Consider the following 85,619-nt stretch of genomic DNA (forward strand, 5'->3'; position numbering starts at 1 on the left):
GTGCTACTGCCGCGCGACGGGTTGTGCGTCTCGACCCAGGTGGGTTGCGCGGTGGGCTGTGTATTCTGCATGACCGGCAAGAGCGGCCTGCTGCGCCAGGTGAGCAGCGCCGAGATCGTCGCTCAGGTCGCCCTCGCCCGGCGCTTCCGCCCGGTGAAGAAGGTGGTGTTCATGGGCATGGGTGAGCCGGCGCACAACCTGGATAACGTGCTGGAAGCCATCGACCTGCTCGGTACCGAGGGCGGCATCGGTCACAAGAACCTGGTGTTCTCCACCGTCGGCGACATGCGCGTGTTCGAGCGCCTGCCGCAGCAGCGGGTCAAACCCGGCCTCGCCCTATCCCTGCACACCACCGACGCCGCGCTGCGCGAGAAGCTGCTGCCGCGCGCACCGAAAATCGCTCCCCAGGAGCTGGTCGAACTGGGCGAGGCCTATGCCCGTCAGGTCGGCTACCCGATCCAGTACCAGTGGACGCTGCTCAAAGGCATCAACGACAGCCAGGAAGAAATGGACGGCATCCTGCGCCTGCTCAAGGGCAGGTATGCGGTGATGAACCTGATTCCCTACAACAGCCTGGAAATGGACGACTACCAGCGCCCGGACGGCGAGCGCATCGTGCAGATGGTGCGCTACCTGCACAGTCGTGGCGTGTTGACCAAGGTGCGCAACTCGGCGGGCCAGGATATCGACGGCGGCTGCGGCCAACTGCGCGCCCGTGCGGTGGATGTGGTCAATACGCGGCGGTTGCGGAAGCCTGCCTGACGTCCGCCGGGCGAATGAATTCGCCCCTACAGGATGGGCGTGGCGTTCGCATGAGCCCGCCGATGCAACAAACGGTATGGGACGGGAACACCTCCCCTTGGGCAGCTTCTAACAAGGTGTGTCTCTGATTTTCGAGATCGCCCCATGAACATGAGCAGAACCTATCCCGCGACCGAACCGACGCGCGCCGCAGTGGAAGCCCTGGAAGAGCCGACCGTCCTCGAGTTCGGTGCTTCCTGGTGTGGACACTGCCAGGCAGCGCAACCCCTCCTCGCCAAGGCTTTCGCCCGGCACCCGGAAATCCGTCATATCAAGATCGAAGACGGCAAGGGGCGTCCGCTGGGGCGGTCGTTCCGAGTGACGCTGTGGCCGACGCTGATTTTCCTCGACCAGGGCAAGGAGGTGGCGCGGCTGGTCCGGCCAACCGATTCGAGTGCCATCGAACGCGCCTTGGCCCGGATCAGCCTGGCGGCGTAATCCAACGCATTCTGTGGGAGCGAATTCATTCGCGATGGACCCAGCCCCCCTATCGCGGATGAATCCGCCCCCGCAGGCTGCAGCCGCACGGCCCCGCTTTTTGTAGGAACCCGCTCTGCTGACAAGGCCTTGGGGTGGTTCCATTCGCGAGCAGAGCTCGCTCCTACAAACACGCCCGGAGACCACCCGTAGGGGCGAATAAATTCGCCCCTACAAGAGCTGGTTCATACCCGGATCATCCGCCCACGGGCGTCGGTCGCAGGATGAGCACCCCCAGCGGCGGCAGGTTCAGCGACAGGGAAACCGACTCGCCGTGGCTTTCGATGATATCGGTCAGCACGCCGCCGGCATTGCCGACGTTGGAGCCGGCGTAGCATTCGGCGTCGCTGTTGAGCACTTCCATCCAGTGCCCCGCCAGCGGCACGCCGACCCGGTAGCCATGCCGCACCACCGGGGTGAAGTTGGCCACCACCAGCAATGGATGCCCCGTGGAACTCCAGCGCAGCCAGGCATAGACGCTGTTGGCGCGGTCGTCGCCGATCAGCCACTGGAAGCCGCCGGGTTCGCAATCGCGCTCGTACAGCGCCGGTTCCTGGTTGTAGAGCCGGTTGAGGTCGCGCAGCAGGCGCTGCACACCCTGGTGCTCGCCGTAGTTGAGCAGGTACCAGTCCAGTTCGGTGTCGTGGTTCCACTCGCGCCACTGGCCGAACTCGCAGCCCATGAACAGCAGCTTCTTGCCCGGCTGGGTCCACATGAAGCTCAGGTAGGCGCGCAGGTTGGCGAACTTCTGCCAGCGGTCGCCGGGCATCTTGTCCAGTAGCGAGCGTTTGCCGTGCACCACTTCGTCATGGGAGATCGGCAGGATGAAGCGCTCGGAGAAGGCATAGATCAACCCGAAGGTCATCTTGTCGTGATGATAGGAGCGGTGCACCGGGTCTTCGGCCATGTACTTCAGGGTGTCGTGCATCCAACCCATGTTCCACTTGTAGGAGAAGCCCAGCCCGCCCTCCTCGGTCGCCTGGGTCACGCCCGGCCAGGCGGTGGACTCCTCGGCGATCACCAGGGCGCCGGGGGTTTCCAGGGCCACCACGTCGTTCAGGTGACGGAGGAACTCGATGGCCTCCAGGTTCTCGCGCCCACCGTAGCGATTCGGTATCCACTCGCCTTCCTTGCGCGAATAGTCGCGATAGAGCATCGAGGCCACCGCATCCACCCGTAATCCATCGATGTGAAACTGCCGCAGCCAGTGCAAGGCCGAGGCGATCATGAAGCCATGCACCTCGGTACGGCCGAGGTTATAGATGTAGGTGTCCCAGTCCTGGTGGAAGCCCTCGAACGGGTGCTCGTATTCGTACAACGCAGTGCCGTCGAAACGCGCCAGGCCGTGTTCGTCGGTGGGAAAGTGCGCGGGCACCCAGTCGAGGATCACGCCGATGCCGGCCACGTGGCAGGCGTCGATGAAGGCGGCGAAGTCCTGCGGCGTTCCGTAGCGGCCGCTGGGAGCGAACATCGAGAGCGGCTGGTAGCCCCAGGAGCCGCCGAACGGGTGCTCCATGATCGGCAGCAGCTCGATGTGGCTGAAGCCCATGTCGATGACGTAGGGGATCAGCCGTTCCGCCAGCTCGCGCCAGTTGTAGACCTCCCCGCTCTCGCGGCGCCAGGAGCCGGCGTGCAGCTCGTAGATGGACATCGGCGAATTGGCCGCCTGGCGCGAGGCGCGTTGCTGCATCCAGGCTTGGTCGTTCCAGGCGAAATCCAGCGGCTGCGCCACCACCGACGAGGTGCCGGGCGGCGCTTCGGTGGCCAGGGCGACCGGGTCGGCCTTCAGCGGCAACAGGCCGTTGGGGCCAAGGATTTCGTACTGATAGGGTTCGCCCGGCCCCAGGCGCGGGATGAACAGTTCCCACACGCCCGCCGGATAGCGCAGGCGCATGGGATGCCGGCGACCATCCCAACTGTTGAAGTGGCCAACCACCGACACACGCCGGGCATTCGGTGCCCAGACGGCGAAACGCACGCCCTCCACGCCCTCGATGGTCATCGGCTGGGCCCCCAGGCAATGGCCCAGGTCACGGTGATTGCCCTCGGCGAACAGATAGAGGTCCATCTCGCCGAGCAGCGGGCCGAAGCTGTAGGGGTCCTCGGTCTCGTGGTCGCCACCGGCCCAGCGGACGCGCAGGCGATACGGCCGGGTCTCCGGCAGACGACCGACGAACAGGCCCGGCGCCTGCACAGGCTCCAGCTCGGCCAGGGTTTCCCCGTTGTCGCGGGCGATGGCGGTGACACCCAGCGCACCCGGCTGGTAAGTGCGCACCACCAACCCATCGCGTACCGAATGAGGGCCGAGCACGGAGAAAGGATCGGCCAGGGTGGCGCTGACCAGCGCATCCACCACGGCCGTGGAAATCAGCAGCGCCTCGTCCTGCCGGGCGGACTGCGCGAGGCGGTCGATCATGGGTTACCTCCAGCGATGAGCTTATCGGCCAGGGCCGCGAGGCCCTGCAGGGATATGGACAACCAGGCCGGCCGGTTGGCGGCCTCGTAAGCGATTTCGTAGGCGGCCTTCTCCAGGGTGAAGAGATCCAGGGCCGCCTGTTCGCCGCGCTCGTCGCGCCAGCGGTGCGGGATGTCTCCGGCGGCCTGGCGATAGGCCTCGAGGAAGGCCTCGCGGGTGGTGCCGCGGTAGGTCGCGGCGGTCTGGCTGCGAGCGAGGTTGGCCTCTTCCGAACTGTCGGCGCTCTGCGCGCGGCGGATGGCCATGGCGGCGGCGTACTCGATGGAGCGCAGGATGCCGGCGACGTCCTTGTAGGGGCTGTGCTTCGCCCGGCGCTCGTCCAGGGAACGCGCGGGCTCGCCCTCGAAGTCGATGAGATAGGCATCGCCCTGCACCACCAGGATCTGGCCCAGGTGCAGGTCGCCGTGCACACGCATGCGCAAACCGCCAATCGCCCGCTGCGCCAGGCCATCGATGGCCCGCAGCAAGGCATCGCCCTCGCCGATCAGTTGCTCGACGATGACCCCATCCTCGGCACGCAGGCTGTCACGCCGCGCGGCGAGAATCTCCAGGGCCGCGCTCAGTTGCCGGCCGACCGCTTCGCTCCAGGCCTTGGCATCCGTCTCGTCGCTGACCTCCACGGCAAAGGCCGGATCGTCGTTGGCCTGCGCCAGCAGGCTGTGCATCTCGCCCAGGCGCTGGCCGAGCATGCGGGCGAAATTCTCCAGCTCCACCATGGCGCTGAACTGGTTCTCCACTTCGGAAATACCGCCGGCGATGGTGTCGCGGATCGCCCGCTCCAGGGTGTCCTGGGTCCATTCCCAGGCATCGCCCTGGTTGTTCAGGTAGCGCTGCACGATGATCAGCGCATGGGGCGTGCCGTCGGCGGAAACCCTGCGGACCTCGCCGAGCAGCGGCGCGATGTGGGCGAAACCGTGCTCGGTGAGGTAGCGGCCCATTTCCGCCTCGGGATGGACGCCGCCGATGACCCGGCGGATCAGCTTCATCACCAGGGCATCGCCCACCACCACCGAACTGTTCGACTGCTCGGCGGTGAGGTAGCGCGATTCGGCATCCGCCTGCAGCTCCAGGTCGGCGAGCAGCGAAGTGGGCAGGAACTGCACCTCGCCGTCCGGGCAGGCGATGCGCCGCTCCTCGCGCAGCGCCTTGAGCACCTCGCCGATGAAACCGTTGAGGGTGAAGGCATCGGTGATCAGGCCCACCTGGCGCACCCGGCGCAGGCGGGCCATGGCCAGTTGCTGGGGCAAGGCGCCGACCTGATCGTCCTCGCCGAACGTGCCGAACGGCAGCAGGTAGCGCTCCGCCCCCTTGGCGTTCTCGACCTCCACCTCGGCCAGCAGGCACGGCTGCGAACCGGCGCAGAACGGCACACCATAGGCGATCCGGGCGCGCTCGATCTTCTCGTCCTTGGCGGCGTACCAGCGGCGCTTCGGCAGGTAAGCGGGCAAGGCATCCTGCTCCAGAGTGCGCCGCGCCGGACCTTCCAGCAGCTCGCTCATGTCGCGCTTGATCACCACCGTGTTGAAATCCGGCATCGGCTCCGGCGCTTCGGCGTGCCAGGCTGGCATCTGCGCCTGCGGTGCGAGCAGGAACCAGTAGAAGCCATAGGGCGGCAGGGTCAACAGGTAGGTGAGCTGGCCAATCGGCGGGAAAGCGCTGCCACCGACCATCTCCACCGGCACCATGCCGGCGAACAGCGAGAGGTCCAGCTCCACTGCCTGCGCCGAGCGCGAGACGTTGGCCACGCAAAGGATGGTCTCGTTACTGCCGTCGGGCCCGGTGAATTCACGCAAGTAAGCGAGGATGCGCCGGTTGGCCGGGTACAGCAGCTTCAGCGTGCCGCGGCCGAAGGCCTTCTGCTGCTTACGGATCGACAGCATCCGCCGCGTCCAATTCAGCAGCGAATGCGGGTCGCGCAGTTGGGCCTCCACGTTGATGGTCTGGAAGCCGTACAGCGGGTCCATGATCGGCGGCAGCACCAGGCTCGCCGGGTCGGCACGGGAGAAACCGCCGTTGCGGTCGATGCTCCACTGCATCGGCGTACGCACGCCGTCGCGGTCGCCGAGGAAGATGTTGTCGCCCATGCCGATTTCGTCGCCGTAGTAGATCACCGGCGTGCCCGGCATCGACAGCAGCAGGCTGTTGAGCAGCTCGATGCGGCGGCGGTCGCGCTCCATCAGCGGCGCCAGGCGCCGGCGGATGCCCAAGTTGATCCGTGCGCGGCGGTCGGCGGCGTAGTAATTCCAGAGGTAGTCGCGCTCCTTGTCGGTGACCATCTCCAGGGTCAGCTCATCGTGGTTGCGCAGGAAGATCGCCCACTGGCAGTTGGCCGGGATGTCCGGGGTCTGGCGCAGGATGTCGGTGACCGGGAAGCGGTCCTCCTGGGCGATGGCCATGTACATCCGCGGCATCAGCGGGAAGTGGAAGGCCATATGGCATTCGTCGCCGCCACCGCCCTCCTTGCCGCCGAAGTACAACTGGGTGTCTTCCGGCCACTGGTTGGCTTCGGCCAGCAGCATGCGGTCCGGGTAGTTGGCATCGATCTCGGCGCGAATCTTCTTCAGGACCTCATGGGTCTCCGGCAGGTTCTCGTTGTTGGTGCCTTCGCGCTCCACCAGATAGGGAATCGCATCCAGGCGCAGGCCGTCGACACCCAGGTCGAGCCAGTAGCGCATGATGCTGAGCACGGCGCGCAACACCTGCGGGTTATCGAAGTTCAGGTCCGGCTGGTGCGAGTAGAAGCGGTGCCAGAAGTACTGGCCGGCCACCGGGTCCCAGGTCCAGTTGGACTTCTCGGTATCGAGGAAGATGATCCGCGTTTCCGGGTATTTCTGGTCGCTGTCCGACCACACGTAGAAGTTGCGCGCCGACGACCCCGGCCTGGCCTTGCGCGCCCGCTGGAACCAGGGATGCTGGTCCGAGGTGTGGTTGATGACCAGTTCGGTGATCACGCGCAGTCCGCGCTTGTGCGCCTCGGCGATGAAGCGCTTGGCATCGGCCATGCCGCCGTAGTCCGGGTGGATGCCGCGGTACTCGGCGATATCGTAGCCATCGTCGCGACGTGGCGACGGGTAGAACGGCAGGAGCCAGATGGTGTTGACGCCGAGTTGGGCGATGTAGTCGAGCTTGTCGATCAGGCCGGGGAAATCGCCGATCCCGTCATTGTTGGAATCGAAGTACGACTTCACGTGCACCTGGTAGATGATCGCGTCCTTGTACCACAGCGGATCGTCGATAAAGGCAGCCGGTTTGCGGGCGCGGGCTTTCTTCGCTTGAGCCATCTTGCCGTCCTTCTATGGGGCCTCAGCGGGCCGGATGGATACGCCAGATGCCGAACGGCATCGTCGGTTCGAGACGCATCCACTGGGTCTTGCCATACCAGGTCCAGCGGTGCCCGGTCATCAGGTCCTCGCCGTGCATCGCCGCGTCGTCCGGCAGGCCGAACTCCCACAGCGGAATCTCGAAATGCGCCTCCTGGGCGTGGTGCGGGTCGAGGTTCACCACCACCAGCACGAAGTTGCTCAGATCGGCCGTGTGCTTGCCGAAATAGAGAATGTGGTCGTTCCAGGCGTTGTAGAGCTTCAGCCCCAGGTGCGTCTGCAGGGCCGCGTTCTCCCGGCGGATGCGGTTGAGCTGGGCGATCTCGGCGACGATGTTGCCCGGCGCCTGGTAGTCGCGCGGACGGATTTCGTATTTCTCCGAGTCCAGGTATTCCTCCTTGCCCGGCACTGGCGCCGACTCGCACAGCTCGAAGCCCGAATACATGCCCCACAGGCCGGAGCCCATGGTCGCCAGCGCGGCACGGATGAGGAATCCCGGGCGCCCGCTGGTCTGCAGGAAATACGGATTGATATCCGGCGTATTGACGAAGAAGTTCGGCCGGTAGCACTCGCTCAGCGGCGGCCGGTTCAGCTCGGTGAGGTACTCGCTCAGCTCGGTCTTGCTGTTGCGCCAGGTGAAATAGGTGTAGCTCTGGGCGAAGCCGAGCTTGCCCAGGCGCGCCATCATCGCTGGGCGGGTGAACGCCTCGGCGAGAAAAATCACCTCAGGATACTTGGCTCGCACATCGGCGATCAGCCACTCCCAGAACGGCAGCGGCTTGGTATGCGGGTTGTCCACGCGGAACAGCTTGACCCCCTCTTCCACCCAGTGCACCACCACGTCGCGCAACGCCAGCCAGAGATCGGGCATCGCGTCCTTGGCATAGAAATCCACGTTGACGATGTCCTGGTATTTCTTCGGCGGGTTTTCCGCATAGCGGATGCTGCCGTCCGGCCGCCAGGCGAACCAGCCGGGGTGCTGCTTCAGCCAGGGGTGATCGGGCGAGCACTGGATGGCGAAATCCAGGGCGATTTCCAGGCCGTGGTCCGCCGCGGCGGCCACCAGGCGGCGAAAGTCCTCGCGGCTGCCCAATTGCGGGTGGATGGCATCGTGGCCGCCCTCTTCGCTGCCGATGGCATAGGGGCTGCCGGGGTCGTCCGGGCCGGCGTGGAGCGAATTGTTGCGGCCCTTGCGGTGCTTGCGGCCGATGGGGTGGATCGGCGGGAAATACAGCACGTCGAAACACATGTCGCGAATCTTCGGCAGCCGCGCGATCACATCGTCGAAGGTGCCGTGACGGGCCGGGTCGTCGGTCTCCGAACGCGGAAAGAGTTCGTACCAACTGGCGAACTGGGCCAGGGGCCGGTCGACATCCAGCGGGTATTCCGGGCTGCGCACCCGGTGGCGATGGGGATCGGCGGCAGCCATGGCGGCCATCGTTTCACCGGAGAGCAGCAGCGCCACCTTTTCCAGCTCGTGGGGCGCCGCGTTATAGCGTTCGAGCAACTCCACCAGCACCGCCCGGGTCTCGCCCTGGCTGCGCTCGATGGCCTGGACGAACTGCAGCCGCCCCTCTTCCAGCTCCAGGGCAATAGGCACACCGGCGGCGTGCTTCTTGGTCAGCTCGTAACGGTAGGTTTCGAAAATGTCCCACCAGGCCTCGATGGCGAACTGGTGCGGGCCGATCTTGGTCGGGACGAACTGTGCCTGCCACAGATCGTTGCCCAGATGCTTCAGGCGGGTGCGATGCCAGCCCTGCTCGCCTTCGGCGCGCCAGAACAGCGCGGCGGCCAGTTGGTCGTGGCCGTCGGCGAAAATCTTGCTGGAGACGACGACCGGCTGCCCGACGATGGCCTTGGCCGCGAAACGCCCCTGTTCGATGACCGGCGAGGTGGACTCGATGGCAATGCGCGGGGCCGCCATGGCCCTTTCCAGCGCGCTCCGGGAATCGGTTCCGAACGGGGATCTGGCTTCGGCCATCGAGCATTCTCCTTCGCCCTCGGGCGCAACGGCACCTCCCCCTTAGGTTTAGCCGGCACCTGGCTTGTCATGTAGTGGGGGGAGGCGGTGATAGACGGGGACAGCACGAACAAGCCAGCCTGTCTTTTCCGAGCCGTCGAGCGGGCAAAAAGTTCACTGTCCCGCGGCTTCCCACCGATCGCCCGCCCCGCTGCGAACCGGAACTTCTGCTCGTCCGGGCCCCTCCATTGCAGTGGAGACCGCCATTTTCATACGTAGGGAGGAGACAGCCATGTCGCAACACCGTCCTGACGTTCCGCAGCCCGACCCGGTCGTACACGACAACCCGGGCGACGTTCCCCAGGTCCCGGAATACGAACCGCTCGACGACCAGCCAGGCGTGCCGCTGGTCGGCGAAAAGATTCCGGACAGCGAGCCTTCCACCTACTGAACACGCCACCACGCACCGCCACGGACAACGAGGCAGGGATGCCGCCTCAATCGACCCGTACGGGGAAAACGCTATGAAAGGCATATGGCACAGGAATGGCCTGTCGTTGAGTCTCTTCGGCCTGTTCCTGATATTTCAGATCGGTCTAAGCCTGGTCGGTTTCGAGCAGCACAACCAAGACCAGATCAGCCACCAGCAACCCACGCTCGGCTACCTCGCCTACCTGACCAGCGATCACTTCATGGAGGCGACCATGGAGAATTGGGAGAGCGAGTTCCTGCAGATGTTCGCCTATGTCCTGCTCACCGCTTACCTGTTCCAGAAAGGCTCGGCCGAATCGCGGCCGTTCGGCGACACGCCGCCCTCCAATGTCCCCCCGTACGAGGTCAACCCGGACGCACCATGGCCGGTCCGGCGTGGCGGATGGGTGCTCAGGCTCTACGAGTACTCGCTCAGCATCGCGCTGTTCGTGCTCTTCCTGCTCTCTTTCTTCCTCCATGCCGTCAGCGGGGCCCGCGAGTTCAGCCAGGAGGAGCTGCTCCACGGCGGTACGGCGGTCACCACCCTGGAGTATCTGGGCACCGCCCAGTTCTGGTTCGAATCGCTACAGAACTGGCAGAGCGAGTTCTTTTCCATCGGCTTCATGGTGGTACTCAGCATCTTCCTGCGACAGAAAGGCTCGCCGGAGTCGAAAGCCGTCGACGCGCCCCACAGTAAAACCGGGAATGAATGAGGGAAAAATGCGTAAAACAACAATTACGCAATCGCATATGTTCAGCGAATAAATAGCGAAAAATATTATGAACCTTTTTCTGCCGCTTGCTTCTCACTTTATGAGGCGTCGAAGACGTCCTTAATAGCCCAGCTTCCGTTGGGCAAATTCCTTTTTGAATGCACAGAGGAGTACTCGCAATGGCAGAACATCGCGGTGGTCGTGGCAACTTTGCTGAAGATCCGCAACGCGCATCGGAAGCGGGTCAGAAAGGTGGCCAAGTTAGCGGCGGCAACTTCAAGAATGACCCGGAGCGCGCCTCCGAGGCAGGCCGCAAAGGTGGCAAGAACAGCCATGGCGGACGCAACAACAGCTAAGGCTGGCGTCCGGCCTAGGGGCAGGGATGCCCCACTTTTTTATATCTGTTCCCGCTCTCTTTTTAATTAGCAATTCAATTCGAAGCAAAAATATCAAAGCGATATCAGGGTGATTTCAAAACGAGCGAAACGGATAAAATTGACACCCTGACAACAACAACGAAGCGGCAAAAAGTTGATAGCGCAACGCAATCAATTTCTCCTCCCCCCGAATTCCAAACACAAACAATCGCCGGGCAAATCAAGTTTGCCCGGCGATTGTTTGCTGTTCTGAAAAATCGATGTCAGCCGGCCTTCTTCTTCTCGCCCTTCGCAGGGGCTGCCTTGCGCGTGCGCTTGGCGGCCGGCTTGCTCTTGCTCTCTTCCTTGGGTGCCGTCTTGGCGCGGCTGGAGCCGCCTGCCTTGTCGCCGGCCTTGCCTGCGCCCTTGCCACTACCGCCCAGGCTGCGCTTGAGCAGCTCGGTCAAGTCGATGACATCGGCGCTACGGCGCTCGTCAGGCTCCTCAGCAGCGCGTACCGACTCGATCTTGCCCTCGGTGGCCTTGCGCTCGACCAGGGCCATGATCTGTTCCTCGAAGCTGTCGCGGTACTGCTCGGGGTTCCACTCCTCGCTCATGTCCTCGACCAGCCGCCGGGCCATGTCCAACTCCCGCTCCGCCAGCTTGGCGTTCACCGCCTCGTCCTTCAGATCGATCGCCTCCACCCCGCGTACTTCATCGGCCCAGCGCAAGGTATTGAGCACCAGCGCCGGACCGAGCGGCATCACCACCGCCAGGTGCTGCTTGGAGCGCAGCACCACATTGGCCAGGCCGACCTTGCCAGTGGATTCCAGGGTCTCGCGCAGCAGCGCATAGACCTTCTCGCCGCGCCGGTCCGGCGTCAGGTAGTACGGCGTGTCGATATACAGGAAGGGAATCGTCTCGGCATCGACGAAGGCAATGATGTCCACCGTCTGCGTGGCCTTGGGGTGCGCCGCGCGGATCTCCTCCTCACTGATCACCACGTAGCGCCCCTTCTCGTACTCGATGCCCTTGACGATGTTCTCCTTCTCGATTTCCTTCCCGGTGATCTTGTTGACCCGCTTGTAGCCCACCGGGTCCATGCTGCGCTTGTCCAGCCAGTCGAAATCGATGCCCTTGCGGGTCGTCGCCGGCACCAGCGACACCGGAATGTGCACCAGGCCGAAGCTGACCGCGCCTTTCCAGATCACACGAGGCATGCCGTGCCCTCCCGCTCGCGACGGATCAACCGTTGACCACCGAACCGCCGTTGATATGCATCACCTGGCCGCTGACGTAGGACGAATCGTTGCAGGCCAGGTAGACATAGGCCGGCGCCAGTTCTTCCGGCTGGCCGGGGCGGCCCATCGGGGTGTTGGCGCCGAATTCGGAGACCGTCTTCTCGTTGAAGGTGGACGGAATCAGCGGGGTCCAGATCGGCCCCGGCGCCACCGCGTTCACGCGGATACCGCGCGAGACGAGGTTCAGCGACAGCGAACGGGTGAAGGCGGTGATCGCGCCCTTGGTGGTCGAGTAATCGATCAGCGTCGGGTTACCCTTGTAGGCGGTGATCGAGGTGGTATTGATGATCGCCGCACCGGACTGCAAATGCGGCAACGCCGCCTTGGTCAGCAGGAACATGCCGAAGATGTTGGTGCGGAAGGTGCGCTCCCACTGCTCGTCGCTGATGTCTTCCAGGCGCTGTTGCGGGTGCTGCTCGGCGGCATTGTTCACCAGGATGTCGAGGTGGCCGAAGGTGCTCATCGCCTGCTCAACCGCCTTGCGGCAGAAGGCGGGGTCGCCGATGTCGCCGGCGATGGTCAGGCAGCGGCGCCCGAGCTTCTCGATCTCGCGGCGGGTTTCTTCGGCGTCTTCGCGCTGGTCGAGATAGAGCACCACGACGTCCGCGCCCTCCTTCGCATAGGTCACCGCCACGGCACGGCCGATGCCGCTGTCCGCCCCACTGATCATCGCCACCTTGCCTTCCAGCTTGCCCGCCGCCTTGTACTCTTCGGCCTTATAGTCGGGGCGCGGATGCATCAGACTTTCCTTGCCGGGCGTACGTTCCTGGTGTTGTGGCGGCATGGTTTGCTTGGCTTGAGACATGCTGTTTTCCTCCCGTCGTCGAAAATCCAACCTGTCTTTGGAGGACTGACGGCGGGCCGGAAAAGTTTCCCCTTTCCTGACCGGGGGGCGCCTCTCGCCCGCGTGGGAGAGGCTGGCGATCATCGCAAGCGGATCACGCCGCTCGTCCCTCCAGACAGGCCACCAACATGGCCCTGGCCATCTCTATCAGATAGCCGCAGGCATCGCCATGCTCGCTGCCCTCCAGGCTCGCCAAGGCTTGGGCGGCGTCCAGCAGGTGGCAGGCGCTTTCCAGGGCATCGGTCAGAGGGGATGCCGGGTTGGACCAAGAAGAGGTGGCGAGTGCCGTCGCTGCAGGGGTGGATGGGTTGGGAGATGGTTCCGAAGGGATGTTGCATGATGAGGCTTCTAGCAGGGTATGGAACCGTCACACTTGCGGGCCAAGCAAGAATAGGTGACGGATTGCGCAGGGTTGGCCGACCGAGTGCTAGGTACCTCGGCACACCCGAAGGTGTCCCCACGCAACCCGCCATAAAACGCACGTTGCAGACGCGAAAGTGCGTCAGCAGGCAGGGAGAGTTGCTGAACCTAACAAAGTCGGGCAGCCAAGCCCGTCCACGGATTTTGCCGCGGCGGCGGCCGCTATAGGACGTAGGCAAAGAAACGGGCAAGCGCACATTGCTGTGGGAGAATTAATTCGCAATCTTGCTTGCACGATGTTGCTGATGAGTCCGCGGCTATTCGCAACTCCGCCCCCTCACCCTCCGCCGGGCGCCCCCAGCCCTCTCCCCAAAGGGGCGAGGGGGTAGTTCGTGCGGGCGTTCAACTTCGCGGTATACCTGTTAGGGACGAATTTATTCGCCCAGCGATGCTTCGGTCGCGGCTCGCTGAGCGCGACACCCGTCCGCGTTTCGTAGGAGCCAGCTCTGCTGGCGAAGCTCTTGCACTTCACATTCGCAAACAGACTCCGCCCAACACTCACTCCACTTGCAACACCACCCGGCCGCGGCTCGGGCAGGTTTCCATATAGCGGTGGGCGTCCTGCACCTTGTCGAAGGCGAACACCCGGTCGATCTGCGGGGTGAGCAGCCGGTCGGCGGTCATCTGGTTGATCCGCGCCAGGGCACGTTCCAACGCCTCTCGTTCCTGAACGATGCCCAGTTCGGGGTCGCCAGTGAAGTCGAAGACGCAGTGGACGAAGAACTTAAAGTTCTTTTTGAACGCCGCACAGGCTGGGAACGGTGTCTGGTTACCGCCGTTGAGGCCGTAAAGGATCAGCTTGCCGCATGGCGCCATCACATCGCCGAGCATGCACATCTGCGGGCCGCCCAGGGCGTCGAAGACCACCTCGACGCCACGGCTGTCGGTGAGTTTGGCGATGCGCCCGACGAGGTCTTCCTCTTCGGTATTGATCACCTTGTCCGCGCCGAGCTGGGTCAGGTATTCGCGATCGTCTTCCGTCGACGTGGTGGTGATCACCTGGGCGCCCATGGCCTTGGCCAACTGGATCGCGGCCGGGCCGGAACAGCGGCTGCCGTCGGTCACCAGCACGCGCTGGCCGGGTTGCAGGCGGGCCAGTTCGGCGAAGGCGAAATAGGCGATCAGCAGCGGCGTGTAGTGGACGCTGGCCTCGACGGGGGTCAGCAGGTCCGGATAGCGGGTCAGCGCGGTACGCGGCATCAGCATGCAATCGCCGTAGGCCGGGTACTGGTTGACGCTGTGCGCCGGGAAGCTGGCGACACGCGTGCCCACCGACAGGTCGTCGACGCCCTCGCCCACGGCGAGCACCTCGCCCGCCAATTCATGGCCGAGCCCGGCAGGAAGCCGTGCATGTTGCGGAGCCAGGTCCTGGCGCCAGAGCACGTCGCTCCAGCTCACACCGATGGCCGCCACGCGGATCAGCACCTCGCCCGGCCCCGGCTGCGGCGTGGGTTGCTCTTCGAATTTGAGCACGTCGGCCTGGCCGAACTGATGAAAACGGATCACCCGGGACATTGCTACCTCACGGATTGACACTTCATTGCTTGGGGACTCTAGCCCCTGTCGTTCGACAAAACTACCCGCCCGGATCGATAGTTGTCATGCCTGAGAGTGATTCAAGGCGGCAGCGGGAGCGCATTATGGGCTCCCGTGCGATGGTTTCGCCAATGCACGTGATACTGGTCACACCGAAAAACACGTGTATATTTATACACCCCTGTTGTGGTTACCCTGGCAATATCGCTTTGAAAGCGCGGTTCGGCTTGGCGGGCACAGGCGTAGCATTGGACACTGATCGAGCCCCCGGCATTTCGAGTGAAAGGGAATGAATCGCAACGACCTGCGCCGCGTCGACCTCAACCTGCTGATCGTGTTCGAAACGCTCATGCACGAGCGCAGCGTGACACGCGCGGCGGAAAAACTCTTCCTCGGCCAACCGGCGATCAGCGCCGCCTCGCCCGCCTGCGCTCGCTGTTCGACGACCCGCTGTTCGTCCGCACCGGGCGCAGCATGGAGCCCACCGCCCGGGCCCAGGAAATCTTCAACCACCTGTCGCCGGCGCTGGATTCGATCTCCACCGCCATCAGCCGTTCGCAGAGCTTCGACCCGGCCACCGCCGAGGCGGTGTTCCGCATCGGCCTGTCCGACGAAGTGGAGTTCGCCCTGCTGCCACCGATGCTGCGGCGCATCCGTACCGAGGCGCCGGGGGTGGTGCTGGTGGTGCGCCGTGCCAACTATCTATTGATGCCCAGCCTGCTGGCCTCCGGCGAGATTTCCGTGGGCGTGAGCTATACCGACGAGCTGCCGGCCAACTCCAAGCGCAAGACGTTGCGACGCAGCCGCCCCAAACTGTTACGTGCCGACTCGGCGCCGGGGCCGATGAGCCTGGACGACTTCTGCACCCGGCCGCATGCCATGGTGTCGTTCGCCGGAGACCTCGACGGCTTCATCGACGAGGAACTGGCCGTGCTCAATCGCACCCGCAAGGTGGTGCTGGCGGTGCCGCAGTTCAACGGCCTGGGCAGCCTGCTGGCCGGCACCGACCTGGTCGCCACGGTGCCGGACTATGCCGCCGACGTGCTGGCGGCCGGCGGCGGTCTGCGCGTGGAAGAGCTGCCCTTCGAAACCGAGCGTTCCTTCGAGTTGTCCATGGCCTGGCGCGGTGCGCTGGACAACGACCCCGCCGAGCGCTGGCTGCGTTCGCGCATCCAGATGTTCGTCGGCGATCCGGACAGCCTGCAATGATTCCGGGCGGCACCGTCATGGTTCACGGCACCTGTCCATTCGCGCCGACCGCCGTCTTTCCGTCCATCGATGGCGCCACCTTGGTGCAGTGCAAACATCATTGTTCGTGATAATCAAAATCTTAGCGTTCGATTAGCGCTCGGCAGGGGCCGCCAGCAGACTTCACGGGTCTATTAATCCGACTAGCGGAGTCAGCAATGGAACAGTCACTCAAGGCCTTGCGTTTGCCCCTGGCCGCTCTTGCCGTCGTCGTACTCAGTGCCTGCGGCCGCGCGCCGGAAGCCACTACCGCGGCTCCGGTGCCCAGCGTCAGCGTAGCCAAGGTGATCCAGCAGCCCATTAACGAATGGGACGAGCTCACCGGCCGCCTGGAAGCACCGGAATCGGTGGAAATCCGCCCGCGCGTTTCCGGCTACATCGACCGCGTCGCCTTCACCGAAGGCTCGCTGGTGAAGAAAGGCGACCTGCTGTTCCAGATCGACCCGCGTCCGTTCGAGGCCGAGGTGAAGCGTCTGGAAGCGCAACTGCAACAGGCCCGCGCCAACCAGACCCGTACCGCCAGCGAGGCCCAGCGTGGCGAGCGCCTGCGTTCGAGCAACGCGATCTCCGCCGAACTGGCCGATGCCCGCGCCAGCGCCGCCCAGGAAGCCAAGGCCGCGGTCGCCGCGATCCAGGCGCAACTGGAGGCCGCCCGCCTCAACCTCAGCTTCACCCAGGTCACTGCCCCCATCGACGGTCGCGTCGGCCGCGCCGAGGTGACCGCCGGCAACCTCGTCAATACCGGCGAATCGCTGCTCACCACCCTGGTTTCCACCGACAAGGTCTACGCCTACTTCGAGGCCGACGAGCGCGTCTTCCTCAAGTACAACGAGCTGGCCCGCCAGGGCGCGCGCGGCGAGGAAAGCCCGGTCTACCTCGGCCTGAGCAACGAGGACGGCCATCCGCACCTGGGCCACATGGACTTCATGGACAACCAGGTCGACCCGCGTACCGGCACCATCCGCGGTCGTGCCGTGTTCGACAACCGCGACGGCCGCTTCACCCCCGGCCTTTATGCCCGTCTCAAGCTGGTCGGCAGCGGCACCTACGACGCCGTGCTGATCAAGGACGTCGCGGTGGGCACCGACCTGGGCAAGAAGTTCGTCCTGGTGCTCGACGCGGAAGGCAAGGTGAATTACCGCGCCATCGACCTGGGACCGAAGCTGCAGGGCCTGCGCATCGTTCGCAACGGTCTTGGCGAAGGCGACCGCATCGTGGTCAACGGCCTGCAGCGGGTACGCCCGGGCATGGCGGTGCAGGCCCAGGACGTGCCGATGGCCGACGAGCAGACCCTCGCCGCCCTGCGCGAACAGCGCCGTGCCGTGGAAGCGGCCCAGGCGCCACGGGTCGCCGACCGGCGCGCACCGGCCAAACCGAGAAGCTGATAACCGAGCGGCCGGGCCAACCCGCCGCCATGACAGAACACCGAAGCGGACTGCTGCCTGCGCGCGGCATTTTCCAGGAGCGCTTCCATGAAATTCTCGCAATTTTTCATCCAGCGGCCGATCTTCGCCGCCGTGCTCTCACTGATCATCCTGATCGGCGGAGCCATCTCGCTGTTCCAGTTGCCGATCAGCGAATACCCGGACGTGGTGCCGCCCACCGTGGTGGTGCGCGCCAACTTCCCCGGCGCCAACCCCAAGGTGATCGGCGAAACCGTCGCCTCGCCGCTGGAGCAGGCGATCACCGGCGTCGAGGGCATGCTGTACATGTCGTCCCAGGCCACCGCCGACGGCAAGATGACCCTGACCATCACCTTCGCCCTCGGTACCGACCTGGATAACGCCCAGGTCCAGGTGCAGAACCGGGTGACCCGGACCATGCCGACCCTGCCCACCGAAGTGCAGCGTCTCGGCGTGACCGTGGACAAGGCCTCCCCCGACCTGACCATGGTGGTGCACCTGACCTCGCCGGACGACCGCTACGACATGCTCTACCTGTCCAACTACGCCGCGCTCAACGTCAAGGACGAGCTGGCGCGGCTGGACGGCGTGGGCGACGTGCAGCTCTTCGGCCTCGGCAACTACTCGCTGCGCGTCTGGCTGGACCCGAACAAGGTGGCCTCGCGCAACCTCACCGCCACCGACGTGGTCAACGCCATCCGCGAGCAGAACCGCCAGGTGGCGGCCGGCTCCCTGGGCGCTCCGCCGGCGCCGGGCGAAACCAGCTTCCAGTTGTCCATCAACACCCAGGGCCGCCTGGTCACCGAGGAAGAATTCGAGAACATCATCATCCGCGCCGGCGACGACGGCGAGATCACCCGGCTGAAGGACATCGCCCGCATCGAGCTGGGCTCCAGCCAGTACGCCCTGCGCTCGCTGCTGGACAACAAGCCGGCGGTGGCCATCCCGATCTTCCAGCGGCCCGGCTCCAACGCCATCGCCATCTCCGACCTGGTGCGCGAGCGCATGGCCGAGTTGAAGAAGAACTTCCCGGAAGGCGTGGACTATTCCATCGTCTATGACCCGACCATCTTCGTCCGTGGCTCCATCGAGGCCGTGGTGCATACCCTGCTGGAGGCCATCGTTCTGGTGGTCCTGGTGGTGGTGCTGTTCCTGCAGACCTGGCGCGCCTCGATCATCCCGCTGGCGGCCGTCCCGGTATCGCTGATCGGTACCTTCGCGGTGATGCACCTGTTCGGCTTCTCGCTCAACGCGCTGTCGCTGTTCGGCCTGGTGCTGGCCATCGGTATCGTGGTGGACGACGCCATCGTGGTGGTGGAGAACGTCGAGCGCAACATCGGCCTCGGCAAGACCCCGGTGGAGGCCACCAAGCAGGCCATGAAAGAAGTGACCGGGCCGATCATCGCCACCGCCCTGGTGCTCTGCGCCGTGTTCGTGCCAACCGCGTTCATTTCCGGCCTCACCGGCCAGTTCTACCAGCAGTTCGCACTGACCATCGCGATCTCCACGGTGATCTCGGCGTTCAACTCGCTGACCCTGTCGCCAGCCCTGGCCGCCACCCTGCTCAAGGGGCATCACGAGCCGAAGGACGCTTTCTCGCGCTTCCTCGACAAGCTGCTCGGCGGCTGGCTGTTCAAACCGTTCAACCGCCTGTTCGACCGCGCCAGCCATGGTTATGTCGGCACCGTACGGCGCGTGCTGCGCGGCAGCTCCATCGCACTGATCGTCTACGGCGGGTTGATGGGCCTCACCTACCTGGGCTTCTCCAGCACCCCGACCGGCTTCGTGCCGGGGCAGGACAAGCAGTACCTGGTGGCCTTCGCCCAATTGCCCGACGCCTCCACCCTCGATCGCAGCGAAGACGTGATTCGCCAGATGTCGGCCATCGCCAGCAAGCATCCGGGCGTGGAAAGCACCGTGGCCTTCCCCGGCCTGTCGATCAACGGCTTCACCAACAGCCCGAACAGCGGCATCGTCTTCGTCACGCTGAAGCCGTTCGACCAGCGCAAGGACCCGTCGCTCTCGGCCAATGCCATCGCCGGCGCGCTGCAAGGGCAGTTCGGCGCGATCCAGGAAGCCTTCATCGCCATCTTCCCGCCGCCGCCGGTCATGGGGCTCGGCACCATCGGCGGTTTCCGCGTGCAGATCCAGGATCGCGGCAGCCTCGGCTATGAAGAGCTCTACGCGCAGATGCAGAACGTCATCGCCAAGAGCCAGAGCGTGCCGGAGCTGGCCGGGCTGTTCTCCAGCTACCAGGTGAACGTGCCGCAGATCGACGCCGCCATCGACCGCGAGAAGGCCAAGACCCATGGCGTGGCGATCAGCGACATCTTCGACACTCTGCAGATCTACCTGGGCTCGCTGTACGCCAACGACTTCAACCGCTTTGGCCGTACCTACCAGGTGAACGTCCAGGCCGAGCAGCAGTTCCGCCTGGAGCCCGAGCAGATTGGCCAGCTCAAGGTGCGCAACAACCGGGGCGAGATGGTTCCGCTGTCCACCTTCGTCAAGGTCAGCGACGCCTCCGGGCCGGATCGGGTGATGCACTACAACGGCTTCCTCACCGCCGAAATCAACGGCGCAGCCGCACCGGGCTACAGCTCCGGCCAGGCCGAGGCCGCCATGGAGAAACTGCTGCGCGAGGAATTGCCCAACGGCATGACCTACGAATGGACCGACCTGACCTACCAGCAGATTCTCGCCGGCAACACCGCGATCTTCGTCTTCCCGCTCTGCGTGCTGCTGGCCTTCCTGGTACTGGCCGCCCAGTACGAAAGCTGGAGCCTGCCGCTGGCGGTGATCCTGATCGTGCCGATGACATTGCTGTCCGCCATCACCGGAGTGATCCTCTCCGGCGGCGACAACAACATCTTTACCCAGATCGGCCTGATCGTACTGGTGGGCCTGGCATGCAAGAACGCGATCCTCATCGTCGAGTTCGCCAAGGACAAGCAAGAGGAAGGCATGGATCGTCTCAGTGCGGTGCTGGAAGCCTGCCGCCTGCGTCTGCGGCCGATCCTGATGACCAGCTTCGCCTTCATCATGGGGGTGGTGCCGCTGGTGCTCTCCTCCGGCGCCGGTGCCGAAATGCGCCACGCCATGGGTGTGGCGGTGTTCTCCGGCATGCTCGGGGTGACCTTCTTTGGCCTGTTGCTGACCCCGGTGTTCTACCTGTTGATCCGTGCGTTCGTGGAGAAACGCGAAGCGAAGAAAGCCCAACTGAAGGAGGCCCACGCATGACGCGGCCGTTCGCAACCCCGACGACCTCGCGGCCCACGGCGCTACGCGCGCCGCTGGCCCTGGCGCTGAGCCTGGTCCTTTCCGCCTGTGCCGTGGGCCCCGATTACCAGGCGCCGCAAACCGAGCCGGCGCGCCTCGCCCAGGCACAGGACGCGGGCTATGACCGTGCGCGCTTCGAATCGGCCTGGTGGCACCAGTTCGACGATCCGACCCTGGATCGCCTGGTCGACAAGGCCCTGGCGGAAAACCGCCAACTGCGTGTCGCCTATGCCCGTCTGCAGGCGGCCCGGGCGATCCGCGACGACGTCGGCAACGACCAGTTGCCCACCGTCACCAGCCGCGCCAGCGCCGAGATCGGAAAGGGCCAGCAGCCGGGGCAGACCGAGAATCGGGTGAATGCCGAGCGTTACGACCTCGGCCTGGACATGGCTTGGGAGCTGGACCTGTTCGGCCGCATCCAGCGCCAGATCGAGGCCAGCGATGCCGAGATCGGCGTCGCCGAGGCCGAGCTGCAGCAGTTGCAGGTCAGCCTGATCGCCGAGCTGGTGGATGCCTATGGCAACCTGCGCGGCGCCCAGCTGCGCGAACGTATCGCCCGGGAGAACCTGAAGAACCAGCAGGAGTCCCGCGCCCTGACCGAGCAACTGCGCGAAGCCGGTATCGGCAGCGAGCTGGACGTACTGCGCGCCGATGCCCGCTTGGCGTCCACCGAAGCCACGCTGCCGCGTCTGCAAGCCGAACAGGTGCGGGCGCGCAACCGCATCGCCACCCTGCTCGGCCAACGCCCGGATCAGTTGGCCGAAGACCTCGCGCCCCGCGAGCTGCCGGCCATTGCCAAGGCCCTGCCGGTGGGCGACCCGGCTGAACTGCTGCGCCGCCGGCCGGACATCCGCGCGGCCGAACGCCAGTTGGCCGCCGCCACGGCGAATGTCGGCGTCGCCACGGCCGACCTGTTCCCACGGGTCAGCCTGTCCGGCTTCCTCGGTTTCACCGCCGGGCGCGGCTCGCAGATCGGCTCGTCGGCGGCACGGGCCTGGGGTGTGGCGCCAACCATCAGTTGGGCCGCCTTCGACCTCGGCAGCGTCCGCGCCCGCCTGCGCGGTGCGAAAGCCGACGCCGACGGTGCCCTCGCCCAGTACGAGCAGCAGGTGCTGCTGGCATTGGAAGAGTCGGAAAACGCCTTCAGCGACTACGGCAAGACCCAGCAGCGGCTGCTGTCGCTGCTGCGCCAGTCCGAAGCCAGTCGCGCGGCGGCCGAGCAGGCGGCGATCCGCTACCGCGAAGGCACGGTGGATTTCCTCGTGCTGCTCGATGCCGAACGCGAGCGCCTGGCGGCGGAAGACGCCCAGGCCCAGGCGGAAGTCGAGCTGTACCAGGGCATCGTGGCCATCTACAAGGCGCTCGGGGGTGGCTGGCAACCCCAGGCTTGATCGCTTTTCCTCCCTGATCGGCGCTCCTGACCGATCGCCTCGCCCGCGACACCCACGCTCCTGGTCGCGGGCTTTTTTATTGGGCTCTGTCGCTCTGCACCCGTAGGGGCGATCCCATTGCCCGGCGATACTGAACTGGGCGAATAAATTCGCCCCTACGAGGAAGCCTGGCGTTGCCGCTGTAGGAACAAGCTCCTGCTCGCAAAATCGGCAGCGCAGAGCTTCTGCCAGCAGAGCTGGCTCCTATAGAAGCGGGTCAGACATGCACTCACTTGTAGGGACGAATTCATTCGCCCGACGAGGGTGGGTTTAGGCGAATACATTCGCCCCAACGAGGAAGCTGGCGTTGCCGTTGTAGGAGCGAGCTCTGCTCGCGAAATCGGCAGTGCAGAAGCTTCGCCAGCAGAGCTGGCCCAACACCGAATCGGCAAAAATCCGCTCACCACGACCACATAAATGGCGAACTTCCGCCACATCCTGCGCTCGACACGTCAATTCGTTGGCTAAAATCAGGCATGGCCAAATGCCAACTATTTGGCACAAGCATTGCGATGCAGTCGCGCCAAAGTTTGGGATGGACCTTCGATGGGGAACGACGCTTCGCGTCGATCAGGTCATCCGAACCACAGCCGACACACACCGGGCAGCCCCTCGCCGCCCGACATCGATCAATAAAAAAGAAAAAGGACAACCATGCTCAAGTCACTCTTCGCCTCGGCCGCCTGCGCCCTGCTACTGGTTTCGACCAGTGCGCACGGCGCCCAACCCGGCTCGCCGATTGTCATCAAGTTTTCCCATGTAGTCGCCGACGACACACCCAAGGGCCACGGCGCCCTGCTCTTCAAGCAACTGGTGGAAGAGCGCCTGGAGGGCCAGGTCCAGGTGGAGGTCTACCCCAACTCCACTCTGTACGGCGACGCCAACGAGCTGGAGGCCCTGGCCAACAACCAGGTCCAACTGCTGGCGCCGTCGCTGGCCAAGTTCGAGCAGTACACCAAGCAGTTGCAGGTCTTCGATCTGCCGTTCCTGTTCGACGACCTGGAAGCGGTCAACCGTTTCCAGAAGCGCTCCAAGGGCCGCCAGTTATTGCGCTCGATGGAGAAGCACGACATCGTCGGCCTCGCCTATTGGCACAACGGGATGAAGCAGTTGTCCGCCACCCGCCCGCTGCGTGTTCCAGCGGATGCCGCCGGGTTGAACTTCCGCATCCAGCCCTCCGGCGTCCTCGAGGCGCAGTTCGCACAGATCGGCGCGAAGACCCAGAAGCTGCCCTTCGCGGAAGTCTTCAATGCGCTGAAGAGCGGTACGGTGCAAGGTGCGGAGAACCCCTGGTCGAACATCTACAGCAAGCAGTTGCACCAGGTGCAGCCCTACATCACCGAAACCAACCACGGTGTGCTCGACTACATGTTGGTGAGCAATGCCAAGTTCTGGTACGGCATCCCGCATCGCACCCGCGTCGAATTGGAAGCGATCATCGATGAAGTGACCTATGCGGTGAACCGCGAGGCCGAGGCGCTCAACAATGCCGACCGCGCCCGCATCCAGGCGTCCGGCAGCACCCAGTTGATCACCCTCAACCCGGCAGAACGCGAAGCCTGGCGCGCCGCCATGCGCCCGGTATGGCAGCAGTTCGAGGATCAGATCGGCAAGGACGTGATCAAGGCCGCCGAAGCGGTCAACCGCAAGCAGCGCCAGTAATGCCCCTGCGGGCCGCCCGAACGGCGGCCCGCACTCAGCCCATCCCCATCGCCCAGCGCACCCCGTAGGCCAGCAGCGACACCGCCGCCACGCCGCCGCACCAGAGCCCGACGAACCAGGCCAGTTGCCGCCAGCGCGTGCCCATCAGTGATAGCCCTCGCCGACGTGGATCTTGCCGCGGAACACCCAGTAGCTGTAGACCGTGTAGCTCAGGATGATCGGCAGCAGGATAACCACGCCCACCAGGGTGAAGAGCTGGCTTTTCTCCGGCGCCGAAGCCTCCCAGATAGAAACCGACGGCGGCACGATGTTCGGCCACAGGCTGATGGCCAGCCCCAGATAAGACAGCACGATCAGCACCAGGGTCAGCACGAACGGCTGGACCTCCCGGTGCCGCACCACCGCCCGCACCAGCGCCAGCATGGTCACCCCGACCAGGATCGGCACCGGCATGAAATAGAACAGGTTCGGCAGGCTGAACCAGCGTTCGGCGATGGCCGGGTGGGTCCAGGGTGTCCACAGGCTGACGATGGCGATGGCCGCCAGCAGCAGGCAGGCCAGCGGCAGCATCAGCTTGAACATGCGCTGCTGCAGGTCGCCGGCGGTCTTCATGATCAGCCAGCCGCAACCGAGCATGGCGTAGCCGACGATCAGCGCCAGGCCGGTGAACAGCGGGAACGGCGACAGCCAGTCGAACGGCCCGCCGGCGAAGCGTCGTCCCTCCACCGGTATCCCGTCGATGAAGGCGCCGAGTACCACACCCTGGGCGAAGGTGGCGAGCACCGAGCCGCCAATGAAGGCGGCGTCCCACAGGTGTCGGGTGCGCTTGGCCTTGAAGCGGAACTCGAAGGCCACGCCCCGGAAAATCAGCGCCACCAGCATCAGGATCAACGGCATGTAGAGAGCCGTCAGCACCACCGAATAAGCCAGCGGGAAAGCCGCGAAGAGACCGGCGCCGCCGAGCACCAGCCAGGTTTCGTTGCCGTCCCAGATCGGCGCCACGGTGTTCATCATCACGTCGCGGTTGTCCTTTTCCGGGATAAACGGAAAGAGGATGCCGATGCCCAGGTCGAAGCCGTCCATCACCACGTACATGAAAATGCCGAAGCCGATGATGGCGGTCCAGATCAGCGGAAGGTCAATGTCCATCGCGGTCGCTCCTCACATCCTGACGCTCGTCGTCCTCGATATCCGGCTCGGCGCCCGACAGCGGACGCATCGGGTGGCGGGTATGGCCGGGGCCGGAATCCTCCGGCGTGGGAATTTCGCCGATCTCCTGCGGGCCCTTGCGCATCAGGCGCAGCAGGTAGGTGATGCCGACGCCGAACACCATGATGTAGGCCACCACGAAGATGCCGAGCGATACGCTCATCTGCCCCACCCCGTGGTCCGACACCGCATCGGAGGTGCGCAGCAGACCATAGACCACCCAGGGCTGGCGGCCGACCTCGGTGGTAATCCAGCCAGCCAGCAACGCCAGCAGCCCCGACGGGCCGAGCAGCAGGACGAAGCGGTGGAAAACCGGTGAGTCGTACAGGCGGCCGCGCCAGCGCAGGTAGCCGCCGATCAGCCCGGCGAGGATCATCAGCAAGCCGAGCCCAACCATGACCCGGAAGCTCCAGAACACGATCAACGAGTTGGGCCGGTCCTCCTTGGCCCACTCCTTCAATCCGCGAATCTCGCCCTCCCAGTCGTGGGCCAGGATCAGGCTGCCGAGCCGGGGGACGCCCACCGCATAGCGGGTGGTCTCCGCCTCCATGTCCGGCAGGCCGAACAGCAGCAGCGGCACGCCGCGCCCGGTTTCCCAGTGGCCCTCGATGGCGGCGATCTTCGCCGGCTGGTGTTCCAGTGTGTTGAGCCCGTGCAGGTCGCCGACCACCGCCTGCACCGGCGCCACCAGTAGCGCCATCCACATGGCCATGGAGAACATCATGCGGATGCCCGGTTCCTCGCTGCGCCCCTTGAGCAGGTGCCAGGCGGCAGTGGCGCCGACGATGAAGGCGGTGCTGATGAAGGCGGCGATCGCCATGTGGGCGAGACGGAACGGGAACGAGGGATTGAAGACGATCTGCAGCCAGTCCACTGGCCGGAACACCCCGTCCACCAGTTCGTGGCCCTGGGGCGTGTGCATCCAGCTATTCGACGAAAGGATCCAGAAGGTCGAGATCAGCGTGCCGATGGCCACCATCAGCGTGGCGAAGAAGTGCAGCCCCCGGCCCACCCTGTTCCAGCCGAACAGCATGATCCCGAGGAAGCCCGCCTCGAGAAAGAACGCAGTGAGCACCTCGTAGGTCAGCAGCGGCCCCATGATCGCCCCGGCACTCTCCGACAGACCAGCCCAGTTGGTGCCGAACTGATAGCTCATGACCACCCCGGACACCACGCCCATGGCGAAGGTGACGGCGAAGATCTGCAGCCAGAAGCGGTAGAGCTGGCGATAGACCTCCTTGTGGGTGCGCAGCCAGAGCCCTTCCAGCACCGCCAGGTAGCTGGCCAGGCCGATGCTGAACGCCGGGAAAATAATGTGGAACGAGATGGTGAAGGCGAACTGGATTCGCGCGAGTTCGAAAGCGTCCAGACCGAACATGAATCATCCCCCAGGTGGCGAAACGCCGGGCGCTGGCGACGGGCCAGGCGCTCCAGGTGGCAGGGCGCGATCAGCCGGCATCCGATCCGCTGCGGCGAACAGCCGCCGATCCTGGCCAACCCATACCCTGGGTTATGACGGGCAAGCCTGGGCAAAGTTTCTCCCTTACGTGTCTGCGCAACGCCATCCGGCGACACGCCCTGAACTACCGCAAGCGGGTGCGATCCACTCTTTCAAGGGCCGCTTCCGTGGCCCAGCGTTGCCGTGATTCAAAAAAGACCGTGAAAGGAGACGACATGAAAGACGCAATCGAACTGCTCATCAGCGATCACGAGAAGGTCCGCGGCCTCCTGGAAGAACTCAGCCAGACCACCGACCGCGCCGAGAAGAAGCGCCAGGATCTGCTGCAGAAAATCGAAATGGAACTGCACGTCCACACCACCATCGAGGAAGAAATCTTCTACCCCGCCTTCCGCGACGCCGGCACCAAGGAGGACAAGAAGATGTTCTTCGAAGCCGTCGAGGAACACCGCGCCGTCGAGGCCCTGGTCGTGCCGGACCTGAAGAAGACGTCGCCGAGCGAAACCGCCTTCGCCGGTCGGGTCAAGGTCCTCAAGGAGCTGGTCGAGCACCACGTGCAGGAAGAGGAGCAATCGATGTTCCCCCGCGCCCGCGAACTGTTCGGCAAACAGCAGTTGCAGGAGCTGGGCGAGCGGATGGAGAACCGCAAGAAGGAACTGATGCGCGAGCAGCGCAAGGCTGCCTGATCCGCCCGATGCCGGGCGCTGCGGGCCGGACCCGATGTTCGGCCCGCAGCCTGGTCCGCGTCGTCGGCACGACGACCCGACAACCACCGATACCACTCATCCGCCTGGCACGAACTATCGCTGGTACGGTCGTTCGACTGATCGAGTGGCCGCTTTCCCTGCGAGCCCTCGACCGAAGCCCGCTCGCCGGTGCTCCGGTGGTTCCGTGATCACGCATGAGGAGTTGCCGTCATGTCCGTCGTCGATAGAAACGAAGTCGAGCCCCTGATCCCCAGCAGCCATGGCGGAGGCATCGCCGTCGCCACCGCCCGCCTGCCGCGCCACATGGTCCGGCCCGCGTTGCAGGTGATCGCGGGAGCGCTTCGTCCACGGCTCTCCCAACCCTGAACGCAACGGCCCCATCCGCAACCCTTGGGAGCAATCATGAAGAAACTATCGAGTCTGCTAGATGCAAAGGGGTACCCGCTCGAGAAACAGAAGTTCACCTGGAAGGACCTGACCGGCAAGCCCATCAGCAAGCTGGATGACGATGCCTTCACCCGGGTGCGGGTCATCCTGATGAACGGCATCGAGAACGATGCCTTGCGCCTGAAGCACATCGGCGCGCGCATGAACCGCGAGCTGCGCCTGCCGCTGGCGGAAGTGCGGCGGGTCGAGCACTTCCAGGCCACCATGGTCAATTGGCTGCTGTCCGCCGACCATTCGCCGATCGAAACCACCATCGCCTACGAGCAGGTGGCCATCGAAGTGACCGCCGCGGTCGCCCAGACCGAGCCCGATCCCTACCAGGCCCAGACCTACCGCTACGGCCTGCTGGAGGATTTCGACCACCTCTACCGCTATTCCGCCCTGCTCGACCGGGTAGAGGGCAAGGACGCCAACAACATCCTCCAGGGCTATACCGACATCGTCCCCGGCCGCCGCACCGCCCTGGAATTCCGCGCTCCCGAGGACGACCTGCGGGAGAACTACGACAAAGAGAACGCCGCACTGATCACCAAGATCCACGCGGCGATGATCACCGCGGCGGAATACCAGACCCACGACTACTACATGAACATCGGTCCGACCTTCGCCGACCCGATTGCGCGCCAGCTCTACGCCGAGATCGCCTCGGTGGAAGAGCAGCACGTGACCCAGTACGGCTCGCTGCAGGACCCGGACGAGAGCTTCCTGGAGAAATGGCTGATCCACGAGGCCATGGAGGTCTACAACTACCACGGCTGCGCCGAGCAGGAGCCGAACCCGCGGGTCAAGGCGATCTGGGAGCGCTTCCTGGACTACGAGCTGGGCCACCTGAACTTGGTCTGCGAGCTGTTCAAGAAATACGAACGGCGCGACCCGGAAGAAGTGCTCGGCGGCGAGTTGCCGGCGATGGTGGAGTTCAAGAGCCAGCGCGATTTCGTGCGCAAGGTGCTTGCCGAAGAAGTCGACCTGCGCAGCAAGGGCACCGAATACGTCCCGCTGAAGCAGGAAAGCAAGGCGAGCATCGCCTACCGCGAACAGCTCAATTCCGAAGGGGTCGCCGCCGACATCGTCTCGGCCGGCTACACCTGGGCACCCGGCACCGAACTGGCACGCAAGCGCGCTTGAGGAGGACAGCATGCAGAACAAAGTGAAGACCGGCCTGAACATGACCGGGGCGCAGATGTCGCCCGACGACAGCGAACGCATGCTCGACGCCGCCTTGTCGATCAAGCCCGACGTCAAGGGCACCACCAAGGGCATCGCCGAACAGCGCCGCCTGCGCGTGGTGGAATCCGACCAGGTGGGCTCGGTGCCGATTCCCGGCACGGCCAAGGGCATGATGAAGACCGCCATCAACAAGCTGATGGGCAAGCAGCCCGAAGTGCTCATCGACAAGCTCGGCGAACGCCTGGCCTTCGAGCGCTCGGGCACCCGCCTGTACGAAGCCCTGATCGCCAAGGCGGAAGCCCTGGACGGCACGCCGGAGGCGATGCTGCGCGACCTGCGTCATTTCCAGAAGGAAGAGGCCGACCACATGCAGCTGGTGGTGGAAGCCATCGAACGCCTCGGTGCCGATCCGACCGCGCAGACGCCCTGCGCCGACGTCACCGGCGTCGCCTCGATGGGCATCATGCAGGTCATCACCGACCCGCGTACCACCCTGTCGCAATCGCTCAACGCCATCCTCATGGCCGAGCTGACCGATAACGCGGGCTGGGAGTTGCTCATCGAACTGGCGCGCCAGGCCGGCCAGACGGAAATCGCCGAAGCCTTCGGCAAGGCGCTGAAACAGGAGCAGCACCATCTGGTCACCGTGCGTGCCTGGCTGGAGAAGGACCTGACCAGCCAATTGAGCTGAGGCCGCCGGCCTTGTGTTCCTTGGGCGAATGAATTCGCCCCTACAGAGGCAACCCAGCCGGGCCATAGGGATGTAGCCCGGCTAATCTGGATCGCGCTGCGCTTATCCGGGCTACGTCTGCCCGCAGGAGACACCGGGCTCCGCTCTTGTAGGAGCCAGCTCGGCTGGCGATTCGTGTGTTCGGCGATGCACCGAATCGCGAGCAGCGCTCGCTCCTACAGGGCAGGTGCAGGCCGATAAATTCACCCCCACGCCGAACTCCTGTAGGGGCGAATTCATTCGCCCGACAGAGCCAAGCCGGCCAACGAACCCACCCATCCGGAACCAAACCCGCTCTCGCCTATCCTCTATAGCGACGTTCCAGGAAGCGAAGCGATGACGAATCTCCTTGACTGGCACACCTACATTTCCGTCGCCGGGCTCAACACACTGCTGGCGGCGACCGTCACCCTGCTCGTCCTGAGCATCGCCGGACGCCTGTTGACGGCGGCCCTGCGGCGTATCGGCAAGAACTTCCTGTTCACCCGCGAACTGACCGCGCACATCGGCAAGCCGGTGCGCGTGCTGCTGCCCCTGCTCGGTTTGCAAGCGGTATGGAGTTCCGCCCCGGATGACCTGCTACTGATCGCACCGGCCCGGCACATCACCTCCCTGGCCACCATCGCCGCCTTCACCTGGCTCGGCCTCCGTGCGGTGAAGGCCATCGAGCAGGTGATCGTGGTAAGCAACCCGGTGGACATCAGCGACAACCTGCGCGCCCGCCGCATCCAGACCCAGACCCGCGTACTGACCCGCAGCCTGAGCTTCTTCGTCCTGCTGTTCGGCGCCTCGACGATGCTGATGACCTTCCCCGCCGCACGCCAGTTCGGCACCAGCCTGCTCGCCTCCGCCGGTCTGGCCGGGCTCGCTGCGGGCTTCGCGGCCAAGCCGGTGCTCGGCAATCTGATCGCCGGTCTGCAGATCGCCATTACCCAGCCGATCCGCCTGGACGACGTGGTGATCATCGAGAACGAGTGGGGCCGCATCGAGGAAATCACCGGCAGCTACGTGGTGGTGCGCATTTGGGACGACCGCCGGCTGGTGGTGCCCTTGCAGTACATCATCGAGCGGCCGTTCCAGAACTGGACACGGGTGTCGTCCGGCCTGACCGGCGCGGTGTTCATCTGGGTGGATTACTCGCTGCCGCTGGAGCCGCTGCGCGAGGAGCTGAAGCGGCTCTGCGCCGGGGTGCCGGAACTCTGGGACGGCCGCGTCTGCGTGCTCCAGGTGACCGACGCCAGCGAGCGCGCCATGCAACTGCGCGTGCTGGTCAGCTCGCCCGACTCGTCACGCAACTGGGACCTGCGCTGCCACCTGCGCGAAAGCCTGATCGGCTTCGTCAGCCGGGAGTACCCGCATTGCCTGCCGCAACTGCGCGCCGACCTCAACGAAGGCTACAACCGCAAGGCCGAACCGGCCGCCCCGCGCGACGTGCAGAGCGAGGCGGAGCGACAACCGCCGGTGTGAGGCTCAGGCGGTATCGACCGCCGCATCGGCCTGCTCCAGCAACTGCCGATGACAATGCGGCAGTCGCCCCAGGCCGTAGCGGGCCGCGGCGATGCGAATGCCGCTACGGTCGCCATCGAAGCGGGCCGTCTCGCTGATCACCACCTGGCGGTCGCCCAGGCTCAACGCCCAGGCGAAGCACTGCACGCCTGCCGCCTCCTCGGTGTCGTCGTCGGCCACCCCGTTGTTGGCGATGGCGATGGTCCCGCCGCTGACCCGCAGCGCCCCCAGGGCCATTTCCCGGGCCACTTCCTCGCTGGTCAGGCCGAAGCGCTCGATGGTCTCGGGGCGCACGCCCAGGCAGCGCTGCTTCGCCTGCGGGGCGTACACCACGTAGCCGCTTTCCAGCACCGATCCGCAACCCGGTACGTCGGCCAGGAGGGAGGCCATCAAGCCCGCCGTGCAGGACTCGGCGGTGGTCAGGATCAGCTTCTGTTGCTTGAGGAATTCGACGACCTGTTCCGGGCTGTGCATGGTGTTTCCGCTCCATTGGCTTGTCCTTTCATCGGAGCGGTGCCGCTGCGGCAAGTTCCAAGCCGAACGGCAGGCCTCGGCGGCAAACTTTTTCGGCGGTGCCGGGTCAGGATTTAAAGAGTCAATCGCGGCCCCACCTCCCCCGGGGCCTGCCCTCTCGATTGTCGACACGATTCTGCGACGGTGCCATGCCGCTGCGAAGGAATGCTTGTAACCAAGGCCCGCGCGATTTAGGGCGGGTCACGACTGTAGGACTGGAGGTAATTCGATGAGCCAAGCCGCTGCGAAGGTCTATGGGGAAAGGAACAGGGTTGAAGGGACCGTTTCAACGGCGGCGAACACACCGATTCTGCAAATACACCGGTCGACGACGCCCAGGCGCAAGGTGCTCTTCGTCACCTCGGAACTGGCCGACCTGATCAAGACCGGCGGCCTGGGCGACGTTTCCGCCGCCCTGCCCCGCGCCCTGCGCGACCACCAGCACGACGTGCGCGTGCTGCTGCCGGGCTATCCGCAGGTGGTCGATGCCGGCTACCCCATCCAGGTGGTCGGCCAGATCGCCGGCCATGCCGCGCTGCCGGCCTGCCGCCTCGGCCGGCTGGAGCTGGAAGACGGCCTGATCGTCTATGTGCTGCTCTGCCCCGAACTCTACGAACGCCCCGGCAACCCCTACGTCGATTCGCAGGGGCGCGACTGGGCAGACAACCACATCCGCTTCGCCCGCCTCAGCCTGGCCGGCGCCGACCTCGCGGCCGGGCTGGCGGGCATCGGCTGGTGCCCGGACCTGGTCCACGCCCACGACTGGCCCGCCGCCCTGACCCCGGCCTACATGCGCTGGCGCGGGCAAACCACGCCGAGCGTGTTCACCATCCACAACCTCGCCTACCAGGGCCTGCTCGGCACCGATTGCCGGCCGGAACTGGCGATCCCCGAGGAAGCCTGCCGCCCCGAGGGCATGGAATTCCACGGCCAGCTTTCGCTGCTCAAGGCCGGTATCGCCTACGCCAGCCATGTGACCACGGTGAGCGCCACCTACGCCCGCGAGATCACCACCGCCGAGTTCGGCTGCGGCATGCAGGGCTTCCTCGCCAGCAAGGCGCGCCAGGGCCTGCTCAGCGGCATCCCCAACGGCATCGACGAGAGCTGGGATCCGCGCACCGACCCGCATCTGGTCAGCCCCTTCGACAGCAGCGACTGGAGTGGCAAGGCGCGTAACGCCGAGCACGTGCGCCGCCTGTTCGGCCTGGAGCCGTCGTCCGGCCCGCTGTTCGCCGTGGTCTCGCGTCTGGTGCACCAGAAGGGCCTCGACCTGACCCAGGCGGTGGCCGCGGACATCGTCGCGGCGGGCGGCCAGATCGCCATGCTCGGCTGCGGCGAACCGCAGGTGGAAGAGGAATTGCGCCAGCTCGCCCGGCGTCATCCGGGGCGGATCGCCGTACACGTCGGCTTCAACGAGACCGATGCACGACGCCTCTACGCCGGCAGCGACTTCCTGCTCATGCCCTCGCGCTACGAGCCCTGCGGCCTGAGCCAGATGTACGCGCAGCGCTTCGGCTCGCTGCCCATCGCCCACCGTACCGGCGGCCTGGCGGACACCATCGAGGACGGCGTCAGCGGCTTCCTCTTCGCCCAGGCCAGCGTCGACAGCTATCGCGCCGCCGTCGAGCGCGCCCTGCGTGTCTACGCCATGCCGGCGCTGTTCGGCGCCATGCGCTGCCGGGCGATGTCCGCGCCGTTCTTCTGGCGGCAATCGGTGGCGCCCTACCTGCGTCTCTACCAGCGACTGGCGCCGGAACGCGCGGACGTCGCCCTGGCGGTCTGAAGGGGGATATGTCCGTGCATTTCACCCACACCTGCCGCCACGGCGCCACGCCGATCAACGCCACGCACACCCGTTTCGCCCTCTGGGCACCGGATGCGCGCCAGGTCAGCGTGCGCATCGTCGGCGGCGACAGCCACCCGATGCGCGCCGAAGCCGATGGCTGGTTCGTGCTGGAGGCACCCTACGGCGCCGGCACCCTGTACCGCTACCAGATCGACGGCGACCTGCAGGTACCGGACCCGGCCTCCCGCGCCCAGGCCGGCGATATCCTCGCGCCGAGCATCGTGGTCGATCCGTACGCCTACGGCTGGCGCCACGAAACCTGGCGCGGCCGGCCCTGGCACGAAACCGTGCTCTACGAACTGCACGCCGGGCTGCTCGGCGGCTTCACCGGCGTCGAGGCCGAGCTGCCGCGGTTGGCCGAGCTGGGCATCACCGCCATCGAACTGATGCCCGTCGCGGAGTTCCCCGGCGAACGCAACTGGGGCTACGACGGCGTACTGCCCTATGCGCCGGAGGCCGCCTACGGCCCACCGGAGGCGCTCAAGCGCCTGGTCGATACCGCCCACGGCCTGGGCCTGATGGTGTTCCTCGACGTGGTCTACAACCACTTCGGCCCGGACGGCAACTTCCTCGGCCAGTACGCCGGTGCCTTCTTCCGCGAGGATCGCCACACACCCTGGGGAGCCGCCATCGATTTCCGCCGCCGCGAGGTGCGCGACTTCTTCATCGACAACGCCCTGATGTGGGTGCAGGACTACCGCATCGATGGCCTGCGCCTGGATGCCGTGCATGCCATCGACGACGAAAGCTTCCTCTGCGAACTGGCCCAGCGCGTGCGGGCGGCGGTGGAGCCTGACCGCTACGTACACCTGGTGCTGGAGAACGAGCACAACAGCGCCCACCTGCTGGAGCAGGGTTACGACGCCCAATGGAACGATGACGGGCATAACGTCCTGCACGTGCTGCTCACCGGCGAACGGGAAAGCTACTACGCCAACTACTGCCAGAACCCGACCGGCAAGCTCGCCCGCTGCCTCGCCGAAGGCTTCGTCTACCAGGGCGAACCGAACCGCCACGGCACGCCGCGCGGCGAACCCAGCGCGCACCTGGAGCCGGTATCGTTCGTGCTGTTCCTGCAGAACCACGACCAGATCGGCAACCGCGCGTTCGGCGAGCGCCTGATCAGCCTCTGCGACCCCGAGGCGCTGCGCGCTGCCACCACCCTGTTGCTGCTCTCGCCCATGGTGCCGCTGCTGTTCATGGGCGAGGAATGGGGCGCGCGCCAGCCGTTCCTGTTCTTCACCAGCCACCACGGCGAACTGGCCGATGCGGTACGCGAGGGCCGGCGCAACGAGTTCCGCGATTTCGCCGCCTTCGCCGACGCCGAAACCCGCGCCCAAATTCCCGATCCCAACGCCGAGAGCACCTTCGCCGCCTCGCGTCCGGACCGTCATGCCCTCGCCGAGCCGGGCCACGCCGAATGGCTGGCGCTGTATCGCGAGCTGCTGGATATCCGCCAGCGCGTCCTGTTTCCACGCCTGCCCGGTTGCCGGGCGCTCGGCGCCGAGGTGCTCGGCGAAAGCGCCGTGACGGCCTGCTGGCGACTCGGCGACGGCAGCCGCCTGCGGATCGAACTCAACCTCGGCGCGCAGGCTGTCGACGTTCCCGGCGAAACGCCCGGCGCCGCGTTGCTCCAGAGCCGGCCGGGTGGCTTCGACGAACGCCGCCTGGGACGCCTGCCGGCTCGCCTGGCCCTGGTCTACTTCGAGGAGGCCCCATGAGCGATCAGCGTCTCTTTGCCCTTGCGCAGGCCGCCGGTCTCTCCATCGACTGGGTGGATGCCGACGGCCGACCGCAACAAGCCACCCCGGAAGTCCTGCGTGTGGTGCTCGCCGGGCTCGGCCACGCGGCCGGCAGCCCGGCCCAGGTCGAGGAGAGCCTGCGCGAACTGGAGCAGCTCGACGACCGCGCCAGCCTGCCGCCGCTGCTCACCCTGGACCAGGGGCAGCCGCTCGACCTGTCGCGTCATTTCGCGCCCGGTGCGGCGTTCGAGTTGCTCCAGGAAGACGGCAGCCGGATCGACGCCCGCCTGGACGACCAGGGCCGTCTCCCCGCCTTCGCCGGCATCGGCTACCACCACCTGCGGATCGCCGACCGCGAACTGACCCTGGCGGTGGCCCCGTCGCGCTGCCACTCGCTGCGCGACGCCCTGCAGAGCGACCGGCCGAACGCCTGGGGCCTCGGCGTGCAGCTCTATGCCCTGCGCCGCAATGGCGACGGCGGCATCGGCGACACCCAGGCGCTGGAGACCCTGGCGCACTCCGCCGCCGCCCACGGCGCCGACGCCCTGGCGATCAGCCCGTTGCACGCCATGTTCAGCGCCGACACCTACCGTTTCAGCCCCTACTCGCCCTCCAGCCGGCTGTTCTTCAACGTCCTGCACAGCGCGCCCGGCAGCATCCTCGGTGAGTACTCCCTGCGCCAGGCCATCGAGGCCGCCGGGCTGGCCGACGAACTGCGCCGGCTGGAAGCGCTCGACCTGATCGACTGGCCCGCCGCCGCCCAGGCCAAGCTGCGCCTGCTGCGCACCCTGTACGACGAGTTCCGTCGCGGTGGCCACCCGCTCCACGAAGACTTCGCCAGCTTCCGCCATGCCGGCGGCGAGGCGCTGGAGAACCACTGCCGCTTCGAAGCGCTGCACGCCTTCCATGCCCGCGACGGTGTGCCGCGCGACTGGCACCAGTGGCCGGATGCCTATCGCGATCCACGCAACCCGGCGGTGGCGCGGTTCGCCGCCGAGCACGCGGACGAGGTCGCCTTCCACGCCTTCGCCCAATGGCTGGTGGCGCGCGGACTCGAACGAACCCAGACGGCAGCGCGCACGGCGGGCATGCGCGTCGGCCTGATCGCCGACCTGGCGGTGGGCGCCGACGGCGGCGGCAGCCAGGCCTGGAGCCGCCAGGCCGAACTGCTGTCGGCGCTGACCGTCGGCGCGCCGCCGGACATTCTCAACCGCGCCGGACAGAGCTGGGGCATTTCCGCGTTCTCGCCGGAAGGGCTGAAGCGCCACGGTTTCCACGCCTTTATCGAAATGATCCGCGCCAACCTGGCCCATGCCGGCGGCCTCCGCATCGACCACGTGATGGGGCTCAAGCGCCTGTGGGTGATGCCGGCCGGCGCCGGGCCCGAAGCCGGCGCCTACCTGAGCTACCCGCTGCAGGACCTGTTGCGCCTGCTCTGCCTGGAATCCTGGCGGCACAAGGCGGTGATCCTCGGGGAAGACCTCGGCACCGTACCGGAAGGCTTCCGCGAGCACCTCATCGCCCGCGACATCCTCGGCATCCGCGTGCTGCTGTTCGAGCACGACTGGGGCTGGCGCTTCCGGCCGCCGCAGGTCTGGCCGGACAACGCGCTGGCCACCACCACCACCCACGACCTGCCGACCCTGCATGGCTGGTGGATCGGTCGCGATCTCGACTGGCTCGGCCGCCTCGGCCAGCTCGACGAAGCCGGCCTGCACGCGGCCCGCGCCTCCCGCGCCCAGGAGCGCGAGGGCTTGGCGCGCGCCCTGGCCGCCGATGCCGGCGCGGAGCCGGACCAGCCGATCGACGGCGACACCCTGCTCGACCGCAGCGCCGCCTTCATCGGCCATACCCCCGCGCCGCTGGTGCTGCTGCCGATGGAAGACGCCCTCGGCCTGGTCGAACAGCCGAACCTACCCGGCACCGTGGACAGCCACCCCAACTGGCGTCGTCGCTGGCCGGGCGATTGCCACCACCTGCTCGAAGCCGAAGGCCCGGCGCGCCGCCTGCACCTGCTCGACCAGGCCCGCAAACGGAACCCGTCATGACGACGTTACGCGCCACCCTCCGCCTGCAGTTCCACCGGGGTTTCACCCTCGACGACGCCTGCGCCCAGGTCGAATACTTCGCCAGTCTCGGCATCAGCCACCTGTATGCCTCGCCGTTGCTGACCGCGCGGCCGGGTTCGATGCACGGCTACGACGTGGTCGACCCGACCCGGATCAACCCCGAACTGGGCGGCGAAGAAGCGCTTCGTCGGCTGGTCGCCACATTGCGCCGGCACGGCATGGGGCTGATCCTCGACATCGTGTCCAACCACATGGCGGTCGGCGGCTCGGCCAACCCCTGGTGGCTCGACGTGCTGGAATGGGGTCGGCGCAGCCCGTACGCGCAGTTCTTCGACATCCAGTGGCACTCCCCCGATCCGCTGCTGGAGGGCCAACTGCTGGTGCCCTTCCTGCGCAGCGACTACGGCGAAGTGCTGCACAGCGGCGAGCTGCCCCTGCGCTTCGATGCCGAACATGGCAGCTTCCATGTCGAACATTACGAACATCGCTTCCCGATCAACCCGCTCGGCTACGGCGAGCTGCTCGGCGCCGCCGAACACCCGGCGCTGACCGAGCTGGCGGCCCGCTGCAAGGCCCTGGCGCACGAACCCAATCCCTATCGGGAAGCCGCCGCGATCAAGCGCGAACTGGCCCGGCTCGCCAGCGCCCCCGAGGTGGCCGCCGCGCTGGAGCGGGTGACGGAACGCTACGATGGCCGCCGCGAAGACGGCATGCGCCGCCTGCACGACCTGCTCGAGCGCCAGCACTACCGCCTGGCGAGCTGGCGCACCGCGGCGGACGACATCAACTGGCGGCGCTTCTTCGACATCAACGAACTCGGCGGCCTGCGGGTGGAACGCCCGGTGGTGTTCGAGGAGACCCACGCGAAGATTTTCGAGCTGATCGGCGAAGGGCTGATCGACGGCCTGCGCATCGACCACATCGACGGTCTCGCCGATCCGCACGGCTACTGTCGCCGCCTGCGCCGGCGGGTCGACCGGCTGCTCGGGGCGCGGCCGCCGGAAGCGGCGGTGGCGCACTTCCCGATCTATGTCGAGAAGATCCTCGGCCAGGGCGAACGGCTGCGCATCGACTGGGGCGTGGACGGCACCACCGGCTACGAATTCATGAACGAGGTCTCGCTGCTGCAACACGACCCGGCCGGCCAGCCCTTGCTCTGCAACCTGTGGAACAGCGTCAGCGGACGCCCCGCCGACTTCCTCGAAGAAGCCCGACAGGCCCGCCAACTGGTGCTCACCGGCCCCCTCGCCGGCGACTTCGAGAACACCGCCCAGGCCCTGCTGCAAGTGGCGCGCGGCGACCTCATGACCCGCGACATCACCCTCGGCGCGATCCGCCGCGCCCTGCTCGAACTCATCGTGCACTTCCCGGTATACCGCGTGTATATCGGCGGCGCCGGCCGTTCCAGCATGGACGAGCCCTTCTTCCAGCAGGCCCTGGAAGGCGCCCGCACCACCCTCGGCGAAGCCGACTGGCCGCTGCTCGACCACCTGCAGCGCTGGCTCGGCGGCGAAAGCCTGCGCCGGCTGCCACCGGGTCCGTTGCGCCGTGCCCGCCGGCAGGCCTGCGTGCGCTTCCAGCAACTCACCTCGCCGGCGGCCGCCAAGGCCGTGGAAGACACCGCCTGCTACCGCTCCGGGGTGCTGCTGTCGCGCAACGACGTCGGCTTCGACGTGCATCGCTTCAGCGCGCCGCCGGAAGCCTTCCACGACGCCTGCCAACGCCGGCACGAGACATTCCCGCGCAACCTGCTGGCCACCGCCACCCACGACCACAAGCGCGGCGAAGACACCCGGGCGCGCCTGGCGGTGCTCAGCGAACGAGCCGAATGGTTCGCCGAGCGCACCTGGCACTGGCTGCAACTGGCCGCGCCGCTGTGCCAGGAACTGGCCGACGGCCCCGCTCCGGCGGCGGGCGACCAGCTCATGCTGTTCCAGTGCCTGCTCGGCAGTTGGCCGCCCGGCCTCGCCGCCGATGACAGTGAAGGCCTGCGCGCCTACGCCGAGCGTCTGTCGCAGTGGCAGGAAAAAGCCCTGCGCGAAGCCAAACTGCGGACCCGTTGGAGCGCACCGAACGAGACCTACGAAACGGCCTGTCGCCACTACCTGCACGCGTTGCTGCTCGACCCGGCACAGCAGGCGCTGCGCGACGAAATCGCCGCCGCGGCCCGCACCCTCGCGCCCGCCGGCGCGCTCAACGGGCTGGTCCAGACGCTGCTGCGGATGACCGTGCCGGGCGTGCCGGACCTCTACCAAGGCGCCGAATACTGGGACTTCAGCCTGGTCGACCCGGACAACCGCCGCCCGGTGGACTTCGCCCGGCGCCGGCAGACGCTGGTCGAAGAAGCCGGGCCGGCGGAGTTGCTCGCCCACTGGTCCGACGGCCGCATCAAGCAGTGGCTGATCCATCGCACCCTGGGCCTGCGCACGCGTCGCCCGGGCCTGTTCCTCGACGGCCGCTATCGCCCGCTGAACGTACAGGGCGAGCAGTCACAGCGGGTCCTGGCCTTCGCTCGCGAGCAGGACGGCGACTGGCTGCTGGTGGTGGTCCCGCGCCTGGCCGCCCCGCTGCTCGGCGATGCCGCGATCCCGCACATCGATCCCGCGGCCTGGGCCAATACCCGGGTCGAATTGCCGCCGGAGGCGCGGAACACAGCCTGGACGGGACTTTTTTCCGACTGTGCAGTCACAGACAACGAGACATTGCCATTGGCGCAAGTCCTGCGGGACTTCCCTGTGGGCGTCCTTTTTTCACTATCGAGTCAGGGAGAACCTTGAAATGACCGCAGACGAGCAGCGCATTCGTGAATTCGCCTATCAGATCTGGGAATCCGAAGGCCGGCCGCATGGCCAGGACGCCCGCCACTGGGAGATGGCCCGCAAACTCGCCGAAGCCGAGTCGCGGCCGGCGGAACAGCCGGCCGGCAAGGTGCGCCGGGTGAGCAAACCGAAAGCCGCCACCACGACCACCCCCACGCCCGCCACGGCCAAGACCACCCGTGCGACCAAGGCCACCACTACAACCAAACCAGCCAAATCGGCCGACGCCGCCACGCCAGTGAAGAAACCGCGCACGCCGCGCGCGCCCAAGCCGGCGAGCTGAGCCCGCCCAAGGAACGATCCGGCAGTTCCCCTGGAGAGGAGACGACATGAACACCCACCGCAAAAGCAACCCGCACGCCCCGCAGGTGAAGACGACGTCCCGTATCCGCGAGGGGCTGCCGTTTCCGCTGGGGGCGACCTGGGACGGCCTCGGCGTCAACTTCGCGCTGTTCTCCGCCCATGCCACCAAGGTGGAGTTGTGCCTGTTCGACGACAAGGGCGAAGTCGAACTGGAGCGCATCGAACTGCCGGAATACACCAACGAGATCTGGCACGGCTACCTGCCCGACGCCCATCCGGGACAGATCTACGGCTACCGCGTGCATGGCCCCTACGAACCGGACGCCGGGCATCGCTTCAACCCCAACAAGCTGCTCATCGACCCCTACGCCAAGCAACTGGTGGGCGAACTGCGCTGGTCCGAGTCGCTGTTCGGCTTCACCATCGGCCACAAGGATGCCGACCTCAGCTTCGATACCCGCGACAGCGCACGCTATGTGCCCAAGAGCAAGGTCATCGACCCCGCCTTCACCTGGGGCCGCGACCGCCCGGTGCGGGTGCCCTGGGAGCGCACCATCCTCTACGAGACCCACGTGCGCGGCTACACCATGCGCCACCCGGCCGTGCCGGAGAACAAGCGCGGCACCTTCGCCGGGCTGATGACCAACGAGGTGGTGGAATACCTGCGCAAGCTCGGGGTCTCCTCGCTGGAGCTGCTGCCCATCCATGCCTTCGTCGACGACCAGCACCTGCTGGAAAAAGGCATGCACAACTACTGGGGCTACAACACCATCGGCTTCTTCGCGCCGCACCCGCGCTACCTCTCCAGCGGACATATCAACGAGTTCCGCGAGATGGTCGCGCACCTGCACGACGCCGGCCTCGAAGTCATCCTCGACGTGGTCTACAACCACACCGCCGAAGGCAACGAGCGCGGCCCGACCCTGAGCATGCGCGGCATCGACAACGCCACCTACTACCGCCTGAACCCGGACGAGCGGCGCTACTACATCAACGACTCCGGGACCGGCAACACCCTCGACCTCAGCCACCCGTGCGTGCTGCAGATGGTCACCGACTCGCTGCGCTACTGGGTCACCGAGATGCACGTGGACGGCTTCCGCTTCGACCTGGCGACCATTCTCGGCCGCGAGCCGACCGGCTTCGACGAGCGCCACGGCTTCCTCGTGGCCTGTCGCCAGGACCCGGTGCTGAGCCAGGTCAAGCTGATCGCCGAGCCCTGGGACTGTGGCCCCGGCGGCTACCAGGTCGGGGGCTTCCCGCCCGGCTGGATGGAATGGAACGACCGTTTCCGCGATACCGTGCGCGCCTTCTGGAAGGGCGACGAGGATCAACTGGCCGACTTCGCCCGGCGCCTCACCGCCTCCGGCGACATGTACAACCAGCGCGGACGGCGGCCGTTCGCCTCGGTCAACTTCATCACCGCCCACGACGGCTTCACCCTGCGCGACCTGGTGTCCTACAACCACAAGCACAACGAAGCCAACGACGAGAACAACCAGGACGGCAGCGACAACAACCTGTCCTGGAACCATGGTGTCGAAGGCCCCACCGACGATCCGGAAATCCGCGCCCTGCGCCTGCGCCAGATGCGCAACTTCATGGCCACCCTGCTGTTCTCCCAGGGCACGCCGATGCTGGTGGCCGGCGACGAGTTTTCCCGCACCCAGCACGGCAACAACAACGCCTACTGCCAGGACAGCGAGATCGGCTGGGTGGACTGGAATCTCGACGAGGAAGGCAAGTCGCTGCTCGCCTTCGTGCGCAAGGCGATCAAGCTGCGCCTCTCCTACCCCATCCTCCGCCGCGGCCGCTTCCTGGTCGGCGCCTACAACGAGGAACTGGGCGTCAAGGACGTCACCTGGCTGGCCCCCAATGGCGAGGAAATGACCGTCGAGCAATGGGAAGACCCCCACGGCCGTTGCCTCGGCATGCTCATGGACGGCCGCGCCCAGCCCACCGGCATCCGCCGCGCGGGCTCCGACGTCACCCTGCTGCTGATCGTGAACGCTCATTACGATCTGGTGAACTTCCGCCTCCCGGCGGTGCCAGAAGGTTCGCACTGGATGTGTCTGGTGGACACCAACCAGACGCAGGGCGACTGCACGGCGGAGCACTATCCGTTCGACGAGGATTTCGGCGTCACCGGGCGCTCCCTGCTGCTGTTCGAGCTGGTACGCAACGACGCCCCCTAGCGCCTGTCAAATCGTGCAAGCCATGACGGATTGCAAGGCAGGCGAACGAGCGACTGGGGTCGCATACGACTTTACACGTTGTAAATGAGCATGCTGTTCCTAGGAGGTTGACCCGATGATCCTGGCCTCACCCCCTCGAAGTCGCGAAAGCCGCATTGTCCGACTTCTGGAGCTGGATCTCCTGCGCGGCCAGGGCACGCCCCTGTCGGCCTGGAAGAATTCGCGCCATCTGGCGCGCCTGCCCCTGATCGACGTGGAGGAGCTGGTGCCGGGCCAGGCGCGGGCCGTAATCATCGCCCCGCATCCGGATGACGAGGTACTGGGCTGCGGGGGACTGCTGCAGTTGCTGACCCAGCTCAAGCGCCCGCTGCAACTCATCTCGGTCACCGACGGCAGTGCCAGCCACCCGGGCTCCAAGCGCTGGACGCCAGCCCGGCTGAGCGCCATCCGCCCGCAGGAGAGCGCGGAATCGCTGCGCCGCCTGGGCCTGATGTTCGGCCGCCTGAAATGGATTCGCGGCGGTTTTCCGGATGGTGCGGTCAGCGAGCACGAGGACGAACTCGCCGCCTTCCTGATGCGCTACCTGCGCGAGGACGACGTGGTCTTCACCCCCTGGCGCCACGATGGCCATCCCGATCACGAAGCCGTCGGCCGCGCCGCCGTGGCGGCCACCCATCTGGTCGGCGCGCAACTGCACGAAATCCCCATCTGGACCTGGCACTGGGCCGGCCCGGAAGACTCGCGCATCCCCTGGGATCGCGCACGCAAGATTCCCCTGGATATCTGGACCCTGGCCCGCAAGCGCCACGCGGTGCAGGCCCACGCCAGCCAACTGCTCGGCGACCCCGACGCCGGCATCCCCCCGACCCTCGGCCCTCATGTGCTGGAGCGCCTACTGCAACCGTTCGAGGTAGTGTTTCAGGGGTGATGCAGTAACCACCTCCCGTAGGGGCGAATTAATTCGCCCGACGAGGCCGGGTCTGGGCGAATGAATTCGCCCCTACACATAAACCCAGGCCATTTGTAGGAGCGAGCTCTGCTCGCTATTGGGCCCCCGCAAAAGCTTCGCCAGCAGAGCTGGCTCCTACGAAAAGACCACCCATTTCCGTAGGAGGAATCCCGGACCGTAGCCCGGAATCCCTCCCGCTCCTCACGCCTCCCCTCTCACCCCCTCACGCTTCATCCCCTCCCCGCCAAAAAAGATGAACCGCTCTGGCCTGCGTCAGTCCGAATGTATATGCGCTGCTTTTCGAGCAGGCGATGAATGCGCGTCGCGGTCGGCTTGGCCGCCGGGTGCGTAGCGGACACTGGCTTCATCGGCTGCCGGACGGCGCCGCGACTGGCCGCCTTTCAGGACCTGACGATTCGCAGGAGCCGGCACGCAGGCCGGCACGTGCGACCATCGGCAGGGTCCGGGCCTCCAGCCTTCCACCCACAGAAGCAGAGGAGCACGCCATGAAAATCAGCGAAATCATGACCCGCAACGTCCAGACCGTCCGTCCCGAACAGAGCGTTCGCGAAGCGGCCGGGCTGATGGCGCAAATCGACACCGGCGCCTTGCTGGTCGAAGACAACGACCGCCTGGTCGGCATGGTCACCGACCGCGACATCGCCTTGCGCGCGGTGGCCGAAGGGCTCGGCAGCGACACCCCGATCCGTCGGGTGATGAGCCCGAACATCCGTTACTGCTTCGAGGACGAAGACATCCAGCACGTGGCGGAAAACATGGCCGACATCCAGGTCCGCCGCCTGCCGGTGATGAACCGCGAGAAGCGCCTGGTCGGCGTGGTCTCGCTGGGCAACATTTCCGCCGCCCGCAGTACCCAGGCGAGCGCGACGGTCCTGCGCGGCGTGGCCCAGGCACATTGAGGAAGGGTTTGTCCGGGCGCGGAGCGTCCGGACACAGCCAGCCGACCGACAGCCTTCCGGGAGGTATTCATGAAAGCGGTTGTATTCCATGACATCGGCGATATCCGCCTCGACGACGTGCCCGAACCGCGCATCGAGGCCCCCACCGATGCCATCGTCCGGCTGACCGCCTCGGCTATCTGCGGTACCGACCTGCACTTCGTCCGCGGCACCGTGAGTGGCATGCGCAAGGGCACCATTCTCGGCCACGAGGGTGTCGGCATCGTCGAAGAGCTCGGCCCCGACGTGCGCAACCTGCAGATCGGCGACCGCGTGGTGATCCCCTCCACCATCGCCTGCGGCAACTGCGCCTATTGCCGCGCCGGTTACTTCGCCCAGTGCGACGTGGCCAACCCGAACGGCAAGGAGGCCGGCACGGCCTTCTACGGAGGCCCATCCACCACCGGGCCGTTCCACGGCCTGCAAGCGGAGAAGGCACGCATTCCCTTCGCCAACATCGGCCTGGTCAAGCTGCCCAGCGAGATCAGCGACGACCAGGCGATCCTGCTTTCGGACATCTTCCCCACCGGCTACTTCGGCGCGGAGATGGCCGAGGTCACGAGCGGCGACACGGTGGCCGTGTTCGGCTGCGGGCCGGTCGGCCAGTTCGCCATCGCCAGCGCCAAGCTGCTCGGAGCCGGCCGGGTGTTCGCCATCGACAAGTACCCGGACCGCCTGAAGATGGCCCGCCAGCAAGGCGCCGAGACGATCGACTTCGAGCGCGAGGACCCGGTGGAAACACTGCTGCGGCTGACCGGCGGCATCGGCGTGGACCGCGCCATCGATGCGGTGGGTATCGATGCCGAGCATGCCCATTGCGGCGCTGCCGCCGAGCACACGGACACGCGCCACTTCCGTGGCGAGGTCGCCGAATCGGCGCCGGTTTCCCGCCCGCTGGGCGAGAACTGGCATCCGGGCGACGGTCCCAGCCAGGTGCTGGAATGGGCGGTCAAGGGCCTGGCCAAGGCCGGCACCCTGTCGATCATCGGCGTCTACCCGCCGACGGCGCGGACTTTTCCCATCGGTGTGGCGATGAACAAGAACCTCACCATCAACATGGGCAACTGTCATCACCGCAAGTACATCCCGCGGCTGATCGAACTGATCCTGGCGCGACGCTTCGACCCAGCCACGGTGCTCACCCAGATCAAGCCGATGAACGACGCGATCGCCGCCTTCCAGGCCTTCGACCGTCGCGAGAACGGCTGGATCAAGGTGGAGCTGCACCCGCAGATGCAGGTGGCGACGGGCAAGGGCGACGAGGAACGGCTGGACGAGGAAAAACTGCTCGACGAAGGCATCGAGGAATCCTTCCCGGCCAGCGATCCGGTCTCGGTGGCGGCTCCGCGCCGTTCTTGAGCCGCCAGGAGGGCAGCGGGCGATGGGAGACATCCGCATAGGCATATCCGGCTGGCGCTACGCCCCGTGGCGGGGCGTGTTCTACCCCGAGGGGCTGGCGCAGAAGAACGAGTTGCAGTTCGCCTCCCGGGCGGTGAACAGCATCGAGATCAACGGCTCGTTCTACGCGTTGCAGACCCCGGAACGCTACGCCGACTGGTACGAGGACACGCCGGACGACTTCGTCTTCAGCGTCAAGGCGCCCCGCTACATCACCCATATCCGCCGGCTGGACGACGTGGAGAAGCCCATCGCCAACTTCCTCGCCTCCGGCGTGCTGCGCCTGCGCCAGAAGCTCGGCCCGATCCTCTGGCAGTTCCCGCCGAGCTTCGCCTTCGACCCGGCGCAGTTCGAAGCCTTCTTGCGCCTGCTGCCGCAGGACACCGAGGAAGCCCTTGCCTGCGCACGCGGCTGCGAGGAGCGGATGGAAGGCCGCCAGTATCTGGAAATCGACCAGAAACGCCGGCTGCGCCACGCGGTGGAGATTCGCAACCCGAGCTTCGTCGATCCGGCCTTCGTCGCCCTGCTGCGCGAATACCGGGTCGCCCTGGTGGTCGCCGATACCGCCGGCCGCTGGCCCTATTACGAAGACCTGACCAGCGACTTCGTCTACATCCGCCTGCACGGCGACGAAGTGCTCTACACCAGCGGCTATACCCCCGAGGCGCTGGACAACTGGAGCCGGCGCATCCGCCGCTGGAGCCACGGCTCGCAGCCGTCGGACGCGCGCCTGATCACCCAGCGCAAGCCGCAGCCGCGCCGCTCGCGGGCGGTGTTCTGCTACTTCGACAACGATGTCAAGGTGCGCGCCCCCTTCGATGCGCGCCAGTTGCTGGAACGACTTGGACTGGACGGGTCCCTGGAAACCACACCCGGCGAACTGGAAGGAGCCCTGCTGTGACTTCGGATCATCCCGGCATCGTCAGCGCGGAGCTGGACGCCCACCTCGCCAGCGCCGTGCATTCGCTGAAGGTCCTGACGATGAATACCCATAAGGGATTCACCTTCTTCAACCGCCGCTTCATCCTCCATGAGCTGCGCGATGCGGTGCGCACCACTCATGCCGACATCGTGTTCCTCCAGGAAGTGCTCGGCACCCACCAGCGGCATGCCCTGCGCTTCCCCAATTGGCCGAGCACGCCGCAGTACGAATTCCTCGCCGACAGCATGTGGACGGACTTCGCCTACGGACGCAACGCGGTCTATCCGGACGGCGACCACGGCAACGCGCTGCTGTCGAAATTTCCCATCCTGCGCTACGACAACCTCGACGTGTCCATCAGCGGCCCCGAACGCCGTGGGCTGCTGCACTGCGTGCTGCAAGTGCCGGGGCAGGACGAGTTCCACGCCATCTGCGTGCACCTGGGCCTGCGCGAGGTGCACCGCGAGCAGCAGTTGCACCTGCTCTGCGAGCTGCTCGACTCGCTGCCGCCGCAGGCGCCGGTAGTGGTGGCCGGCGACTTCAACGACTGGCGCCTGCGCGCCACCGCGATCCTCGACCGCTGCGCCGGGCTGCACGAGGCCTTCGCGGTAGCCCATGGCAAGGTCGCCAAGAGTTTCCCCGCCCGCTGGCCGGTGCTACGCCTGGACCGGGTGTACGTGCGCAACGCGCGCAGCCGCGATCCGCAAATCCTGTCGGCGCGACCCTGGTCGCACCTGTCGGACCATGCCCCCCTGGCCGTGGAGATCCAGCTATGAAATTCACCTGGAAGGATGGCAACCGGCTTCAACTCCTGGAAAACGGCGAAGCGTTCTTTCCCCGCGTGTTCGAGGCGATCAGTCAGGCCGAGAAGGAGGTCCTGATCGAGACCTTCATCCTCTTCGAGGACAAGGTCGGCCAGGCCTTGCAGCGCGAGCTGATCGCCGCCGCCGAGCGTGGCGTGCGGGTGGAAGTGACGGTGGACGGCTACGGCTCGGCCGACCTCGGCAGCGAGTTCATCGCCGCTATGACGCGGGTCGGCGTGCACATCCAGATGTTCGATCCCAAGCCGAAGACGCTGGGCATGCGCACCAACGTGTTCCGCCGGCTGCACCGCAAGCTGGTGGTGGTGGATGGCAAGCTGGCCTTCGTCGGCGGCCTCAACTTCTCGGCCGACCATCTGGCCGACTATGGTCCGGAGGCCAAGCAGGACTACGCCCTGGAGATCGTCGGCCCGGTGGTGGACGACATCCACCGCTTCGCCCTCGCCACGGTGGCGCCGCCGAGCCCGCCCCGGCACTGGTGGCAGCGGCGCATCGAGGCCGTCGAGAATACCGAAGCACCACATATCGAGGGCATCGGCAACGTACGCGCGCTGTTCGTCACCCGTGACAACGAGGAGCACCAGAACGACATCGAGGAGCATTACCTCGACGCCATCCGCAACGCGCGCCGCCGGCTGGTGATCGCCAATGCCTATTTCTTCCCCGGCTACCGCCTGCTGCGGGAAATCCGCAACGCGGCGCGGCGCGGGGTGAAGGTCAAGCTGATCCTCCAGGGCCAGCCGGACATGCCGATCGCCAAGTTCGGCGCGCGCATGCTCTACAACTACCTGCTGCGCGACGGCGTGGAAATCTACGAATACTGCCGCCGGCCGTTGCACGGCAAGGTGGCGCTGGCCGACCACGAGTGGGTGACCGTCGGTTCGAGCAACCTCGACCCGCTGAGCCTGTCGCTGAACCTGGAATCGAACCTGGTGATCCGCGACACGGAGATCAACCGCCAGCTCTATGAGCACCTCGAAGCGCTGATGGCCAGCGACTGCAAGCACATCGCCCTGGAGCGGATCGTGCGCGGCTACTTCTGGCGGGCACCGCTGATCTTCCTGATCTTCCACTTCCTCCGCCACTTCCCGTCCTGGGTGGGCTGGCTGCCGGCGCACAGCCCGACGCTGGCGCAACTGCAACCCCACGTGGACAGCATCGACGAGGACGATGCCACGCGCCTGCAGCGAGGCCATCAATGAATCGACCGGAACCCCCGACAACGCAGCGGAAGCGCTGGTGGCCCCTGGTGAAGCGTCTGCTCACCGTGGCCTTCTTCATCCTACTCATCGTGCTCTTGGTAATGCTCGGCAAGAACGTCGACTGGAATGAAGTACTGGCCACCCTCCGTGACTACCGGGCCAGTACGCTGCTGCTGGCGGCCGCTGCCTGCCTGGCCAGCTACCTGGCCTACAGCAGCTTCGACCTGCTCGGTCGCGCCTACGCGAAACACCACTTGCCGGCCTGGCAGATCATGCCGGTGACGTTCGTCTGCTATGCCTTCAATCTCAACCTCAGCGCCTGGGTCGGCGGGCTCGCCCTGCGCTACCGCCTCTATGCGCGGCTGGGGCTGAGCAACGCCGAGATCACCAAGGTCTACAGCCTCAGCCTGATGACCAACTGGCTGGGCTACCTGATGCTCGGCGGCGTGCTCTTCGCCTTCGGCCCCATCGAACTGCCCGATAGCTGGGCCATCGGCCGCGGTACCCTGCGCCTGCTGGGGCTCGCCCTGCTGGCCGTGACCATCGGCTACCTGCTGCTCTGCGGTTTCTCGCGGCGGCGCAGTTGGCACGTCCGTGGCCACGAAATCCGCCTGCCCTCGCTCTGGCTGGCCAGCACGCAAATGGCCCTGGGCGCCATCAACTGGGCACTGATGGGGCTGGTGATCTACATCCTGCTGATGAACCGGGTGAGCTATGCCGAGGTGCTCGGCGTACTGCTGATCAGCAGCATCGCCGGGGTCATCACCCACGTCCCGGCCGGCCTCGGCGTGCTGGAGGCGGTGTTCGTCACGCTGCTCCAGCACCAGATATCCAAAGGCAGCCTGCTGGCCGGCCTGATCGGCTATCGCGCGCTCTACTTCCTCGCGCCGCTGCTGGTGGCGACGCTGGTGTACCTGGTCCTGGAATTTCGCGCCAAGCGCCTGCGCCAGATGAATCGCGACAAGCGGACGACGGATAAACCACCCACCAACCCCGAACGACCAGCACCCAAGCGGAGCATGGCCAAGCCACCACTCCCCTAGGGCGATGAAGTCGCTCCTACGAAAGCTCAGCCGGACACCATTTTTGTGTAGGAGCGAGCTCTGCTCGCGATGAAAGTCCCCACACAAAAAGTTTCGCCAGCAGAGCTGGCTCCTACGGAAAGCCAGTCCATAGGGACGAAATTCGCCCGGCGAGGCCAGGCTCGAGCGAACGAATTCGTCCCAAAGCCGACCGCCACCCCGGTTCAGCCAGGCTGTCGGCGATTGGCCATCGACCGGACTTCGCACAGACTCAAGGGCCGCTGGCTATTGCCTTCCGACCAGTATTCCGGCGCCGCTTCCAGCGTCTCCTGGATCACCTGTACCAAGGCACCGGCCCGGTCGGCAGCCACCACTCCCAGGTTCGGGTCGAAGAAATGCAGCCGCTCGGAAGCATCCTTGCGCAAGCCCATGACGTGCTGGTCCGTAAGCAACACGAAAAATTGCTCCTGACCCGGCATCATTCTGTCGTTCAGTTGCCGTGCGAACGCCCGATCGGAATGCCATGACAACTCCGTGAACGGCCGCTCGGGCGTCGCAGAATGCAGCCCGACGAACGACAGCATGTGCAGGAACGTCGCTTCATCGCCGTGGGGCAACATCCGATCCTGCTCGATCTCCAGGCCGAGGCAACGAAGGAACAGGGAGTCCTCGCTCCAGGCCGGTAACGCCTGGAAGAAATGCGCATCGTTCCTGCCCTCCCCGGCGTTCTTCAGCCAGTTCAGCGACAGCCCATAGCACAGCCCCTTGTTCTGCAGCTTCTCCGGGATCATTTCCGCTGCTCCGGGAATGCTGCCAAGAATGGCTTTCCGGGTGGTGGTCTGGCTGAACGCGGTGGTTACCGTGCAACCGTTCCGCTCGGCGAGATCACGGAAATCTTCGGTCAGCGCATCGTCTCCCGGCAGGCCTTTCGTCCGGCCCGGCCCGCCGGCATTGGCCAGAAACGACGGCAACGGGTGATTGGCGGGTCCGTGCGCTACCGGCCGAGGCTCGAAGCGGCCAGGCGGAGGCAGCGGCAACGGAGACGCCAAGTGCCGGTCGAGCTCGACCAAGCCCCTATGCGCCATGGGTGGCCGCATGGCTGGTTGGCCCGAGCGCGTCAGGGAGAGTGCCGCTTCCTGCTGCGGCCCGGCAGCGATGTCGACAACGCCCCGGTTCTGAACGGAGCCGATCATGCCAATCGCCCACCTGCCGCCAGAACCAGTGAATTCAACGAGCCACCCTCCCGCGCCGTTCTTGGCGTGGCGCTGGCCGGTGCCTGGTGGCGGTAGCGTTCGACGTAATCCCTGAGTTGCCGGACCAGCTCACCGAAGTTGCGCAGCACGCGGTCCAGCTCGTCGTCCCGCGCCTGCTCCAGCGGATGGACGGCGCGCAGCAGCAGTTGGCGCCGCTCCGGGTCGAACCCCAGCGCCGCCCCTCGCGTATAAGCCGGGTCGAGGTTGAGTGTCATCGCCAGGGTCAGTACGCCGTTGTCGCGGCTCAGGTCGAGTTCACCGACCAGGCCGTAGAAATACACGCAGGTCTGGTTCGCCGGCAGCATCACCAGCACCTCCTGCCCGTCCTCCAGCGCGACGCTGCAACAGCCCTGCGCGTCCAGCACGCGCCCGTTCACGGCCGTCACGCCGCAACGTATCAGCCAACGGTTGATAGTTTCTTCCGCCTGTATGGAAGTCATGGCTTCTCCTTGGAAATCGGGCCTCGGACTTGTCGGACCCGGTCCGCTCGATGGGATGGCTGCACCTGGGTGCGGCTTCAGTACGTGAGGCCTTTGGCAGCCTTGCGCAGCTGCTTCATGGCTTTTCGATAGCTCTTCATGCAAAGGGCGAACTGTCGTTGCTGGACCTCGAGCTCGGACTGCACCGGCTCCAGCATCGACAGCGGCCGGCTCCGCTCATGCGGATTTCGCTTGCAGGTATGTCCGATCAGCCCTTGGAGAAACGGCAGCGGCTGGGATTGGTGCAACAGCGCGATGGGCTCCGGTCGATAGCCACCGAAAGGAGGCAGCAAGGGCGGCTGCGCAGCGGGCATGCCCAAGACCAGCAGGCCGGACACTGTCATCGGCGGCCGGATCGCCGGCTGCTCCAGGCGCAACGCCCAGGACGTCGATGCTATCGACGTACTTGGCTCATCCGGAGCCGTTACGGCGTGGATATGCAGGGTTGGGCATGACACTTCCCTGCCTGATCGTGGGTCATTCATGTAGTACTCCGGTCAATTGTCGGTCGCGGCTTCCTACCGCCCCGACTGAGTGGCAAGCGGTCAACAAGAGTTCGATGCGTTGCTACGTATCGCTCCCATGAGTTGATTCACACGGCGGAGCATGAGCTGCCGCATGGCTACCGCTTCAGCATCGACCTGGATGCGTGTGTTCGCGAACGCCCGCCGGGTACGGGCTCGATCGCACGTCACCTTTGAGAACGCTACTTCGTATCCAGCCGATGGTTACAGGCGCCGGGAGCGCGCCTGAACGCGGCCTCATCGTCACTTGCCATGGGAACCAGCTCCCATTTTTTTCCACTGAACCAAAGCAGCAATGGGCTCGGACTCCAATCGACGAGGCTTGGACTCTGGGTATTTTTGAACGAACGTTCCGGAGTTCGGCATGAACGTAAACGATGCAAGCTACCATTCCATGGCCTCCCTCTTGGGACAGTCCTTCCGTTCCGATCACGACCCCGATGCAGGAGAGATATCCGGCCGATCACATACTCCGTCCAGCACTGGAGCGACCCATGCCGAATCGACCCGATGGGTAAATGTCGCCGTGGGGGTTCATGATCCGGAGCATTCACCGAACGCCGTCGCCCTGCGCGAAAAGCTGAACAAACTGTTCGAGCCGCACATCACCGAACAGAACCGGGAGGCATTCAAGCAACTCATCGACCAACGGGCGATTCGCCTGAACGAGATGGGGGAAACGCCGGAAAGCGTCGAAGCCACGCTGGCCAAGGGGCAGAAGCTGGATCGTGTGTCACGGGGGGCGGTGGGAGCGCTTAATTCCGTACCGTTCGGTGCCGCCTCGCGCCTGCTCGACACCGTGCCGGCGATACTCGCCCCCTTTGCCGGACCGGCCATGGTCGGCCTGGCCGCCGGAACGATAGCAGGCATGGCGAATACCGTCGGGGTTGGCATGTTGAAACGGGCTACCAGCGATACCCAATGGCTGACCGCCAAGCCCGAGGAACTGGAGCCGGTGATGGCCGATGCCGCCAAGGCTCGCGAACCCAGCCAACTGCGGTCCACCCTCGAGGCGAGCGCGAACCTGCAGACCTTTACGCTGCGCAACATCCTGCGCACCGGCTTGGCCGGCCTGACGATGACGAACGTCCCCGACAAGAAAGAGAACGAAACTCCAGCCGAAGCGGCGGACCGCACAGCCAAGGCAGAACACAACGCCAACGTCAAGAACACCGACTCCTGGATCTCTGCGTCCGGCAGCGTGGTAGCGGGGGGGGCCTCCGCACTGATACAGCAGGGCATAGACGAGCATTATCACCGCAACGGCCCGGAATACCTGCTCGGCCGCCAGGATTGGGAAGCGCAGTACACGGCGCTGAAAGAGGTCAACCCGCTGCGGGACCCGCTGATCAATGCCGGCAAGCGGCTGGCGCAGCTTCCCGTGGACATCGCCACCGACAGCCTCGAAGCGACCCGCAAGGTCTTCACCGCCAGCGCCCTGATGGAGAACGTCGGCATGCTCGGTGGCGGTTTTGCCGCCGTGTCCGTGGCACAAGCCGCAGCCAAAAAGACGGCGACCGACGCCGGCCTTGGCGAACCCGCCGTCGAAGCAATCAGCCAAGGCGTGAATGCCGCTCTCGGCGGGCCGGTTTTCGCCGCATGGGCCGGGGCCTCGATCATGACCGGTCCGGCTGCCGATAAAGCGGCCAATTACCTGCAGGAGAAAGCGTCCTCGCTGCTCGGTCAGGCCGCCAACTATCTGCATGGCCGCCCGTCCGGTTCCCAGCCGCTACCCACCGACGACACCGCTCTGCGGGACCTGGAGGAAGGACGGCTTGCCCCACAGGGCGCTGCCGACAACGGTCAACCCATCGCCGCCACCCACAACCAGAACCAGAACCAACTGGAGAGAGTGACGGAAGAGCCGCCGACCACGGTCGATACTGGCCAGCCTTCCACCAGCGGCCAGGGTGAAATAGAGATGGTACAGACAGAATCCTCCCCACCGCTGAACAATGCTGAGCGTAACGTGTAACCCGCCAGGCTTAGGCGAACAGGACAAGGCCCGTCCTTCCGCACCACGGGCAGCCCATCTGCGGCAGATGGCTGCCCAGGGTGCAACTCCGATATTTTTCAACGGCCCGGAAGCCCGATGCAGACCTCGGGTGCCCGGGCCGATCCGTAACTCTTCTCGCCCCTCTCGATTGTTTGTCACAAATCTCCAGCAGAATTTTCGGCGCCCCTTTTGAGTCGCGTCATTCCTACGCCTTCGCCTGGGGAACGACAGCCCCGAGTAGTATTCGATGGAGAGCATGTATGCAGGTTTCCGGTTCCGAGCACGCCACCCCAGCGCACGCCACAGCCTTACGCCTGGAAGGCAGCGACACCATTAATCAACGACCCTTGGCAGCGACGCAGCAAGCGGGCGGACTCTCGCTCCTCGAGCTGGGAAAGCGCATCGGCCGGCTGCTGGCGCCTCGTCAACGCCTCGAGGCCGAACCGCTGCAGGCTCAGTCGACCGGTACCAGCCCGGAGTCGAGCCACCGGCCACTGTTACGCCCCGCTCCGGCATCGCCGGAGATGGAGCTGGCGCGTCTTCCCGGTCGGCGCTTCCAGGGCCTGAATATCGAACGCCTGTTGTCCCACGACCCCTCGCGCCACGCCACCACATCCCTGGAAATGAGCCTGGGCCCGCACGGACGGCTGGTGATCGGCGACAACACACCCACGGGCCTGCGGCATCTGCTCCAGGCCACGCTGGGCCAGGCATCGAAAACCTACCTCGCTCACCATGGCGAGCCGGACGGCGACCAGTTACTGATGGACCGGCAGGGCACCCTGCTGCACCTGCGGCAGACACCCGCCGCCATCGTGGTGCTGCGCAGCAGCCGACCCAACGACGCCAAGCGCGACCTCGATGCCCTGTGCCCCGGCGGCGTGGCCGAGTACCACCTGCAGCGCGAGGAAGACGGCGACAGCATCCAAGTGCGGGCCCGCCCGAAGAACGGTGGCGAAGAGCGCAGCCTGAACGACCTGGACATCGGCGGGCGATCCCATCTCGCCCAACTCACCGGTATCCACGAAGACACGGCCGCCCAGCGACTGCGCCTGCACGACGGCAAGCTCTACCGCTTCGATATCGAAGAACAGGCCTGGGCCCTCCACCCCGCCAACGACGGCACACCGTTCAAGCAGCTCTCGCTACAGGCGGACGGCCATCTGTATGCGCTGCACGGCGATCACCTGGTGAACCTGAGCGCATCCCAGCCGAGCATGCCGCTGGCAGCGCGTGGCGCCGTGGCCTTCTCCGTCGCCGCCGATGGCACCGCCGCGCTGCTCTGCGGCAAAGGCGCTGCGCAGAGCGTCCGGCTGGTCAGGCCGGACCAGGCCGACAGCATCCAGGCGGGTCTGGCAGCCGTGGACGGACAGGTCCGCCTGCAACTCGGCCTGGTCGACAGCCACCATGAACACGCCTTGCGCCTCGATGGCGGCAATGCCGAGGCGACCCGCATCGGCATTGCCGACGGCCGTCTGTTCCTGATCGACAACGAAGGGCGGCTATACAGCGCCGACACCCCTTCGGCCAACGGTCCTCTGGATCTCCAGCCTGACGCCGAGGCGATCCCGAACGGCCAGGCGCTGGGGCGCACCACCTTCGCCGAGGGCTTCATGCAGGACGACCAGGCCCACTTGAATGTCTTGGTCAAGGATGCCCAGGGGCAGTTGCACAGCCAGCCGGTGAACCTGATCGACCAACCGGCGAAAGGCGGCTGGAACCTCACCGATGCACTGGTGCTGGATAACCGCCGCGGGCTGCCCGAGCCGCAACCCGCCCAGGCGAATACCCTCAATCTGGGCCGCCTCGGCCACGTCGCCCTGGAGGGCGGCGAGCTGCTGCGCTGGGACGCCACCGCCAACACCTGGGCCAGCACTGGCGTCAAAGGAGTGGAGCGGCTGCAACAGGGCCTGGACGGCAAGCCGTATATCCTCAAGAGCGGCAAATTGCAGAAGCTGGACGTGACGCTCAGCGTAGGGCGCTTCCTCCATGACGGGCAGCATTCCCTCGCCCCCATCGGCCAGAACATCAAGGTCGCCGGCGGACGCACGCTGCCCGCCGCAAGCGGCCTGCGCGACGTCGCCCTGGTCAATGAAAAGTTGTTCGTCACCCTGGGCCGCGACGGCCGGCTGGAGCTGCACCACCCCACCCGGCCCGACGGGGAAATCCCTCGGACCGGGCTCGACGAAGAGATCCAGTCCCTTGCCCTCGACGAGAAGCAGACCCTCTATGCCCTGACCCAAAGCGGCCGGCTCTTCAGCTTGCCGCGTGCCGACTGGCAGGCAGCCGAAGCGGAGCAGCGGGAGCCTGCGGCCTGGCAACCCTGCGAGCTGCCCGACGAGCAGCCGCTGCAAACGATCCGCACGGGCCCCGGCAACCGCCTGCTCGCCAGTCTCCGGGGAGCGGAAGGCGCCGAAGAGCTTCGGCATGACGCCAGCCTCGGCTGGCATCCCCACCAGCCCTCCGACCTGTCGCCGCCGCAGGCGCTCAAGTCGCTGTTCGAGCGCGTCCGCGACGACAGCAGGACCTGGAAACTGGGTGGAGCCACGGTCAAGGCATCGGTCAACCGGGCGGGCCGCAACAGCGCGGAATACAAATACCGCTCCGGTACTGGCGAATTCATCCGCGCCCACGTCTTCAAGCCGACCCTGGAAACCCCGCGCCCGCTGAAAAACCTCGGCTACAACCTGCAGCACCGCTGGCAGGGCCGCGAAGGCTTGAGCCCGATCTACGAGGCGGAAAGCACGCTGTTCGAGCAACTGAAATCATTGGCCGACAAAACGACTCCGGCCGCCGGCCAGGACCTGAAGGCCCGCATCGCCGGGCTCGATCTGGATACCGCCGGTGCACCGCTGAAGGCGGCGCTGGAAGCCTTCCAGACCGAGCTGCAACGCAGTTGCGACAAGCATGCCGTGGCCCTGGGCCAAGCCGTGGGGGTTCTCAACATGCACGGCGAACCCCGGGAAGACTTCAAACCGCCGCGACTCGGCGCCCTGCGGCAGAAACTCGACCCTTACAGCGCCGGCGCCGACTTGGCGCCCCTGCTGCGTGACGCCCTCGCCCGCGTGGCGCCGACAGACGCGCGCGCCGTCGAACTGCTCGACCGCTTCACCGGGCAAGGTGCCCTGCTCTCCTACCGCAAGAGCGAAATGCCCCTTGGCCGCCGTCGCGATCCGGGTGACGACAGCGCCCTGCTCAAGGCACGCCTGGCGCTGGATATCGCGACCCTGCACGAACTGAATGCCCTGGTCGACCGGCTGGAAGACGCTCCGCTGGAAGAATCGAGCAAGGCACTCTCGGCCCTGCGCGACCAGCACTACCACGAGCACCCGCTCAAGGTGGTCACCGACATGGGCTTTCGCAGCCATGACAGCCTGGAGGCCAACTATGACGCGGTGAAGGCATTCCTCAAGGCGTTCCGCAAGACCGACCACGCCGTGCACATCAACCTGCGCGGCGCCTTCGGCGGCGACTCGGCGGACATGGCCAAGGGCTTGAAGGCCGCGCTCAAGGAAATCGAGGGCTATCACGAACTGCACGTCCAGCGCGGCTACGGGGGCCGGCTGAGCACCCCGACCACGGGACCTGGCGGCGTCGTCACCTATCCCAGCGGAAGCCTCGGAGCCAACCGCGGCTACAGCCTTACCTTCCAGATGGAAGACCACAAGTTCACCAAGGAAGAGCGCTTCCTGGTGACCTTCGTCCGCCAGGGCGGCGGCTCGGGCAGTGTCGGTTTCGGCATACGCGACCGAACCCTGGGCCGTAGCCATGGTGTCGGCCCCGAACGCGAGGCCAGCCTGAGTTTCCCGCTGGATGCCAGTCTGCGCGCCAGCGTCAGCGGCTCTACCCAGGATGCCCTGACCTTCATGCTGGCGCCCGGCGAGATCGACGCCTTCGTCGACAGCCTGGTCGAGGGCACCCTCAACCCGTACGAGCTGATGCGCCGCGGTGTGGAACATGAAGTGCAGCACGGCTATCGCTTCAGCGTCGACCTGGATGTCAGCGCCTCCGCGAACGTCGGGTACGGGGTCAACATGGCGGAAAGCCAGTCGCCCCTGGATGCTCTCTTCCGCATGCAGGGGGGCGCCGAGCTGAGCCTGAACCTGATCAACTACAGCCAGCACCGGCAGGCCAGCAGCGGAGCATTCCAACGGGAGGAAGGCAGCCTGAACCGGCCACGCTTCTTCAACCAGTTCCGCGCGGCCCTGCATCTACCACAGGCCCACCTGATCGGCTCGCATACTGCGCCGGACGGGGAATTCCAGCAGGCACGCGGTGGCCTGGATAATTCCGTCAGCGCAACGATGGAGACGCGTACGACCAAGCGCTACAAATTCCTTTTCAAGGCCGTGGAACCGATCACCGAAGCCGACGTGGCCAAGGCCGCCGCCACCCTGGGCAAGGCCTTTCGCGACAAGGCCTCCGCGGCGGCGCTCAAGGAAATGGCCACGGAGCGCGACCTCGGCCGCCGGCTGGAGCGCATGGGCGAACGCTTCGCCGGCCGGGAACCGGAGAACGACGACCAGTACGCCGCTCTGCGCTCCTTGCGCGCCCTGGCCGACAAGCATGTCGCCACCCTCGCCGGCCACAGTCTGCTGGGCGAAGCCTATTTCGACAGCACCTACACCGATCTCGGCCGCCTGGACAAGATGAGCCTGCTGACCCGCCTGAGCGCCGGGCTCAACCCCAACCATGTGCAGAGCAATGCCGAATACATCGCCGGGCTCATGGCGAACGACCCGAAGCTGGAAAACCTGATCAAGCACCTGCAGGACACGCCCGGCACAACCGCCCGCGTCCGCCTCGAGTTGAAGGACGCGGTCAAGGCCGAAATCGAACGCGGCAGCCGGGACGGCACCCTGACCGAAGACCAACTCATCGCCAAGCTGCAGGACCGCGCCAACCTGCGCCTGAAGGCGATCTTCCTGTTCCAGACCGTGGACAAACGCGAAGGCTTCACCTCCCCCCTGCCCTTAGTCTCCTACAACAGCGAAACCTCGCTGAATCTGGTGCGCTGCCTGGGTCGGGTCATCTTCGACTTCGGCCGCGACCAGAACACCCCCAAGGGCTACACCCTGGACGGCGACATCGCGCATTACGACGAACCCACCCAGGAAGGTATCGCCGCCATGAAGCGCGAAGGGTTCGATTTGCGGCGGCCGTGAGGGGCACCTTTGCTCTCTGTGAAGCCTCGCTGGAACATCCCGGCGAGGCTTTTTTGTATCGGCTCACTAATCGTCCGAGAGATCGCCAGCAAAAACAGAAACACCCATCCTCTAGTAGCTCTTTGCGCTTGTTTTACCCACCCGCCCTTCCGAGAATCCCGCGCCCGTCGATTCCAGAAGAGCGCCCACATGGACGTCCGCAGCCCCTTCTTCCAGACCATCGCCCTGATTCTCAGCGGCGTACTGTTCCTCAACCCCCTCGTCGTCACCGCGGCGGACCTGGCGGTGGCGACGGGCGGCGGCGCCACGCTGACCCAGGCGGGCAACGGCGTGCCGGTGGTCAACATCGCCAAGCCCAACGGCAACGGCCTCTCGCACAACAAATTCTCGGAATTGAACGTCGGCCAGCAGGGCCTGATCCTCAACAACGCCACCAGCGCCACGCAAAGCACCCAGCTCGGCGGCATCATCCTCGGCAACGCGAACCTCCAGGGTCAGGCGGCGGGGCTGATCCTCAACGAAGTCACCGGCGGCAACCCCAGCCAGCTCAAGGGCTACACCGAAGTGGCGGGCAAGTCCGCCCATGTCATCGTTGCCAACCCTCACGGCATTCGCTGCGATGGCTGCGGTTTTCTCAATACGCCGCGGGTTACCTTCAGCACCGGCAAACCGGTGGTCGAGAACGGTCGACTGGACCGCTTCAGCGTCGACGGCGGTGAGATCGTCATCGAAGGCGCCGGCCTCAACGCCAGCAACATCGACCAGTTCGACCTGATCACCCGAAGCGCCAGGCTCAACGCCGAGCTGCACGCCCAGCAGCTCAACGTCATCACCGGGCGCAACGAGGTCAAGGCCAGCGACCTCCGCGTCACTGCCAAGGCCGACGACGGCAGCGACAAACCGGCCCTGGCCATCGACAGCTCGGCCTTGGGCGGCATGTATGCCGGGGCGATCCGCCTGGTCGGTACCGAGGCCGGGGTGGGGGTAAAACTGGCTGGCGATATGGCCGCCAGCGGTGGGGATATCCATATCGACCTCGCGAGCGGCCAGTTGACCCTGGCGCGGGCGGCGGCCAGCCGGGACCTGCATCTCGAAGCCGAGAAGATCGAGCTGACCGACACCGCCTACGCCGGTCGCACCGCTTCGGTCGAGGCCGAGGGTGAGGTCGTCAACCGCAAGAGCCTGGCGGCGGGCGAGACGGTGAGCCTGGACGGCGCCCAGGTGACCAACCAAGGCGTGATCGAAGCGGGCGTCAACCCGGACAACACGCGCAACGCCCAAGGCGATGTCAGCCTCAGCGGCCAGAGCGTGCGCAACAGCGGCACGGTGATCGCCAGCCGGCAACTGACGGTGACGGGTACGCAGACCCTGGACAACCAGGGCGGGACCTTGAGCGGCCAGGGTGGTGCCACGCTGAACGGTGGCGCATTGGATAACCGGCAGGGTCAGGTGTTCAGCGGCGGGGCACTGAACGTGGATGCCGGCAGCCTGGACAACCGCAACGGCAAGGTGGCGGCGCAGGCGGTCGACTTCACCCTCGCCAATGCCTTGAGCAACGACGCCGGGCTGATCGAATCCGACACCACCCTGGCCCTGCACGCCGGTCATCTCACCAATGCCCAGGGCACCCTGCGGGCGCTGGGCGAGCGCGGCACCAACGTCTTCGTCACCGACCAGGGTTTCGACAACGCCGACGGCACGCTGGAAACCGGCGCGGCGGCGGATTTCCGCATCGGCACAGAGCTCGCCAACCGGGGCGTGATCAGCGTCGCCGGGGCCTTGCAAGCCCAAGCGCCCACCGTGCACAACGAGAATGGCCTGCTCGTCAGCGGTGGCGACATGCACCTGCTGACCGACCGTTTCACCAACCTGAACGCCGATGTGTACAGCCTGGGCAGCCTGAGCATCGCCAGGGATGCGGCCGGCAGCTTCGCCAGCCTGATCGAGAACCGCTCCGGCAGCATCGAATCCGTCGGTGACATGCGCCTGCGGGCTACCTCGCTGATCAACCGCAAGGAACAGTTCGCCACCCGGCAGAACCAGACCGCCGGCCATATCAGCGTGGTCTGCCACGACTGCAGCGGCGATCACCACAACGTCGACTACGTGGCGACCGAAGCCTTCGACATTGTCGTTGACCCGGACCAGGACTCGCCCGCGGCACGCCTCCACAGCGGAGGCAATCTGGCGATCCAGGCCGGCGAGGTCGTCAACCGCTACAGCAGCCTCAGCGCCAGCGGCGACATCGCCATCACCGCCAGCACCCTGGAAAACACCGGCGCCGCCACCGGCAGCAGTCAGCGCATCCGCCGCTTCAACACCGGCCGCGTCACCGACGGGACCGACGAGCGTTTCCGCGAGGGCGTCATCGATCCCTACAACGCCCTCCCCTTGCCCAAGGCGGTGCCGACGGCGCTCGACCGTTGGGATCTGGTCAGCGACCTCGAGACCCGGACCGCCACCGACAGCGCCGCTCCGGCGATCATCCAGGCCGGCGGCGATGTCGGCATCCAGGCCAGCCAGTCGATCAGCAACGCCTCGGTACTGAGCCAGCAAGCCCCCTCGGCGAACCCCGACGCGCCGTTGCTGGCGGTCCTCAACGCCCAGTTGCCACCCGACACCCGCCAGCAGGCCGCCGAAGCGGACCTCGGCCTGCCGCAGGGCCCGAACGGCCTGTTCCGGGTCAACCGGACGCCCGGCCATCCCTACCTGATCGAAACCCATCCGGCGCTGACCCGGCTGCGCGCCTTCGTCAACAGCGATTACTTGCTCGACCGGCTCGGCTACGACAGCGACGCCGCCTGGAAACGCCTGGGCGACGGCCTCTACGAACAACGGCTGATTCAGCAGGCGGTGGTCGCCCGCACCGGCAAGCGTTTCCTCGATGGGCTGACCTCCGACGAGGCGATGTTCCGCTACCTGATGGACAACGCCATCGCCAGCAAGGAGGCGCTCAACCTCAGCGTGGGGATCACCCTTACCGCCGAGCAGGTGGCGGCCCTGACCCATGACATCGTCTGGCTGGAAGAGCGTGAAGTGCTCGGCCAGAAGGTGCTGGTCCCGGTGCTCTACCTGGCCCAGGCCAAGGGACGCCTGGCGCCCACCGGTGCCTTGATCCAAGGCCGGGACGTGGCCCTGATCAGCGGCAGCGAGTTGCAGAACAGCGGCACCCTGCGCGCCCGCCGCAATCTGGACATCACCGGGCAGAACCTCGGCAACAGCGGCCTGATGCAGGCCGACGAACGCCTGCAACTGCTGGCTACCGACAGCATCCGCAACGCCCAGGGCGGCATCATCGCCGGGCGCGACGTATCGGCCATCGCCCTGACCGGCGACATCGTCAACGAACGCACCATCGCCCGCGAGCAACGCAGCGGCAAACACTTCAGCCAGACCACCAGCGTAGTGGACAGTGCCGCGCGCATCGAAGCGGACAACGGCCTGCACCTCTCGGCCGGCCGCGACCTGCTCAACCTCGGCGGCGCCCTCAGCGCAGGCGACAACGCCGGGCTCAGCGCCGGTCGCGACCTCGTCATCGCCGCCGCCCAGGCCGAAGACGGCCTGATGCGCAAGGACAAGCGCCACTACTGGAACCGCTCGACCGTCACCCAGTACGGCAGCGACGTGCAGGTGGGTGGGGATCTGACAGCCGAGGCCGGTCGCGATCTGGCGGTGATCGCCAGCAAGGTGAAAGCCGGTGGTGACGTGCAACTCGAGGCGGGTGGTGACATGGCCATCGCCGCTGCGGCGAACGAAAGCAGCCGCGAATACCGCTACAAGGGCAATGGCAAGAAGATCAACAAGGAGAACGTCACCGTTCGCCAGCAGGCGGCGGCAATCGAAGCCGACGGCGACCTGCTGCTGAGCGCCGAAGGCGACATGACCCTGGTGGCCAGCAAGCTCAAGGCGGGCGGCGAGGCCTACCTCTACGCTGGCAACGACCTCGGCCTGCTGGCGGCGGAAAACCTCGACCACCGCCTCGACGAAAAGAAGAAAAAAGGCGCCTGGGGCAGCAAGGCGTCGCGCAAGGACCAAGTCACCCGCACCACCCAGGTCGGCAGCGAGATCGTCAGCGGCGACGACCTCACCCTCGCCAGCGAAGGCGACCAGACCTACCAAGCCACCCACCTGCAAAGCGGTGCCGACCTGACCCTGGACAGCGGCAGCGCCATCGCCTTCGAAGGCGTGAAGGACAGCGAGCAACAAGTCCACGAGAAGAGCAAGAGCAGCTGGGCCTGGAACGCGACGAAGGGCAAGGGCAACACCGACGAGACCCTGCGCCAATCCGAGCTGATCGCCCAGGGCGCGCTGATCATCAAGGCTGCCGAAGGCATTCGCATCGACATCAAGCACGTCAACCAGCAGACCGTCAGCCAGACCATCGATGCCATGGTGAAAGCCGACCCGCAACTGGCCTGGCTGAAACAGGCCGAAGCCCGCGGCGATGTGGACTGGCGGCGGGTGAAGGAGATTCACGAGTCGTTCAAGTACAGCCACTCGGGCCTGGGTGCCGGGGCGCAGCTGATCATCGCCATCGTGATGGCCGCCATCATCGGGCCGATGGCCGCCGGCCTGGGAGCCGTGGGGCAAGCCGTCACCGTGAGCGTGGCCACCCAAGCCACGGTGAGCACCATCAACAACCGGGGCAATCTCGGCGCAGTGGCCAAGGACGCCACCTCCTCGAATGCGATGAAGGGGTACGTGGTCAGTGCCGCAACGGCGGGGCTCGTGCAATACAACCCGGCCGAACTCGGCATGAACTGGAGCAGCGTCGGCCAGGTGGCGACGAAGACGGTCGTCGATGCGGGCATCAAGACGGCGGTCTACGGCGGCAGCTTCAAGGACAACCTCGGCGACGCCGCGGTCGGCAACGCGGTGGCGATTGCCGGCGCCATCGGCGCGGATGCCATCGGCGACTATGTCCCGAAGGGCAGCCCACAGAAACTCATCCTGCATGCGGCCCTCGGTGGCCTACTGGCGGAAGCCTCGGGCGGCGACTTCCGCACCGGCGCCCTGGCTGCCGGCGCCAACGAAGCCCTGGTGGACTACCTGGGCGAGAAGCTCTTGCCCCAAGGCAAGGACCCGAACAGCGTGGAATACCGCCAAGGCGTGGCCAACCTGATGGCCAGCTCGCAACTGATCGGCGTACTGGCGGCTGTTCTGACCGGAGGCGATGCCGAATCGGCGGCGGCGGTGACAGCGAATGCCACCCAGTACAACTACCTGCGGCATCAGGACGTGGACGGCTTGGTGAAAGACCTGGAGGGCTGCGACCAGCGCGGCGACTGCCAGCAAATCCGCGACCGCTACCTGGCGATCAGCGATGCCAACCGCCAGCGCCTGGCCCAATGTGAACAGAACGGCAACTGCGCCCAGATCGAACAGGAAATCCTCGCTGGCCAGCGGGCCATCGATCAGGTGAACGGCTACGCCGGTGCCGTGCTCCAGCAGGACTTCTCCACCCGCCAGTGGCAGGACGGCAATGCCGTCAGGGTCACCCTGGGCGAACAGGGCCAGCGCTCGGCACAGGCCGCCAGCGACAGGAGCCAACGCCAGTACCACGAAGAAATGGCGCGCCTGGGGCAAAACCCGCAGGAACAGGCATATATCACCGAGCAAATGGCGAAGGCCGGCTACCAGGCTGCGCTGGAAGAGGAACTGCTCAACAAAACCGAACTGGCCCGCCTCGCCGAACTGAGCGATGCCGAACTGGACCGTTTGGCACCCGGCTGGCGGGAATATCGCCAGCAAGCCATCGACACGACCGGGCAAATAAAGTCGGGGCTGTCGACGGTCGGAGAGGTCCTGGAGCCCGGCATCCTCGACGCCCTCGGGCCAGCGGCCAAGGCCGCCAAACTGGCCGGTATTTTCGCCGCCATGCGCAAGGCGGGTGCCGCGATTCCCACGGAACTGACCAAAGTCGCCGACAAACTGGACGGCCTGCTGGCCGGCAAGGCGCCGTCAGCGGAGGAACTGGCTCCGTTCAAGCTGAATGCGCAGGCTAAACTGACGGAGCAGATCCGGCTGGCTAACCAGACGCTGGTGAGTAAGCCGGGGGTGGTTGGTGCAAAAGCGACTGGCGCTGTTCCAAATCTTACTGAGCGGGGCACGTTAGTTAACCTGCGGCCTAATGATGTTGCTATTGCACAGCGACCAATAAGAACGCTTGTACAGGATGAGTCCGGTCGCTACTGGTTGCAAACCTCAACCGGGAAGAGAATTACACCATCAGGGTCGTATGATTTCGTAACTATGCCGGACGGAAGTGTTCGGGTTGCCAGGCCAAATGTGAATCAGGACTTTTCAACCCACCTTGGGTTGAGTGGTGGTGGAGAGGTCAAATATGCGGGCTCTATACGCTTCGGGAATAATGATGGCCCAAGCCGAGGGACAATAACTCAGTGGACTAATAATTCTGGGCATTATCAACCACCTGCAACTTTAAGTGGTAATGCCGGTTTGCCGCAGGGCTCGTTTAATCCGAGGTAGGCCAGATTATGAATGAAAGACAGAAACTGCTATGTGCGCAGCTTGCAAAAATGGGTTCTGAGCAGGCTGCTGAATGGTTGATGACCCAATACCCAGTAGACTCAACAGATTATGGTGAGGCTCTGCTATTGATCCCCCATCGTTCCTGGAAACGATCCGATCAGAAGCGACTGGCTCAGTACTACTTCAGAAAATTGCCCTTCTCTGGCGCGAGAGGATATGAGGCATTTGCCTCATTTATGTCAGTAAGGACTTTTCTGGACTGTGTCAAGGAGCGCTTGCCAATGAGTGCTTCTGATGCAAGCTTGCTGCTGTATTACTTGATTCCTGTTCTTAATAGGGCTGCTAAAAACGACTCTGATCACCAACTTATTATGAGTCTTATCAATGAAATGCAGCCCTATGACCGCGCTGAATCGACATAATCCGCTGACCTGGCTGGGCCTGCTGTTGCTGGCCTGGCTGGTTCTGGGCGTGCAGCTTACGGCGCCAAAACCCGCGTCGGGGCCATTTTACGCGGCGACCGAACATCATCTGGGGGTAACCCGCTGGGAAGCCGCGCCGCGTCTGGGCTTGGACGCCTGGACAACGAAATCCGCGTCGGGCGATACAGTTGGTGCAAAAGGGTTTGTCCCGGCAGAAAGGACGGGGCTTAACTTCGAAGCAAAAGTAGTAAACAAGTCAGATGGCTATGTCGATATTGAATTGTCTACAAGGCAGAAATTCGATAAGACTGGCGCTATTGTTGATAGTAAGTTTGCACAAAGCGATTTAGTTGCTCGTTACTCACCTGATGGGAATTTGCGCATCGATTGGTATGGCACGACTGTCTCTGGCAAAGGTGTAGGGACGGAGATGGTCTCTAGAGCAATCGAGTCCATAGGTCCTGATAAAGTTAAGGCTGTTTCAGCACAGTTGGGGAATACAAATCTTGAGGCTTTCAGAGTAGCGGCATCGACTGGGCTCTCTAGAGAGCAAGCTGTATGGAGTACTCCACTAGGAAAGACGATGAAAGCTCTCGGCTTTAAAGTTGTTGAGGTTTCCGGTTCTAATGTGAAATTCCTTCAGTGAGTGTGTGATATGGACAAGGTTGAAATAATTAGAGCGTTGATTGACTCTGGGCGAGCTAAAGACGTTTTGGATTTCGTTGATGGCGAATCTGAATACATTTCTGATAAGTCAGAAGGGGCTCCTCAAACGAGGGAGCTTCGTAGAATTTGGGTTCTAGTGGTTCATCATTTGAGGTTCGTTTCTGAGTTTGGCAATATTCCTGCTGCGACGAAGAACGGTAAGCGTTTAATCGCATATCCTCAAGAGTTCGAGCTATGGTTGGATGCAGGGGCGCCAGGTATTTCTGATCAAGATATTAGAGAGTATCTGAAGGGAAATCCTTTGTAATATGGTGCAAAAGGAGTTCCGGAGCTCGTCGAAGGGGCTCATTCACTTGTAGGTGCCAATCGTGCGGTTATTGACCCGCGCAAGCTCACAGACTACGCATTGAATCCTGAACATCCGGTTGGTGGTAACAAGGCTCGTGTTTTTGAATCGGTGCTTGGATTTTACGAAGGGCAATTCTGATCTGCTGATGAAGCAGCTTCAGGACGGGGAGTCGTTAGAAGGGGATGGATTTATAAGCCTGGCTCAAATACTCCAGAGCTGACAACAATCTTTGTGAAGTAATTTATATGTCTCTAGAAATTAACGAAGTCGTGCGCTTATTAGAGGACATTCCTTCGGAGGGGATTTGTAGTGGCAGTCTCGGGGTAATAGTTGCCGTCTTCTCGGAGCCAGAGGAAGCTTATGAGGTTGAGTTCTGCAATGAGAAGGGTGCCACCACTGCACAGGTGGCACTGAGGCCATCGCAGTTTGAGGTTATGACGTAATCCCTTTGGGGCGAAAGCGACTGGGACAGCAGGGAAGATTAAGATTGAACCCGGCGCAATACCTGAACCTCCTCACGTTTTTCCTTCATTCTCTTTTGCCCGCTTGCCTCCTCTCCCCCTAGCCGCTAGAGTCCGCCCGTCACGGTCAATCCCGTGGCCGGGCGTCAGAACCCGATTCCACACGAAGGCGCGGTAGCGCCATAGCTGAGTAGCCGGCGCTATTTTTGTGTCTGGCTACCGCATTTCTATGGCGGGCCGCGCGGGGCAGGCTTCGGCCTGGCCGGCTGTCCTTCGTGGGCCGGTTTCTGACCCCCGTGCGGTCCGCCTCCAACCGCGTCAGAAACGGCTGGATGGCGGTTTCTCGTTCACGAAGGAGCCCTATCGATGCTCACATTGTTTTTCCGCGTTTCTTCCTGCCTCTGCTTTCTGGAGGCCCGCCATGCCTGACTTCCGTCCTCTTCCCTCCCTCAGCACTACTGCCAGCCCCGTTCTTTATGCCAACGCCAGCCTCGGCGCTCACGAACTGTTCGAAGCTGGCCAGGAGCGTCTGAACGCGGCACGGCAGTTGGCGCTGGTGTTGTTCTGCAACGAGCCGCAATTGGATAACGGCGAGGTGTTCGCGGCGTTCCATCTGCTGCTGAACGATGCGGCGGGTTTGTACGACGCGGCGTTCGAGCAGGTGCGGCGCACCTGATGGTTTAGCTTCTCAATGAAGCCCCGCCGATACGCTTGGCGGGGCTTTTTTGCATTCCTGCCCTTTTCGTCGGAACTTGTTCGTACCTCCGTTCCACTCAATGGCTAACTAGAACAAGAACCGACACGCAATCCCTACCTGCTGCCCTGTTCCAGACCAATCAATAACCAAAATCCGTAGCGCTACGAGCATTGAGCGCGGAGAGGTCGTTCCATGAACATCACGGGTCGCGATATCACGACACATTCCCTCCGGCCGTCCACCGCGCCGGAGTCGACCGGCCAGGCGAGCCCGATCCGGCAGCGCCCGCAGAACGCCACGCAGCGGACCGGCACCCTTTCGCTCGGTGAAATGGGCCGGCGCATGGGCAACCTGATCGGGTTGCGCCAGAGGAACGGGACCGAGCCTCGCCAGGCTCCCGCCGGGGCGGACCGGGCATCGACCTCGCGCGCGGCCGGTCCGACGCTCGCCGAGCTGTTCGAACGCTCTACAAGGCAACAGGACCCACTTGGCCTAGGCCGCGCCGCCCGTCGTGTCGACGGCCATGCCATCGACCGCATTCTCGCGGAAGACCCGTCCCTGCAGGAAACGGCTCCCGAGCCCTATGAGCGCCCGGCCCCCACACTAGGGGAAATCCTGGAGCACAAACAAACGTCGGGCCGCTTCCTCTCCAGTCGATCCAACGACAGCATGGATATGTCGGGCAGTGGCCTTCCCACCGACGGGGAACAACCGACTCTGGCGCGTTCGAGCGGACGTCGCTTCGAAGGCGACTTGGTGGAGCGAGCCAAGCGGCCGGCACAATCGTCCGGTGTGGAAGGCATCCATGAGCGGCAGGATTCACTGGAGCGCTCCGCCAGCTTTCGCTCGGCGCAGACGCATCTCTCCTCGCCGGCCTCTTCCTCACGCTATTTCACTGCCGCAGAGAGCGAGGGGTCGGACTCCGAACCCGACCAGCCGCCACTGGATCGCAGTCTGGCCAACCGTTATCACGGGAGATACTTCAGCGATCAGGATGAGCGACTGTCACGCAGCGACTCGCACAACTCATCGACGAGCGGTTCGTCCCGTCATGACGATTCCCCGATACGCCACGATCCAGCTTCGCAACCGGAGGGTCTGGAACACTCCCGTGCCGGTCGCTTCGATGAGAGCTGGCTGCACACTGGCATCAGACACCCCTCGCCTTTCGACTCCGCCGGCACTTCCACGACACTCCAGCGGGAAGATTCCACGAACTCCCAGGCGTCGAGCTCCAGTACCGGATCGGTTCCGGACGATCAGCCGGCACTGGATCGTGCACGGGCCCGGCACTTCCAGAACATCGATATCGACCGGATCATGGCCTACAACCCCGCCCGCCAGTCGACGACCTCGCTGGAGATGGGGCTGGATGGCAAGGGGCGGCTGAAGCTCGGCGACAACACACCGGAATCCCTCCGTCAGTTGCTGGAAAATACCCTGGGCAAGCCCGAACGGACCTACCTGGCCCATCATGGCCAACCGGATGGCGATCAGTTGCTGATGGACAAGCAAGGCAACCTGTTGCATCTGCAACAGACACCCGCCGCCATCGTCGTCATGCGCAGCAGCAGACCCAGCGAAGCCATGAAACTCTTCCAGGCGGCCACGAATGGGCAGGTCGCCAGCTATGGATTGGAGCGCGAAGGTGACTCCATCGTCGTATCGGCACGCGGCCAGAACAACCGACGTCGTGTCGACCAGGAGGTCACGGGACGAGCACACATCGCCCAGGTCTCCGGCATTCACGAGGATGCCGAAGGCCAACGGCTGCGCGTACATGACGGACACCTTTACCGCTTCGATGTCGACAAGCAGGCCTGGCAGCCGCACCCCGGTGACGACGGCAAGCCGTTCTCCCAGCTCGGCTTGCAAGCCGACGGGCGGCTCTATGCCCTGCACGATGGCGCACTGCTCGACATGAGCGCCGAGGCCCCCCGTCCGCCCGTCGAGGCGCAGGATGCCCGTTCCTTTTCCGTGGCCGCCGATGGCACCGTGGCGCTGCTCTGCGGCAGCGGAGACGCGCAGCATATCCGCCTGAGGAACGAGGATGGAGAAATCACCGCCCCGTTGAAGCTGGATGACGGCAATGCCGAGGCGGTGCATGTTGGCCTCGACCGTGACCGTCTGTTCCTGACCGACAACGAAGGGCGGCTGTACAGCGCCGGACGAAATGCCGGGGGCTTCAACCTGAGACCGGAGCCCCAGGGTGTTCCCCAGGGCGAAACGCTCGGCCGGACGCAGTTCGCCGAAGGTTTCATGCAGGACGACCAGGCCCGCTTGAACCTGCTGTTCAAGGACCGCCAGGGTCACATGCACAGCCAGCCCATCAGCCGCTCCGACGTTCCTCTCCATGCGGGTTGGAACCTCAGCGATGCGCTGGTCATCGACAATCGCCGGGGCCTGCCCAACGTCAATCCGGACCCGCTCAGCCGTCTCAGTCTCGGCCGCCTCGGGCACGTGGCACTGGAAGGCGGCGAGCTTCAGCGCTGGGACAGCGTAGCCAACGCCTGGGCATCCACAGGCATCAAGGGCATCGAACGGTTGCAACTGGGCCTGGACGGCAAGCCCTATGTGCTGCAGGACGGCAAGCTGTCCGGGCTCGGCGTCAGCCCCACGATCGGACGTTTCGCCCACGACGGCAGCCAGAGCTTGGCTCCGACCGGCGTGAACATCCAGGTTTCCATGGGGAGCGCGGTGGTGGACGGCCCGGTCCGCGACTTCGCCCTGGTCAACGACAAGCTGTTCGTCACCCTCGACGGCGAAGGCCAGTTGAACCTGCATGACAACGGCAAACCGGCACGTCCCCTGCCCCTCCGAGGCCTGGAAGGTGAACCTCGCTCGCTGGCATTGGACAAGCAGCAGAACCTGTACGTCCTGACGGAAGGCGGTCACCTCTATTCCCTGCCACGTAAAGACTGGCAAGCAACGGAAGCGACGCCGCGCGACCCCGGCTGGGGGACCATCGGTACCCCAGACAACCAACCCGTGGCTTCGATCCGCACCGGGTCGGGCAATACCTTGCTGGTAGCCCTCCAGGGCAAGGAGGAAGAACTACAGCACGATGGCACGGACTGGCAGCCCCACACCCCTGCCCCGCTGACCCCGCCGCAGGTGCTCAAGGCACTGTTCGAGCGGGTGCGCGACGACAATAAGACCTGGAACGTGCTGGGCCATACCGTGAAGGTGACCGGCGAACGACTGGGGCGCACCGGTGTGGAAAATCGCCATCGCAGCGGTACCGCCGAGTTCATCCGTGCCCATATCTTCAAACCCACCCTGGAAACCCCTCGCCCACTGAAGAACCTCGGCTACAACTTGCAACATCGTTGGCAAGGTCGCGAGGGGCTGGCGGGAGTCTATGAACAGGAAGGGGCGGCATTCGACCGCCTCAGGACCATTGCCCAGGGCGGCTCGGCGAAGCCCGCCGAGGGCGCGGACCTGAAATCGCGTATTGCCCGTCTCGGTTTGGGCGAGGAAGGGAAGCCCCTCGCCAAGGCGCTGGAAACCTTCCGCACCGAGTTGGAGGACAGCATCTCCCAGACGCTGATCAACCTCGGCAAGGAGAAAGGGTTGCTGAACCTGCACGGCGAGCCCCGGGACGGCTTCAAGGCACCGCTGCTCGGTGGTATCAAGCAGAAGCTCAACCCCTTCAGCACCGGCGAAGACCTTAACCACCAGTTGCGCGATGCCCTCGCCCAATTGGGCTCGGAGCCCCACCGCAGCGCCGAACTGCTCGGCCTGCTCGAAGAGAAAGGCGTCATGCTCTCCCCGCAGAAGAGCGAGGTTCCGCTGGGGCGCCGTCGCGATCCCAGCGACGACAGCGCCTTGCTCAAGGCGCGCCTGGCGCTGGATGTGACGACCCTGCACGAGCTGAATCAATTGGTGGAGCAGATCGGCGCCGCCCCCGAGGCCATGGAGCTCGGTGTCCAGGCCCTGTCGCAACTACGCGACCATCAATATGGCGACAGCCCGCTCAAGGTGGTCACCGACATGGGGTTCCGCGGCCATGACAGCCTGGAAGCCGACTACGACGCCGTGAAAGCCTTCCTCAACGCCTTCAAGAAAACCGACCACGCCGTGCACATCAACCTGCGCACCGCCTTCGGCGGCGACTCGGTGGACATGGCCAAGGGGTTGAAGGCCGCCCTCAAGGAAATCGAAGGCGACCATGAGCTGCATATCCACCGAAACTATGGCGGGGCACTCAGCACCCCGACCACCGGTCCCGGCGGCAAACTCACCTTTCCCAACGGCCGGCTTGCCGGCGATCGCGGCTACTCGCTGACGTTCGAAATCATCGACGACAAGCTGACCGCCACCTTCGTCCGCCAGGGCGGCGGCTCCGCCAGCGTCGGCGCGGGCGTCCGGGATCGGACCCTCAAGCGCAACCACGATCTGGGCCCGGACCGGGCAGCCAGTTTCAGCTTTCCGCTGGATGTCTACGCGAAAGGCACATTGGGGGCAAACCAGCGTGACGCCCTGCTCTTTACCCTGGCGGAAGGCGAGATCGACGCGTTCGTCGACGATCTGATACAAGGCAAGCTCAACCCCTACGAGCTGATGAAGAAAGGTTCGAATCACGAGGTGCAACACGGCTACCGCGTCAATTTCGATATCGATGCCGGCGCCTCGGTGAATCTCGGCTATGGGTTCAACCTGCATGAAACGGGTTCCCCGTTTTCCGGGATCGCCCGGTTCCGTGGCGCCGTCGAAGTGAACCTGAACCTGTTGAATTACAGCCACTACCGCCAGACCAACACCAACAGTGCCGGCCGCATTCTCGAAGAAGGCGGGCTTAACCGTCCCCGACTGCTCAACCGGGCGGAAATCAAGTTCGCGGCCCAGGCACAGTTGCTGGCCGGGCATGAAGACGAGAAGGCAAAAAAGGCGGCGAAGGCGGCCAAGGAAGCGGGTTTGCCGGAAGTGCCCGTGCCTTTCGAAACCACCGGGATGAACCTGGGTGGCTCCCTCAGCGCTTCGGTGGACATGAAGACAACCAAACGCTTCAAGTTCCTGTTCAAGCCGGCCCAGCCCCTGACCGGCAGCGATCTGACCAAGCTCGGCGACACGCTCGGCAAGGCCTTCAAGGACAAAGCCAGCACCGCCCGGCTGGCGGAAATCGCCAAGGAAGAAGACTTGGACAAGCACCTCTCCGCCCTGCAGGAGGCATTCGGCGACAAGGAGGTCATCAACGACGACCAGCACGCGGCATTGAAGAGCCTGCGTCAGGCCGGGGACCGCCACGAAGCAGCCAAGGCCGGTCACAACATGCTGGATTACATGCGCCTGGAGAGTTCCTACACCAACCTCTCACGGCTGGATCAGGCAAGCCTGCTGACCAGGCTGAGCGCCGAATTGAATCCGAGCCATGTCCAGAGCAACTCCGAATATCTCGCCAACCTCATGAATAACGACCCGAAGCTGGAAGCGCTGATCAAGCAGTTGCAGGACACGCCCGGCACCCTGGCCAGAGTGCGCCTGGAATTCAAGGACGAGGTGGCGGCACGGGTGGACAAGGGCAGCCGCGACGGCACGCTAACCCAGGACGAGCTCGTCGCCCTGCTGAGCGACCGCGACAACATGCGCTTGAAGGCGATCATGGTCTACCAGACGGAAAGCAAGAGCGAAGGCTTCGTCTCTCCGCTGCCGCTGGTGGGCTACAACAGCAGTACATCGCTGAGCCTCATCCGTGCCCTGGGACGGGTCAACTTCGAATACGGCCAGGACCAGAGCACGCCCAAGGGCTACAAGCTGGATGGCGATATCGCGGAGTTCGACAAGCCTACCCAGCAATCCATCGCCGCATTGAAGAGCCATGGGTACACCTTGAAACAGTAACGATCCTGCGGCTGCTTCACCGCAAATCCAGCCGGGCGAATGAATTTGCCCCTGCAGGTCCGGTTTCGCTTTTGTGGGGCGAACTTGGCTCGGGAATAGTCCACACAAGAGCTTCGCCAGCAGAGCTCGCTCCTACGAAAAGCCGTCTCCCCTCGGGACTGGAAGCCCGTGGTAGGGGCGAATTCATTCGCCCAGCCCGCCCCGCGTCGGGCGATGAATTCGCCCCTACAGATCCGGCTTCGCTTTTGTAGGAGCGAGCTCTGCTCGCGATTGCAGCCCCGCAAAAGCTTCGCCAGCAGAGCGGGTGCCGATGCGGGGTTTGCGGCCTTCCTGACTCCCCAGTCCTACCTCGACCGATACACCTGTTTCCGAATTTATTTTCGTACCGGCTGGAACCCATTTCTTGCGCCGCTCACTCAACTGTCGAATGTCAAGACATTCTCAGGCCAAGACACCGGCTGATTGCATCGAGTCATCCCGGTCGTTCAGGCGATGCGCTCACACTCAAAATGACACCGAAGAGGAAAAGCATATGTCCCTGGGAAGCATCCTTGGAAACGCAGCATCCACCGCCATCAACATCACCGTGAACGTCACCCCCATGGGACGTGGCCTTAGCTTGGCCAACGAACTGCTGGGCGGCGGCACCCAGGATTTGGCCGGTGCGTTGACCGATACGCTGATGAAAGGTCTGTTCGGCGAACCGGATAAAAAAGGCATTTCGAAGTTCAACGACTGGAACAACAAGTCCGCCGACAACCCCCTGCTGAAAATGCTCGCCGAGTTCATGGACGCCTCCAACGGTGCCTATGGTAAGCCGGACGGAAAAGCCGGTAACTGGAAAGACGAACTGACCGAAAACGATACGGTGAACCAGCAGGAACGCGATGCCTTCGGCCAGGGCCTGAAAGATGCCCTCAGCATGTTCCTGGACCAAGCCATCAACGAAGCGATCATGGGAGCAGCCCTGGGCAGCATGCTGGGCGGTGGTTTGGGTGGCGGCCTGGGCAACATGCTGGGTGGCGGCTTGGGCGGCGGCCTGGGGGACATGTTGGGTGGTGGTCTGGGCGGTGGCCTGGGGAACATGCTGGGTGGCGGTCTGGGCGGTGGTCTGGGGAGCATGCTGGGTGGCGGCCTGGGCGGTGGTCTGGGCGACAACCTGTTCGGCAACAATCCGTTCGCCGGTGGTACGAACAGCACCCCGTTCGGTGAAAACCCGTTCGCCGGCGGCCTGAGCGGCCTGGGCAGCAGCCTTCTCGGTGGTGGCCTGAGCGGCATGGCCCAAACCGGCATGGGATTCGGCCTGGATCTGGCTTCTCACATGTCCCTGCAGAAGCTGAGCGACATCGGCACCCACGTGGACGGTCAGAACCGTCACTTCATCAACGAAGAAAACCGTGGCACGGCCAAGGAAATCGGCAAGTTCATGGACCAGCATCCCGAGATCTTCGGCAAGCCGGAGTATCAGAAGGATGGCGGTGATGTGAAGACCGACACCAAGTCCTGGGCCGAAGCCCTGAGCAACCCGGACGACGACGGCATGACGGGTGAAAGCATGGACAAGTTCCATAAGGCCACGAACATCATGAAGGATGTCATGCTGGGCGATACCTCGCAGTGCCCGAGCAAGGCCACCGCCGGCGACGCCATGCTGGCTATCAGCAACATCGCCAGCGAAGGGTTGAGCAGCGCCGCGCGCGGCTGATCCCTCACGCCAGGCAATCGACCCGGCGGGCCTCGGCCCGCCGGGATTTTTTTTGCACGATAACGGCCCAGGTGACCGCCCTCCCCGATTCTTCTTCCGCTCTCCCTCCATTCCCTGGCACCCCGGTCTCTGCGACTTCGAGCCTGCCTGCTTTTTCGTGACCTGGCCTGCACGGCAGGATCAGGCAAGGAATCGACTGGATCAGGCTATCCCTCGATGCGCCCAGTCCTCGAAGCTGTCGATTCAGCCCAACCACCCAATGGAACGGGCCACTCGTAACCGACACACGCAAAGAGGAACCCCCATGACCAAGGCCAAGGCTTATGCAGCGCTTGACCCGCACAGCGCGCTCGTCCCGTTCGAAATAGAACGTCGCGCCCTAGGCCCGACGGACGTGCAGATCCAGATTCTCTATTGCGGGGTCTGCCATTCCGATCTGCATACCGCTCGCAACGAATGGAACAACACCCTGTACCCCTCCGTCCCGGGACACGAGATCGTCGGCCGCGTCGTCGCGGTTGGCGAGCAGGTGAGCCGCTTCAAGGTGGGCGACTTGGCCGGCGTCGGCTGCATGGTCGATAGCTGCGGCGATTGCCCGTCGTGCCATGACGGAGACGAGCAGTACTGCGAGCACGGCTTCACCGGTACCTACAACGGCCCGGTGTTCGGCGGCGAGAACACCTATGGCGGCTATTCCCAGACGATCGTCGTCAAGGAGTCCTTCGTCCTGCGCATTCGCCACGCCGAGACGGACCTGGCCGGCGTCGCCCCCCTGCTGTGCGCGGGCATCACCACCTACTCGCCGCTACGCCACTGGCAGGTCGGACCGGGCAAGAAAGTCGGCATCGTCGGCCTGGGCGGCCTCGGTCACATGGGCGTCAAGATCGCTCACGCCATGGGCGCCCAGGTCGTGCTGTTCACCACGTCGGCGAGCAAGGTCGAGGATGGCAAGCGCCTGGGGGCCGACGAAGTGTGCGTGTCCACCGACCCGGAGCAGATGAGCCGCTACACCGGCCAGCTCGACTTCATCCTCAACACGGTGGCGGCGCCCCACAACCTGGACGCCCTCCTGCAACTGCTCAAGCGCGACGGCACCATGACGCTGGTTGGCGCCCCGGCCGAGCGACACCCGTCGCCAGACGTATTCGGCCTGATCTTCAAGCGGCGCAGCATCGCCGGCTCGCTGATCGGCGGCATCCGCGAGACGCAGGAGATGCTCGACTTCTGCGCCGAGCACGGCATCACCTCGGACATCGAGCTGATCCCGATGCAGTACATCAACACCGCCTACGAGCGGATGCTGAAAAGCGATGTGCGCTACCGCTTCGTCATCGACATGGCGACTCTGAACTGAGGCCGAACGAAAACGGGCGAAGCCTTCGCTTCGCCCGTTCCGTGAACCTCGGTCAGGTCGCTGTCAGTGCAGCCGGCCCCGGCCCCGCAACAGCCCGTCGGCGATATGTCGCACTACCCAGTAGGCCGTCAGGGCGGCATCGCCGCTCAGCTCGTCCTGCGCCGGTCGGTGCAGGAAGCGGGGCTCCAGGTCATCGACGAAGGTTCCGAAGTGAAAAGCGCCATACTGGGGCTCTACCGGTATGTCGAGCGTATCGTCCAGGCAGCGCAGGACCAGGCCGATGGCTCGCTCGAAAGCATCCCTCTGAGAGGGCGAAAGATAGCCGTCGCCTTCCAGTAGATCGCTCCAGGTCAGCACGTGGTTGGTAGTGTCTTTCATCGCGTTACTCCTCTCAGGCCAGATTCAGGGTGCTGGATTTCGACAGACGGAAATGTTCGTGGACGTTCTGCAGGTTGATGTTGTCGGCCGAGACCTTCACACCTTCCGAGTCGCTGTTGACGAACTTGTACTTGCCGTCCTCAGCGGTGATGTTCTTCAGGTTGATGTTCCAGTCGCCCTGTTGACCGCCGTTAGTGCGCAGGAAGGTGCCGAAGTCTTTCGCCTTGAAGTTGTCGATGGTGATGTTGGCGTCGGCGTTCAACTGGAAGATCTTGTCGTTGGCGCCCTGGGCGCTGCTGTTGGTGATCTCGACGTTGGCCTTCTTGCCTTCCTTGTTCGGCTTGATGGTCAGGGCGTCCTCGCCGACATTGGTCCAATGCACGTTGTCTATCTTGGCATCGCCGTAGACATGGACGCCGTCGGCACCGTTATCGCCGATCACGACGTTCTTCAGCGTCGCACCATCTTCCAAGATGAACGGAGGCAGTTGGTCCTCACGCTGGCCACCATCGCCCAGCTTGCTGCCGGCGGTGAAAGTCTGGCCCTTGCCGTCGAACACCTCACCCTTCTTCACCACGATGGGTTCGTTGACCACGATGGGGCTGGAGGAGGCTTTCGGGAAGTTCACTCCGGAGCTGCCGCCTGCGGCGCCTTCCTGGATCCTGGTGAAATTGAAGTTGCCCTCGTTGCGTGTCGAGTCCACTTTCGCCGGCGCCGACTTGGACAGGCCCGACGCCGGCGCTTCGCTGGTCGGCACCTGGCTCAGGCTGACCGGCCTGGTGAACTGATCGAAGGAAGACGGCGTGCTCGACGGAACGCTCGTGGTCGGCTTGCCGAACGATTCGGTAGTCGGTGTCTCGCCTTGCGGGCCGGGTTTGCCGAACACCTCGGGATGCTTGTCCATCAGGAGCGAGATCGGTTTCAGGACATCCTTGTTCTGAATCTGGCCGCCACCGTCCTCGGTGGGCGCGATCGAGTTGTTCAACAGGCTCGTACCGCCGTCGCGCAGGAATTGGTTGGTGCTGTTCGGCCAGTTGGATTCCTCCGCCCCGTCGGAGGGCGCGTTGCCCTTCACGCTGCCACCGTCACCACCCAACATCCGATCCAGGAAGGAGAACAGCGCGTCCTTGAAGCGGCTGCCGAAGTCCTGTCCCAGCCTGGAGCCACCGTCCAGTCCATCGCTCTTGCGACTGCCCTTGTCACTACCCTCATTGCCGAGCCCCAGCAGCTGCTGGAGCAGCGGGCTGCCTTTCAACAGCTCGGCGATCAAGGCCATGGCCATCTGCTCGGCGAACTCTTCGAACGACCTCCCGTCCTGCGTACCGTTGTTCTTATTGGCCAGGGGGCTTTGCTTGTAATCCGACGGCAAGTTCGACTGCGGCGAGAACGCATCGGGGCGGACGTTGAGGTTGAACTTGATCTCCATCGATGACTCTCCTGATTTGGTTTTATGGACAGGCCACTCGTCTCCAAGCGCATCGAGAAGAAGCCGGCGACTTCATGCTCGGATGGCGCCCTTTACTGCAAGGTGTTCCGCATCGTCTTCGCCTGGGCAATGAAACCCATTGCCAGGTCGCAGAAGCGTTGTTCATCGAGATCGGCGATCTCCCGCTGCGTACACAGGCACAGCGCTCCGCGATCCAGGGCGAACCAGCAGCCACGCATCGAGCCCATGTCGAAGTTGGCCGTGAGCAGACGTTGATAATCGAGGCCGGCGCCGCTCCGCCCGAGGCGGCAATAGAGCATGACGGCGCTGCCCGGGAGCGGAATCTCGATGACCGCCAGCTCCCGGTCCTGCTCGTCGTAAAGGGCGCACACACCGTTCTGCAGCGTCAGCGACGTTCCCAGGCGCTCGCCAAGGCGGGCCACGAAGCCATGAACGATCCGTTGCACATCCATCGATCGCACTCTCTTGTCGAAAGGGGGGTCGGCTTACGGAGCAGAGGCCGGCAAGGGCTCTGTCCATCCCGACAGGATTTGCCAAGTGAGTGGAAGCCGCGCGGGCAAAGTTCCAGGATTTTTCGACATTTAGCTCCGATTTGCGCGAAACGGTGCCGAAAAGAGAAAGCGCACCCAGGAAGGTGCGCCGAAGGGAAAAACCTCGATGGGACGGTTCCCACCGAGGCGGTATGGCTCAGCGATGCAAGCCGGCGAGCTCCAGCAGGCGGTTCATGATGTGTTGCAACGAGCCGACGTCACAGTTGTCCTGCCGCACGGCATGCCAGACGATGAAGTTCTCCCAGCTATCCAGGCACAGGTAGCAGCCCTCGTAGCTCACCGCATCCGTGAAACGCTTCGCCAACGCACTGGAGAACAGGTCGCGACGCTGGACCTGGCGCTTGATGTTCAAGGCCACTCCCCAGCCGACACGTTCCTCGCTGAAGGTGAAGTCGATCCCCGGTGCCCAACTCAAGCGGCTGGCCTCGCCCGCCAGGACGGACGCAAGAAAGTTCTCATGATCGGAATGGGTCTTGAGCTGCTCAATCATGTACCGGCACCACCGTATAGTCTTCCGCATTGCTGCGCAGCTCCGGCGACCACCAGATCACCAGTTGCTGGGCATCCGACGATGGCCGCGCGCAGCCTTTGGAACCGCATGGCCCGGTCGAGCATGCACTGACCAGCAGGCAGCCCCCCAGAATCAAGATGATTTTCCGCATTGACACTCCCTCCCCACTCAAGGAACCAGCAACGATGCCCTGGCCGGCGTATTCACGATCTGCTTGCGCAGGGCGACGAATATCTCGCTGGCTTCTCCGGGCTCCAGTCGGCTACGCGGCCACAGGGTGACGGCGAGCGTATTCTCCCCGCCACAGGCCGCCTCATCGAACTGCACGGCCTTGTCCCCGGCGTTGCGTACCACGCCGACGCCGACATTGAATTCCTTGTCGCTGAACCACTGCCGACGCTCTGCGTCGAACTGGATTCCCGCTTGCGGGCGGCAAAGGGTGTCCAAGGCCAGGCTCGGCGCCCCGGGCTCGAGCCCCGCCGGCAGGCGCCCCTTCACCAGGTCGAGCATGACGTTCTCCAGCTTGGCCCGCAGGTTGCCGTTGCCATGCCGACGCTGTACCCGGACCAGGGCTTCGTCCAGGCGCTCGCGGTCGTCCGCGCCGACATAGCGCACCGGGTTGGTCTGGTCGCCAATCAACTTCGGCGTCAGGATGAACAGGCGCTCCCGGCGCGAGGTTTCCCGACGCGTGGAAGTGAACAACTGGCCGATCCAAGGGATGTCGCCGAGCAGCGGGATGCGCCGGTCGCGATCACCGCTCTCCTCCGAGTGGAATCCGCCGATGACCAGCGAACGCTGTTCGTCGATGACCGCCTGGGTGCCGACGGTCCCCCGCTTCATGCCGGAAGCCCCTCCCTCACGGTTCAGCTCCACCTGTCCGTCCTCGATATCGACGATGAGCTGGATGCTCTTGTGGGCGCCTTGGTCGATGGCGCGTGGAATCACCCGCAGGCTGGTGCCGGCGGTCACCGGCTGGATATCCGCCACCCGCTCGCCAACTGCCGTGATGAAGGCGGTACGACTGAAGTCGATCACCGCCGGCTGGTTTTCCAGGGTCAGTACCGAGGGGTTGGCCACGATGGAGGCGACACCTTTCTCCTGCAGGGCCTGCAGCTCGGCGAAGAAGCGTTTGAAGTCGCCGATGAAGAGCGTCGAGCTGCCGCCGCCGGGAATCGAGGTTCCACCGAAGATGTTGCCGATCCGCGCCTGCCAGGACGAGCCCAGACGCTCGATTTCCTCGCGGTCGATGTCCAGAATCAGCGCATCGATTTCCACCAGGTTCTGCGGTACATCCAGGCGATCGATCACCTGCTGGTACATGTCCCGTCTTTTCAGGTCGTCCCAGACCAGGATCGCGTTGTTCCGTACATCGGCTACCACACGTCCCTTGCCCGAGCGTCCCGAACCGCCCACTTTCAATGGGCTCAGCGGTGGGGTTTCCTTCACCGCCAGTCCCATGGCGGAACTGTTCGCCTTCTCGGCCATGCTCATCGCCGATTGGAGCGCCTCGTTGATCCCGCCGAACGAGGCGGACGGCGATGTCCCCCCGCTGGCGCCCCCCTCTGTTCCCATCAGCCCCGCCAGCAGGCGAGCGACGCCAGGGATCTGCAGGCTCTGGTCGCGGTACTGGATCTCCCGGTCGGCGACGGCGGAATAGCGCAAGGGAAATACCATCACCTGCTGGCGCTCGTCGCCCTTGACCCGCTCCTTGCTGAAGCGACGGATGAGCTGGACATAGCGGGCAGGTCCGGTCACCAGCACCACGCCTTCGTCCGGTAGTTCGCCCCAACCGAAGCGGCTGTCGAGCAGGCCGATGTCGGTCAGCGCCTGCTTGAGGTCCGGTGCCGCCTCGGGCGATACCTCCAGGCGCACGGAGGTGAGCTCCTCGATGGGGCTGATGAACAGTGTTCCGTTGTAGACGAACCACTGGAAACGGTGTTCGAGGGCCAGGCGGTCGAGAAACGCCTCGGCGTTGTCGGCGCGGATCTTCGCATCCACCGCACCGGAGACATTGCCGATCCGGAGCTTCACACCGTGGCTCTGGGCGAAATCTTCCAATACCGATGCCAGGGATGCCCCTTCGGCTTCATAGGCATAGGCGCCTTTGCGCCAGTCCGCCGGTATGGCCGCCACGGCGGACATCGACAAACCGGCCAGAAGCGGCAATGCAAGCAATACGTTACGCATAGGCACCTCGTTGCCGGAGCGACCAGGGATACAAGGGTTGGGCAGCAGCGGTCTTGCGTCCGCCTGCCTCGCGTTGGAGCAGCTCGTTCCAGACATCGCGCTGGGTGATCAAGGCCTCCAGGCACGCTTCGATGCATGCCTCCAGGGAGTCCTCGGCGCCGATACCGGCACGGAGCAACAGCCAGAAGCGCCCATCCGCCGGGTCCAGAGACAACGCGGCGGTGCGCTCCCGGAACTGGCCCAGGCTGGGCAAGGACAAACGCAAGGCTTTCTCCAGCAGACCGGGCTGGCCTTTCCAGCCGATGTCCAGGGCCGCCTTGCACAGCACGCCGCCGTCGACCCGCTGGAGCACCACGTCGCCACCATCGATGCTGAGGAGCAGTTCCGGCTCGACGCTGTCGAGCCAGTCCTGCAGCAGCGCGCCCGGATCAGTGGATTTCATTGAGGATGGCCTTGGCCAGGTTGTGCTCGAGCACACCCACACGGCTCACCGCCCAGTTGGCCCGGGAGTGCTGCATCATCGCGTCGGTGAACGCGCTGATGTCCTCCAACGAAGCACCTTCGGCGGCCTGGACCGCGGCCTGGTCAAGCTGGGTCTGGGAGCGCTGGAAAACGGAATCGAGGCGACGTTGAATTCTGTCGAAAGACATGACTGAAAACCTCCGAACGAATGGGGTATTCAGTGAGTGGACGAAACGGCAAAAGCGTTCCCGATCCTGTTCAGGAATACCGAGGCAGCAGCGCAGTCACGGCGTCGCCCCAGTTCAGCAGGAAGTCGCCATGCTCCGCCACCAGGCGGACGCTACCGACGTCGAGGCTTTCGTCCTCGCGGATGCGCCAGTCGCAAGTGCTCCGCTCGCTCAGCCATGCCTCTGCCGCCGGACGCGCCTGCGGGTGGCAATACAGTTCGCCACCGGCACCGTCCGCCTGGGCGGTGCGCAGTTGCCGTAGCAAGGCGCGGATGCGTGCCTCGTCCGGGACTTCGTCCAACAGCGTGGTCAGCGCCTGGCTTACCAGTTGGCAAGCGCTGTCCACCAGCCCCTCGGTCATCTGCGCCTGCTGTTCGCGCCAGCCCTCGAAGAAGGCTTCCGCCCGCTGCCAGAACTCCGCCGCGGCGGCATCCCGGGCCTCCCGGGCCAACGCATCCGCCTGGCTGCGGGCCTCGTCGAGAAGCGCCTCGGCCTGAAGCCGTGCCGTCTCGATGACACTTTCCGCTTCCCGGTGCTGCTCGATCAGCTCGCGCCGCAGCAGGGGCTCGGCCTCGGTGGGCTGGGCACCGTTCAGTCTTACCGTTCGACGCGTCAGCATGCCTGCGCTCCCCTTTCCCAAAGGCATCGATTCTTCCAGATGACCGCATCCCAGAGCGCGGCGAGTTTGGCGGCCGGCAGCGGCGCCGGTTCACAGGATTCGACCTGCTCGACCAGCGACCTGGGAAACAGCAGACGCGCCCGTTTCCAGCACGCCGCATCAAGCCGGCCATACAGCGACCGAAGCCCCGCGACACGAGGCTCGTCCCCGGCCCACTCGGCCGGTACCCAACTCCCGGGCAGCAGCGCCCGGGCAATCCGTCGGCACCATTGAGCCTCGGCGTCGGGCAGATCGACGACCCGCCCCTTGCCGAAAATCTCGGCGACCAGCAACAAGGCATGCAGGCGCGCCTCGACGGTTTCGTCGATCAACCGCAGCACCACCGGATCGGGATGGGAAGGCAGGTCTTGCGACAATCCCAGGCGCCGCGCGAAGGCCCCGTGATGCAAGGGAGCAGCATATTCGATCATCGACCGCTCCCAGGGCGCGAAACAGGCCTCCACACCCCAGCTCTCATCCGCGCCGGTCCAGCCGGTCGCCCACCATTGCGCCCATCGCATGCAGTCCGCATGGGGAATCATGCTGTATGTCCTCACGCAGTCCGGGACGAAGACTTGAGCGAACGAATCTTGGCCAGCAAGGCGTTCCGCCACTCCGGCTTGACCGCCAGGAGAATCAGCAGGATCACGATGCCGCCCACCAAGCCTACGACGAGCAGCAACTGCAGCAGCTCGATACGCTCTTCCGGCACGCTGTACGGGCCGATGCGCACCATTCTCGGCGCCTCCCGGTAGGACTCGGACGGGACGAAGACGATGGCCAGTTTCTGCTCTTCCTTGCCGGACAAGCCGGGAATGCTGCTGGCCACCAGCCGGCGAACGCGCGGAAGCACGCTATCCGGATCGAGGTCCATCCGGTGCTTGATGAATACCGCGGCCGATGCGGGCTGCACCGGTTCGCCCGGGGCGATCCGTTCAGGCAGCACGACATGAACCCGGGCCACGATCACCCCATCGATCTGCGACAGGGTCGCCTCCAGCTCCTGGGACAAGGCATAGATGTAACGCGCCCGCTCCTCCAGCGGCGTGGAGATCACGCCATCCTTCTGGAACACATCCCCCAGGCTGTTGCGCGAACGCTTCGGCAAGCCTGCGGCGGACAGCACATGCACGGCGCGGTTGATGTCTTCCGACGACACCAGCACCGACACGCTTTCCTTGCCGATGCGCTTTTCCGCAGAAATGTGCTTGTCCGCCAGTTCGGCAATCACTTCATTGGCATCCTGCTCGGACAGCTGGCTGTGCAGCTCGATGCGCTCGCCACAGGCGGTCAGCATCGTGGCGAGCAGCAGAACCAGGAACTTGAGGCGATTCGGGCGCATAGAAGAAGACCGCTTACTGAAGGTTGGTGAGCTTTTCCACGCTCTGGGCAGCCTTGCCGACCAGCTTGGCCGACAGCATGCTTTCCAGGTAGAACGACGACAGGGACTTGTTGGCCTGACGGATGTCCTGCGGGTCCACGGAAGCCGCCGCCTTTTTCAGCCGTCGGGCCGCAATGTCGGACTTGCCCTGCAAACTCTGGAACAGCTCATTGAAGGGACGGCTCGCGCTCTCGAGCGTCATCGGCGCCTGATCGCCTCCTTCCTGCATGGCTGCGCTGAACCAGGAGACATCGGAACCGGACGGATCGGCCAGTTTTCCAGCCGAAGGCCCTGTGCCTATCCCCTGCCCCGAGGCTATGCCCGTTACATTCGTGATTTTCATCGGTCACCTCGTTACGGAGTGAAATCCGCCTTGGATTGAAAGACGTGCAAGCCAGTCGATCAAAACTGGATATCCCGCGTCCCCTCGATGACCTTGGTCTGGAATTTGATTTGCTGATCCTGAAGAACAGCGCCTGCGGCACGCTTTTCGCTGGCGCGCAGCATCAACCTGAAGACCTCGGCCGAAACCTGTGCATTTTTCTTAGAATTACGAAGCGTTAGATCAGACTCTTGCTGAATCTCATTTAATGCTTGAAAAGCCGTTCCACTAATGCTCATAAATCCCTCCAAGTTGAAGGCACAATAAACCGGACCGGGTTTACAACGAGCCAGAATTGCTCATATCGTAAAAACTGCGACCCTGCTCAAGGAGAAGGGTCGCATTAGCC

General features: G+C 64.8%; 63 protein-coding genes and 2 pseudogenes (1 of these 65 running past the window's edge). 40 read left to right on the forward strand and 25 right to left on the reverse strand.

The window, feature by feature from the left end; translation table 11 throughout:
- Together PIN01S_RS08735 and PIN01S_RS08740 are read left to right on the forward strand one after the other, a co-directional pair.
- Window positions 1-762, forward strand: the 3' portion of a protein-coding gene (locus PIN01S_RS08735) for an RNA methyltransferase (RefSeq protein ID WP_084335273.1). It extends 276 nt beyond the left edge of the window; the window shows 762 of its 1,038 coding nt (coding positions 277-1,038); its start codon lies beyond the left edge, outside the window; its stop codon occupies window positions 760-762.
- Between the two features lie 144 nt (window positions 763-906).
- Window positions 907-1,239, forward strand: coding sequence for a thioredoxin family protein (locus PIN01S_RS08740; RefSeq protein ID WP_084335274.1), 333 nt, complete (start codon window positions 907-909; stop codon window positions 1,237-1,239).
- 235 nt (window positions 1,240-1,474) lie between these two features.
- Here PIN01S_RS08740 and glgB read toward each other — a convergent pair whose 3' ends face one another.
- Genes glgB through PIN01S_RS08755 form a run of 3 tightly spaced genes read right to left on the reverse strand, consistent with a single transcriptional unit; the run spans window position 1,475 to window position 8,998 of the window.
- Window positions 1,475-3,694, reverse strand: a complete 2,220-nt coding sequence (gene glgB, locus PIN01S_RS08745; protein WP_084335275.1) for a 1,4-alpha-glucan branching protein GlgB — start codon at window positions 3,692-3,694, stop codon at window positions 1,475-1,477.
- Window positions 3,691-7,035 carry a maltose alpha-D-glucosyltransferase gene (gene treS / locus PIN01S_RS08750; RefSeq protein WP_084335276.1) on the reverse strand — a complete coding sequence of 1,115 codons (3,345 nt, stop codon included), beginning with the start codon at window positions 7,033-7,035 and terminating at the stop codon, window positions 3,691-3,693. Before treS ends, glgB begins: the two co-directional genes overlap by 4 nt.
- A 22-nt stretch (window positions 7,036-7,057) precedes the next feature.
- Window positions 7,058-8,998 (reverse strand): alpha-1,4-glucan--maltose-1-phosphate maltosyltransferase, encoded by a 1,941-nt coding sequence (locus tag PIN01S_RS08755; RefSeq protein WP_244506029.1) that lies wholly within the window; start codon window positions 8,996-8,998, stop codon window positions 7,058-7,060.
- Between the two features lie 328 nt (window positions 8,999-9,326).
- Between PIN01S_RS08755 and PIN01S_RS26730 the strand changes: the two genes are divergently transcribed.
- From PIN01S_RS26730 to PIN01S_RS08765, 3 genes are all read left to right on the forward strand, one after another.
- A complete protein-coding gene (locus PIN01S_RS26730) occupies window positions 9,327-9,485 on the forward strand; it encodes a hypothetical protein (protein ID WP_169715807.1) in 159 nt (52 codons plus the stop codon).
- Between the two features lie 73 nt (window positions 9,486-9,558).
- Window positions 9,559-10,218: a DUF6766 family protein gene (locus tag PIN01S_RS08760; protein ID WP_084335278.1), complete on the forward strand. Its 660-nt coding sequence runs from the start codon at window positions 9,559-9,561 to the stop codon at window positions 10,216-10,218.
- A 179-nt stretch (window positions 10,219-10,397) separates the two neighbouring features.
- Window positions 10,398-10,574, forward strand: coding sequence for a con-10 family general stress protein (locus PIN01S_RS08765; RefSeq protein ID WP_084335279.1), 177 nt, complete (start codon window positions 10,398-10,400; stop codon window positions 10,572-10,574).
- Between the two features lie 284 nt (window positions 10,575-10,858).
- On the opposite strand, the gene ku is transcribed toward PIN01S_RS08765, so the two are convergent.
- The 3 genes from ku to PIN01S_RS08780 form a co-directional block, all read right to left on the reverse strand.
- A complete protein-coding gene (ku, locus tag PIN01S_RS08770; RefSeq protein WP_084335280.1) occupies window positions 10,859-11,794 on the reverse strand; it encodes a non-homologous end joining protein Ku in 936 nt (311 codons plus the stop codon).
- Window positions 11,795-11,819: 25 nt separating this feature from the next.
- A complete protein-coding gene (locus PIN01S_RS08775) occupies window positions 11,820-12,680 on the reverse strand; it encodes an SDR family oxidoreductase (RefSeq protein ID WP_084335281.1) in 861 nt (286 codons plus the stop codon).
- Between the two features lie 957 nt (window positions 12,681-13,637).
- Window positions 13,638-14,654 carry a zinc-dependent alcohol dehydrogenase family protein gene (locus PIN01S_RS08780; protein ID WP_084335282.1) on the reverse strand — a complete coding sequence of 339 codons (1,017 nt, stop codon included), beginning with the start codon at window positions 14,652-14,654 and terminating at the stop codon, window positions 13,638-13,640.
- Window positions 14,655-14,964: 310 nt separating this feature from the next.
- On the opposite strand from PIN01S_RS08780, the pseudogene PIN01S_RS08785 reads away from it, so the two are divergent.
- The 5 genes and pseudogenes from PIN01S_RS08785 to PIN01S_RS08805 all read left to right on the forward strand — a co-directional run bounded on the left by PIN01S_RS08785 (window position 14,965) and on the right by PIN01S_RS08805 (window position 23,697).
- Window positions 14,965-15,884: pseudogene (locus PIN01S_RS08785) on the forward strand (LysR family transcriptional regulator).
- Between the two features lie 197 nt (window positions 15,885-16,081).
- Window positions 16,082-17,308 carry a multidrug efflux RND transporter periplasmic adaptor subunit MexE gene (gene mexE, locus PIN01S_RS08790; RefSeq protein WP_084335283.1) on the forward strand — a complete coding sequence of 409 codons (1,227 nt, stop codon included), beginning with the start codon at window positions 16,082-16,084 and terminating at the stop codon, window positions 17,306-17,308.
- An 87-nt stretch (window positions 17,309-17,395) separates the two neighbouring features.
- Window positions 17,396-20,566: an efflux RND transporter permease subunit gene (locus tag PIN01S_RS08795; RefSeq protein WP_084335284.1), complete on the forward strand. Its 3,171-nt coding sequence runs from the start codon at window positions 17,396-17,398 to the stop codon at window positions 20,564-20,566.
- Window positions 20,563-21,996 carry an efflux transporter outer membrane subunit gene (locus tag PIN01S_RS08800; RefSeq protein ID WP_084335285.1) on the forward strand — a complete coding sequence of 478 codons (1,434 nt, stop codon included), beginning with the start codon at window positions 20,563-20,565 and terminating at the stop codon, window positions 21,994-21,996. Before PIN01S_RS08795 ends, PIN01S_RS08800 begins: the two co-directional genes overlap by 4 nt.
- Window positions 21,997-22,689: 693 nt before the next feature.
- Entirely contained in the window at window positions 22,690-23,697 is a 1,008-nt protein-coding gene (locus PIN01S_RS08805) for a TRAP transporter substrate-binding protein (protein ID WP_084335286.1), read from the forward strand.
- 144 nt (window positions 23,698-23,841) lie between these two features.
- Here the strand turns inward: PIN01S_RS08805 and cydB are convergent, their stop codons facing one another.
- Both cydB and PIN01S_RS08815 read right to left on the reverse strand, forming a co-directional pair.
- Entirely contained in the window at window positions 23,842-24,846 is a 1,005-nt protein-coding gene (cydB, locus tag PIN01S_RS08810) for a cytochrome d ubiquinol oxidase subunit II (protein ID WP_084335287.1), read from the reverse strand.
- A complete protein-coding gene (locus tag PIN01S_RS08815; RefSeq protein ID WP_084335288.1) occupies window positions 24,836-26,284 on the reverse strand; it encodes a cytochrome ubiquinol oxidase subunit I in 1,449 nt (482 codons plus the stop codon). The genes cydB and PIN01S_RS08815 overlap by 11 nt, the downstream gene beginning before the upstream one ends.
- 296 nt (window positions 26,285-26,580) lie before the next feature.
- On the opposite strand from PIN01S_RS08815, the gene PIN01S_RS08820 reads away from it, so the two are divergent.
- From PIN01S_RS08820 to PIN01S_RS08835, 5 genes are all read left to right on the forward strand, one after another.
- Window positions 26,581-27,051: a PA2171 family ribosome-binding persister protein gene (locus PIN01S_RS08820; RefSeq protein ID WP_084335289.1), complete on the forward strand. Its 471-nt coding sequence runs from the start codon at window positions 26,581-26,583 to the stop codon at window positions 27,049-27,051.
- A 231-nt stretch (window positions 27,052-27,282) separates the two neighbouring features.
- Window positions 27,283-27,438, forward strand: coding sequence for a hypothetical protein (locus tag PIN01S_RS26735; RefSeq protein WP_169715808.1), 156 nt, complete (start codon window positions 27,283-27,285; stop codon window positions 27,436-27,438).
- 36 nt (window positions 27,439-27,474) lie between these two features.
- Complete coding sequence (locus PIN01S_RS08825) at window positions 27,475-28,644, forward strand: hypothetical protein (protein ID WP_084335290.1); 1,170 nt, start codon at window positions 27,475-27,477, stop codon at window positions 28,642-28,644.
- 10 nt (window positions 28,645-28,654) lie between these two features.
- A complete protein-coding gene (locus PIN01S_RS08830) occupies window positions 28,655-29,377 on the forward strand; it encodes a ferritin-like domain-containing protein (protein ID WP_084335291.1) in 723 nt (240 codons plus the stop codon).
- Window positions 29,378-29,752: 375 nt separating this feature from the next.
- Entirely contained in the window at window positions 29,753-30,883 is a 1,131-nt protein-coding gene (locus PIN01S_RS08835; RefSeq protein ID WP_084335292.1) for a mechanosensitive ion channel family protein, read from the forward strand.
- 3 nt (window positions 30,884-30,886) lie between these two features.
- Here PIN01S_RS08835 and PIN01S_RS08840 read toward each other — a convergent pair whose 3' ends face one another.
- Window positions 30,887-31,396, reverse strand: a complete 510-nt coding sequence (locus PIN01S_RS08840) for a CinA family protein (protein ID WP_084335293.1) — start codon at window positions 31,394-31,396, stop codon at window positions 30,887-30,889.
- Window positions 31,397-31,664: 268 nt separating this feature from the next.
- On the opposite strand from PIN01S_RS08840, the gene glgA reads away from it, so the two are divergent.
- The 13 genes from glgA to PIN01S_RS08905 all read left to right on the forward strand — a co-directional run bounded on the left by glgA (window position 31,665) and on the right by PIN01S_RS08905 (window position 49,703).
- A complete protein-coding gene (gene glgA, locus PIN01S_RS08845) occupies window positions 31,665-33,218 on the forward strand; it encodes a glycogen synthase GlgA (RefSeq protein ID WP_084335294.1) in 1,554 nt (517 codons plus the stop codon).
- Window positions 33,219-33,226: 8 nt separating this feature from the next.
- The gene (treZ, locus tag PIN01S_RS08850; RefSeq protein WP_084335295.1) at window positions 33,227-35,002 is read left to right on the forward strand and encodes a malto-oligosyltrehalose trehalohydrolase; all 1,776 of its coding nucleotides are present in this window, start codon (window positions 33,227-33,229) and stop codon (window positions 35,000-35,002) included.
- Window positions 34,999-37,071 (forward strand): 4-alpha-glucanotransferase, encoded by a 2,073-nt coding sequence (gene malQ / locus PIN01S_RS08855; protein ID WP_084335296.1) that lies wholly within the window; start codon window positions 34,999-35,001, stop codon window positions 37,069-37,071. Before treZ ends, malQ begins: the two co-directional genes overlap by 4 nt.
- The gene (locus PIN01S_RS08860; protein ID WP_084335297.1) at window positions 37,068-39,869 is read left to right on the forward strand and encodes a malto-oligosyltrehalose synthase; all 2,802 of its coding nucleotides are present in this window, start codon (window positions 37,068-37,070) and stop codon (window positions 39,867-39,869) included. The genes malQ and PIN01S_RS08860 overlap by 4 nt, the downstream gene beginning before the upstream one ends.
- A gap of 1 nt (window position 39,870) precedes the next feature.
- Window positions 39,871-40,194 (forward strand): DUF2934 domain-containing protein, encoded by a 324-nt coding sequence (locus PIN01S_RS08865; RefSeq protein WP_084335298.1) that lies wholly within the window; start codon window positions 39,871-39,873, stop codon window positions 40,192-40,194.
- Window positions 40,195-40,240: 46 nt separating this feature from the next.
- Complete coding sequence (gene glgX / locus PIN01S_RS08870) at window positions 40,241-42,409, forward strand: glycogen debranching protein GlgX (RefSeq protein WP_084335299.1); 2,169 nt, start codon at window positions 40,241-40,243, stop codon at window positions 42,407-42,409.
- A 115-nt stretch (window positions 42,410-42,524) separates the two neighbouring features.
- Window positions 42,525-43,337, forward strand: a complete 813-nt coding sequence (locus tag PIN01S_RS08875; protein WP_425287693.1) for a PIG-L deacetylase family protein — start codon at window positions 42,525-42,527, stop codon at window positions 43,335-43,337.
- Between the two features lie 527 nt (window positions 43,338-43,864).
- Window positions 43,865-44,278, forward strand: a complete 414-nt coding sequence (locus tag PIN01S_RS08880; RefSeq protein WP_084335300.1) for a CBS domain-containing protein — start codon at window positions 43,865-43,867, stop codon at window positions 44,276-44,278.
- 69 nt (window positions 44,279-44,347) lie between these two features.
- Window positions 44,348-45,676 carry a zinc-dependent alcohol dehydrogenase gene (locus tag PIN01S_RS08885; RefSeq protein WP_084335301.1) on the forward strand — a complete coding sequence of 443 codons (1,329 nt, stop codon included), beginning with the start codon at window positions 44,348-44,350 and terminating at the stop codon, window positions 45,674-45,676.
- Between the two features lie 22 nt (window positions 45,677-45,698).
- Window positions 45,699-46,616 carry a DUF72 domain-containing protein gene (locus PIN01S_RS08890; RefSeq protein ID WP_084335302.1) on the forward strand — a complete coding sequence of 306 codons (918 nt, stop codon included), beginning with the start codon at window positions 45,699-45,701 and terminating at the stop codon, window positions 46,614-46,616.
- 80 nt (window positions 46,617-46,696) lie between these two features.
- Window positions 46,697-47,413: an endonuclease/exonuclease/phosphatase family protein gene (locus PIN01S_RS08895; protein WP_244506030.1), complete on the forward strand. Its 717-nt coding sequence runs from the start codon at window positions 46,697-46,699 to the stop codon at window positions 47,411-47,413.
- Window positions 47,410-48,660 carry a cardiolipin synthase ClsB gene (gene clsB / locus PIN01S_RS08900; RefSeq protein WP_084335304.1) on the forward strand — a complete coding sequence of 417 codons (1,251 nt, stop codon included), beginning with the start codon at window positions 47,410-47,412 and terminating at the stop codon, window positions 48,658-48,660. The genes PIN01S_RS08895 and clsB overlap by 4 nt, the downstream gene beginning before the upstream one ends.
- Window positions 48,657-49,703 (forward strand): lysylphosphatidylglycerol synthase transmembrane domain-containing protein, encoded by a 1,047-nt coding sequence (locus PIN01S_RS08905; protein ID WP_084335305.1) that lies wholly within the window; start codon window positions 48,657-48,659, stop codon window positions 49,701-49,703. Before clsB ends, PIN01S_RS08905 begins: the two co-directional genes overlap by 4 nt.
- Window positions 49,704-49,906: 203 nt before the next feature.
- Here PIN01S_RS08905 and PIN01S_RS08910 read toward each other — a convergent pair whose 3' ends face one another.
- From PIN01S_RS08910 to PIN01S_RS08920, 3 genes are all read right to left on the reverse strand, one after another.
- Window positions 49,907-50,875, reverse strand: a complete 969-nt coding sequence (locus tag PIN01S_RS08910) for a YopT-type cysteine protease domain-containing protein (RefSeq protein WP_084335306.1) — start codon at window positions 50,873-50,875, stop codon at window positions 49,907-49,909.
- The gene (locus PIN01S_RS08915; RefSeq protein WP_084335307.1) at window positions 50,872-51,375 is read right to left on the reverse strand and encodes a CesT family type III secretion system chaperone; all 504 of its coding nucleotides are present in this window, start codon (window positions 51,373-51,375) and stop codon (window positions 50,872-50,874) included. The genes PIN01S_RS08910 and PIN01S_RS08915 overlap by 4 nt, the downstream gene beginning before the upstream one ends.
- A 77-nt stretch (window positions 51,376-51,452) precedes the next feature.
- Entirely contained in the window at window positions 51,453-51,899 is a 447-nt protein-coding gene (locus PIN01S_RS08920) for a hypothetical protein (RefSeq protein ID WP_139198622.1), read from the reverse strand.
- A gap of 403 nt (window positions 51,900-52,302) precedes the next feature.
- On the opposite strand from PIN01S_RS08920, the gene PIN01S_RS08925 reads away from it, so the two are divergent.
- The 12 genes and pseudogenes from PIN01S_RS08925 (at window position 52,303) to PIN01S_RS08970 (ending at window position 77,086) form a co-directional block, all read left to right on the forward strand.
- A complete protein-coding gene (locus PIN01S_RS08925) occupies window positions 52,303-53,913 on the forward strand; it encodes a hypothetical protein (protein ID WP_174604937.1) in 1,611 nt (536 codons plus the stop codon).
- A 281-nt stretch (window positions 53,914-54,194) separates the two neighbouring features.
- Window positions 54,195-59,099 (forward strand): AvrE-family type 3 secretion system effector, encoded by a 4,905-nt coding sequence (locus tag PIN01S_RS08930; RefSeq protein ID WP_084335309.1) that lies wholly within the window; start codon window positions 54,195-54,197, stop codon window positions 59,097-59,099.
- Between the two features lie 189 nt (window positions 59,100-59,288).
- The gene (locus PIN01S_RS08935) at window positions 59,289-65,588 is read left to right on the forward strand and encodes a two-partner secretion domain-containing protein (RefSeq protein WP_084335310.1); all 6,300 of its coding nucleotides are present in this window, start codon (window positions 59,289-59,291) and stop codon (window positions 65,586-65,588) included.
- An 8-nt stretch (window positions 65,589-65,596) separates the two neighbouring features.
- Window positions 65,597-66,013, forward strand: coding sequence for a hypothetical protein (locus tag PIN01S_RS08940; RefSeq protein WP_084335311.1), 417 nt, complete (start codon window positions 65,597-65,599; stop codon window positions 66,011-66,013).
- Window positions 65,991-66,659: a hypothetical protein gene (locus PIN01S_RS26265; RefSeq protein WP_139198604.1), complete on the forward strand. Its 669-nt coding sequence runs from the start codon at window positions 65,991-65,993 to the stop codon at window positions 66,657-66,659. Before PIN01S_RS08940 ends, PIN01S_RS26265 begins: the two co-directional genes overlap by 23 nt.
- A 9-nt stretch (window positions 66,660-66,668) precedes the next feature.
- On the forward strand, window positions 66,669-66,986 hold the full coding sequence (locus PIN01S_RS26270) for a hypothetical protein (protein WP_139198603.1): 318 nt from the start codon (window positions 66,669-66,671) through the stop codon (window positions 66,984-66,986).
- Window positions 66,987-67,049: 63 nt separating this feature from the next.
- Window positions 67,050-67,166: pseudogene (locus PIN01S_RS27415) on the forward strand (DUF6883 domain-containing protein); the annotation flags it as partial.
- 107 nt (window positions 67,167-67,273) lie between these two features.
- Entirely contained in the window at window positions 67,274-67,471 is a 198-nt protein-coding gene (locus PIN01S_RS27420; RefSeq protein WP_084335312.1) for a DUF4926 domain-containing protein, read from the forward strand.
- Between the two features lie 439 nt (window positions 67,472-67,910).
- On the forward strand, window positions 67,911-68,165 hold the full coding sequence (locus PIN01S_RS08955) for a hypothetical protein (RefSeq protein WP_084335313.1): 255 nt from the start codon (window positions 67,911-67,913) through the stop codon (window positions 68,163-68,165).
- Window positions 68,166-68,378: 213 nt separating this feature from the next.
- Window positions 68,379-74,027 (forward strand): AvrE-family type 3 secretion system effector, encoded by a 5,649-nt coding sequence (locus tag PIN01S_RS08960; RefSeq protein ID WP_084335314.1) that lies wholly within the window; start codon window positions 68,379-68,381, stop codon window positions 74,025-74,027.
- A 532-nt stretch (window positions 74,028-74,559) separates the two neighbouring features.
- Entirely contained in the window at window positions 74,560-75,732 is a 1,173-nt protein-coding gene (locus PIN01S_RS08965; protein WP_169715809.1) for a hypothetical protein, read from the forward strand.
- A gap of 304 nt (window positions 75,733-76,036) precedes the next feature.
- Window positions 76,037-77,086 carry an NAD(P)-dependent alcohol dehydrogenase gene (locus PIN01S_RS08970; protein ID WP_084335316.1) on the forward strand — a complete coding sequence of 350 codons (1,050 nt, stop codon included), beginning with the start codon at window positions 76,037-76,039 and terminating at the stop codon, window positions 77,084-77,086.
- 63 nt (window positions 77,087-77,149) lie between these two features.
- Here PIN01S_RS08970 and PIN01S_RS08975 read toward each other — a convergent pair whose 3' ends face one another.
- The 13 genes from PIN01S_RS08975 to PIN01S_RS09035 form a co-directional block, all read right to left on the reverse strand.
- Window positions 77,150-77,464: a hypothetical protein gene (locus tag PIN01S_RS08975; RefSeq protein ID WP_084335317.1), complete on the reverse strand. Its 315-nt coding sequence runs from the start codon at window positions 77,462-77,464 to the stop codon at window positions 77,150-77,152.
- A gap of 13 nt (window positions 77,465-77,477) precedes the next feature.
- The gene (locus PIN01S_RS08980) at window positions 77,478-78,890 is read right to left on the reverse strand and encodes a pectate lyase (RefSeq protein WP_084335318.1); all 1,413 of its coding nucleotides are present in this window, start codon (window positions 78,888-78,890) and stop codon (window positions 77,478-77,480) included.
- Between the two features lie 92 nt (window positions 78,891-78,982).
- Window positions 78,983-79,363 carry a type III secretion system chaperone gene (locus tag PIN01S_RS08985; protein WP_084335319.1) on the reverse strand — a complete coding sequence of 127 codons (381 nt, stop codon included), beginning with the start codon at window positions 79,361-79,363 and terminating at the stop codon, window positions 78,983-78,985.
- Window positions 79,364-79,598: 235 nt separating this feature from the next.
- The gene (locus PIN01S_RS08990; protein ID WP_084335320.1) at window positions 79,599-79,952 is read right to left on the reverse strand and encodes a hypothetical protein; all 354 of its coding nucleotides are present in this window, start codon (window positions 79,950-79,952) and stop codon (window positions 79,599-79,601) included.
- The gene (hrpT, locus tag PIN01S_RS08995; RefSeq protein WP_084335321.1) at window positions 79,945-80,124 is read right to left on the reverse strand and encodes an HrpT family type III secretion system protein; all 180 of its coding nucleotides are present in this window, start codon (window positions 80,122-80,124) and stop codon (window positions 79,945-79,947) included. The genes PIN01S_RS08990 and hrpT overlap by 8 nt, the downstream gene beginning before the upstream one ends.
- A 17-nt stretch (window positions 80,125-80,141) precedes the next feature.
- Window positions 80,142-82,160 carry a type III secretion system outer membrane ring subunit SctC gene (gene sctC, locus PIN01S_RS09000; protein ID WP_084335322.1) on the reverse strand — a complete coding sequence of 673 codons (2,019 nt, stop codon included), beginning with the start codon at window positions 82,158-82,160 and terminating at the stop codon, window positions 80,142-80,144.
- The gene (locus tag PIN01S_RS09005) at window positions 82,153-82,602 is read right to left on the reverse strand and encodes a type III secretion system chaperone (protein ID WP_084335323.1); all 450 of its coding nucleotides are present in this window, start codon (window positions 82,600-82,602) and stop codon (window positions 82,153-82,155) included. Before PIN01S_RS09005 ends, sctC begins: the two co-directional genes overlap by 8 nt.
- The gene (locus tag PIN01S_RS09010; protein WP_084335324.1) at window positions 82,589-82,810 is read right to left on the reverse strand and encodes a hypothetical protein; all 222 of its coding nucleotides are present in this window, start codon (window positions 82,808-82,810) and stop codon (window positions 82,589-82,591) included. Before PIN01S_RS09010 ends, PIN01S_RS09005 begins: the two co-directional genes overlap by 14 nt.
- Before the next feature lie 70 nt (window positions 82,811-82,880).
- Window positions 82,881-83,468: a type III secretion system stator protein SctL gene (gene sctL, locus PIN01S_RS09015; RefSeq protein WP_169715810.1), complete on the reverse strand. Its 588-nt coding sequence runs from the start codon at window positions 83,466-83,468 to the stop codon at window positions 82,881-82,883.
- Window positions 83,462-84,049 (reverse strand): hypothetical protein, encoded by a 588-nt coding sequence (locus PIN01S_RS09020; protein WP_084335326.1) that lies wholly within the window; start codon window positions 84,047-84,049, stop codon window positions 83,462-83,464. The genes sctL and PIN01S_RS09020 overlap by 7 nt, the downstream gene beginning before the upstream one ends.
- An 11-nt stretch (window positions 84,050-84,060) precedes the next feature.
- The gene (gene sctJ / locus PIN01S_RS09025) at window positions 84,061-84,849 is read right to left on the reverse strand and encodes a type III secretion system inner membrane ring lipoprotein SctJ (RefSeq protein ID WP_084335327.1); all 789 of its coding nucleotides are present in this window, start codon (window positions 84,847-84,849) and stop codon (window positions 84,061-84,063) included.
- A gap of 13 nt (window positions 84,850-84,862) precedes the next feature.
- Window positions 84,863-85,231 carry a type III secretion system inner rod subunit SctI gene (gene sctI / locus PIN01S_RS09030; protein WP_084335328.1) on the reverse strand — a complete coding sequence of 123 codons (369 nt, stop codon included), beginning with the start codon at window positions 85,229-85,231 and terminating at the stop codon, window positions 84,863-84,865.
- A gap of 59 nt (window positions 85,232-85,290) precedes the next feature.
- Entirely contained in the window at window positions 85,291-85,509 is a 219-nt protein-coding gene (locus PIN01S_RS09035) for a hypothetical protein (RefSeq protein WP_084335329.1), read from the reverse strand.
- Between the last annotated feature and the right edge of the window lie 110 nt (window positions 85,510-85,619).

Source organism: Pseudomonas indica NBRC 103045 (genome assembly GCF_002091635.1).
Classification (GTDB): Bacteria; Pseudomonadota; Gammaproteobacteria; order Pseudomonadales; family Pseudomonadaceae; genus Pseudomonas_M; species Pseudomonas_M indica.

Excerpts from the sequence above, each read along its gene's own strand:
- PIN01S_RS08740 (WP_084335274.1), top strand. The coding sequence starts at position 907 with ATGAACATGAGCAGAACCTATCCCGCGACCGAACCGACGCGCGCCGCA.
- glgB (WP_084335275.1), bottom strand. The coding sequence starts at position 3,694 with ATGATCGACCGCCTCGCGCAGTCCGCCCGGCAGGACGAGGCGCTGCTG.
- treS (WP_084335276.1), bottom strand. The coding sequence starts at position 7,035 with ATGGCTCAAGCGAAGAAAGCCCGCGCCCGCAAACCGGCTGCCTTTATC.
- PIN01S_RS08755 (WP_244506029.1), bottom strand. The coding sequence starts at position 8,998 with ATGGCGGCCCCGCGCATTGCCATCGAGTCCACCTCGCCGGTCATCGAA.
- PIN01S_RS26730 (WP_169715807.1), top strand. The coding sequence starts at position 9,327 with ATGTCGCAACACCGTCCTGACGTTCCGCAGCCCGACCCGGTCGTACAC.
- PIN01S_RS08760 (WP_084335278.1), top strand. The coding sequence starts at position 9,559 with ATGAAAGGCATATGGCACAGGAATGGCCTGTCGTTGAGTCTCTTCGGC.
- PIN01S_RS08765 (WP_084335279.1), top strand. The coding sequence starts at position 10,398 with ATGGCAGAACATCGCGGTGGTCGTGGCAACTTTGCTGAAGATCCGCAA.
- ku (WP_084335280.1), bottom strand. The coding sequence starts at position 11,794 with ATGCCTCGTGTGATCTGGAAAGGCGCGGTCAGCTTCGGCCTGGTGCAC.
- PIN01S_RS08775 (WP_084335281.1), bottom strand. The coding sequence starts at position 12,680 with ATGTCTCAAGCCAAGCAAACCATGCCGCCACAACACCAGGAACGTACG.
- PIN01S_RS08780 (WP_084335282.1), bottom strand. The coding sequence starts at position 14,654 with ATGTCCCGGGTGATCCGTTTTCATCAGTTCGGCCAGGCCGACGTGCTC.
- mexE (WP_084335283.1), top strand. The coding sequence starts at position 16,082 with ATGGAACAGTCACTCAAGGCCTTGCGTTTGCCCCTGGCCGCTCTTGCC.
- PIN01S_RS08795 (WP_084335284.1), top strand. The coding sequence starts at position 17,396 with ATGAAATTCTCGCAATTTTTCATCCAGCGGCCGATCTTCGCCGCCGTG.
- PIN01S_RS08800 (WP_084335285.1), top strand. The coding sequence starts at position 20,563 with ATGACGCGGCCGTTCGCAACCCCGACGACCTCGCGGCCCACGGCGCTA.
- PIN01S_RS08805 (WP_084335286.1), top strand. The coding sequence starts at position 22,690 with ATGCTCAAGTCACTCTTCGCCTCGGCCGCCTGCGCCCTGCTACTGGTT.
- cydB (WP_084335287.1), bottom strand. The coding sequence starts at position 24,846 with ATGGACATTGACCTTCCGCTGATCTGGACCGCCATCATCGGCTTCGGC.
- PIN01S_RS08815 (WP_084335288.1), bottom strand. The coding sequence starts at position 26,284 with ATGTTCGGTCTGGACGCTTTCGAACTCGCGCGAATCCAGTTCGCCTTC.
- PIN01S_RS08820 (WP_084335289.1), top strand. The coding sequence starts at position 26,581 with ATGAAAGACGCAATCGAACTGCTCATCAGCGATCACGAGAAGGTCCGC.
- PIN01S_RS26735 (WP_169715808.1), top strand. The coding sequence starts at position 27,283 with ATGTCCGTCGTCGATAGAAACGAAGTCGAGCCCCTGATCCCCAGCAGC.
- PIN01S_RS08825 (WP_084335290.1), top strand. The coding sequence starts at position 27,475 with ATGAAGAAACTATCGAGTCTGCTAGATGCAAAGGGGTACCCGCTCGAG.
- PIN01S_RS08830 (WP_084335291.1), top strand. The coding sequence starts at position 28,655 with ATGCAGAACAAAGTGAAGACCGGCCTGAACATGACCGGGGCGCAGATG.
- PIN01S_RS08835 (WP_084335292.1), top strand. The coding sequence starts at position 29,753 with ATGACGAATCTCCTTGACTGGCACACCTACATTTCCGTCGCCGGGCTC.
- PIN01S_RS08840 (WP_084335293.1), bottom strand. The coding sequence starts at position 31,396 with ATGCACAGCCCGGAACAGGTCGTCGAATTCCTCAAGCAACAGAAGCTG.
- glgA (WP_084335294.1), top strand. The coding sequence starts at position 31,665 with ATGAGCCAAGCCGCTGCGAAGGTCTATGGGGAAAGGAACAGGGTTGAA.
- treZ (WP_084335295.1), top strand. The coding sequence starts at position 33,227 with ATGTCCGTGCATTTCACCCACACCTGCCGCCACGGCGCCACGCCGATC.
- malQ (WP_084335296.1), top strand. The coding sequence starts at position 34,999 with ATGAGCGATCAGCGTCTCTTTGCCCTTGCGCAGGCCGCCGGTCTCTCC.
- PIN01S_RS08860 (WP_084335297.1), top strand. The coding sequence starts at position 37,068 with ATGACGACGTTACGCGCCACCCTCCGCCTGCAGTTCCACCGGGGTTTC.
- PIN01S_RS08865 (WP_084335298.1), top strand. The coding sequence starts at position 39,871 with ATGACCGCAGACGAGCAGCGCATTCGTGAATTCGCCTATCAGATCTGG.
- glgX (WP_084335299.1), top strand. The coding sequence starts at position 40,241 with ATGAACACCCACCGCAAAAGCAACCCGCACGCCCCGCAGGTGAAGACG.
- PIN01S_RS08875 (WP_425287693.1), top strand. The coding sequence starts at position 42,525 with ATGATCCTGGCCTCACCCCCTCGAAGTCGCGAAAGCCGCATTGTCCGA.
- PIN01S_RS08880 (WP_084335300.1), top strand. The coding sequence starts at position 43,865 with ATGAAAATCAGCGAAATCATGACCCGCAACGTCCAGACCGTCCGTCCC.
- PIN01S_RS08885 (WP_084335301.1), top strand. The coding sequence starts at position 44,348 with ATGAAAGCGGTTGTATTCCATGACATCGGCGATATCCGCCTCGACGAC.
- PIN01S_RS08890 (WP_084335302.1), top strand. The coding sequence starts at position 45,699 with ATGGGAGACATCCGCATAGGCATATCCGGCTGGCGCTACGCCCCGTGG.
- PIN01S_RS08895 (WP_244506030.1), top strand. The coding sequence starts at position 46,697 with ATGAATACCCATAAGGGATTCACCTTCTTCAACCGCCGCTTCATCCTC.
- clsB (WP_084335304.1), top strand. The coding sequence starts at position 47,410 with ATGAAATTCACCTGGAAGGATGGCAACCGGCTTCAACTCCTGGAAAAC.
- PIN01S_RS08905 (WP_084335305.1), top strand. The coding sequence starts at position 48,657 with ATGAATCGACCGGAACCCCCGACAACGCAGCGGAAGCGCTGGTGGCCC.
- PIN01S_RS08910 (WP_084335306.1), bottom strand. The coding sequence starts at position 50,875 with ATGATCGGCTCCGTTCAGAACCGGGGCGTTGTCGACATCGCTGCCGGG.
- PIN01S_RS08915 (WP_084335307.1), bottom strand. The coding sequence starts at position 51,375 with ATGACTTCCATACAGGCGGAAGAAACTATCAACCGTTGGCTGATACGT.
- PIN01S_RS08920 (WP_139198622.1), bottom strand. The coding sequence starts at position 51,899 with ATGAATGACCCACGATCAGGCAGGGAAGTGTCATGCCCAACCCTGCAT.
- PIN01S_RS08925 (WP_174604937.1), top strand. The coding sequence starts at position 52,303 with ATGAACGTAAACGATGCAAGCTACCATTCCATGGCCTCCCTCTTGGGA.
- PIN01S_RS08930 (WP_084335309.1), top strand. The coding sequence starts at position 54,195 with ATGCAGGTTTCCGGTTCCGAGCACGCCACCCCAGCGCACGCCACAGCC.
- PIN01S_RS08935 (WP_084335310.1), top strand. The coding sequence starts at position 59,289 with ATGGACGTCCGCAGCCCCTTCTTCCAGACCATCGCCCTGATTCTCAGC.
- PIN01S_RS08940 (WP_084335311.1), top strand. The coding sequence starts at position 65,597 with ATGAATGAAAGACAGAAACTGCTATGTGCGCAGCTTGCAAAAATGGGT.
- PIN01S_RS26265 (WP_139198604.1), top strand. The coding sequence starts at position 65,991 with ATGACCGCGCTGAATCGACATAATCCGCTGACCTGGCTGGGCCTGCTG.
- PIN01S_RS26270 (WP_139198603.1), top strand. The coding sequence starts at position 66,669 with ATGGACAAGGTTGAAATAATTAGAGCGTTGATTGACTCTGGGCGAGCT.
- PIN01S_RS27420 (WP_084335312.1), top strand. The coding sequence starts at position 67,274 with ATGTCTCTAGAAATTAACGAAGTCGTGCGCTTATTAGAGGACATTCCT.
- PIN01S_RS08955 (WP_084335313.1), top strand. The coding sequence starts at position 67,911 with ATGCCTGACTTCCGTCCTCTTCCCTCCCTCAGCACTACTGCCAGCCCC.
- PIN01S_RS08960 (WP_084335314.1), top strand. The coding sequence starts at position 68,379 with ATGAACATCACGGGTCGCGATATCACGACACATTCCCTCCGGCCGTCC.
- PIN01S_RS08965 (WP_169715809.1), top strand. The coding sequence starts at position 74,560 with ATGTCCCTGGGAAGCATCCTTGGAAACGCAGCATCCACCGCCATCAAC.
- PIN01S_RS08970 (WP_084335316.1), top strand. The coding sequence starts at position 76,037 with ATGACCAAGGCCAAGGCTTATGCAGCGCTTGACCCGCACAGCGCGCTC.
- PIN01S_RS08975 (WP_084335317.1), bottom strand. The coding sequence starts at position 77,464 with ATGAAAGACACTACCAACCACGTGCTGACCTGGAGCGATCTACTGGAA.
- PIN01S_RS08980 (WP_084335318.1), bottom strand. The coding sequence starts at position 78,890 with ATGGAGATCAAGTTCAACCTCAACGTCCGCCCCGATGCGTTCTCGCCG.
- PIN01S_RS08985 (WP_084335319.1), bottom strand. The coding sequence starts at position 79,363 with ATGGATGTGCAACGGATCGTTCATGGCTTCGTGGCCCGCCTTGGCGAG.
- PIN01S_RS08990 (WP_084335320.1), bottom strand. The coding sequence starts at position 79,952 with ATGATTGAGCAGCTCAAGACCCATTCCGATCATGAGAACTTTCTTGCG.
- hrpT (WP_084335321.1), bottom strand. The coding sequence starts at position 80,124 with ATGCGGAAAATCATCTTGATTCTGGGGGGCTGCCTGCTGGTCAGTGCA.
- sctC (WP_084335322.1), bottom strand. The coding sequence starts at position 82,160 with ATGCGTAACGTATTGCTTGCATTGCCGCTTCTGGCCGGTTTGTCGATG.
- PIN01S_RS09005 (WP_084335323.1), bottom strand. The coding sequence starts at position 82,602 with ATGAAATCCACTGATCCGGGCGCGCTGCTGCAGGACTGGCTCGACAGC.
- PIN01S_RS09010 (WP_084335324.1), bottom strand. The coding sequence starts at position 82,810 with ATGTCTTTCGACAGAATTCAACGTCGCCTCGATTCCGTTTTCCAGCGC.
- sctL (WP_169715810.1), bottom strand. The coding sequence starts at position 83,468 with ATGCTGACGCGTCGAACGGTAAGACTGAACGGTGCCCAGCCCACCGAG.
- PIN01S_RS09020 (WP_084335326.1), bottom strand. The coding sequence starts at position 84,049 with ATGATTCCCCATGCGGACTGCATGCGATGGGCGCAATGGTGGGCGACC.
- sctJ (WP_084335327.1), bottom strand. The coding sequence starts at position 84,849 with ATGCGCCCGAATCGCCTCAAGTTCCTGGTTCTGCTGCTCGCCACGATG.
- sctI (WP_084335328.1), bottom strand. The coding sequence starts at position 85,231 with ATGAAAATCACGAATGTAACGGGCATAGCCTCGGGGCAGGGGATAGGC.
- PIN01S_RS09035 (WP_084335329.1), bottom strand. The coding sequence starts at position 85,509 with ATGAGCATTAGTGGAACGGCTTTTCAAGCATTAAATGAGATTCAGCAA.